This window comes from Saccharothrix sp. DSM 118769, from assembly GCF_052936295.1.
The window spans coordinates 3,820,630-3,935,972 of record NZ_CP193627.1; the positions used below are offsets into that span (position 1 = coordinate 3,820,630).

Here is a 115,343-nt window from a genome sequence, read left to right on the forward strand (position 1 = left end):
TGTCCGCGGTCCACGTCAGCACCTGGGCGGCGGACACCGGCGCGGGGAGCACGGGCGTCGGGAGCGCGGACGCGGGGAGCGCCGAGGCCGGGAGCGCGGACGCCACCAGCAACGAGCCCACCACCGCGGCGACGGAGCGCCGGAGCACGCGGAACCTCCCCCGGGCGGTCACAGCGACCGCACCCTGATGTCGCGGAAGTCGACCACGTCGTTCGTCCCGTGGTTCTGGAGGCCGAGGAAGCCCTCGGCGAACTGGCGCAGGTCGGTCGGCGGGTCGCCGGCGCGGGACGACTGCTTGCCCGGCGCGTTGTCGAACTCGTTGATCACCACGCCGTCGCGGGTGATCGTGTAGCGCTGCCCGACGACCCTGATCTCGTAGTCGCTCCACACGCCCTTCGGAGTTGCGCCCGCGCCCGGCAGCCCGACCGGGTCGAAGTTGTAGACCGAGCCGGTCTTCTGCGGCTCACCGGTCTCCCCGTCGTAGATCTGGACCTCGTGCCCGCAGAAGATCGCCACCCACGCGGGGGACGTGCGGGCGCTGCCCGTGGTGCCGCAGCTGTCCGGCGGTCGCTGCTCCAGCGGTGTGCGCGGGTCCGGGAACCGGGTGAACACGCCGCTGTTGGCGCGCGTGCCCTCCGGTGAGGAGTCGCGGAACCGGAGCTTGACCGAGAAGTCGCCGAACCGCTTCGCGTGGTACCACAGCATCCCCAGCCCGCCGGAGGACCGCAGCACGCCGTCCGGCTGGACCGAGAACGACCCGGACGGCGCCTGCGTCCACCCGCGCAGCGACTGCGCGGTGCCGTCGAAGATCGGCTCGTAGCCGGTGTTGGCGGGCGTGCCGACGTCGGACGCCGCCGCGGCGCGCGCCAGGGCGCTGTTCTCGCGCCCGCCGATCACGCCGTCGCGCTGCAACCGGTCGGCCAGCGCGGTGACGTGGCGGACGAACGCGCCGTGGTCGGGCCACGCGCTCTCGTCGTCGACCAGGTCGTTGATCGTGCAGCCGCCGCCGACCTGCTCGTTGGGCACGCCGGAGTCGACTGCGCCCGTCCACACCGTGTCGCGGTCGTCGGGCACGGCGCACCCGACGTCCACCTCCAGCGGCACGACGTGCCGCTCGCCGTCGGCGTAGGTCACGGTCAGCGTCGCGTCGTAGGTGCCCGGCCTGGCGTAGGTGTGCCGGGGGTCGGCCTCGGTGGAGGACGTCCCGTCGCCGAACTCCCAGCGGTGCTCGACGCCGCCGGCCTTCGAGCCGGTGAACGCGGTGGTGAGCGGCTTGCCCTGCACGGCCACCGAGGTCGCCGCGGGCACGGGGGTGGGCGCGCCGCCCCGGTAGGAGACCCTGATCAGCTTCTGGTTGGCGTGCAGGCTGAAGAACCCGCCGCCGTAGTCGAGCAGGTACAGCGCGCCGTCCGCGCCGAACTTCGCGTCCATCCAGCTCTGGAGCCGGTCGTCGCCGTTGCCGCCCGGGATGATCGCCCGCAGCGTCTCGACGAACACCGGCGGCGCGGCGGTCGGCACGCCGTCCGGGTCGACCGTGACCGCGACCCGGTTGGCCGAGCTGCTCTGGTCGCCGATGAACCACTTGCCGTCCCAGTGCTCCGGCCACGCGACGCCGCTGCCGGTGTCGACCAGCTCGCGCCGGTAGGTCGGCCCGGTCATCACGGCCTGGCCGCCACCGCGCAGCCACGGCTGGGTGTAGGTGGCCTCGGCCGCCTTGTACGACGGCACGCCGTCCGGGCGCAGCGGGAACACCGGGCCGCCGCCGCCCGGCGAGTACCAGATCATGTTGTCCTTCACCGGCGGCAGGTCGACCAGGCCGGTGTTGCGCGGCGAGGTGTTCTTCGGCGCGTCGCAGTCGTACCAGCCGGTCAGCACCTTGGCGTCGGTGTCGCTGCGGTCGCGGTAGGGCTGCCGGTTGCCCATGCAGTACGGCCAGCCGTGGTTGCCCGCCTCGGTGATGATCGTCGCGGTCTCGTACTTGGCCGGTCCCAGCTCGGGGCTCGGCGCCGTGGCGTCCGGGCCGACCCACGCGGCGGTCAGCCACTGCGTGACCGGGTCGACCTGGAGCCGCGAGATGTTGCGCACGCCCATCACGTAGATCTCCGGGCGGGTCTTGTCGGTGCCCGGCGGGAACAGGTTGCCCTCGGGGATCGTGTACGTGCCGTCGGGTTCGGGGTGGATGCGGATGATCTTGCCGTTGAGGTCGTTCGTGTTGCCGGCCGTGCGGCGGGCGTCCTGGAAGGACAGTCCCTGGTGCTCGGCCGTCCAGTTGTTGCCCGAGTAGCCCTGCGAGCCCTCGGATGAGTTGCTGTCACCGGAGCCGACGTAGAGGTTGCCCGCCGCGTCGAACGCCATGCCGCCGCCCGCGTGGCAGCAGCTGTGCTGCTGGGCGGTCCACTGCAACAGGTCCGCGCGCGAGGCGAGGTCGATGGTCCGCGTGGCCCGGTCGTAGGTCAGCCGCGAGATCGTGCGCTTGCCGGTGCGCTTCTCCCGGTCCACGGTGTCGTGCGGCATCCAGTAGACGTACAGCCACCCGTTCCGCGCGAACGCCGGGTCGGGCACGATCCCGAGCAGGCCCTCCTCGTTCTTGACCAGCTCGGAGCCGCTGCCCCGGTTGCCCATGACGGGCAGCGTGGCCAGCAGCTCCACCTCCCCGTCGCCCGGCGAGTACCGGTGGATCGTGCCGCAGCCCAAGCCGACCTCCGGCTTGGCCCAGTCGGCGATCGGCCCGGTCGGGCAGGCCGCCTTGCCGACGTAGAAGACCGTGCCGTCCGGCGCGACGGTCAGGCCGTGCGGCTCGCCGATCTGGTCGAGCTGCCCCTTCTGGTTGGCCGCGGTCAGCCGCTCGACCTCGTAGTTGGCGGCGATGGTGGCCCGGCAGTCGCCGCGCACCACCCCGGTGGTCCACTTCAGCGCGCCGGCGAGGTGCGCGCGGAACGCCTGCGCGTCGTAGCTGCCCTCGGTGTGCCCCATGCCGGTGTAGAAGGACCGGCCGCCGTCGTAGTCGCGGCACCAGGACACCGGGTGGAACGCGCCGTTGGCCCCCGGGCCGGGCCGGTAGCCCCACTCCTCGACCTGGGCGACGGTGTGCACCAGGCCGACCGGGTTGGGGTCCCAGTTGTACCAGCGGTCGGTCAGCGTGACGTTGGGCGGCAGGTCCTCGGTCGCCGGGTGCAGCCGGTCCAGGACGTTGACCCGGGCCTGCTGCACGGCGGGCGTGGGCGGGGGAGTGGGGTCGCCGGACAGCAGCCTCAGGTCGGCCAGCTGGATCAGCGGCTCGCCGCCGTTCGCGGTGACGGCCAACCGGTAGTGCTGGAACGACCGGGGTTCGGCGACGGTGAACGTGCGGGTCAGCAGGCGGTCGTCGAAGGTCTGCCCGGTCCGCCGGTCGAGGTCCGTCCACGTCGTGCCGTCCGCCGAGCCCTGGAGGGTCCAGTCGCGCGGGTCGCGCCCGGCGGCGTCGTTGGCGGAAGTGAGCGAGTAGCGGTTCACCGCGGCGGCGGCGTTGAGCCGGTAGGCGACCCAGGCGGTCGTGGCGCGGGTCAGCCACTTGGTGCGGTCGTCCCCGTCGGTGAGCTTCTCCTTGGTCTCGTTGGGCGGGTTCTCGCCGCTGGCCGTCACGGCGGCGACCGCCTCGGGCGTGTTGTCGCCGCCGGCCGGGCGGGTGCCGATGAGGCCGGTGAACCAGGCCGACCCGGCCTGCGCCTTGGCCGCGTCGCCCACGCCGAGGAACCCGCCGCCGTTGCGCACGTACGCCTGGAGCGCGGCTTCCCGCTCGCGGCCGAGCGCGACGCCCGCCGCCGACAGGAACACCACGCCGCGGTGCCCGGCCAGCCCGTCCGGCGTGAACACCGCCGGGTCGGACGACGTCTCCACGGTGATCCCGTTCGCCGCGCCGATCTCCCGGAACGCCCGCGCGGCACGCGCGACCGGGTCCTCCTGCCCGTCCGCCGGCCCGTGGAAGACCAGCACCGACGTGCCCGCCGCGGTGACCGCCGGCGCCCGCGGGGCCTGCGCGGTCGCCGGGGTCGGGACGAGGACCCCGCCCACCAGCGCCGCCGCGGCGGTCGCCGCCACCAGCGCCCGCGTCCCCCCGCGCCGCCTGCCCGGAGAAAACCCTCTGCCCATTGCCGACTCCTTCACCGTAGGCACGTCGTGCGGTCAGTGGTGTTCCTGCGGCTGTGCCCGGTCCTGCGCGTGGTCCTGTGCCCGTCCCGGCGCGCCCGCCGAGCCGTGCGCGTGGCCGCGGAAGCGGTCGAGGGCGTCCTGCGCGCCGGGCGGCATGGTGCCGTCGGCGTTGCGCACCAGGAAGATCCCCGACATCCCCGTCTCGGAGTGCGACTGCACGTGGCAGTGGTACATCCACGCGCCCGGCCCCACCCCGTCCCCCGCGATGACCTGGAACCCGAACGAGCCGCCCGGGTTGAGGTCCTTGTTGTCGACGACCTGGCTGGGGTCGGCCGGGCCTTCGAGCATCCCCGTGCGGTTGTCCGCCCAGCGGTGGGCGTGCAGGTGGAAGGTGTGGAACTGGTTGCCGTGGCCGATGGCGATCCACTCGACCCGCTGGCCGAGGTCCGCCTCGAAGACCGGCGTGTGCGGCGCGACCCGGTTGTTGACCGACATCTCGTTGAACACGGCGACGAACTGCCGGTCCGGCAGCAGGTCCCCGCGGCGGCGCACGACCAGCGCCCCGTACAGGCCGCGGGCGATGCCCAGCGAGCCGTGGTCGGTGCCCATGGCGTGGTCGTGGTAGTGCCAGTAGCCCGCGCTGCCCGGCATGAACCGCCTGCTGCCGTCCCCGGCGCTCGTCATCTCGCGCGTGCGCCACGTGTAGGTGCGCGTCTCGCCCGGGTCGTTGAACGAGTCGTTCAGCGGCGCGCCGTCGGAGTCGGTGCTGTAGTCGACGCCGTGCGGGTGGATGGACATCCGCCGGTCGGTGTTGTTGACCAGCGTGATCTCCAGCGCGTCACCCTCGTAGACCTCGAAGGTCGGGCCGGGGACGGTGGCCCCGCCGGGTTCGAGGCCGTAGCCGTAGAGGTTGCCGGGCAGGGCCTCCGCGTAGACGGTGACCCTCCTGGTGGTCCCGGCCCGCGCCGCCGCCCGGTGGTGGGACGTCGCCGGGCCGGCGGCCACGAGGGCGGGCACGGCGAGGCCGGCGGCGCTCGTCGCGAGCACCGCGCGGCGGGAGATCAGCCTGCTGAGCCAACCGGTCTGGGCGTCGTTGTCCATCCTGCTCCGTTCGGCGCGCGCGACGAGGTACGGCCCGATCGGGCCGTCGGCAGTCGGAAGGGTCGGGAAGTCGTCGGTGACCCAGGTCGACAGACGGACTTTCGCTCGCTGTCCCCGGACTTTTGCATCAGACTTCTTCAACTTATGAACGGTCCAGACAGAAGTGAAGGGCCGAACGGGGGAGTGACCGGACAAGCCTTTGTCATGCCGCGCACCGCGAGTGGGGGCCGGGCCTGCACGAGGACGGTTTCGGGCTGCTCGCCCCCGACGAGACCGACTCGCCCGCCGGGTTCGCGGCCTGGGTCGCGCGGCTGGCCGGCCAGGCGGACCCGGCCCGGCCCGGCGGCCGGACCTCCGTGCACCGGTGGATCGTCGAGGACGACCGCGTGCTCGGCGGCATCGCTCTGCGGTACGGGGACGACGACCACGTGCGGCAGTTCGGCCACGTGGGCTACGGGGTCCGTCCCTCCGCGCGCCGGCGCGGACTGGCCTCGTGGGCGCTGGGCCGGGCGGTCGGCGAGGCGCGCGGGCGCGGGGTGGACCCGGTCGTGCTGACGTGCCTGGTGGACAACGCGGCGTCGGCCAGGACGATCGAGCGCGTCGGCGCCGTCTTCGAGGGCGTCCGCGACACCGCGCACGGACCCGTGCGCCGCTACCGGGTCGGCCCCGGGTGACCCCCCGACGCGCGGGGCCCCACCACCTCGGTGGCGGGGCCCCGCGACGGGACGGGACTCAGCAGGACTTCGTCCAGGAGCACTCCAGGTCCAGCCCCCGGTCGGCCTTGGTCGGCGCGGCCCGGCGCTCGGCCCGCGCCCCCGGCTGCGCCTGGCCCGCCCGGTCGGAGGCCAGCCGGACGGCGACCGCGTCCTCGATGTCGCGCGGCACGGACGACACGAAGTTGTTCATCATCAACGAGAACACCAGCTCCCGGCCGTCGGCGTTGGTCACGTAGCCCGACAGCGCGCTCACCCCGGTCATCGAGCCGGTCTTGGCGCGCAGGTTGCCGGCCGCGGCGGTGCCCGCCATCCGGTTGCGCAGGGTGCCGCCCTCCATCCGGTCCGGCTGCCCCGCGACCGGCAGCGCGGCGTACCAGTCGCCGAACCAGGGCTTGCCGCGCGCCGACCGGAGGACCGCCGCGAACAGGTCCGGCGACAGCACGTCCATCCTCGACATGCCCGACCCGTCGAACAGGTTCATGGTCATCGGGTCCGCGCCCAGGCCGGGCAGCAGGGACTCCAGCGCCCGCACGCCCGCCGACCACGAGCCCTCGCCGTTGACCTCGCGCCCCAGCGTCTTGACCAGCGCCTCGGCGTGCATGTTGTTGCTGAGCTTGAGGAACGGCACGAGCAGTTCGCGCAGCGTCATCGAGCTGTGGGTCGCCAGCACGCGCGCCGAGCCCGGCGTGGCCCGGAACTCGGTGCCGCCGGTCACGGTGATCCCCCTGGCCGCCAGGGACCGGCGGAACAGGTCGGCCACCAGCGCGGTCGGGTCGTCCACCGAGATGTAGGAGGCGTGGGTCCCCGCGCCCGGCGCGATCGAGCCGCCGACGTGCACGACGTTGCCGCCGTGCGCCCGCTGCACGTGCACGCCACCGCCGCCCGCCGTCGTGGTGGCGCTGTTGCGGATGTCGAGCGCCACCGGCGGGTCGACGCGCACCCGCGCGGGACCGCCCGCCGTGCCGGGGGAGACGGAGACGACGACGGAACCGGAGTCGTAGTCGGTGTCCGGCGCGATCGTCAGCGCCGAGGTCTGGGCGCTGTAGTAGTGCGGCTCGTCGTCCCAGGCCCACCCGGTGCCCAGCGGGACGGAGTCGAACCAGCTGTCGTCCGCGACGAGCGCGCCGCGCACGGTCCGCACCCCGGTGGCGGCGAGCTGCGCGGCCAGGTCGTCGTAGTCGGCGGCGAGCGTCGTCGGGTCGCCGGTGCCGCGCAGGTACAGGTCACCCGCGAGTTCCGCGCCCTGCACGGTCCCGGCCGTGGCCAGGTACGTGTGCCAGCGGTAGTCGGGCCCGAGCCCGTCCAGCGCGACCGCGCTGGTGACCACCTTCGCCGTGGACGCCGGCTGGAAGCGGGTGCGCCCCGAGCGGCCGTAGAGCAGGTCGCCGGTGGCCGCGTCGCGCACCACCAGGCCCACCGTCGACGCGGTGAGGCGGGGGTCGCCGAGGATGCGGTCGAGGTCGGTCGTGAGCGGGTCCGCGACGTCGGCCGCGGCGCCGGCGGTGACACCGAGCACGAGGGACAGGGAGAGGAGCAGGGGAGCCGATCGCGATCGACGGGTCATGATCGCATTCTGCCCGTGCGGCCGGGGACGTCGGTCGCACGTCGGGGATGTCGGTCGCACGTCGGGGATGTCGGTCGCACGCCGGGGGACGGCAGCCGCACGCCGCGGCCGGCGGTCGCGGTCAGCCGCGCAGGGCCCGATCCAGGATCGCCGCCAGGGCCTTCAGGTCCGCGTCGTCCAGGCCGGCCAGCGGCGTGTGCCGCAGGGCCGCGCGCACCACCTCGGCGCGCACCCGCCGCCCCTCGTCGGTCAGGACCAGCACGCGCGAGCGCCGGTCCCGGGGGTCGGCGACCCGTTCGACGAGACCCCGGTCGGCGAGCTGGTTGGTGACGAAGGACAGGTTCGGCGCGTTGCAGTGCAGCCGCTCGGCCATCGCCTTCATCGGCGGCGGGTCCTCGTCCGGGTCGATCGCCCACAGCGCCTGGGCGGTGGCGTGGGTGAGGCCGTGCTCCGCGAGCACGTCGGCGATCCGGTCCCCGGTGAGCATGAAGACCTCCTGGTTGGCCCGCACCACGGCCTCCAGCTCGTCCTCGCGCATGGCACGAGGGTAGCAGCCGCTTCGAGCCTCGAAGGAATTTGCTTCGAGGCTCGAAGCTGTTAGGGTCGGGTCAACAACTTCGAGTCTCGAACTAAAGGGGTGTCGTGTGGACCCGTTCAAGGGCATCACCGCCGTCGTCACCGGCGCGTCCAAGGGGTTGGGCGAGGCGTACGCGATGGAACTCGCCCGGCGTGGCGCGGACCTGGTGCTCGTCGCCCGCTCCGCCGACGCCCTCGAACGGGTGGCCACCGCCGCACGCCGGCACGGGGGCGCGGTCGACGTGGTCCCGGCCGACCTCGCCGACCCCGAGGGCCCGGCGACCCTCGTGGCGGAGCTGGCCGCGCGCGGCCACCGCGTCGACCTGCTGCTGAACAACGCGGGCGCGGGCTCGGTCGGCCCGTTCTTCACCCGCCCGCTCGACCCGAACCTGGACTCCGTGCGGCTCAACGTGATCGGGCTGGTGGCGCTCACCGGCCTGATCGGGCGGGACATGCTCGACCGGGGCTCGGGCGGCATCGTCAACGTGGCCTCCACGGCCGCCTTCCAGCCCTTCCCGTACCAGGCGGGCTACGCGGCCACCAAGGCGTTCGTCCTGTCGTTCACCGAGGCCGTCGCCGAGGAGACCCGGGGCACCGGGCTGCGGGTCATGGTCGCGCACCCCGGTGCCACGGCCACCGGTTTCTTCGACGGCACCACCGCCGTCATGGACCCGAGGGTGACCGACTCGCCGGCGTACGTCGCCGCCCGGACCCTCGACGACTTCGCGCGCGGCCGGACGGCCTCCTACCCGGGCCGCCCCCTCAACCGCGCCGCCACCTGGACGGCGCGCTTCCTGCCGCGCCGCACCACGACGCGGCTCGCGGCCGCGCTGAGCCGCAGGCTCGGGCTCCACGACGTCCGCGACGCCCACGCCGCCTGACGGCACCCGCCGTGCCGACCACCCCCGACCCGTGAAGGAGCTGCCCCCGTGGACCTCACCCTCGTCGACCCCGAACTGCGCGGCCCCGTCCGCCGCCTGCCGCCGCTCCCGCTCGGCAACCGCCTCGTCCTGCGCCTGATCCGCGCCGCGACCGCCCGCCTGCCCGCCGCGCGCGCCGAGGGGGTGCGGGTGCGCGACGTCACCGGCGCGCCCGTGCCGCTGCGCCTCCACCAGCCGGTGACCGCCGCCGCGCCCGCCGCCCTGTACCGGGTGCACGGCGGCGGGTACGTGCTGGGCAACCCCAGGGTGGACGACGCCCGCTGCGTCGCCCTCGCCCGCGCGCTCGGCGTCACGATCGCCTCCGTCGACCACCGGCTCGCGCCCGAGCACCCGTTCCCGGCGCCGCTGGACGACTGCCTCGCGGGCTGGACGTGGCTGCACGACCACGCGGACGACCTGGGCGTCGACCCCGCGCGGATCGCCCTGGGCGGTGCGAGCGCGGGCGGCGGCCTGGCCGCGTGCCTCGCGCAGCGGCTGCACGCCGAGGGCGGTCCGGCGCCGGCCGCGCAGTGGCTGCACGCGCCCGTGCTCGACGACCGCACGGCCGCCCGACGCGACCTGGACGCGGTGCGGCACCGCGTGTGGGACAACCGCCGCAACCTGATCGGCCGGCGCGCCTACCTCGGCGGCGACCCCGGCGCGCCCACCGCGCCGGCGTTCACCGCCGCCTCCCGCGCACCGGACCTGACCGGCCTGCCCCCGACGTGGATCGGCGTCGGCACCGTCGACCTGTTCCACGACGAGGACCTGGCCTACGCCGACCGGCTGCGCGCCGCCGGCGTCGAGGTCACCACCGACGTCGTCCCCGGCGCGCCGCACGGCTTCGGCAGCTGGGCGGCCGGCTCGACCGTCACCCGGCGCTTCCACGCCCGCGCCGACGAGTGGCTCGCGACCGCTCTCGGGGTTCCGCGCCGGTGAGGGTCCGGGGTCGGCGCGGGACCACGCCCGTCGAGCACGGGCGTGGTCAGGCGGTGTCGCCCGGCGCGGCGGGGGCGAGGTCGGCGGCGGGTGCGGTGCCGGTGACGGCGGCGTACACCCGTTCGGTGTCCCGGGCGACGCGCTCCAGGGTGTAGCGGATCGCGGCCCGGTCCGCGCCCGCCGTGCCGTAGGCGTCGCGGCGCGCGGCGTCGACCAGCAGGGACCGCAGCACGCGGGCCAGCCCGACCGGGTCGTCCGGCGGCACCAGGGTGCCCGTCACGCCGTCCACCACGCTGTCGGCCAGCGCGCCCACGGCGGAGGCGACCACGGGCACGCGGCAGGCCATCGCCTCCACCGCCACGAGCCCGGACGGCTCCTCCCTCGGCACGCAGGCCACCACGTCGGCCGAGCGCAGCAGGGCGGGCATCGCCGCGTGCGGCACCGGGCCGAGCAGCCGCAGGCGCCCGTCCACGCCGTACCGCTCGGCGAGCCCGCGCAATTCCCGCACCTCCGGCGACCGCCCGACGGGCCCGCCGGCGATCACCAGCTCGGCGTCCGGCAGCGACCGCAGCGCGGTGACCAGGTCCCCGAACCCCCGGTGCGCCCCCGGCCGACCGGTCGTGACGACGCGGTGGCGCGACCGCCGCTCCGCCACCGGGCCCTCCGGGCTGAACAGTGCCGGGTCGAACCCGCAGGGCACGACGGTGACCTTGCTCCGCGCCACGCCCAGCGCGATCAGGTCGCGCGCCTCGGCGTCGGAGGTCGCCACGACGTGGGCCGCCTGGCGGCCGAGCACGCGTTCCAGGCCCGCCCGCGCCGCCGGGCAGTCGGGACCCCGCCCCGGGACGGGCGACCCGCCCAGACCGTGGAAGGTCAGCACGAGCGGCACGCCCGTCGAGCGCGCCGCCAGCGCGGCGGCCAGCCCCGAGGTCCAGGAGTGGGCGTGGACGACGTCGGGCCGCCACCGCACCCACGCGCGCTCCAGGTGCTCCGCGACGTCGCCCAGCCGCTCCGGCGGCCCGCCGGGCACGCGCGCCACCTCGTACCCCTGCTCGGTGCGCACCCGCTGCGCCGGCACGCGGCCCTCGCCGGGGGAGTGCACGACCACCTCGTGCCCCGACCGGGCCAGCGCGGCGGCCAGCCCGGTCACGTGCACGGCCCGCGCCCCGCCCGCCGGGGACGACGGGTCGACCTGCTCCGAGACCACCGCGATCCTCACCGGCCCACCGCCGTGCGGTCGCCGCGACGCGCGGCGGGTGCTCGCCCGGCGCGTTCGTCCGCCAGGCGGTGCCTGCTCAGCGCGGGGCTGGGCAGCGCCGTGGCCCGGGACAGGCCGGCGAGCTGCTCGCGGGCGCACCCGGCGCTGTCCGTGCGCGGCGCCCAGCCCAGTTCGGCGCGGGCCCGGGTGGTGTCGACCAGCGGCGACCGGGTGCCCACGTCGAACCAGCCGGGGGACAGGCGGATCGCGCGCAGCCGCCACAGCGCGGCCACGGCGGCGCGCAGGACCGCCGGCGGCACGGGCACGGCCCGCGCCCCCGCGACGCCCGCCAGGTCGGCGGCGGTGAGGGTGTCGGCGGCCAGGTTGAACGCGCCGCGCGCCCGGCGGTGCAGGATGCGCACGACGGCGTCGCCCACGTCGTCGGCGTGCACGAGCTGCACCCGCAGGTCCGCCGGCAGGGGCAGCAGCGGGACCTTCCCGTCCCGCAGCAACCCGATCAGCCACCGGGGCGTGAGCGGGTCGAAGAACAGGGCCAGGAAGCTCGCCGACGCGCCGGCCTGCGCGACCAGCGTGGGCCGGACCGCCGCGACGGCCACCTCCGGTTCGTCCTCGGCGAACCGGCGCAGCTCGGCCTCCACCTCGACCTTGCCCTCGCCGTAGACCGAGCCGGGCACACCGGTCGTGGGCCACCCCTCGTCCACCGGGCCGCCGTTCGTCGGCGCGTAGGCGGCGATGGAGGAGGTGTGCACCACCCGGGGCACCCCCGCCCGCCGGGCCGCCCGCAGCACCGCCAGGGTGCCCTTGTGGTTGGTGCGGTGCAGCCGCAGGCCGTCGCGGACCGGCTGGAACGCCCACGCGGCGTGCACCACCGCGTCCGCGCCGGCCATCACCTCGTCCAGCACGTCCGGCGCGTCGTCGCGCCCCAGGTCGCACTCGCGCCAGGTCGCCGTGTCGTACGGCGCGACGGGGTCGGGGCGTCGGCGGCAGACGCCGATCACCTCGTGGTCCTCGGCGTCCGCGGCCAGCGCGCGCAGCAACCCCGTGCCCACGTTCCCCGACGCTCCGGTGATGACGATCTTCACGACAGATCTCTCCCGTCCACCTCGACAGCCCTGCGGCCGACCCGGGCATCCGGTCCGACCGCAGGGCTGGCGTACCCGGCGAAAACGGGTTGAAACGATTGTGAATCGCTTTAACCGGGTGTCAGCCCTGTTCGGCGGAGGAGCCCGTCCGGTAACGGGGGTTGGTCGCGTGCCACTCGTAGCCACCCCCCATCCAGGCGCGCACGCCGTTCAGGAACCGCTGGAGCTCCGGCGACGGCACGACGCGCAGGCTGTCGTGCAGGTCCTGGAAGTCGCGCACGAGCTGGTTGTGCAGCTCGACGGTGACCTCGGTCGCCTCCTCGACCGAGCAGTTCCGGTCCACCGCGACCTGGAGGACCATGTTGCACACCGGGTTCTCGTCCGCCGCGTCCTTGGCCACCGAGAACAGGTCGTTGATCAGCACGGACGCCGTGCCGGCCTGGACGAACGCCCGCCGTACGCGCGGGTCGTAGTACAGGTTCGCGGGCAGCTCGTAGCCGCCGACCGGGTCCACCAGCGTCATCGACGTGGAGAAGCTGTCGTGCTGCCGGGCGGCCAGGTACTCCCACGCCGGCGGGTAGTCGCCGGTGTGCCGCCACGCCGCGTACGTGTTCCAGCTGACGAACATGGCGAACGTGGAGTAGCAGATCCGCTGCACCTGGGCCGGCGTGCCGCGCCGCCCGAGGTGCTCCACGGCCGACCGCAGCGCCACCAGGACCGGGTCGGAGGCCAGCACCTCCTCCAGCGGCTCGGAGAACTCGCCCACGGGCGCCACCGGGTCCATCGCCGCCATCGCCAGGGCGAGGCGCGGCGGCAGCTCGGTCGGCGTGGCGCCCAGCTCGCTGTCGTCGGCGTACAGGTCGTCGGCGGCCCACCACCCGGCGTTGAGCCGCGCCGCGAGCAGCAGCTGCTCCGGGTCGGCGGTGTCGGGGTGGGTGAGGACGGCCAGCCGCCCGAACCCGGCCGCGCCGAGCTGGGCGGACCGCTCCTCGTCGAAACCGCACTCCCGGGCCCACAGGACCAGCCGGTCGTCGACGACCTGGGAGAGCACGGGGTCGACCCGCTCCACCAGGGGGACGTAGACCGGCGACCTCGTCCCGTCGCCCCACTCCCGCTCCGCGTACGCCGGGTCGCCGCGCGGCGGTACCGGGACCGCCGCGCCCGAGGCCGCCACCTCGGGAACCGCGGCAACGCGGAGCCCTGCTCCCGGGGCCCCTGCTCCGAGGGCCCCTGCTCCGGGCGTCACGGCCTCGGGCGCCACGGCACCGAGGGCCGCCGCCCCGGCGAACGCGACCGCGAGCCGGGCCGCGGACGTGCCCAGCCCGGTCGGCCCCGTCGGGACGGCCACCGGCGCGGCGCCGGTCATCGCACGCGGTCCGCGGCGATCAGCAGGTAGTGGAAGCTGCCCTCGCGGTAGGCGGTCAGGAACGACTTCTCCACACCCGTCGCCACCGACGACTTCTCGCGCAGCTCCCAGTACGGGATGGTCAGCGGCGTCAGGTCGATCACCTCCATCGGCACCAGGCCGTTGGCGGAGAGCGCCTTGAAGTACTGGCTGCGCGCGTGGACGCTGCACGTGTAGCGCTCGTCGATCTGGCTCACGGCCTTCGACCGGCCGCCGGTCACGTCGTTGTAGCAGCCGGTGATGCACACGTACCGGCCGCCGTGCCGCAGCAGCCGGGAGAACTCGCCGAACAGGTCGAACAGGTCGACGTACATCGTCGTCTCGTTGGTCCAGATGCCCGCGAAGTCGCCGCTCTCGAACCCGGTGTCGAGCATGTTGCGGAAGTGGAAGTTCACCTTGTCGGCGACGCCCCACCGCCCGGCCTGCTCGTTGGCGAACGCGACCTGCTTCTCCGAGATCGTCACGCCGTCCACCCGGCAGCCGAACCGGCGGTTGGCCATCAGGCTCGTGCCGCCCCGGCCGGAACCGCCGTCCATCAGCCGGTCCTCGGGCCGGATCGGGCCCAGGTGGTCGAGCAGCACGTCCGCCTGCGCGCTCTCCAGCCGGTGCAGCTCGGCGATCACCCGCGCGTCGCGGGTCTCCTCGGGACCGGACAGCACCGACTCGTCGTACGCGCCGAGCCCGTAGTGGTGGTGGTAGATCCCGTCGACCTCGCCCAGCTTGATGTTGACCGGGTCCTGCTCGTTGTTCCAGTACGTCGCGATGGACTTCTGGTAGTCGGTGCGCAGGACGGGGGAGGCGGTAGCGGTCATGTGCGGCTCTCCGTTTTGTCGTCGGCACGGGATCGGCGACAGCGGAAAAGCGTCGTGGACGCCCCCCGGGCTGTGGCCGACTGCGACGCTAGCACCGGGGTTTGACAGCGTGAAGTCACCCGAAAGGTATCCCTCACCAGGTGCTTCCGCCGAAAGTGGGGCAAGTGCACGATGAGGTGAAAAATGTGCCCGCAGATCGGCAGGAGTGGTTCCTGGGGTAGTTCGTTCGTGTTTTCGTCCCGCGCGGTCGGGCGGCACGGTTCATTCCTCTGCCGATGACGAGGATTCGTCGGAAACGCGGAAATCCGGGAAACCGCACCCGGGAAGCGGAAAACCCCCGCGGCCCGAGGGGGCGGCGGGGGTCCTCCGGTCCGGTCGGGTCAGCCGGTGACGTCGGCCTTGGGCCGCTCGTCGGCCGAGACCTCGCGGTGCTCGTCCAGCTGCGCGCCCTCCACGTCCAGCTCGGGCAGCCACCGCAGCCACTTGGGCAGCCACCACGCCTTCTCGCCGAGCAGCGCCAGCGTCGCCGGGACGAGGACCATGCGGATCACGAAGGCGTCCACCAGGATGCCGATGGCCAGGGCGAAGGCGATCGACTTGATGGTGGGCTCACCGGCCGGGACGAAGCCCGCGAACACCGAGAACATGATCAGCGCGGCGGCCACGACCACGGGCGCGGCCTGGCGGAAGCCGGTGGTGATGGCGTCCAGCGGCCGGGCGCCCCGGTGGTGCGCCTCGTGCATCCGGGACACCAGGAACACCTGGTAGTCCATGGCGAGGCCGAACAGGATGCCGATCACGATGATCGGCGTGAGGCTGATCAGCGGCCCGGTGGTGTCGAGGTTGACCGCGTCGGCCAGCCAGCCCCACTGGAACACCGCGACCGTCGAGCCGAGCGAGGCGCCGATGGTGAGCAGGAAGCCCAGCACGCCGACCAGCGGCACGAGCAGCGACCGGAAGACCAGCACCAGCAGGACCAGCGCCAGGCCCACGACCACGGCCAGGTACACCGGCAGGGCGCGGTCGAGGGTGACGGCCACGTCGACGCTGACGGCGGTGGTGCCGGTGACGTAGGTGGTGGCGCCCTCGGTGTCGGCGAGCCGGTCGCGCAGTTCGGTGACCAGGCGCTCGGTGGCCTCGGTGGTGGGGCCGGACTCGGGGATCACGGTCAGCATCGCGGCGGTGCCGTCGGCGTTGGGCGTCGGCGGCGTCACGAGGGCGACGTCGTCCAGGGCCGGGAACTCGGCGGCGGCCCCGCGCGCCGCGTCGACCGCGCCGCTCCCCTCGAACAGGACGACGAGCGGGCCGTTGAAGCCCTCGCCGAACCCGTCGGCCAGCAGCCGGTCCGCGCGGGCCTGGGTGCTGTCCTCGGCCGGGGTCTGCACGAGGGTGGTCTGCATGGAGGCCACCGGGATGGAGATCAGGCCCAGCACCAGCACCGACAGGAACAGCGCGGTGCGCCGGTAGCGGGTCACGCCGCCGATCCAGCCGCGGAAGAAGCCGCGCCCGCCGTCCTCGGCGTCGTCCGGCCCCACGACGGCGTCGCGCTGCCTGCGGGGCAGGGCGCGCTTGCCGAGGTAACCGAGCACGGCGGGCACGAGGGTGACCGCGATCAGGACGGCGACCACGATGGTCGCGGCGGCCGCGATGCCCATCTGGGTCAGGAACGGGATGCCTGCCACGGCGAGGCCCACGAGGGCGATCACGACGGTGATGCCCGCGGTGACGACGGCCGAGCCGGCGGTGCCCACGGCGGTGCCGATCGCGTCGCCCACGTCCCGGCCGCGCCGCAGCTCCTGCCGGTAGCGGTTGATGATGAACAGCGCGTAGTCGATGCCCACGGCCAGGCCCAGCATCGCCGCCAGGATCGGGGTCGTGGACGACAGGTCCAGGAAGCCGGTGGCGATGGTGATGCCCAGCGTGCCGATGCCGACGCCGACGGCGGCGGTCAGCAGGTTCATGCCGGCCAGGACCAGCGAGCCGTAGGTGAGGGCGAGGATCAGCAGGGCGACCACGACGCCGATGACCTCGGCCGGGCCGCCGACGTGCGGCGGGGTCTGCACGGCCTCGCCGTTGACCTCGACGGTCATCCCGCCGGTCCGGGCCCCCGCGACCGCGTCCAGCAGCGCCGTGCGCTGCTCCGCGGTCACGTCGCCGGCCTTGGCGTCGTAGGTGACCGTGCTGTAGGCGGTGTCCCCCTGCTCGCCGTTGATCGCCGGGGCCCGCGGGTCGAGCGGGTTGCTCGCCGAGGACACGCCGGGCAGCGTGCCCAGCTCCTGAACCAGGGCGCTCAGCTTCTGCGCGTTCTCCGGCGCGGTCAGCGCCTGGCCGTCGGGGGCCTTCACGACCACGCGTGCGGTCGCGCCGCCGCCGGAGCCGAACTGCTCCTTGATCTTGTCCAGGGCGGTGGTGGACTCCTGCCCGGGGATGGAGAAGCTGTTCGACGTCGCCCCGGACAGCGTGACGGCGCCGACGCCGGTGCCAGCGAGGACGAGCAGCCACAGCAGGACCACGGCCAGGCGGCGCCGGTGGGCGCCGAAGCCGAGTCGGTACAACAGACGAGCCATGCGGATCAGGTCTCCATCTGGGCGGGGTGGGACGGGGAGGGGGAGGTGCCCGGACGGCGGTGGCCGAGCGCGTCGAGGCAGGTCGTGATGATGTGCGGTCGCCAGGCGGTCTTCTCGCCCGCGCGGTTGGCGGTCACGCTGAGCACGGCCAGGGCGCTCAGCGCGCCGAGGACGCGGACGACCCGCTCGACGTCGGGACCGTCCGGGTCGATGTCGAACACCTCGAAGACCAGGACGTCGCCGATGGCGATGACGGGCTCGTCGGGCGAGGTGACCGCCCCGAACGCCAGGGACACCAGCCCCGGCAGGTCCAGGGCGACGTCGGTGAGCAGCTCCAGTGCCCGCCGGTCGCGCTCCGGGCCGGGCGGCAGCCCCTCCACCTGGTCGAGCACGCGGCGGCCCTGCGCCTGGCACGCCTGCTGCGCGGCCTCGAAGAGGGCTTCCTTGCTGGGGAAGTGGTGCAGCAGACCGGCCTTGGACAGGCCGACGGCGTCCGCGAGGTCCTTCAGGGACGTGTGCGCGAACCCGTGCCGGGCGAACAGGCCGGCCGCGAGGTCGAGGATCTTCTCCTCCACGTGCTGCCGGGGTGGTCGTGCCATGTGGACGAGAATACCGGCGTTACCTACCGATTCGGTCGGTAAACCGACCGAATCGGTAGGTGTGCTGCGTCACGGCCGTTCCCCGTTCTCGACGCGCGCGGGCACGCCGGGGTGGGCAGACTGGGGACGTGCGCGGAGGCCGTTCGGTGAAGAAGGTCGGTGTCGTGGTGGCGGGCGGGGTGCTGCTCGTCGTCGGCGTGCTGCTCCTGGTGCTGCCCGGACCCGGCCTGCTGCTCGTGCTCGCCGGCCTGCTGCTGCTCGCGTCGGAGTTCCCCGCGCTGGAGCGCTACGTGGACCCGGTGCGCGACCGGGCGATGAAGGCGGCGGAGCAGAGCGTGGCGTCGCCGCTGCGCATCGCCGGCTCGGTGCTGGCCGGCCTGCTGCTGATCGCGGCGGGCGTCGTGTGGGGCGTGGTGCGGTCGCTGCCGTTCAGCGGCTGGAGCACCGGGTCGAGCCTGATCCTGTCGGGCCTGGTGCTGCTGGGCCTGCTGGTCTGGAGCTACCGCCGGTCGCGGTCGAAGGTCGGCGGTCGCCGGGCCCGGTGAGGTTCGCCCGCCGTTGACCCGCGGTCGGGAACGGGGCGCGCGGTCGGACCCGCCGGTCGTGTTCGACGCGGACACCGGGGCGCTGTGCCCCGGCGCTCGGCCGACGTGCGGCGGCACCCCGTCGCTGATCGTCGGCCTCGCCGGTTGACGCCCGACCGGTCGACGTCCCACCGGCCGGCGATCCACCGTCCGGTGTGGACGGTCCAGGTCCCCGCGGGTCAGGACGCCGCGAGGGGTTCGGGCTCGCGGAACAGCAGGGCCGGCACGGCCGGGCGGCGGGGCTGCGCGATCTCGGGCACGACGGTCAGGCGCACCTCGGGCTCGGGTTCCGCCGGGCGCGGGGCGGGGGCGGGCGACGGCGCGGGGGTCGCGAGCTGCCGCGCGGCGCGGGTGATGCGCAGCAGCCACACCGCCTCGTCGCGGTGGCCGCGGTGCTCGGCCTTGAGGCGGGACAGCGCGCCGCGCACCCGACCCGCCAGCACGGCGTCCTCGGCCACGGCCGCCCAGGTGGCGCGGACGGCCGGGCCGTCGGCCTCCAGCGCGCCGCGCACGTGCTCCAGCAGTTCGTCGGAGGAGGAGGCGGACCACGTCGTCGCCGTCCTCTGGGCTTTCGTCATAGCGCCTCCATTACCCCGTGTGTCCGGCCTCAAGGCCCAATCGGGCGTGATGCCGGTCACATCACTGCTTTTTCGACGGACGAGGTGACCCTCGGTGGGATGAACGGCGGATGCCGTGTGCTGTCCCACACGGACTTTGAAAACGATAATCGTCTGTTTTAGGTTCCCGGGGTCCGTCGCCGAACGCGCGAACACCTGAACACCCCGGGAACCCCATGCACCCCCGTTCGTCCCTGCCCGCCCTCGCCCTCGTCGCGGTCTCCGCCCTCGTCGTCGGCGGCTGCTCCGCGCACGACCCGACCGCCGCGGGGACGGACGGCCGCATCAAGCTCGCGATGCTGCAACCGCCCCGGTCGGGCCTGTCGCCGTTCAGCGACGACGCGTTCAAGCTGTCCCGCTGGTCCACCGCGGAAACGCTGATCACCCTCGACGAGGACGGCAACGCCGGCCCCGGGCTGGCCACGGCGTGGCGGCGCACCTCCGACCTGGCGTGGGAGTTCGACGTCCGGCCGGGCGTGGCCTTCCACGACGGCACGCCGCTGACCGCCGCCGCCGTGGCGAACACCCTCACCAGGGCCGCCGCCGCCGCGCCCAAGCCGCGCATCCTCGACGGCGTCGCGCTCACCGCCGAGGCGGCCGGGGACCGCGTGGTCGTCACCACCGGCGAGCCCGACCCGCTGGTGCCGCAGCGGTTGTCGTCGCCGCAGCTCGCGATCCTCGCGGGCAGCGCCTACCGCCCGGACGGCTCGGTGGACCCCGTCGGCACGGGCACCGGGCCGTTCCGGCTGGTCGCGGTGAACGGCACGACCACCGCCACCCTCGACCGGCACGACGGCTACTGGGGCCGCAAGGCCCGCGCCGCCGGGATCGACGTGTCCTTCGTGCCCGACGGCACGGCGCGCGCCGCCGCGATCCGCAGCGGCGAGGCGCACATCGCCGAGGCCGTGCCGGTCTCCCAGGCCGCGCTGCTCGACCCGGCGACCATCACCGAGGTGCCGATGCCGCGCACCAACACCCTCTACCTCAACACCACCTCCGGCCCGTTCCGCGACCCCGGCCTGCGCGCCGCCGCGCGCGAGGCGATCGACGCGGGCGAGATCGTGCGCGGCGTCTACGAGGGGCGCGCCGACGTGGCGGCCGGCCTCCTCGGGCCCGCGCTGCCCTGGGCCGCGGCGGGCCGCACCGCGCCGACCGGCCGGGCCGCCGCCGTCCCGCCGAACGGCGCGAGGATCACCCTGGCCACGTTCTCCGACCGCGCCGAGCTGCCCGAGGTCGCCTCCGTGCTCCAGCAGCGGCTGGAGGACGCCGGGTTCGTCGTGGAGCAGGTCGTGCGGGAGTACGCGCACATCGAGGAGGACGCGCTGGCCGGGAAGTTCGACGCGTTCGTGCTGTCCCGCGCCACCGTCCTCGACTCCGGCGACCCCGTCGCCTACCTGCGGTCCGACTTCACCTGCGACGGGTCGTTCAACATCGCGCGGCTGTGCGACCCGGCTGTGGACGAGGCGGTGCGCGCCGCGTCCCTCGCCGAGGCGGGCGACGGGCGCCGGGCCGCGATCCTCGCCGCCGAGGCGGCCGTGCTGCGGACCGACGCGGCGATCCCGATGCTGCACGAGCGGGTCGTGCAGGGCGACGCCCCGTCGGTCGCGGACTCGGCCAAGGACCCGCGCGAACGCGTGCTCGTCACGGTCGACACCCACCTGCGGTGATCGCGCCCGCCCTGTCCCGCGCCGGCGCGCTCGCCGTCGTCGTCGCGGCGGTCGGCCTGCTGCCGTGGCTCGCCGGGCGCGACCCCGCGCTGTCCGTGCTGCGGGCCCGGTCCGCCGAGCAGGAGCCGACGCGCGAGGCCCTCGACGCGGTGCGCCGCGACCTGGGCCTGGACGCGGGACCGGTGGCGCTGTTCGGCGACTGGCTGCTCGGCGCGGCCCGCGGCGACCTGGGCCGCTCGTGGGTGACCGGCCGCCCCGTGCTGCCGTCGGTGCTGTCCGGGCTGGGCGCGTCGGCGACCCTGGTGGCGGCGGCCCTGGCCGTGGCGGTGCCGCTGGCGGCGGTGCTGTGCGCGCGGACCCTGGCGCGCGGCGCGCGGGGCGAACCGGTCCGCGCCGGCGGGGGAGCCGCGGCGCTGCTCGCCGCCGTCCCCGAGTTCCTGCTCGCCACCGGCCTGCTGGTGGTGGTGTCGGTGTGGTGGGGGTGGCTGCCGCCCTACGGCTGGCGGGGCGTCGAGCACGTCGTGCTGCCCGCCCTGGCGCTGGGCGTCCCGGCGGGCGCGGTGCTGGGGCGGCTGGTCGACGACGCGCTGCCCGCCGTGTTCGAGGAGCGCTGGGTCGTGCTGTGGCGGTCGTGGGGGTGCGCGCCGCGGGTCGTCCTGCGGGCCGCGCTGCGCCGGGCGCTGCCCCCCGTGCTGCCGCAGCTCGGCCTGGTGGCGGTGGGTCTGACCGGCGGCGCGGTGGCCGTCGAGGTCGTGTTCGCGGTGCCCGGACTCGGCCGCACCGCGCTGGGCGCGGCCGAGTCGCAGGACCTGCCGCTGCTCCAGGGGTCCGTGCTGGCGCTGGTGCTGCTGGGGTTCGCGGGCGGGGTCGCCGCGTCGGCCGCGCGCCGCCGCGTGCTCGGCCCGGCCCTGCGCGCCGCCGCCCTCACCGCGCCGCCGCCGGTCGCCGGCCGGGTGCGGCCGGTCGCGGTGGCGGTGGCCGCGCTGGTGCCCGCCGTCGTCGTGGGCTGGGGCCTCACCCGCGAGCCGCTGCGCCTGGACACCGCCGCGCGGCTCGTGCCACCGGGGTGGGCGCACCCGCTGGGCACCGACGCGCTCGGCCGCGACGTGCTCGCCCGCGTGGGGCACGGCGCGCTCGCCACGCTCGGCGTCGCGCTCGTGGTGTGCCTGTGCTCCTACCTGGCCTCCCTCGCGCTCGGCCTCGTCCCGGGCGTCGCCCAGGGGCTCGCGGAGACGGCCAACGCCGTGCCGCCGGTCATCGCGGGCCTGCTCGTCGCCGCCGCCGCAGGGCCCGGCGCGGTGGGCGCGGCCGTCGCGGTCGGCCTGGTGTCGTGGCCCCCGCTCGCCGCGCACGCCGCCGCGCTGGTGCAGGAGGCGCGCGCGGCCACCCACGCGGAGGCGCAGCGCGCGCTCGGCGCCCCTCCACTGTGGACGGTCACGCGGCACGTGCTGCCCGCCGTCGCCGGGCCGGTCGCCCGGCACGCCGTGCTCAGGCTGCCCGCCGTCGCGCTGGCGACGGCCTCGCTGGGCTTCCTCGGCCTCGGCGCCCAGCCGCCCGCCCCCGAGTGGGGCCTGCTGCTCGCCGAGTCCCTGCCCTACCTGGAACGCGCGCCCTGGGCGGCCCTGTCCCCGGCGGCGGTGCTGCTGGCGCTCGCCGTCCTCGCGGTGTCGCTGTCGGGCGCGCGGGGGACCTCGTGACCGCCGCGCCGCGCGGGCTGGTCGAGCTGCTCGTCGGCACGCAGTTCGCGTTCAACCTCGGCTTCTACGCCGTCCTGCCGTACCTGGCGACCCACCTCACCGGCGAGCTGGCGCTGTCCGGCTGGCTGGTCGGGCTCGTGCTGGGCCTGCGCACGTTCAGCCAGCAGGGCCTGTTCGTGGTCGGCGGCGCGCTCACCGACCGGTTCGGGCCCCGGCCCGTCGTCCTGGTCGGCTGCGCGCTGCGGGTCGTCGGCTTCGCCTGGCTCGGGTTCGCGGGCGGCACGGCGTCGGTCATCGCCTCGGTGCTGCTGGTCGGGTTCGCCGCCGCGCTGTTCTCCCCCGCCGTGGAGACCGAGGTCGCCCGGCAGGCCGTCGCCCGGGAACGGCTCACCGGCGTGCCGCGCACCCGGCTGCTCGGCCTGTTCCACGCGGCGGGCCAGGCGGGCGCGCTGATCGGCCCCGTGCTGGGCGCGTTCCTGGTCGGCACCGGGTTCCGCGCGGCCTGCCTGGCCGGCGCGGCCGTGTTCACCGTCGTCCTGCTGGGTCACCTGGTGCTGGTGCCGCACCGCGCGGCGGTCGTGCCGGAGCCGTTCGCGCGGGCTCCCGGACGTGCTGCGGCACCGGCGCTTCCTCGCGCTGTGCGCGGCCTACGGCGCCTACCTGCTGCTCCACAACCAGGTGTACCTGGCGCTGCCCGGCGAGGTGGCCCGCGCGACCGGCGGCCAGGCCGCGCTGGGGTGGCTGTTCGCCCTGTCCTCGGCGCTGGTCGTCGTGGGGCAGGTCCCGGTGTCGCGGTGGGCCTCCCGCGCGCTGACGCCGCGCGCCGCGGTGCTGCTCGGGTTGGCGCTGCCGGCCGCGGGCTGCGCGGGGGCGGCCGCGCTGCTGCCGGTGCGGGCGCTGGGCGGGCTGCTGCCGTCGCTGGTGTTCGTCGTGCTGCTCACGGCGGGGCAGGTGCTGGTCGTGCCCGCCGTGCGGGCGTGGGTGCCCGACCTGGTCGACGAGCGCCGGCTCGGGCTGTACTCCGGCGCGCTGTCCTCGGTCGCGGGGCTGCTGGTCCTGGTGGCGGGCGCGCCGCTGGGCGCGCTGTTCGACGTGGGCGGGCCGCTGCCCTGGCTGGTGCTCGCCGGGGTCGCCGCGCTGGGCGCGGCCTGCGTGCCGCGGCCCGTGCCCGTCCCCGTCCCCGTGCCGGTGAAATGAATCGGTTTCGGGTGTGGGCCCGCGCGGTAAGCCTTCCGGGTGATCGGGAGGAGTCGACGGGTGCGGTGCGAAGAGCCGTTGCGGGTCCGGTGGAACGCCGGGGTGCGCAGCCTGGAGAAGGGGGGCGGGGACGGACCGGCGGTGGTCGTCGTCCCCGGCCTGGGTGCGCTGGGCTACCTGGTGGACGCGGTGGCCCGGTGCGGTGAGCGGACCCGTGCCGCGCTGCTCGACCTGCCCGGGTTCGGCCACCGCCCGCCCCGGCCGTGCCGCCCCGAGGTGGAGGCGGTCGCGGGCGCCGCGGCGCGCTGGCTCGACGCCGCCGCCGGCGACGCGCCCGTCGTCCTGGTCGGGCACTCGACGGGGGCGCAGGCGGCGGTCCACGTCGTCGCGCAGCGCCCCGACCGGGTGGCCTCGCTCGTCCTGATGGGGCCGACGTTCCCGCCGGAGCAGCGGCGGTTCCCCGGCCTGGCCCGCGCCTACGTGCGCAACTCCCGCCGCGAACCGCCCGGCCTGCTGCCGGTGACCTGGCCGTACTACCTGCGCGGCGGGCCCCGCGCGCTCGCCCGGTTCGTCCGCTCGGCGCAGCGCGACCGCCCGGAGGAGGTCCTCGCCGGGGTGCGCTGCCCGGTGCTGCTGCTGCGCGGCGAGCACGACGCGTTCGCGCCGCGGGGGTGGGTGGACCGGCTCACGGCCGCCGCCCCCGACGGCCGGTCGGTCACCCTGCCCGGCGCGCACACGTTCCCCTACGAGCGCGGCGCGGAGACCGCGGCGCTGATCGCGGAGGCCGCCGGGCGCGTCCCCCGCCCGTGACCACCCGGGACCACCGGATCGGTCGGCCCGGACGCCTCGCGGGTGGTGGGGGATCGCCGTGGCGGCACGACGGTGGCGGCCCGTCGCGTGTACGGTTGCCGGGACGCAAGCGCCCGTTCAACTCAGAGCGGGCGCTTGTCGCATCTCTGCGCGGGTTCGGCGAGGAACGAGGGTGGCATGGCCGGAACGACGGTCGGAGGCGGCTCGACCGCCGCCAAGCGGACGACGAGACAGGCTGCGAACGCCGCGGACCAGCCGGAGCTGCGCCAGTTGCTGGCCGGGCTGACCGCGGTCCGCGACGGCGACTTCGGCACCCGGCTGCCGGACGACTCCGGGGGGCTGCTCGGCGAGATCGCCACCGTCTTCAACGGCATGGTCGACCAGCTGTCGCTGTTCACCTCCGAGGTGACGCGCGTGGCGCGCGAGGTCGGCACGGACGGCCGGCTCGGCGGCCAGGCCGAGGTGCCCGGCGTCTCCGGCACGTGGGCGGACCTCACCGACTCGGTGAACGCCATGGCGGGCAACCTGACCTCGCAGGTGCGCGACATCGCGCAGGTCGCGACAGCGGTGGCGCGCGGCGACCTGTCGCAGAAGATCGACGTGGACGCGCGCGGCGAGATCCTGGAGCTGAAGGAGACCGTCAACACGATGGTCGACCAGCTCTCGTCGTTCGCGGCCGAGGTGACGCGCGTGGCGCGCGAGGTGGGCAGCGAGGGGCGGCTGGGCGGCCAGGCCGACGTGAAGGGCGTGTCCGGCACGTGGCGCGACCTCACCGACTCGGTGAACTTCATGGCGGGCAACCTCACCGACCAGGTCCGCAACATCGCCCAGGTGACCACGGCCGTCGCCAAGGGCGACCTGTCGCAGAAGATCACCGTCAACGCGCGCGGCGAGATCCTGGAGCTGAAGAACACCATCAACACGATGGTGGACCAGTTGTCGTCGTTCGCGGACGAGGTCACCCGCATGGCCCGCGAGGTCGGTACCGAGGGCATCCTCGGCGGTCAGGCCGACGTGAAGGGCGTCTCGGGCACGTGGCGCGACCTCACCGACTCGGTGAACTTCATGGCGGGCAACCTGACCGACCAGGTGCGGTCGATCGCGCAGGTCGCGACGGCGGTGGCGCGGGGCGACCTGTCGCAGAAGATCATCGTGACCGCGCGCGGCGAGATCCTGGAGCTGAAGAACACCATCAACACGATGGTGGACCAGCTCTCCTCGTTCGCGGACGAGGTCACCCGCGTCGCCCGCGAGGTCGGCACCGAGGGCCGGCTCGGCGGCCAGGCCGACGTCAAGGGCATCTCGGGCACCTGGAAGGACCTCACCGAGTCGGTGAACGTCATGGGCGACAACCTCACCGCCCAGGTGCGCTCCATCGCCCAGGTCACCACCGCCGTGGCGCGGGGCGACCTGTCGCAGAAGATCCGGGTGGACGCGCGCGGCGAGATCCTGGAGCTGAAGGAGACCATCAACACGATGGTCGACCAGCTCTCCGCGTTCGCCGACGAGGTGACGCGCGTGTCGCGCGAGGTAGGCACGGAGGGCAACCTCGGCGGCCAGGCCACGGTGCGCGGCGTGTCCGGCACCTGGAAGGACCTGACCGACAACGTCAACGTGATGGCGTCGAACCTGACCGGCCAGGTGCGGTCGATCGCGCAGGTCGCGACGGCGGTGGCGCGCGGCGACCTGTCGCAGAAGATCACCGTCGAGGCCAAGGGCGAGGTCGCCGCGCTGGCCGGCGTGATCAACACGATGGTGGACACGCTGTCCGCGTTCGCCGACGAGGTCACCCGGGTGGCCCGCGAGGTCGGTACCGAGGGCATCCTGGGCGGCCAGGCGCGCGTGCCGAACGTGGCGGGCACCTGGAAGGACCTCACCGACAACGTCAACTCGATGGCGAACAACCTGACCAACCAGGTGCGCAACATCGCCCAGGTCACCACCGCCGTCGCGCTCGGCGACCTGTCCAAGAAGATCGACGTCGACGCCCGCGGCGAGATCCTGGAGCTCAAGACCACCATCAACACGATGGTGGCGCAGCTCTCGTCGTTCGCCGACGAGGTCACGCGCGTGGCCCGCGAGGTCGGCAGCGAGGGCAAGCTCGGCGGCCAGGCTGAGGTCGAGGGCGTCTCCGGCACCTGGAAGCGGCTCACCGAGAACGTCAACGAGCTGGCCGGCAACCTCACCCGCCAGGTGCGCGCCATCGCCGAGGTCACCAGCGCGGTCGCCGCGGGCGACCTGACCCGGTCCATCACGGTGGTCGCCTCCGGCGAGGTGGCCGAGCTGAAGGACAACATCAACTCGATGGTGGAATCGCTGCGCGTGTCCACCAAGGCCAACCGCGACCAGGACTGGCTCAAGACCAACCTGGCCGGGATCTCCGGGCTCATGCAGGGCCGCCGCGACCTGGAGGTCGTCGCCGAGCTGATCATGGACGAGCTGGCGCCCCTCGTCTCCGCCCAGTACGGCGCGTTCTACCTGTCCGACGACGCGCCGGAGAAGCCCGAGCTGCGCCTGATCGCCTCCTACGGCGGGCCGTACGGCGACGACGAGCCGGACGCCCGCCCCACCCGCTTCCGCTTCGGCCAGTCGCTGGTGGGCCAGGCCGCGCGCAGCCGGCGCACCATCGCGGTCGACGAGGTGCCGCCCGGCTACGTCTCGGTGACCTCCGGGCTCGGGCAGACCGAGCCCAGCGACCTCGTCGTGCTGCCCATCGTGGTCGAGGGGCAGGTGCTGGGCGTCATCGAGCTGGCGTCCGTGCACCGGTTCACCCCGATCCACCGCGACTTCCTCGAACAGCTGATGGAGACCATCGGCGTCAACGTCAACACCATCGTGGCCAACGCCCGCACCGACGAGCTGCTGGAGGAGTCCCAGCGCCTGGCCGCCGAGCTCCAGACCCGGTCCAGCGAGCTCCAGAAGCGCCAGGAGCAGCTCCAGGAGTCCAACGCGGAGCTGGAGGAGAAGGCCGCGCTGCTGGTGTCGCAGAACCGCGACATCGAGCGGAAGAACCTGGAGATCGAGCAGGCCAGCTCCGAGCTGGAGGCGCGCGCCAAGCAGCTCGCGCTGGCCTCGAAGTACAAGTCGGAGTTCCTGGCCAACATGAGCCACGAGCTGCGCACCCCGTTGAACAGCCTGCTGATCCTGGCGCAGCTGCTCGCCCAGAACCCGACCCGCAACCTGACCCCCAAGCAGGTGGAGTACGCGGGCATCATTCACTCGGCGGGCTCGGACCTGCTCCAGCTGATCAACGACATCCTCGACCTGTCCAAGGTCGAGGCGGGCAAGATGGACATCACGCCCGAGCGCGTGGCGCTGCGCCAGCTGCTGGACTACGTCGAGGCCACGTTCCGGCCCATGACGACGCAGAAGAGCCTCGGGTTCCGCATCACCACCGCGACGGGCGTGCCCGCCGAGCTGCTCACGGACGACTCGCGGCTGCGGCAGGTGCTGCGCAACCTGCTGTCCAACGCGGTGAAGTTCACCGAGGCGGGCGGCGTGGAGCTGCACATCGAACCGGCCGACGCCGCCGAGCTGCCCTCGTCGGTGCGGCGGCACGGCCAGGCCGTGGCGTTCCGCGTCGTCGACACCGGCATCGGCATCGCCGAGCAGCAGCTGGAGTCGATCTTCGGCGCGTTCCAGCAGGCCGACGGCACGACCTCGCGCAAGTACGGCGGCACGGGCCTGGGCCTGTCCATCAGCCGCGAGATCGCCTACCTGCTCGGCGGCGTGGTCACCGCGCAGAGCGAGCTGGGCAAGGGCAGCACGTTCACCCTCTACCTGCCGGTCGCGCGCCCCGAGTTCCAGGAGCTGCCCCCGGTCGAGCACGTCCGCGAACCGGCGGCGCTGCCCGCCGCGCAGGACCCGACCCCGGTCGAGCCCGCCGCCCCGCAGCCGCACAAGCGCAGGCTGCTGGTCATCGAGGAGCGGCCCCAGGGCCTGCTGTCGCTGGTCGCGCAGAGCGCCGTCACCGACCTCGCGGACAGCAACGACCCGCGCGGGCCGGTCGAGGTGATCACCGCCGTGGACGCCCGGGAGGCCGCCGCGGTGCTGGCCGCCGAACCGTGCCACTGCGTGGTGCTGGAGCTGGACATGCCCGGTGACGAGGCGCTGGCGTTCCTGGAGGCCAGGGACGGCGACGCCGGCGCGCGCGCCGTGCCGGTCCTGGCGCACAACACCCGGCGGCTGACCACGCAGCAGGAGACCAGGCTCCAGTCCGGCGCGGCGGACCGGCCGCTGGAGCTGCTGTCCAGCCTGGACGAGCTGCGCGAGCGGATCGCGCTGCACCTGACCGCCGAGGTGCCCGGCGACGTCCTGCCGCTGGTGCGGCACGAGGACGCGCGGGCGCCGGAGCCGCGGCCGTACGAGAGCGGGCTGACCGGCCGCACGGTGCTGATCGCCGACGACGACGCGCGCAACCTGTTCGCGCTGAGCAGCATCCTGGAGCTGCACGGCATCGCCGTGCTGCACGCCGAGAACGGGCGCGAGGCCATCGACGTGCTGACCGCCCACCCCGAGATCGACCTGATCCTGATGGACGTGATGATGCCGGAGATGGACGGCTACGCCGCCACCGCCGCCATCCGCGCCATGCCCCAGCACGCCGACCTGCCGATCATCGCGGTCACCGCGAAGGCGATGCCGGGAGACCGGGAGAAGAGCCTCGACTCGGGGGCCAACGACTACGTCACCAAGCCGGTCGACTCCGACGACCTCGTCACGTGCGTGCAGCGGTGGCTGGACCGCTAGTGGCCCGACCCCCGGACGCCCGCCGCCCCAGAGGAGACCGTGAGTGCACACACCCGGAACGCCCGACACAGGACCGCCGCTGACCACACCCGCCCCGAGCGCGCCGACCGCGCCGACCGGCCCGGCCGCCCTCGGCGCGCAGACCGCGCCCGCCGGCAGCGGCGCCGGACTGAGCAGGCTGGCGGCGACCGTCGAGCGCCTGTCCCGCGAGGTGCGGGAGGCGCACGCCGTGGCCGACGGGCGCGCGCTGATCGAGATGGCGAAGGGCGTGCTGGTCGAGCGGCTGGGGTGCGGTCCGGCGGAGGCGTCCCGGCAGCTCTCGCTGCTGGCCGGGCAGTCCGGCGTCGGGCTGCTGGAACTGGCCGCCGACGTGGTCAACCAGGCGGCGCGCGACCGGCTCACCGAGGTGGCGGGCGACCTGCTCGCCGACCGGGCCGACGTGGCCGGGGCCTACGAGCCGGCGCGGTCGGCGGCCGTCCGGCTGCGCACCGCGGAGAGCGGCGCGCTGGCGGCGGGCGACACCCAGGCCGTCACGGAATCGCTGTTCGAGCACGCCCTGGCGCCGCTGGGCGCCACCGCCGTCGCCGTCTGGTCGGCGGCGATGGACGCGTCGCTGACCCTGCGCGGCTCGGCCGGGTTCGCGCCGGAGGAGGCCAGGCGCTGGCACTACGTGCCGCCCGGTGTCGCCACCCCCGCCCGCCGCGCGCTGGCCGAGCGGTCGACGGTGTGGCTGCCGGAGCTGGCCGAGTCCGGCCTGCCGTCGATCGGCGGTCGCGACCTGGTCGGGGCGCGGGTCGCCGCGCCCGCCGAGTCCGGCGGCCGGGTCGTCGGCGTGCTGGAGATCTGCTGGCCGCGCCCCCTGCCGCCGCAGCCACCGCAGATCCGGCGGCAGGTCGAGGCGCTGGCCGAGCTGTGCGCGCACACGCTGGACACCACGCCGCCCGCCGAGTATGGCGCGCCCGTCCCGGACGAGCTGGTCGACCTCGCCGACAGCCTGCTCGACCCGGCGTTCGTGCTGCGCCCGCACCTGTCGCCGACCGGGGAGCTGGCCGACTTCCGCATCGACCACGCCAACACCCGGTTCGTCGACCTCGCCGGCCGGCCGCGCGGCGCGGTGACCGGGATGCTGCTGCTGGAGGCGTACCCGCTCGCCGCCGGGCAGGGCGCGCTGTTCGACAAGGTCGAGCGGGTGCACGCGACCGGCGAGCCGTTCCGCGCCGAGCGCATGACGCTCACCGCCCTGGTCGACCAGGTGCCGCTCACCGCCGTCGCCGAGATCGGCATCACCCGGCACGGCGACCGCGTGCTCGTCGTGTGGCGGGTCGAGGACGAGACCACCCGCCTGGCCGACCTGCTGCACCACGCCCAGCGCCTCGGCCGGATCGGCGGGTTCGAGGAGGAGGTCGGCGGCGGGCGGATCACCTGGAACAGCCAGCTGTTCGCCCTCTACGGCCTGGAGCCGACCGACGACCCCGTGCCGCTGGCCGGGCTGCCCGACCACTGCCACCCCGACGACACCGCGACCATCACCCGGTTCCTGCGCACCGTGCTGCACCACCGGCGGGCGGGCTCGGCGGCGTTCCGGTTCCAGCGGCACGACGGGATCGTGCGGCACATCAGGGTCATCGCCGAACCCGTGGTCGACGCGGCGAACCGCCTGCTCGCGGTGCGCGGCGCCTACCAGGACGTGTCGGCGCAGCACTGGACCGAGGTGGCGCTGTCCGCCACCCGCGACCGGCTGGCGCACACCGAGCAGCACGCGGCCGAGCAGAGCAGGCTCGCGCTCCAGCTGCAACGGGCCATCATGCCGCTGACCGCGCCGTCGTTCGACGCGTTCGACCTGCGGGTGGCCGTGCGGTACCGACCGGCCGAGCAGGAGCACCTGGTGGGCGGCGACTGGTACGACGCGGTCGTGCTGCCGTCGAAGCAGGTGCTCGTGTCGGTCGGGGACATCACCGGGCACGGCATCAAGGGCGCGACCGGCATGGTGGTGCTGCGCAACGCGCTGCGCGGCCTGGCGGCGACGGGCGCGGGCCCGGCGCAGCTGCTGGGCTGGCTGAACCTGGTGGCGCACCACCTCACCGACCACATCTTCGCCACGGCGGTGTGCGCGCTGTACGAACCGGACACCCGCGTGCTGCGGTGGGCGCGGGCCGGCCACCCGCCACCCGTGCTGATCCGCGACGGGCGGCCGTCCGCGCTGTCGACGTTGCGGGGCATCATGCTCGGGGCCATCTCGGAGGCCGAGTACGAGGAGGGCGAGCTGGTGCTGCGGTCCGACGACACCCTGCTGCTCTACACCGACGGCCTCATCGAGCGCCGCGACACCGACCTCGACCAGTGCCTCGACGACCTGCTGACCGACTGCGCGGCCGAGGTCACCTCCCTGGACGACCGCCTGGACCACCTGCTGGCGCACAGCCGTGCGGACACGGACGACGACACCTGCGTGGTGGGCGTCCAGCTGACCTGACGCGCGCGGGTCAGGGGCGCAGGTGGGAGGCGCCGTTCAGGTCGAGGACCGCGCCCGAGGCCCAGGTCGCCTCGGGGGAGGCCAGGTAGACGACGGCGGCGGCCACCTCGTCGGGGGTGCCCACGCGGTTGAACGGGCTCTGGCCGCGGACGGCGTCGCCCGTCGCGCCGGTGAGCTTGTGCGCCTGGCGGTCCGTCGAGACGAACCCCGGCGCGACCGAGGCGACCGCGATGCCGTGCGGCGCGAGCGCCAGCGCCAGCGACTGGCCGAACGAGTGCAGCGCCGCCTTGCTCGCCCCGTACGCGGGGTCGTCCGGCTCGCCGCGGAACGCGCCGCGCGAGCCCACGTTCACGATCCGCCCCGGCACGCCCCGCGCGACGAGGTGGTTGGCCACCCAGTAGGTCAGGTTGGCCGCGCCCAGCAGGTTGACGTCCAGCGTCCGCCGCCACACCCGCTGCCAGTGCTCGTAGGACACCCCGGTCACCGGGTGCGCGGTCTCCGGCGTCGGCGCGACACCCGCGTTGTTCACCAGCACGTCGACGCCGCCCAGCGCCCCGCCCGCCTCCTCGGCGACCCGCCGCGCCGCGTCGGGGTCGGCCAGGTCGCCGCGCACCAGCACGTGGCCCTCGCCGGGCAGCGCGGCCAGGGTCTCCTCGGCGGCGGCGAGGTCGTGCGCGAAGTGCACCGCCACCCGGTCGCCGAGCCGGGCGAACGCGCCCGCCGTCGCCCGGCCGATGCCCCGCGACGCCCCGGTGACGAGCACGCCCCTCACTTGGCGAACACCTGCGACTCGTCGCGGAACGCCTTGAACTCCAGCGCGTTGCCCGCCGGGTCGAGCAGGAACATCGTCCACTGCTCACCCGGCTCGCCCGCGAACCGCTGGTAGGGCTCGATGACGAACGCGGTGCCCGCGGCGCGCAGCCGGTCGGCGAGGGCGTGGAAGCCGTCGACGGTGAGCAGGAGGCCGAAGTGCGGCACCGGCACGTCGTGCCCGTCGACGGGGTTGCTGCCCGCCCGCGCGGACGCGGCGGGGACGACGTGCGTCACCACCTGGTGGCCGTGGAAGTCCCAGTCGACCCAGGTGTCGGACGAACGCCCCTCGGCCAGGCCGAGCACGTCCCCGTAGAACGCGCGCGCGTTCCCGAGGTCGTCGACCGGGATGGCCAGGTGGAAGGCGGGACGGGTGCTCATGGCGCTCCTCCGGGAGTGGGGTGGTGCTCCCACGGTGGACCGGGTGATGACCTGATGTCAACATTACGACATGAGCACACCGTTGCCGAAGGCCACCCGACGCGGGCTCGCGGAGGAGTCGGCCGACCGCGTCCGCGACGCCATCTTCGCGGGCCACTTCCCGCCGGGCGCGCCGCTGCGCGAGGTCGAGTTGGCCGCCTCGCTGGAGGTCAGCCGCGGTTCGGTGCGGGAAGGGCTGGCCCTGCTCGAACGCGAGGGGCTGGTGCACAGCGCGTGGCACCGCGGCACCACGGTGGTGGAGGTGACCGCCGAGGACGTCGAGGAGGTCTACACGGTGCGCGCCGCGCTCGACCGGCTCGCCGCGACGACCGCGCTGCGCAAGGCGGGCGACGAGGAGTTGGCGCTGCTCGACGGGCTGGTCGACGCGATGGCGGGCGAACTCGCGGGCGGTGGCGACGGCCCGCGCCTGCTCGCCCTGGACATCGCCTTCCACGACGCGGTCTACGCCGCCGCCGGCAACCGCAGGCTCACCGCGGCGTGGCACGCCGTCCGCTCGCAGGTGCGCCTGTTCCAGCTCCGCCGGATCACCCTGGGCCACGCCCACTACCGGGCGCGGGTCGTCGCCGAGCACCGGGAGCTGGTGGCCCTGCTGCGCGGCGGTGACGCCGACGCGCTGGCCCGCGTCGCGGAGGAGCACGTCGACTCCGCCCGCCGCAGCCTCCTCGCCCACCTCGCCTAGCGTGCCGCGGGGGTCAGCCGGCCGGTCTCGACGAGCTGCTGCGCCAGGTCGCGCAGCTTGGTGTTGCTCTGCTGGCTGACCCGCACCAGCACGGAGAACGCCTGGTCCGCGGTCAGCTTGTGGCGCTCCATCAGGATGCCCTTGGCCTGGCCGATCAGGTCGCGGGTGTGCACGGCCTCGGTCAGGTGCTCCTCCTTGCGCGCGTCGGCCATCGCCACGGCCGCGTGGCTGGCGAACAGCACGCCGACGTGCCGCGAGTCCTCGTCGAAGCCGCGCTCGTCGGGGGAGTAGAGGTTGAGCGCGCCGAGGTCGTCGTCGCGCACGTAGAGCTGGAACGACAACATGCTGTGCACGCCGGTCGCGTGCGCTCGGGACCCGAAGACCGGCCACCGCGCGTCCGCCGCCAGCTCCGGCACGCTGACCACCTTCTCGGTGAACAGGGCGGTCAGGCACGGTCCCTCGCCGGCCTCGTACTGCAACCGGTCCACCTCGAACACGACGTCGCCGGTGCCCGACACGGTCCGGATCTCCCGCCTGCCCACCACGGTCATCAGGCCGGCGTGCCACGCGCCCGGGATGGTCCCCACGGCCGCGCGCACGATCTCGTCCAACGTCTCCTGCGTGCCCTTCCGGGCGTGGAGGTCCTGGGCGACCTCGCTCAGCCGCACCGCCAGGTCGTGCCGCGTCCCGGCCAGGTCCGCCGGCCGGTCGCCCCGCGACTCGGCACCAGTCATGTCGTCGCCTCCGCTGCTCGGTGATCCCTGGAGTGCCCGCTGCCGCCGCGAACCATGCCCGGTCGAGCGGACCGCCGCCACCGGGCAGGTGGCTCCCGGGACACCGACGGGTGAGCCCCGGCATCGACGGCGCCGGGACGGGTAAGCGAGACCGGGCACCGAGGGAGGTCGGCGTGGACGCGCGTTACGTTCGGGACCAGCTCCGCGGGATCGAACGGCGGCTGACGAGGACCGACCCGGGGTTGGCCGCGCTGCTCTCGGGCCGCCCGGCCCGGGTGCCGGTGACGCGCCGCCGGTGCTTCCTCGCAGGCCTGGTGTGCCTGGGCGTGGAGTGCGTGGTGCTGGGCCTGCTGCTGGCGCTGCCCCTGGTGTTCGCCGGCCTGCTGCTGCTCCTGGTCGGCGCTTTCCTGCACGCCACCCGCCACGCCGACCGGGGGCGTGACGGGTGACGTGGCGGACATGCCCTACCCCACGGCGTCGATGCCCTCCTCGACGAGGGGCATCACCTCGTCGAGGCCGGTGACCCGCAGGTAGACGCGTTCCACGTCCTGCGCGACCCGGGCGGTGGCGTAGCGGGAGGCCACCCGGTCCGCGCCCGCGGTGCCGTACGCGTCGCGGCGGGCGTGGTCGGACAGCAGTTGGCGCAGGGTGCCGGTGAGCGCCCTGACGTCGCCGGGCGGGACGAGCAGGCCCGTCACGCCGTCGACCACCACGTCGGCCATGCCGCCGGCGGGTGTGGCGACGACCGGCACCCCGCACGCCATCGCCTCCAGCGCGACGGCGGTGCTCTCCACCTCGTCCGGCACGGTGACCAGCACGTCCGCCGAGCGCAGCAGCGCCGGGAACGCGGCGCGGTGCACGGGGCCGACCAGGCGCACGCGGTCGCCCGCGCCGCACCGGAGCGCGTGCTGCCGCAACCGGCGCACCCGCTCCTCCAGCGCCTCGGGGCCGGCGACCGCGCTGCCCACGACGACCAGTTCGGTGTCCGGTGCCGCCCGCAGCGCGGTGACCAGGTCGTCCACCCCGTCGCCGGGGCGCAGGCCGACCACCGACAGCACGCGCCGGGCCAGGCGCTTCCCCGCCACCGGACCGTCGGGGGTGAACCTCTCCACGTCCACCCCGTGCGGCACCACGGACACCTGCTGCCTGGGCACGCCCGCGCGCACCAGGTCGTCCAGCTCGGCGGTGTGGGCGGCCAGCACCCGCGCCGCCTCGCGCGCGAGCAGCCGTTCGGTGCCGGCGCGCCGGCGCTCGACCGGGGCGCCCAGGCGTTGCCGCAGCACGCCCAGCCCGTGGAAGTCCTGCACCACGGGCACGTCGAACCGCCGGGCCGCCAGCACGGCGGCCAGGCCGGAGGCCCACCCGTGGGCGTGGACGACGTCCGGCCGGTCGACCGACCACCGCCGGTGGAGGGCCCTGGTGAACGCGTCGAGGTCCGCTTCCGCGCCCGGTGACCCGGCGTCCACCTGGAGGACGTCGTAGCCCTGCCGGGCGGGCACCCGCTCGGGCGCGTCGGGGAAGTCGCGGCGGGTGTGCACGACCACGTCGTGGCCGAGCGCGGCCAGCGCGGCCGACAGGTCGGCGACGCGCTCGACCGATTCGCCGACGGGACGGGGCGCGGCGACGGACAGGGGGTTGGCGTCGACCGACACCATCGCGACCTTCACGGCGTGCGCACCCCCTCCGTGAGGGTGATGCGCTGTGCCGGTTCGCGGCGTGGGAGACGACTCACGTGATGACACGACCTCTCCTGGAAGGCCCACCGGGCCCTGTTCGGAGCAGGCTGTCGTCTCAACCCACGAACCCACCGTAACCACATCGACACTTCACCGCCACTCGGAGTGCCACCTCGGCATCAGGGTGGTGCTCGCGGTACGAGGTTTGGCGCCACCCCCCGGCGGGGAACAGCAGGTCGGTGAGCGGAAGGTGAGGCGGTGCCGCACGTCCTGTTCCGGGAAGAGGGGCCGGCTGTGCTGTCCACCGCGGTGACCGGTCCGCCGTGCGGTCCGCCCGGCGCGAAGCGCTGAGGCCGGGTGCTCTCCGACCGGCACGACCACCAGCGCGAAGCCCTCGCCCACGCGGCGCGGCGCACCGAGATGCCGCTCGAAGACCTGTGGATGCGGTACTTCTCCCTCGGCGGCGACGTGGGCCTCACCGAGATCGAGGCGTACCTCAGCGGCCTGATGGACCTGCCCCGGTTCGACCGGGACGTCCTGGCGCACGTGGTCAACGAGAGGCTCGACGAGCTCGCCCGCCTCCACCGGGTGCCCTACAACCGCGAGGTGCGCGACCCCGAGCCGCGCGGCCGACCCCTGACCGCGCTGGTCGGGCTCATCGAGGACGCCGAGACCGCGTCCGTCGACCGGGTGGCCGCCCTGGCCGGGGCGGCGGGCCGGGTGCTCGGCGTGGGGATCGTCGTGCACCTGGTCGACCGCGACCAGCGCTGCCTGTTCGCGCTGGCGGGCGGTGGTCCGGGGATGGAGCTGGGCACCACGCCCGCCGGGCGGGCCTACCGCACCGGGCAGCCGGTGGGCGCCCGCGGCGCCGCCGGGTCGCGGCTGTGGGTGCCGCTGGTGGACGGCGTGGCGCGGCTGGGCGTGCTGGAGGTCGCGTGCGCCGAGGACGACCTGGACGACCCCGGCCTGCGCACCCAGTGCCGGTGGGTGTCGCGCCTGCTCGGGCGGCTCGTCGTCGCCCTCGGCCGGTTCGGCGACGCCGTCGACCACCGCGGCGACCCGCCGCGCCCGGTGCCCGCGGAGCTGGTCGGCGCGCTGCTGCCGCCGCTCACCGGCGCGTCCGGCCCGTTCCGGGTGAGCGCGCTGCACGAGCCGTCCGGGCGCTGCGGCGACGCGTTCGACTACACCCTCTCCGACACCGCGGCCGGCCTGGCGGTCTTCACCGCCGACGGCCCCGAACCGGGCCTGGCCGCGGCCACCGCGCTGGCCGCCTACCGCCGTGCCCGGCGGACCGGGCACGACCTCGTGGACCAGGCCGGGGCCGTGGACGAGGCGTTGGGCTCGCACTTCGGGCGGGGCACCTCCGCCACCGGCGTGCTGGCGGAGCTGGACCTGCGCTCCGGACGGCTGCGCTACGTCAACGCCGGCCACCCGGAGCCGCTCGTGCTGCGCGCGGCCCGGACCGTGCTCCCGCTGCCGGACGGCGCCCGACCGCCGCTGGGGCACCCGCCGACCGGCCCGCCGGACGTCGGCGAGTCGGTGCTGGGCAGGCAGGACTGGCTCCTGCTGCACACCGACGGCCTGACCGGGCGCGTCGCCCCGGACCGCCTGGCGGACCTGCTGCGGGCGGAGGCCGCCGCGGTGACCACGCCGCCGGAGACGACCCGGCGCCTGCTCGGCGCGCTGCGGGCCGACGCGCCGCCGGGGCACGACGCCACCCTCCTGCTGGCCCGCTGGACCGGCCTGGCCCGGTGAGCGCGCGCCCCGGCCGGTACCCTCCGGTCCGGTGCGACGACGTGCGGCGGACGACCACCCGGAGAGCGGGCGCTTCCCCCGGTGGGTCTACCGCGACGGCGCGGAGCCCGACCCCCGGTTCAGCCTCGCCAACGAGCGCACCTTCCTGGCCTGGGTGCGCACCTCGCTCGCGCTGATCGCGGGCGGCGTCGCGCTCGACGCCCTGTCCCTGCCGCCGCACCCGGGGCTGCGCCTGGCCGCCTCCGCGCTGCTGCTCGTGCTGGGCTTCGCGGCGGCCCTGCACGCCTGGTCCGGGTGGGCGCGCGCGGAACGCGCGATGCGCCGCGGCGACCCGCTCCCGGCACCGCTGCCCGCCGCGCCGCTGGCGCTCGGGGTCGCCGCCGTCGCGGTGCTCGTGGCCGTCGCCGTGCTGGTCGGCTGACGTGCCGCCGCAGCGCGACCCCGGCCTGCAACCGGAGCGGACGGCGCTGGCGTGGCGGCGCACCGCGCTCGCGCTGGTGGCCGGCTCGCTCGTCGCGGTGCGCCTGGTGGACCCGCCGGTGGGACCGTGGGCGGGCGGCGCGGGGCTGGTGGCGACCGGGCTGCTGTGGGCCGCCGCCGAACGGCGCGGGCGGGCCCTGTGCGGTCGCGGGACCCGACCCGGGGCGGGGCTGCTGCTCGCGACGGCCCTGCTCACGGCCGCCGTCGCGGCCCTCGGCGTGGTGCGGGTCCTGGCGCGGGCGGGGTAGCGCGCCCCGGTGCCGCCGGCCGGGACCGGCGGGTGCGCGTCCCACCGGTCCCCGGCTCACCGGACCGCCTCAGGCCCTGCCGCGCGCACCGGCGGCGCCCACCCCGGTGTCGACCAGCAGCGGCAGGGGGATCTCGAAGTGGACGGTCTCGTGGGTGCGGTCGTCGCCGTCGCGGGCGTCGTGCACCTCCACCGCCACCGACCGCCAGAACGGCTCCGCGCCGGGCACGCGGGTGTCGGTGTGCAGGTAGATCCGCTCGTAGCCCGGCGTCTCCGCGACGAACCGGGTGGCGGCGTCGACCAGCGCCCGGGCCAGGCCGTGCCGGCGGTGCTCGCCCCGCACGTACACGCGGAACAGCTGCGCGGTCGTGCCGCCGGGGTAGCGCTCCGCGAGCCACGCCGGGTGCGGTGGGCTGGCCGGGCCCTGCGCCCGCACGGCCGTGGTGCCCACGACCTCGTCGCCCGCGACGGCGACGAACAGCGCGTGCCGGGGCGTCTCCAGGTAGGTGCCGGCCAGGTCGACCACGTCGGCGTGCCACTGCGGCCGGTAGCCGTGGCCGAAATCGCGGTAGAAGGTGTCCAGCATGACGCTGCGCGCGCCGGGCAGGTCGGCGTGGGTCGCCGGCCGCACCTCGTAGCGGTGGTGTTCGGTCACTTCATCCTCTCCTCGGCTCCTTCGAGAACGGCGGCCGCCGGACCGTGCGCGACGACACGTCCCTCGTGGAGCACGACCACCCGGTCGGCGAGCCGGGCCACGACGTCGAGGTCGTGGCTGATCAGCACGAGCGCGCACGGCACGCCCGCGAGCAGGTCGAGCAGGGCGCCGCGGGTCACGGCGTCCTGCCCGGAGGTGATCTCGTCGCACACCAGCACGTCCGGTTCGGCGAGCAGCGCCCGCACGAGCGCGGCCCGCTGGAGCTCGCCGTCGGACAGGCCGCGCGGCGGGCGGGCCGCGGTCGCGGGGGACACGCCCACCCGCTCCAGCGCGGCCAGCGCGGCGGTCCGCGCGGCCTCCGGGGAGGCGCCGCGCAGCCGCACGGCGGTGCGGGCGACCTGGTCGACGACGGCGCGGTGCTCGTCGAACGAGCCCCGCGCGTCCTGGAAGACGTGCTGCACGGCGGCGAGGTCGGACCGGGACCGGCGGCGCAGGGACCGGGCCAGCGGGCGGCCGTGCAGCAGCACGTCCCCGGCGGCCGGTTCGTGCAGGCCCACCAGGCACCGGCCCAGCGTCGTCTTGCCGCTGCCCGACCGGCCGACGACGGCCAGCCGCTCCCCGACGTCGAGGTCCACGTCGTGCAGGACGGTGGTCCCGCGGTGCCGGGCGGTCAGGCCGCGCACCCGCAGCCGCGGTTCCCGGTCGGGCACCTCGGGCGGGGTGTGCGGCGCGGTGTCGAGCAGCGCCCGCGTGTACTCCTCGCGCGGGGCGGTCAACAGCTGCTCCGCCGGCCCGGCCTCCACCACGCGCCCGTCGCGCAGCACCACGATCTCGTCGGCCAGGGCGCGCACCACGGCGAGGTCGTGGGTGAGCAGCACGAGCGCGACCCCCTGGGCGACCACGCCGGCCAGCTCGTCCACGACCTCGGCGCGGGTCAGCGCGTCCTGCCCGGTGGTGGGCTCGTCGGCCACCAGCACCGCCGGGTCGCCGACCAGCGCCTGGGCCAGCACGACCCGCTGCTGCTGCCCGCCGGAGAGCTGGTGCGGGTAGCGGCGCAGCAGGTCGACCGGGACCCGGGCCCGGCGCAGCGCCGCGGTGACCAGCTCGTCGGGGTCGCCCTCGTGCAGGGCGGCGATCTCGCGGAACACCCCGCCGAGCCGGCGGACCGGGTTGAGCGCGGCCGACGGCTGCTGCGGCACGAACGCCACCCGCCCGCGCACGACCACCCGCCCCTCGACCGCCACGCCGGGGCCGTGCTCGCCGAGCAGCGCGAGCCCGGTGGTGGTCTTGCCGCTGCCCGACGCGCCGACCAGGGCCAGCACCTGCCCCGCGGCCACCGCGAAGCTCACCCCGTCGAGCAGCACCTCGTCACCGGCGCGGGCGCGCAGGTCCTCCACGTGCACGACCGGCGTCACGACGGCACCCGCCGCAGGGCGCGGTCGAACACCAGGTTCACGCCGACGGACAGGGAGACGATCAGCAGCGCGGGTACGACCACGGCCCACGGTTGGAGGAACAGGCCGCCGCGGTTGCGGTCGACCATCACCGCCCAGTCGGCCGCGTCCGGCGGCACGCCGACGCCGAGGAAGCTCGCCGACGCCACCAGGTACAGCGCGCCGGTCAGCCGGACACCCAGGTCCGCGGCCAGGGTGCGCAGCATCGACCGTCCCGTGTAGACGATCGAGGTGCGCCACCACGACTCGCCCTGCAACCGCATCGCCTCCAGCGCCGGTCGCCCGGCGATCTCCAGGGCCGCGGCGCGGGACAGCCGCGCCACGTCGGGGAAGTTGACCAGCGCGACGATGCCGACCAGCACCGCCAGGCCCTGCCCGGCGATGGCCGCCACCAGGATCAGCACGAGCAGCGACGGCACCGCCAGCAGCAGGTCCAGGGGCCGCATCAGCACCTCGTCGACCAGCCGCAGCCGGGCCGTCGCCGCGATGACGCCCCACGGCACGCCCAGCGCGTAGGACAGCGCCGTGGCCAGCAGCGCGACCAGCACGACGGTCTGCCCGCCGTCGAGGACCTGGTGCCACACGTCGCGGCCGACGAAGTCGGTGCCCAGCGGGCCGTGCGGCGTGAACGGGGCGCGCCGCGCCGTGTCGTCGGGCACGAACAGCGGTCCCAGCAGCGCCAGGGCCAGCGGGACGACCACCAGCGGGACGCCGATCCCGAAGCGCGTCACGCGGTCACCCCCGTGCGCGGGGCCAGGCGGAACGCGACCAGGTCGGCCAGCAGGTTCACCACGACCGTGGTGACCGCGAAGACCACCGCCAGGCCCTGCACGACGGGCAGGTCGCGCCCGGCCACGGCGTCCACCAGGGTGGTGCCCAGACCGGGGATGACGAACACCGCCTCCACCACGATCACCCCGCCCAGCAGCCAGTCCGTGGTGCGCGCGACCTGCTGCACGGCGGGCGCGAGGGCGTTGGGCAGGGCGTGCGCGAACCTGATCCGCCCCTCGCCGATGCCGAGCCTGCGGGCGTGCCGCACGTGCTCGGACGCGAGGGCGTCGACCATGCCCGCGCGCACCAGCCTGCTGATCGAGCAGATCGGCCGGGCCAGCAGCACGACCAGCGGCAGCACCAGCACCGCGGGCTCGGCCAGGACGTCCGCGCCGACCGCCGTGGGCGGCAGCCACCCCAGCTGCACGCCGAACACCGCGATCAGCACCACGGCCAGCGCGAACTCCGGGATCGAGTGCAGCGCCACGCTCGCCGAGGTCAGCGCCCGGTCGAGCGGGCCGCCCTCGCGCAGCGCGGCCAGCACGCCCACCAGCACCGACAGCGGCAGCAGCAGCACCAGGGTGAGCACCGCCAGCACGAGGGTGGGGCCGATGCCGTCGGCCAGGAAGTCCGCGACCGGCCGGCCGGACACCAGCGACACGCCCAGGTCCAGCCGGGGCAACCCGGCCAGCCACTGCCCGAACCGCTCCCACGCCGGCTGGTCGAGGCCCATCGCGGCGCGGATGGCCGCGATCCGCGCCGGGTCGGGGTTGTCCCCGGCCAGCGCCACGGCCGCGTCCCCGGGCAGCGCCCGGACCAGCAGGAACACGGCCGTGGCCACGGCGAGCACCTGCGCGGCGCCCAGCGCCAGTCGCCGGGCCGCGTAGCCGCCGGGGCTCATCCCAGCCACACCTTGTCGAACCGCGCCCAGTCCAGCGTGTTGGCCGGCGCGGTGGAGATCCCGCCGACGTTCGGGGCCGTGCCGACGATCCAGTCGGCGAAGCCCCACATCAGGTAGCCGCCCTCGGCGTGCAGGGCGGCCTGCATCTCCCGGTACGCCCCGTCGCGCACGGCCTCGTCCGAGGTCGACACCGCCTTCTCGTAGAGCGCGTCGAACTCCGGCCGCGCCCACTTCGTCACGTTCGTGCCCGAGCCGGTGAGCAGGCGCTGCGCGATGTGCGTCTCGATCGGCATGGCGCCGGAGCGGAAGCTCGACAGCGAGCCGTTCTTGAGCGTGTCGGACCAGTAGCTGTCCTTGTTGCCCAGGGCGACCTCGACGGTCAGCCCCGACCCCTTGACCTGGTCGGCGAACACGGTGGCGGCCTCCACCATCCCGGCCGCCGCGGTCGAGGTGTCGAGCGCGACGGTCAGGCCCTCGGCCCCCGCCCGGCGGATCAGGAACCTGGCCTTGTCGAGGTCGCGCTCGCGCTGGGGGAGGTCCGCGTAGTGCCGGTAGCCCCGGCCGAACAGGTCGTTGCCGACCTGGCCGCTGCCCGCGAGCACCGCCTCCACCAGCTGGGGGCGGTCGGCGAGCAGGAACATCGCCTCGCGCAGGTCCCGGTTGTCGAACGGCGGCCGGTCGAGCTTCATCGCGAACGCCTGCACGGCGCTGCCGGGGGAGCGGTGGATCGCCACCCGGCCGCCGTCCGCGTGGCTGCGGGCCGTGGTGGGCGTCAGGTCGTGCGCGTACTCGACCTGCCCGCCCAGCAGGGCGTTGGTGCGCGCCGACTCCTCGTTGGCGATGACGAACTCCAGCTCGTCCAGCAGCGGCGCGCCCTCCCAGTAGTCGGGGTTGCGCTTGAGCAGCGCGGACCTGCCCGGGTCGAAGGAGACGAACGAGAACGGCCCCGAACCGACCGGCTTCGTGAAGTCCTCGGCGCCCTCGGGCACGATGTACGCGCCGAACGCGGCCATCGCGTTGGGGAACTCGACGAACGGCCGGGTCAGCGCGAACTCGACGGTCCGGTCGTCCACCGCGCGGCTGTTCGGCAGGTCGACCAGCGCGAGGCTGGACCGGGCGCGGAACGCCCGCTTCGGGTCGAGGACGCGGGCGTAGCTGGCCAGCACGTCCTGCGCGCGGACCGGTCTGCCGTCGTGGAACGCGGCCTGCCGCAGGGTGATCCGCCAGCGGGTGAGGTCCGCGCTCGGCTCCCACCTCTCGGCCAGGCGCGGGCGCGGGGCCACGTCGTCGCCCAGGTCGGCCAGCTTGTCGAACAGCGCCTTGGACCGCGCGGCCTCGACGAACAGGTTCGCCAGGTGCGGGTCGAGCACCTCCTTGGCGCCGCCGCCGGCGAACGCGGCGCGCAGCCTGCCGCCGGTGCGCGGCGCGGACGACGGGGTGGTGCTCCCGGTGGAGCACCCGGCCAGGGCGGCGACCGAGAGGCCGGCGGAGAGGCCGAGGAAACGACGGCGGTCGAGGGTCACGAGGGTTCCTTCCGGTGGTGGGGGCGCAGGCGGGCCACGACGTGCAGCCGGTCCCCGGACAGGGCCCCGCCCAGCTCCGCGTCGGCGGTCCACGGGTCGTCGGTGCGGGGGCCGGGACCGTCGAACAGGGCGAGCACGTCGAACCCGGCCAGGTCGAGCAGGTGCCGCAGCTCCTGCGGGAACAGCAGCCGCCAGGCCGAGTGCTGCACGAGCGGTTCGGCGCGACCGGGCCACACCCACTCGCGGCGGCGGCGCAGCAGCTGGGCGGCGTGGTCGATCCACAGCGCGGTGGTGGAGGTGTAGGCGGTGCCGCGCCAGGTGACCGTGCGGGTGCGCGGGCCGTCGAGCAGCTCGGTGCTGCCGAGGAAGAACGCGCCGTTGCGCATCTCGGCGATCAGCAACCCGCCGGGCACGAGGTGCTCGCGGCAGCGGGCGAGGAACGCGTCGAGGTCGGCGTTGGAGTGGCAGTACAGCAGGGCGCTGTCCAGGCAGGTGACGACGTCGAACCGCCTGCCCAGCGCGAAGGTCCGCATGTCGCCCGGGACGACGTCGACCTCCGGGTGGTGCCGCCGCACGTGCTCGACCATCCGCACCGAACTGTCCACACCGGACGCCCGGTAGCCGTTGCGGGCCAGCCACCCGGCGTCGCGCCCGGTGCCGCAGCCGACGTCGAGCAGGTCGCGCCCGCCGCCGAACCGCGTCACCAGGTCGTGCAGGAAGCGGGCGGCGACGTGGTCGGGGTCGGGGAACTGGTGCTCGTACAGCTCGGGGTTGTCGGTGAGCAGGTTCACCGGACCACCTCCCGGTTTCGCGGGGACAGGGCGCCGCGCCGGTGCAGCGCGGCGACGGCCGCCGCGCCGCCGAGGCCGATCGCGGCGCAGAGCAGGGCCGCGGGGCCGTCGCCGAACCCGCTCACCCACCCGACCAGGGCGTTGCCGAGCGCGGCGGCGACGCCCGAGGCCAGGTAGAACACGCCGAAGTACGTGCCCGCCAGCGTCGGCGACCCGAACTCCGGGATCAGGTCGTAGACGAACGGTTGCGCGAGCACCACGCCGAGCGCCAGCAGCAGGGCCGTCACCAGCAGCGGGACGATGCCGGACCACAGGGCGGGCACGACGAACCCCGCGCCCGCCACCGCCAGGCCGACCGCGATGACCGGCCCGCGCGCCCGGCCGGCGAGCCCCCGCGTCACCCGGACCTGGAACAGCAGCGTGGTCAGGGTGGAGACGACGAACAGCGCGGTGACCGACGCCGCCGACCCGGTGGCCCGCTGCGCCTGCACGGGCAGCAGCAGGTAGAGCTGGTTCTGGAGGGCGAACAGGCTGCTCAACGCGCAGGTGAACGCCAGGAAGCGCCGGTCGGACAGGCACTCGCGCCAGTCGCCGAGCACCGACCCGCCGCTGCGGGCGGCCGGTCGGGAGGGCAGCGCGAACGCCTGGGCGACGGTCAGCGCGGCGAAGATCCCGGCCGCGACCACGGCGGCGACCCGGAAGTCCCACAGCAGCAGCACGCCGCCGAGCACCGGCCCGGCCAGCGCGCCCGCCTGACCCCAGGCGTTGAACCGGGCGAACGCCTCGGCGCGCGCGTCCCCGGCCTCCACCGCCACGTAGGCCCGCACCGCCGGGTTGAACAGCGCGCCGGCCAGCCCGCTCAGCGCGGACGCGACCAGCACCACGGTGAGCGAGTCGCCCAGCGCGAACAGCCCGAAGCCCACCGCGCGCAGGCCGCAGCCGGCCAGGATCACGGCGCGCGGGCCGAGCCGGTCGGACGCGGTGCCGCCCAGCAGGAACAGGCCCTGCTGGCTCAGCGTCCGCACGCCCAGCACGACGCCGACGACGGCCGCCGACAGGCCCAGGCCGCCCAGGTGCGCGGCGAGGAACGGGATCAGCAGGTAGAAGCCGGTGTTCACGGCGAACTGGTTGACCAGCAGCAGCCGCACCGGGCGGGAGAGCGCCGTCGCCCCGCCGGTCACCGCGGCACCACGCCCAGGCCGGGCGCGCCGGACAGCCGCAGCACGCCGTCCTCGCCGCCGATGCCCGCCCACGGGTCCGCCGCGAGCAGCAGGTGCCCGTCCAGGTCGACCCACCGGGCGTGCCCGGTCAGGTGGACGGCGGGCGCGATGCCCAGCGAGCTGGCGACCAGGCAACCCAGCATCACGTCCAGCCCGGCCTCGCGGGCCGCCGCCACGACCTCCAGCGCCGCGGTGATCCCGCCGCACTTGGCGAGCTTGACGTTCACCCCGTCCACCACGCCCGCCAGCGCCCGCACGTCGGCCACCGACGCGGCGTCCTCGTCGGCGACCAACGGGGCGGGGCACCGGGCGCGCACCCACGCCAGGCCGTCCGGGTTCCCGGGCGCGATGGGCTGCTCCACGGCGTCGAGCGCCACGCCCGCGACGCGGTCGACGAACCGCACCGCCTCCTCCGGCGTCCACACGCCGTTGGGGTCGAGGACCACCCGCACCCCGGTGGCGCCCACCGCCGTCACCGCGGCCGCGTCGCGCTCGACGTCCCCGCCGACCTTGACCTTGAGCACCGTGAACCCGCGCCGCGCCAGGGCGGCGGCCCGCTCGCCCGCGTCGGCGGGCGTGGTGATGCCGATGGTGTGCGCCGTCACCACGTCCGTCCACACCGGACTCCCGACCAGCGCGTGCACCGGCACGCCGGCGCGCAGGGCGACCAGGTCGTGCAGCGCGGCGTCGACCGCCGCCCGCACGCCCGCCGGCAGGTCCGCCAGGAGCCCGAACGCGCCCTCCGGTTCGTCGACCGCCGCCAGCACCGGGCGCAGGCCCTCCAGCAGCTCCGCGATCACCGGCACGTCGAGCCCGTAGTAGGCGCTGGTCACCACCTCGCCGTGACCGCGCAGCCCGTCGCACCCGAGCACGACCCGCACGGCGTCGCGGCGGGCCATCACCGAGCGCGAGATGCGCAGCGGCGTGCGCAGCTCCAGGCCCCGCACCTCCCAGTCGAGCCTCATGCGGGCACCGCCGGCCGGGGGCTGACGACCGACCGGCAGCGCGCCCACCCGGTGACCTCGGCGTACTCGGCGTGGCCGATCTCCACCGGGCGGTCGGCGGCCGGGCCGAGCAGGTCGCGGCTCAGGCAGAAGTCGTCGTCGAAGATCGTGCCGAGGTAGCGGTGCGGGCCGTCGGGGAAGATCGTGGCCACCACCGCGCCGGGCTCGACCCGGGCCGCCCACGCGGCGACCAGCGACACCGCGCCGGTGCTCCACCCGCCGGTGACGAACGCGTCGCGGGCCAGCCTGCGGCAGGCGTCCACCACCTCGCGCGGTCCCAGCCAGTGCACCTCGTCGAACTCGGCGTGGGCGACGTTGCGCGGGTGGATGCTGCTGCCCAGCCCGCGCATGACCCGGGGCCGGGCGGGCTGGCCGAAGATCGTCGACCCCACCGAGTCCACGCCCACCAGCCGCACGTGCGGCCAGTGCCGGCGCAGCGCGGTGACCACGCCGGCGCTGTGGCCGCCGGTGCCGACGCTGCACACCAGCACGTCGACCGGGTCGAGCTGCTCCACCATCTCCCGAGCCAGGTCCGCGTACCCGAGCGGGTTGTCCGGGTTGTTGTACTGGTCGGGCCAGTAGGAGCCGGGGATCGAGGCCAGCACCTCCTGGAGCCGGTCGAGCCTGGCCCGCTGCCAGCCGCCGGTGGGGTGCGGCCGGTCGACCACCTCCAGCCGCGCGCCGTGCGCCCGCAGCAGGGCCCGCATGCTCGGCTCCAGCTCGCTGTCCACGACGAGCACCACGGGGTGGCCTAACGCCTGGCCCGCGAAGGCCAGGCCGAGACCGAGCGTGCCGCTGGTGGACTCCACGACCACCGCGCCGGCGTGCAGCTCGCCCCGGCCGCGCGCGGCCTGGAGCATGGACACGGCCGGTCGCGCCTTCATGCCGCCGGCGCTCAGGCACTCGACCTTGGCCCAGAAGCCGCCGTGCCGGTGGGGGAGCGGGGTGTCCACCCGGACGACCGGGGTCCGGCCCAGCAGCTCCAGCAGGTGCCGGTTCGCGCGCGCGGTCACGAGGGGCGCTCCTCGTGCAGGTGGATCGTCGTCGGGCCGCCGTCCAGCCAGAAGAACGGGTACGGCTCGGCGGACACCGCCTGCACGCCCGACCCGATGAACCACGGCAGGACCGCGCTCGCGGTCTGCGCGAACAGCACCACCGGCTTGCCCGCCGCGCCCGCCCGCGCCAGCAGCGGTTCGAACGTGCCGTTGCCGACCGTCATGCCCGACGCCAGCACGGAGTCGCACTCGTCGAGCGCCGTCACCGCGTCCTCGGCGACCGGCTCGCCCCACTCGGTGCTGCCGCCCTTCAGGTCGCACGGCACGTAGGACGCGCCGCGCTCGCGCAGGTGGTGCAGCAGCGAGTTCACCACGCCGACCACCAGCACCCGGTCGCCGGGCGCGGGGGCCAGCAGGTCCACCACGGCGGCGGCCCGCGCCATCGACTTCTCCAGCGACGACCCCGGGCCGACGGTGACGGCCCTCGCGGCGGTCAGCGCGTGCGGGCGGACGTGCATGAGGTAGGCGTCCAGCGCGGCCGTGCGGACGGCCGGCTCCGGGTGGTCGAGCAGCTCGGCGACCGGCGCGCCGACGCAGTCGTGCACCACGTCGTCGGCCACGTCCTCGACCGCGCAGGAGCCGACCGCGTCCTCGACGCGCAGGCTGACCACGGTGTTGCGGTAGGCCCGGCCGCGACCGGCGTGCCGCGCGCCCTGCCGCGTGGTGAACGCGACGCTCGCGGTGAGCGTCGTCGGGTCGGGTCCCAGGTCGCCGGCGCGCACCAGGCCGACCAGCTCGTCGAGCGTCACGCGGCCCCCTCGGCGTCGGCGTAGCGCACCGCGAGGCCGCCGACGAGCCGCTCGGCCCGCGCCCGCGCGCCGGGTCCGGTCGGGTCGGTCACCACGACGTGCCCCAGGTAGCCGTTGTTGCTGGTCGGGTCGCCCGCCTGGTGACCGGCCGCCTTCACGGACCACTCCACGACGTCCGGCGCGGCCAGCGCCTCGGTGCCGTCGACGCCCGCGAGCCGTCCCCGTCGCGGCGGCAGCAGGAACGAGATCGCCGCGCTGCGCACCCCGGTGTCCACCGCGCGCAGGTCCGGCCGCTCGCCGGCGGCCAGCTGCGCGTGCGCGGCGGGCAGGTCGACGCCGGTGGTGCGGCGGACCAGCTCGGTGATCCGGTTGCCCGCCGGGCGCGGGTTGACCTCGATGAGCTTCGGCCCGTCCGGGGTCAGCTTGACCTCGGTGTGCGCGACGCCGCGGTCGAGCCCCAGCGCGGCGATCGCGGCCACCGCGACGGCCTCGGCCCCGGCGGTGGGCAGGTCGGCGGGGAACATGTGCCCGCTCTCCACGAACCACGGCTCGCCGGCGACGCTCTTGTCGGTGACGCCCACGACGTGCGTGACGCCGTCCACCGTCACCGTCTCCACGCTCACCTCGGGACCGGTGAGCAGCTCCTCCAGCAGCACGGTCCGCACGCGGGGCTGGTTGCGGGCGTTGACCGGGAACGCCTCCAGCGCCGCGAACGCCTCGCGCAGCTCCGACTCGTCGGTCACCTTGCGCACGTGCATCCCGGCGCACAGGTCGACCGGCTTGACCACCAGCGGGTAGCCCAGCTCGGCGGCGGCCCCGGCGGTCTGCGGCCAGTCCTCGGCGAGGGCGAAGCGGGGACCCGGCACGCCCGCGTCGCGCAGGGCCGTGCGGGTGAGGTCCTTGCGGTTCGCGCGTTCGACGGCCAGCGGGTCGGGGCCGGGCAGGCCCAGGTGGCGCGCGACCCGGGCGACGGTCGGCAGGTAGTAGTCGCAGGACGAGACGACGCCGTCGAACCGGAGCGCGTGGTGCAGGCGCTCGACGTGGTCGAGCAGCGCGGGCACGTCGTTGGTCTCGGCGGTCAGCACGTTGTCGGCGGCGAGCAGCGGGTGCGGGTGGCCGGGCGCGGCGCGCAGGTAGTGGTGCAGGTCGCGGGTGAGGAACGTGAAGCGGTGCCCGGTCTCGTTGATCGCCCTGGGCAGCAGGGCGCTCATCGCACCGACCCAGCTCTCGATCATCAGCAGGTGAGCCACGCGTACTCCTCGTCCGGTGGAAGGCATGTCGGCACATGATAATCATTACCAGGTTTGTCGAGTTTCCGGGACCGCGACCTGGGTAACCGCAGGGACGTCACCTGCGGAAAGAGGAGAGATGAGCGAGACCACCACTGTTGACAGGCTGCGCACGGCGCTCGGCGACGTGAGCTACCCGGCGACCCAGGAGCAGTTGGCGGACCACGCGTCGCGCAACAACGCGGACGAGGACACGCTGCACGCGGTGCGCTCCCTGCCCGGCGGCGCGTACGGGTCCTTCGACGAGGTGGTGGCCTCCGCCGCCCTGGACGAGCGCCGGGACGCCTGACCCGCGGACCACCGACGACCCGGTGTCACCGCGCCCCGGGCGCGGCGTGTCCACGGCCGACGTCGCCCGCCTCGCCGGGGTGTCCGCGCAGACCGCGTCCCGCGTCCCCAACGGCCGCGCGAGCGTCGTCGGCACCACCGGGCAGCAGGTGCTGGACGCCGTGCGGCAGCCGGGCTACCGGCCCAACAGCGCGGCCCGCGCGCTGGAGCACGGCGAGTTCCGCACCATCGGCGTCATCCTGTTCACGCTGTCCACCCAGGACGGCGTGCTCGACGCGTTCACCCGACCCGGCGAGCCGGCCGTCGACCCGGCGTGCACGGCGGTGTTCACGGCGAACGACCAGATGGCGCTCGGGCTGCTGCGCGCGTTCCACGAGCGCGGCCGGACGGTGCCCGGCGACGTGAGCCTCGTCGGGTTCGACGACATCCCGGACTCGGCGTCGTTCATCCCGCCCCTGACCACCGTGCACCAGGACTTCACCGAGGTGGGCGGCGCCGCGTGGAGCAGGTGCTGCGGCAGGTGCGGGAGCAGCACGCGGAGCCGGGGACGAGCCTGGTGCCCACGCGCCTGGTCGTGCGCGTGAGCACGGCCGCCCCGCCCGCGCGGGCGTGACCGGCCCGCCGGCCGCACGGCCCGTGGGTCGAACGACCCCTTCCGCGGCACCCCGTTCGCCCGCGCGCTGTGCGCGCGAGGGCGCGGTGATCGGCCGGCGCGGTGCGGCGCACGTGGGCGTTCCGGGTGGTCGGCGGTGTCGCGCTCGTCGCCTCCGGCGCCGTGTCGGCGCTGCTGGTGCCCCGGTGGCGCGCCCGGGAGTCAGCTCGGCGCGGAGCGTGGTGGACCGGCGGGCGGCCGTCGATTGCGACCCGGCCGCCCTCCTGCCGGAGGTGGAGCGGCCGAGCGAGCGCGGCGGCGATCAGCACCGCGATCTCCCTCGGGAGGCCGCGGACGCCGGGCGCGGTGTGCTCAGGCAGGGCGGGGCGCCTCATCCCGTGGTGGTCCGGGTGGCGAGCACGTCGGCCACCGTCGCGGCGTCGGGGTGGGCGTCGAGCTCGGCCAGGGGCAGCACCGCGACGACGATCCCGTCGTGGGCGACGACCAGGGCGTCCTGGTCGGCGGTGAAGCGCCGCCGGGCCGCGGCCACGGGCTCGTGGGCGCCCGCGCTGGGCAGGGACGGCCCGACGTGGTCGGCGACCCGGTCCCGCGCGGGCGCGTCGCGCAGCGCGGCGGGGGACAGCGACCCGATCACCTCGGCGACCTTCGCCGGCCCCCCGGCATCCGCGGCGCGCACGACCACGGGCACCGCGTGCGCCGGGGCGGTGGTGCGGGCGTGGGCGATCGTGACCGAGTGGGCGACGACGGGCGCGGGGGAGGGGGTGTCGGGCACGGGGGTCGGGTCGGTGGCGAAACCGCGGCCGGCGACCCAGTCCTCGTCGAAGTACTTGCTGAGGTAGGAGCGGCCGGAGTCGGGCACGACGGCGACGACGAGCCCGTCGGGTCCCAGCTCGTGCGCGAGCTCCACCGCGGCGGCGACGGCGAGCCCGCCCGACGCGCCGACCAGGAGGCCCTCCTCGGTCGCGAGCCGGCGGGTGGCGGTGATCGAGGCCCGGTCGGGGACGCGGCGCACCTCGTGGGCCACCGAGGGGTCGTAGGAGGCGGGCCACACGTCGACGTCGGTGTCGGGGTGGACGAAGTGGCCGACCGCCTCCACCAGGTACGGGCGGCCCCGGCCGCCGCCGTAGGCGGAGTCGACCGGGTCCGCGCCCACGACCCGCACCCGGTCCCCGGAGACCTCCCGCAGGTAGCGCCCGGCGCCGGTCAGCGTGCCGCCGGTGCCGATGCCGGAGACGAGGTGGGTGATCCGGCCGCGGGTCTGCGCCCAGATCTCCGGGCCCGTGGTGGTGTAGTGGGCGTCGGGGTTGGCCGGGTTGTCGTACTGGCCCGCGTACCACCCGCCGGGTACCTCCCCGGCCAGGCGGACGGCGATGGAGCGCACGTGCCGGGGGTGGCCGACGGGCAGCATCCCGTCCGTGACCACGACCTCGGCCCCGTAGGCGCGCAGGACCGCCAGCTTCTCCCGGCTGGAGCGGTCGGGCACCACCACGACGACGCGGTAGCCGCGCGCGGCGCCGATCATCGCCAGCGCGATGCCGGTGTTGCCGGAGGTGCCCTCCACGATCACCCCGCCCGGGCGCAGCGCGCCGGAGACCTCCGCGGCGTCGACCATGGCCAGGGCCGCGCGGTCCTTCGAGCTGCCCGCCGGGTTCGCGGTCTCCAGCTTGGCGTACACCGCCGCCGCCGCGCCGTCGGTGACCCGGCGCAGCCGCACCAGCGGCGTCCGGCCGATCAGCCCGGTGACGTCGCCCGCGACGTGCCCACCCCGCTCGTCCGTGCGCTGCTCGTCGGTGCGCTGCTCGTCCGTGCGCTGCTCGTCACTGCGCTGCTCGGCGGCGCGCTGCCCGCCGGCGATGTCGTACCGGTCCTCGGACATGTGCCCGACCCCACTTCCGCTCGTTCAGACGACGGTGGTCCCGGCGTCGGCCGCCCGTCCCGCCGCCACCAGTTCCCGCAACCGTGCCACCTCCGCGCGGCTGCGGCGCTTGACGTCCGCCATGTGGTCGAGGGCGGGCAGCCCGGCGCCGGCACCCGGTAGTCGACGAGGTCGTGGGTGACGCGGCTGTCGTAGTGGCCGTCGTGCTCGACGGCGACGTCGGTCATCAGCCACCTGGATGCCGGTCGTGGCCTGTCCTCCGGCACCCGCAGACGGGCACCGGGCCGACGGGCACCGGGAGACCTCACCGTCCGTCATCGGGAACGGGGCCGTGTCCGCCGAACCGGTGAGACTCGCGGGAACGCTTCCCCCGGTGACGTGGCATCACCATCATCGCCATGAGGGGGAATCGACGAGGGGGGTCGCGTGTTCGGCACACGAACGGTGAAGCACGGACGGGTACCGGTGGTGCTCGCGCTCACGGCCGCGGTGGTGGTGGTCGCGGCGGGCACCGCCGCTCCGCCGGCCCGGGCGACGGTCGACATGGTCGCCTCGATCACCCAGGAGGAGGGCGAGTACGAGGCCCGCTTCCCGGACGTGGTGAAGCTGGACGACGGCAGGCTGATGGCCGTCTGGCACCGGGCCACCGCGCACGCCGGGGCGGTCGGCACGATCCAGCTGTCCTTCGGCAGCGCGAACGGCCGCACGTGGAGCGCCCCGGCGCCGGCGCTGGCCGACCCGGGCACGATGGCGGGCCTCGACACGCGCGACCCGAAGCTCGGCAGGATGAACGACGGCAGCGTCGTGCTCACGTTCTTCGTCCCGGGCGGTCGGGTGTTCTACTCGGTGTGGAAGCCGGGGTGGACGCGCTTCACCGACCCGGTCCAGCTGACCTCGCCGGACATCACCACCGGCATCTACAGCCACGGCGGCGCGCTGGCGCTGGCGGACAGCGGCACGCAGGTGAACCAGGTCCTGATCCCCGTCTACACGATCGGGACCGGGGGCGGCGCGCACTTCATCCGGGCCACCTGGCGGGCCACGCTCGACCCGCGGCTACTGGTGTCCGGCTCGCACAGGATCATCGCCAACGACAACCCGCCGGGCCGCACCTACACCGAGCCGAGCTTCGTGCAGTTCGGCAGCACCGTCGTCGCGGTCGTCCGGTCGGAGCAGGACGGCGACGGCTCACCGGCCATCGTCGCCCGGTGGAACCCCTACACCGCCACGCCCGCCTTCACCTACCAGAGCTTCACCGGCGTCCTGGCCAACTCCCACCACCTGCTCAGGACGGCGAGCGGCAAGGTGCTGTTCACCTACGGCGACAAGGCGCAGACCACCCGGCCCACGGTCGGCATGATGATCGACAACCCCACGTCCACGTGGGTGCGGAACACCGTCGTGCCGCTCTACAACTCCGGTTCGGGGGACCAGGCCAACCCGTCGAGCGTCGAGATCTCGCCGGGCACGTTCATCACGCTCGGCTACAACGCCAAACCGAAGTCCTCCTCGCCCACCGGCGGCACGCTGTGGGTCGTCGAGAGCCACGCCGCCGACTACTGACGCGCGGACGTGCGGCACGGACGGGTCTTCCCGGTCGGCCGGCGGTTCGTCGCGCCCCACGCCCGCCGCCGGAAGACCCGCCCCTGCTCCGGGCCGTGCCCGCCGTCACCGACGGCACGACCCGCGACGCCTAGAACCGGAACGGGTCGGTGACCGCGTCGGTCGCCTCGGTGAAGGAACCCGAGGCGTCGGAGACGGTGCCGGACACGTCGGCGACGGTGCCCGTCGCGTCGCCCACGAAGCCGGTCGCGTCGGCGCCGAAGTCCTGGGCGGCACCCGTGAAGCCCTCGGACGCCTGCGTGGCGGCGTCGGTCGCGGACTGGGTGGCGCCCTCGGCCGCACCCGTGGCGCCCGACACGAACTCGTTGGCCTTCTCGAAGATAGCGTCGAACAGACCCATGGTGTGCACCTCTCGTCGGGAACCTGACAAATCCGACAGTACCCGTGTGGCGACCGCGGTGGGGCGGCAGCACGGATAATCCACAGTGGATGGTGACGGGTCAGCGCGCCGGCAGGTCGCGGTGGCCGCGCGCCGCGCCGAGGGCGAGGAGCGCGCCGGCGATCGGGTGGGGGACCAGCAGGGCGGCGAGGAAGGCCGCCTCCGACCGCGTCGTCGCCGCCATCGCCACCAGCCCCGCGACCACCACCGCGAACGCGGCGCGGACGAACGGCGCGGCCCGGTGGTGCACGTGCTCCCAGGCGGCGTCGCTGTCGCGCGCCGGGCCCGTGCGCAGGCCGAAGAAGGCGTTGCGGGGCAGTCGTCGCCTCGCCCCGAGCCGGGCCAGCAGGAAGAAGCACACGGCCACCAGCGCCTGGCAGGTGAACAGCACGACCAGGACCCAGGTCGGCACGCCCACCTCCTGCTCCGGGGCGAGGGCGAACGGGGTTCCGGGTCGCGTCATGATCGGCACCACCCCTCCGATGATGCCCTGCGAACCGGTGGCGCGCGATCAACGCCGGTCGGGGTCTCCTCGGTGACCTGGCCGGTCAGCGTGACCGTCCGGCCCTGGTCGACCGTCGAGGCGCTGACCGACGCGGTGACCCGGGTCGGCACGAGCGGGTCGGCCGACGCTGGCGCGGCGAGCGCGCCCGCCCGCCGGCGCCAGTGCGGCGGCGGGGTGTGCGTCACCGACTGCACCGCACCGGTGAACCCGTTGTGGCACAAGCCCCGCGGTGCTGCTCCGGGTGCGCGCGACCGCACATCCCAGGGGGTGCCGCACCCGGGGACCCGGGTGCGGCACCGGACAGCTCAGTCCGCCGTGCGGGTGACGATGTCGTGGCGCAGGTCGCTGCCCGCCTCGCCGCGACCGGTCGACCGGCGGCGGGAGAGCCACAGGTGGGTGCTGCCGTCGGTCCAGCGGGCCAACTGCCACCTGCGGGCGACCCGGACGCCGTCGCGGGGGACCTCCTCGGCGGCCACCCAGTCGGTGCCCTCCAGGGTGCGGCCGGCGGGCTGCGCGGGGGCACCGCCGGGGACGGGGAGCAGCACCCGGCGCAGGCGCGCCCCGTCCGGGTCGAACTCCGGCAGCAGGGGCGCCCAGTGGTCCGGCGGCAGGGCCGAGCGCAGCGCGTAGGACAGGTCGGCCCCCGGCACCACCCGCGGCTCCGGCGCCGGCGCGTACCGGCCCTGCCGGTCGACGCCGACACCGGCCACGCCCTCGACGGTCCGCTCGACGGCCCACACCGCGTTCGCCGCCTCGTCGCGCAGGAACACCACGTCCTCGACGGGGTCGCCCTCCAGCGAGCCGGGCAGCGCCGGCGGCAGCACGAACAGCGACTGCGCCGGGGTGGAGCCCGGCAGGCGGTACATGTCCCAGCCCGGCCGGGCGGCCGGGTCCACCTCGGTGCGGACGCCGAAGGTGTCGGTGACCACGAGGGAGCGGACGCGGGCGACCGTGCCGACGGGCAGCTCGACGGGCACGACGAACCAGTCGTTGGCGTAGAGCGTGGCGAACTCCAGCACCAGCAGCCGCCCGAGGTCGCTCGGCCCGGTCTCGGCGCCGGCGAAGGACACCGGGGCGTCCTCGAACTCCCACCACCGGTCGGTGGGCATGCCCGGGTAGCGCACCGGGCTCGGCATCCCGGTGCGCACCAGGTCCCGGGACGGGGTGTCCGCCGGAGCCGACTCGCCGCTCGTGGACAGGCGCAGGTCGTACCAGTCGAGCGTGCCGCCGGGGTACTCCGGCGCGCTGAGGACCACCTCGTCGTCGCCGAGCCTGGTGCCCAGGACGAAGGAGTGCTCCAGGCGCCGGGACGACCAGCTCGCCGCGTTCGTCCCGGGCCGGCTCACCAGTTCGCGCCACCAGGTGGTGAACGAGGCCGCCGCCGCCAGCACCGCCGCCCGGTCGGCGGCGGCCACCTCGGGCACGGCGGGCAGCGTCGGCGCGCCGCCCGGGGAGGTGCCGCCCAGGGCGGCGGCGAGCGCGTCGGCGTCGGGCACCCGGCCGCGCAGGAACGCCGCCTCCGCCACCGCGTCGTCGTCGGCGGTGGGACCGGGCACGACCTCGGGCAGCGGGAACGCGTCGGTGAAGGACTGGCCGTAGCGGGCGCGCAGCGGCCCGAGCAGGCGCAGGAACCGCCGGCCGCCCTCGGCCCTCAGCGCCAGGTCGTCCGGGTCCGGCGCGGTGCGCTCGACCACCGCCTCCAGCGGGGTGGTCGTGGTGTCGAGGCGCTCGAAGTCGTCGAGCGGGGCGCCGTCGCCCAGCCCGCGGAACCCGCCGATGGCCCCGGCCCGCACGCGCAGCCGCGCGCTGACCGGGGAACCGCCATCGCTGCCGTCGAACTCGCCGAGCTGCCACTGGCGGCACAGCAGCCACGCGGCGTCCTCCACGCGGGCCGCGACGCTCTCCCGGATGTCGGCCGAGGTCACGCGCGGCGTGAGCCTGGTCCAGGTGGTCACCGATGGGGTCATGGGGTCGCTCCCGGGGTGGGCGAGGTGAGGTCGGTGCTCGCGGTGGCACCGGCCGCGTTGAACGGGACGTAGGTGGCGGGCAGGAAGTGGCCGTCGCGCAGCTCACCCCACGGCACGGTGCGCGTGGTGGCCACGTGGAACGCCTGGTCGACGGCGGCGAAGACCTGGTCGGTCGTCCACCTGCCGTCGGCCGCCGTCGGCACGGCCAGCAGCAGCGACTGCGGCGCCCGCGCGCCCGGCGCGTCGTGGTTGAAGGCCAGGCCGGTGACCTCGGTGGCGGCGGGCACCCGCTCGGTCCACTCGTCGAGCACGAGCCCGACCAGCGGGGCCGCCGCGTCGACGGCGCGCACGGCGTGCACGGCGACGGACAGCCGGTCGACGCCGGCGGACGGGCCGGGCAGGGCCGCCCACCGGTCACCCGCGGCGCGGGGCGCCTGGCCGACGACCAGCGGGCGCGACGCGGCGGCCGTGCCGAGGGCGTCGGCGCGGGAGAGCGCGGTGTGCAGCGCCTTCGCGCCGGGCCGGACCCTGGACAGCCGGGTGAGCCAGGTGTCGACGACGAGCGGGTCCGGACCGACCAGCTCGGCGCTGTGCCCGAGCAGGTCGCTCAGGGCGGCGCGCCCGGCCGCGGCGACGGTCCAGGTCGGCAGGACCGGGAAGTCGTCGCCCAGCAGCACCTTCACCCGGGCGGTGTGGTGGCGGACGGCCGCGTCGGGACCGTCCGCGACCGGCGGCGCGGTCAGGGCGGCGTCCTCGTCGAGCCTGCGCCGCGCCTCGGCGGCGGCGACCTCGGCCCGCGCGGTGGTGCGCGCGAGCCAGTCGGCGTCCCGGGTGCCCGCCTCGGGGTGGGCGTCGGGCACGCCGTGGCGGGCGAGCCCGTCCAGGCACGCCACCAGCCCGGCCGCGGTCGGCGCCCCGAGCTGCGCGCGCAGCGCGGCCAGCGCGCCGGCCAGCGAGGTGCGCGCGGCGGTCGCCCTGCGCCCCAGCTCGTCGGCGTCCGCGGTGAGCGCGAGACCGGCGTCCCGCGCCAGGTCGGTGCCCCGGACCGGGCGGACCCGGCGCAGCAGCGCCCGCACGCCCCGCGCCGCGTGGCGCAGGTCGTCGACGGAGGCGTGGGTGGGCGGCCCGAAGCCGGGCACGCGCCCGGTCGACAGCGCGGGCAGCTCCGACACCCCGTCGACCGCTGGCCGCTTCGGGCGGAACGCCTCCAGGAGGCGCCGGGTCAGCTCCTCGTCGGTCATCAGCACCACGTCCAGCGGTGCGAGGGCGAGCCCGCGCAGGTCGAGATCGGTGGTGGCGACCACGTCGCCCCCGGGGGACAGCCACCGGCCGCGCACCACGACCTTCGCCGGGTCGGGCAGCAGCGCCGCCGCCCAGCCGTTGAGCGTCGGGGACGCGAGCGCGCGCGGCCGTGCGGGTGCCGGGACGACGTCGGTGGTCCACGCGGCGGCGTCCTCGGCGGCGTGCGCGGCGGACGCGCCGCCGAGGAACAGCAGCCGGTGGTCCTGCACCGCGCCGGAGCGGGGCGTGCGGACCACGTCGAGGTCCGGCGGCGGCATGTCGCCCTTGGTCAGCGCGTCGAGGGCCGCGCCGGCGCGGACGGCGTTGCCGCCGATCAGCTGGTGCACGCCCTCGGCGAGGGTGGCGTCGGCGAGCGCGTCGAGCGCGGCCACCACCTCGTCGAGCGCGGCGACGCACGCCCCGTGCGCGGGCGTGCCGACCTCCGGCAGGCGCAGCGACGGGTCGTCCGGCCGGGTCGGGTCCACGCCGCGCCCCCACGGCACGGCGTTCTCCCGGTGCAGCCTCTCCAGCACGATTCCGTCGGCGACGGCGCCCGACTCGCGCACCTCGGTCACCGAGCCGTCGCCGCCCAGGGTCTGCGCGGCGAACGGGGCGAGCGCGCGGAAGGCCCGCACCGCGACGCCGCCGCCGGACGTGGTCAGCGTGCGCTCGAAGCGGTAGCCCAGCAGGGCGGCCGGCGGTTGCCCCGCCCGCACGCCCTCGACGAGGTGGCGCACCAGCCGGACGCGGTCGGCGGACAGGTCCACCGCCACCGGCCGGGTGCCGTTGCCGGGTTCGCCGACGCCACCGCCGCGCGCGGCGTACCCGGCGCGCAGCACGGCTGCCGTCGTCGCGTGGTGCAGCGACGGCGCGAGCACGTACCCGGCGTTCGCGGCGTCCCGCCACAGCGGGCCCTGCTCGCCCTCCGGCGGGACCTGGACCCACTCGCGCCGCGCCGGCCGCACGTCGGCGAGCCAGCCGAACCCGCCGACCAGCGCGCCGGTGGACGCGGCGCCGGCGCGGGCCTCGGCCAGGCGGCGGGCGGCGAGCGAGGTCTCCCACGCGTCGGTCCGGTAGGCCGCCGTGTCGAGGGTGGCGCGGACCAGCGGTCCCAGCTCGGCGCGATCGAGGTCGGCCAACCGCCCGACCGCCGCCCGGAACTCCTCCCAGTCCTCGTTGAACGGGTTGCCGGGCCACGGCTCGACGAGCCACTCGCCCAGGGTCCGCGCCGAACCGACGTCGCTCGGCGCGGGCCGGTCCAGCTCCTGCCAGAACGTGGGCCGGGGCCGGCTCGGGTCCACGTCGAGCAGCTCGGCCTCGCGGTGGCGGAGGTCGCCGTCGTCGACGCGGATCAGCGCGGTGCGGACCTCCTCCAGCGCGGCCTGCCGCAGCAGGAGCACCAGCAGCGAGGTGCCCGCCGCCGGCTCGAAGTCCCGCAGCCGCGCCAGGTCCAGCGCCAGCAGCTCGCGCAGCGCCTCGGCGGGCGAGGCGGGCAGGAGGTCCACGGGCAGCGGGAAGGTCTGCCCGACCCCGCCCCGCAGGTGCGGCTGCCCCTCGGGCAGCCCCAGGTCGCGGACCAGCTCCTCCAGCTGCCGGGCCACGACCGGCTGCCAGCGGGCGAACAGCTCGCGCCCCGGCACGGCGAACCGGTGCAGCGCGTCCAGGTACTCCGGCCCCATGACCGGCTGGCCCAGCGCGGTGTGCGAGATCGGCTGCACGGACAGCGCCTGCACCAGGCGGGTCGCCGGGTCGCGGACGTCGTCGCCGCCGATCGTCGGCCAGTAGTAGCGGTCGCTCACCCGGCGCACCCGGGCGCGGGCGACGCGGTCCAGCACGTCGCGGACCACGCGCGGCACGCCGGTGTCGCCGGGCCGGGGCTCCGCGTCGCGGCCCATCACCGGCAGCACGCCGTAGGGCTGAGCCCCGACGCGCACCACCGGCAGGTGCCCGCGCGGCCGGACGTGGTCGACGAAGTGCCGCCGGGCCTGCCGCACGGCGTCGACCTGCACGCCTTCGAGCACGTGGACGAGGAAGTAGCCCCAGGTCGCCGACCACAGCGCGGCGGCGGCGTCGCGCTGGTGGTCCACCCGGCCGCCGCCGGCGACCCTGGCCGCCGCGCCGCCGTAGCCGAACGGCACGCCCAGCGCGCCGAGCAGGTCGCCGCCGACGGTGCCGCGCGGGTGCGGCGCGGGCTGGTGCTTCGAGGCGTCCAGCCGCCGGTGGTGGTCGGCGCGGGCGGAGCCGCGCGGGTCCGAGGCCGACACCGCGCCGTCCGGGGCGTTGGTGGGCGTGCCGGGCTCCAGCACGCAGAACCCGTCGGTGTAGTGGTGGGCCTCGAACAGGTCGGCCAGCGCCGTGGCGGACCGCCACGGGTCGCGCTGCTCGTCGACGCCGACCACCACCAGGCGGTCCAGGCCCAGCCGGTGCAGGTCCGGGTCCACGTCGGTGGTGACGCGCACGGCCATCCCCGCGCGCTCGGCCTCCTCGAAGTCGACCATCCAGAGCATCCCGGGGTCGACCAGCGCCCGGTCGTCGGCGGGCGCGCCGGCCAGGGTCGCCCTCGGGTCGGGGCCCACGGCGAGGTCGCGGCGGACCGCGGAGGTGGTCACCGCCCAGGAGACGGCGGCGACCCCGTCGTCGGGCCGGGCCTCCCGGTGGCCGCGCACCTCCCAGCGGGTGGGCAGCAGCCGGGCGAGCGGCGCCCGGGTCCAGGTGCCGGCGCGTCGCTCGCCGGCGGGCTCGCCGGCGCGGGTGCCGCGCGCGACCCAGGCGGCGCGGGCCGCGCCGAACCGGCCGGCCAGCTCCTGCCAGGCCCGGTCGGCCTCGCCGGCCATCCGCCCGCGGGTGGCCTGGTCGGCGGTCTCCGGCGGGTCGTTCGCCCGCGTGGTCTGCCAGAACGCCAGCCCGGCCGTCACCTCGTCGGCCGTGAGCAGCGGCTCGTGGGTGTCGACGTGGAGGGTGTCCGGGTAGATGCGCACGAGCAGCGACGTGCCGACGAACCGCGTCTCCAGGCGCACCGGCAGCAGCGCGATCGGGGTGTCGACGGCCGTGCGCCAGTCGTAGGTCGGGGTGGTCATGCGGTGGCTCCGTCGAGTAGGTCGGAGGCGTGGATCGCCACGCGGTGGGGCAGGCGCAGCAGCCCGCCGGCGGTGGGACCGCCGGGGCGGGACCAGTCCGGTGCGGCCCCCTGCGGCCCGAACCGCGGTTGGGTGGGTGGTTCGGCGAACACGAAGAACCAGCCGGCGGCCCCCTGCTCGGGGTGACCGGGCAGGTCCGCCGGGTCCAGCGGGAAGGTGAACACGGCCAGGTCGTCGCCGAGGACGCCGGTGGCCGTCGGGTTGACCGCCGGGCCGCCGGGCTCGCGCCCGGCGGCGGTGCGGACCGCGGGCACGGCCTGCACGACGGTGTTGGGGAAGCGCCGCAGCAGCTCGGCGCGCACCAGCAGCGTGACGCCGTCGCCGGACGCCGCGCCGGTGGCCACCTCGCGCAGCTCCCGGTCGCCCCACCGCTCGATCGGCAGCACGTCGCCGTCGTCGTCGCCCGCCGTCGTGCCGCGGGTGTCGAAGAACCGCCGGAACCAGGTGGCCCGGCCGGTCGACGGGTAGCCCCGCCACACCAGCTCGCGGCCGAACTCGGTGTTGACGCCGGCCAGGTAGGCGGCGACGAACTCGCCGTTGCCGGTCATCAGCGCCAGGCAGTCAGGCGGCAGCGCGTCCGCGCCAGGCGCCACCAGCTCGGCGAACCGCTCCAGCAGCGGCCCGGACATGGGCTGCGGGAACACCGGCTCGTAGAACCGCGGCCGCAGCGGGTCGGGTTCCGCGCCGTCGGCGGTGAGGCCGCGCGGGGCCCCGGGCAGGGGGGCACCGGGCAGCGGCGCGCCGTCCAGCGCGATGCGGTCCAGCACCCGGCGGGCGATGGTCTCGCCCGGTGCGAGCGCCGCCGACACCTCACCGACCAGCGAGGACACCTCGTAGTCGGCCTCGTGCCACACGTCGCCCGGCGTGGCGGTCACCTCGGTGACCGTCCGCCGCTGGTGCGCCTCCGCCGCGGCGACGAACCGGTCGGCGAACGCGGCGACCCTGGCCCGCCGCGTCTCGTCGACGTCCCCGACGATCCGCCGCGTCCGCGGTCCGGCCGCGCCCACGCCGACCGCCGCCGTCGTGTGCGGGTGCTCCGGCGCGGGCAGCTCCTCCACCGGCAGCTCCTCCGCCGGCTGGGGCTCGGGGAACGGACCCGGGAACGGGCCGGGCGGCGGCACCGGGTCCGGCTGGGGCTTCGCCGCGACCCCCGCCTCCGGGTCGGTGCCGCCCGGTCGGGCCCCGGCGGGCCACGGCTCCACCTCCGGCGGCGGCACCGGCTCGAACGCGGTGTCGCTCACCACCTGGCGCACCTGAGTGGTCCGCCACTCGGTCCTGCCGTCGTCCGGCGAGGTGACCGGGTAGGTGACGTGGGCCAGCAGCTGCGCGTCCAGCCCGCCCCCGACCTCGGTGACGACCAGGTCCAGCGACGGGAAGTTCTCCTCGCCCTCCAGCCGGGGACCGATCGTGGCGGCGGTCACCGCCTGGCCGGGCCGGGGGGAGTCGAAGAAGGACCGGATGCCGGTGTAGCGCAGTTCCCACACCGGACCGCCCCACCCGTCGGTCGCCTCGCGCAGCCACGCCACCACGACGTCGGTCGGCTCCGACCGCTCCTCGCGGGACGTCGGGGGCACCCACGCGACGGTGGTGGCCGCCTGACGGCCGTGGTACCTCTCGTCGAAGTAGCTGAACCCCCTCGTGATCGTCCCGTCCGGGCGGGACGCGACGCCGGTGATCCCGGTCCCGTCGGCGACGAACACGACCAGCTCGTCGGGACCGGACGCGACGCGCCGGGCGCTCAGGCTGAGGGGCCCGTCGTACCGGTACGGGTGGACCTGCTGCCAGCGCGCCGCGCCGATCTCGGTGAGGCCCGAGGCGGTGCCGTACCCGGTGGGGGTGAGCCCGGTGACCCACCGCACCAGGTGGTGGGTGCGGTACTGCGGGTACGTGCCGTCCACGTACTCGTCGCGCCGGTAGAGCAGGGCGAGCGCGGGCACGCTGTCCCGACCCCGGATCAGCGACCCGGCGGCGAGCACCGCGTCGGCGGGGAACCCGTCGGGCGGCGGCACCTCGAACGCGCCCGGTGCGGGCGCGCGGCACGTGCCGTCCGGTGCCAGGTCCCGGTCCACGGTGATCCGCAGGCCACCGGGCACCCAGGGGTTCGGTTCCGCGGTCACCACGTCGGCCATCAGCCCGTGCCGGCCCGGGGTGACCAGGGGCCGCCGGGCCTCCGGCCGCGCCCAGGCCCGCCACCACGGCGACGCCCCGGCCACGGTGTCGCCGCCGGGCCGGGGGAAGCCGCGGAAGTTCACCCAGTCGAACGTCGGGTACGCGATGTCGCCGGCCGGGGGCGTGAACAGCGGCAGCTCGGCCCTGGCCAACCTGCTCACCGGGGCCACCAGCGGTGCCGCCGGGGTCGCCCCGGCCCGCCTGGCGACCGCCGTGGTGGGCCGCAGCGCGCGCGTCGCGGCGGCCGTCACCGCGCCCGCCGCCGCGTCCTGCGTGGCCAGCTCCCCGGCCACGGTCCCGGTGCCGGTGGGCAGCCGGTCGAGCACGGGCGCCGCGCGTTGCAGCACCACGTCCGCCTCGTCGTCCGCCCCTGCCTCGCCCGCGTCGAGCCGGCGGGCGAACCCGGCGGGGTCGGTGGGGGCGAGGTGGCGCCGGTGCAGGTTGTCGCCGACCGCGCGGGCGGTGCTGCCCCGGCTCAGCTCGGCGTTCGCCCGGCCGAGCGCGGCGGCCTGCGCCCAGGCCGCCGACATCAGGGCTTCCTGCTCCTCGCGCACGACCTGGGCGCCGATGCCCGCCGCGGCGCGCAGCCGGGGGTCGGTGTTCAGGGTGAGCAGCCACGGCGGGGCGTCGGCGGGCAGGCCGCGCGGCGTCCCGGCGTGCGCGCCGAGGTACACGGGCGGGGCCAGTTCGGTCTCCCCGCGCTGGAGCAGCACCCGCACGGCCAACGACCACGACGCGGGCACCGGCCGGTCGGGGGTCGCCCCGGCGGGGTGCAGCGCGGGCAGCACCGGGGCGATGCCCGGGTTGTCGCCCAGCGCGGCGTCCAGCTCGGGGTCGGCGCCGCGGTAGGCGAGCCGTCGCCGGCCGTCGCCGGGGGTCGTCGCCCGCAGCTTCGCGGCCAGCGAGGGGAAGTCCCCGCCGGGTCCGGTGGCGAACCGCCACGAGTGGTACACCGGCAGGCGCACCTCGGCCGCGCCCGGCAGCCACGCCGGACCGGTCGTGTCCCCGGCGGGCTCGTCGCCCAGCCCGGCCGCGACGCCGTGCGCGAACGCCGGCACCAGGCACGCCAGGTACTGCCGCCCGGACACCAGCGGCGTCGGGCACACCAGTCGCGACACGGCCCGCTCGGGGTGCCCCGCGAGCACGTCCTCGACGGTCTCGTCCCCCGCGGTGATCACGTCGGCGTGCGCCCACGCCGGGCTGTCGGCCAGGGAGGGGAGCACCCGGCCGGGGGCGGTGAGCACGGCGAGCCGGTCGGCGCGGCGCGGCGCGAACGCCACACCGGGCTCGGCGGTGTCCACGACCACCAGCACCAGCCACGGCCGCAGCAGGCCGTCGGACGGGCGCGGGGCCAGCGGGGTCAGCCGCCACGGCAGCGCCGGGTCGTCGAAGTCGATCGCGGCCAGGTACTCCGGTTCGGCCGCGGTGGCGCCGGGCGTGGGCTCGGTGCGCACGACCTGCCGCTCGTCCAGGCCCACCACGTCGCCGGGGCCGTGCAGCTCCAGGTCGGGACCGGCGACGCGGACGCCGTTGACGGTCAGGCCGGTGCCCAACCTGCCCCGGGCGGGCACGGGCCGGGCGCCGTCGTCGGTCTCGGTGAGCTGCGCGGCCAGCGGGTCGCGCACCCACGACAGCAGGTGGCGGCCGGCCGGTCGTGCTGCGGAGGACCGGGTGGGCCGCTCACTGGGCGCCGTCATGCCGACACCGTCTCCTTCTCCGGGCGGGCCGCCCGGCGTTCTGCGGTGGCGGCGACCGCGTCGGCGGTCTCGCTCACCGGGACGACGACCAGCGGCTCCGGTCCGGCGGGCGCGCGCCGCAGCCGGTCCAGTGCCTCGGTCCTGGTCAGCCGCGTCGCCGCGGCCGGGTGGTCGGGGCCGGCCGCCGCGCGGGCGACCCCGGTCAGCGTGCGGGCGTCGACCACCGCGTACGCGTTGTCCCGCACGTCGAGCGCCAGGCCGAGGCGCGGGTCGGCGAACCGCGCCGTCCCGCTGTCCCGGGTGGCGGCCCGGCCGGCCGCGCCGCCGCCGGCGAGCACCAGCAGCTCGTCGGCGGTCAGCACGTGGTCGGGGCCGGCCGCCGCGAGCCGGGCGGTCGCGCCCAGGGCGTCGACGACGGTGGTCCGGTAACCCAGTTCGACGAAGGTCCCCGCCGAGTCGGCGGTGCCGGTGCCGCCGGCGGCGGTGAACACCACACCGGACGGCATCGCCTCGAACGACGGCGCGGCGAGCCGCTCCTCGTCGCCGAGCCGGAAGAACTGGGACCGCGCGAACGGGTCGCGCACCTCGATCACCTCGGCGGCCCGCCCGCCCAGGTCGGCCCCGGTGACGGCGATCCGCGCGTCGCCGGCGATCGGCGCCGTGCCGAAGTGGTCCAGGTGCAGGCCGCCCAGGGGCGCCACGCGCTGCCGCGCGGTGATCCGCGACGACGGCGACACCAGGAGACCGCGGCTCGCGGCCCCCGGCCGGACGGTGATCGCGGGCAGCGCGGCCTGGTCGTCCACCTGCCAGGCGCCGGGCGAGGCCAGGGCGTCGCGGACGAGCGACAGCACCGGTCGCGCGGCGGGGGCGATCGGCGCGGGGGCGCGGCCGAAGCGGCTCTCGAAGGCCACCTCGGCGGACAGGAACAACACGTCCACCCGGGCGCGCCCGCGCACGTGCCACTCACCCGGACCGCGCAGGTGCAGCGACGCCGCCACGCCGAGCAGCAGGTGCCCCTGCCAGCGCACCGCGACGAGCAGGTCCAGGTCCACCTCGAACCCGAACGGGTCCAGCTGCACGAGCACGTCGAGGCCGACCGCGCCGTCCGCGGTGAACGAGCCGGCCTTGGCGTGCACCTCGACCCGGCCGCCCAGTTGCAGGGTGTTCGCGGTGATCGCCAGGTAGGAGCTGAACCGGGCGCTGACCGCCGAACCGGGGTTGCCGATGGCCAGCGCGAGCGGCGCGAGCTTCGGGAACGAGGGCGGCGGCGCGTAGCGCGGGTGGAAACCGCCCGCGCTGAGCACGAAGTCACCGTCGCCGCTCCACCGCGCGCGCAGCGCCATGCCGCCGGTGAGCGTCCACTCCAGCACCCGCGAGTCGTAGAGCCGGGCGTCGACGTCGAGGGTGCCCTCGCCGAAGTCGAGGAAGCCGACCGCGTCGAGGTTGATCTCCACGACCGGCGCGTCCTCGTGCGGCAGCAGCACCCTGACCCGGCCCATCGCCACCAGCCGCACGGGCCTGGGCAGCTCGACGGCCAGGCCCAGGTCGGCGGTGATGACCGCGGGCGTGCCCCAGGTCAGCCGCGCGGTGGGGCCGAACACGACCCGGCCGGGGGAGGCCGGGAAGATCGACTCCAGGCGGCCGAGCAGGTCGGTCTCGTGGCCGATGACGTCGCCGGGCGCGAGGATCGCGGCCAGCGAGCCGTCACCGATCGCGGCCTGGAGGCGCGCCTTGTCGAAGGAGCGGTTGACGCCCAGCAGGCCGCCCACCGAGGCCAGGTTGAAGCCGAAGCCCAACGGGATCGGCTGCGGGAACCGGGCGTTGACGACGAGCAGCAGCGAGAACCCGGAGCGGCCGTCGGGGAACCTGGTGGTGAGCAGCCCGAGGGCGGAGAGCCGGACCTTGGCGAACTCCAGGTCGACCCCGCCCGCGTAGCGTCCGGCGTCCTCGTCGAAGGACAGGAAACCGGCTCCGGTGACCACGCCGGCGTCGACGCGCAGCGCCACGCCCGTCGGCGGCGTGAAGCGCACGCCGAGCTGCGCCGGGCCGAGGTTGCCGCCGCCGTCGGGGAACGTCAGCTCGCCCGTCACCCCGAGGCCGTCGACGGTGGCGCGCACCGGCCCGAGGTCGAACCGCAGGTCGGTGGACGCGCTGAGGGCGAGCTTCCGCTCGGCGACCGAGGCGGCCAGCGCGAGGCGGACGGCCTCGACGGTGACCGGGCCGAGCCGGAGGTGCAGCGGCACCGCGCCGGTGTCCAGCGACGCGCCGCCGCCCAGCACCAGCCCGCCCGCCCGCGACCAGGCCAGGGCCGCGGTGATCGGCACCCGGAACTCCACGCCCTTGAGCGCGGTGGCCAGGAAACCGTCGCCGTCGGCGGCCGGCCGCACGACCAGCGCCGCCTTCTCCGCGCCGACCGACAGCCCGTAGTCGGAGCCGTTCGGGCGCAGCCGCGCGAACAGCCGCACCAGGAACTCGTCCAGCTCGAACCGGGTGCCGGTCGCCGAACCGACGCGCAGCGCCGGCCCGTCCTGCGCGGTGCGCCGCGCCGCGGTCAGCTCGACGTCCACCTCGGTGCCGGCGCCCTCGACGACCAGGCCCCCGGAGCCGATGGCGAACGCGGCACCGCCGGCGCCGACGCCCGCGCCGAGGTTCCACCCGCCCGCGGCCGTGGTGAAGTCGATCTCGCCGTGGGGCACCACGACCAGGCCGAGGCCGCCGGACTCGTCCGGGGACAGGGCGATGCTCGCACCCCAGGACGCCTTCGCGTCACCGGCCCCGACCGTGCCGCCCACGGTCAGCATGTGCGCGGAGACCTCGGCGGTGCCGCCGCCGACGTCGGGACCGGAGCCCGCCTTCACGCCGTACGAGGCGGTCAGGCCCAGTTCCGTGAGCAGGGCGGCGATCCGGGGGAACAGCGCGTCGGCGAGCGCGGCGAGGTCGTCACCCGGCCCGTACACGTCGGTCAGCACGGCGCGCGGATCGGCGAACAGGCCGACCAGGCGATCCGGGTGCACCGCGGCGCGGCGGTGGGGCAGCCGCACCGGGCGGCCGGCGTCGTCCGGGTCCGGTCCGCCCGCCGGGCCCTCGCCGGTGGGGTCGAGCACGCCGAGCAGCGCGAGTGCGCGGCGCAGCAGCGGGGCCCGGTCGGCGAGGTAGCCGTCCAGGAGGTGACCGGTGAGGTCCTCGCCCATGTGCGCGAGGACCGACGGCGGCAGGGTGGCCCTCCACGGCTGCGGCAGGCCCCGCAGCGCGCCCATGGCCTCGCCCACGGCGGCGGCGTGCTCCGCCGCGACCTCCAGCGAGTCCGGCACGCCGCCGTCGAGCAGCTCCTCGACGGCGGCCAGCGCGGACCGCACGCCGGCGACCCAGGTGGTCAGCTGCGCGTCGAGGGTCGTGATGTCCTCGACGCCGAGGCGTTCGCCGAGGGCGTCGAGGTCCCAGCCGAGGCGGCGGGCCAGTTCGGCGCGCTGCTCGGGGCCGTCCGCGGCGAGCAGCAGGGGTTCGGCGAACTCCCGCAGCTCGGCCCAGAGACGGGTCAGCAGGTCCTGGTCGGTGCTCATGCGCCACCTCCGGGGGCGGTGTTGCCGTGGCCGTACGGGTGGGGCAGGCCCTCGCGGTCGAGCAGGAAGGAACCGCGCTCGCGCTTGAGCTGCCGCTCGCTGACCGGGAACACGGCGGGGTCCACGCCGGTGACGCCGGGCGCGGGCAGGTCCCTGATCTCCAGCTTGAAGTCCTTGTTGAGCTGGGCCGGGTGGGTGAACCACAGCGGCCAGGCGCTGACCTCGTTCGTCGTGCTCTGCAGGTTGCCGCGGACGTGGTGGTTGGCGCGGTGCAGCAACCCCGCGACCAGGGCGTGTTCGTGCGCGTCGCCCCAACCGGCCGGATCACCGGTGAAGTCCGGGGCCACCCGCGGCCCGCCGGTCGGCGACCACGGGTCGAGCGGCGCGCGCCGCACGGCCTCGGCGCAGGTGCCGCACTCGCCGTTCACCGCCACGGCGTACGCGGGGCGCAGCTGGTTGTGCCAGATCTTGTCGCCGGGGTTGGGGCCGAACACCGTCGCCGGGCTGAGGATGTGCCAGCGGTAGAGCAGCGCGACTCCCCACTCGGAGGTGACCACCTCACCGATGCGGGGGCGGCGCGTCGTGCCGGCGTCCCCGGCCGTGTCCGGAGGCACGGGCTCGGGGGGATCACCGGGGTCGTGGGGCCAGGTGGCGCCGAGCCCGTCGCAGATCCGCTGACCCGCCGTCCGGTACATCGCGCGGCGGACGTCGTCGCTGGTCCGCACGGCCATGAGCATCCGGTAGAAGACGTGCCAGGAGTGGAAGTAGTCGTACTCCCGCACAGTGGCGTCCAGCGCCCGCGGGGCCAGGTCGTCGGGCAGCATCGCGTGGTTGGCGTACTTGCGGCCGGTGCCGTCCCAGACCCCGGTCTCACCCCACCTCTTCGCCGGGCGGATGCCGTCGGCGGCGAAGTGCTCGTGGAACGCCTCCGGGTAGAGGTGCTCCAGCAGCGCCAGGAACCCCCAGAACTCCCCCTTCTCCACGGTCCACTCCGGGTCGACCGCGATGTCGTGCGGACCGGGCAGCGGGGGTGCCGGGGTGGGCAGCTGCGGGAGGAACCTGCCCATCGTCCAGTGGCACGGCCCCATCGACAGGAAGGCGTTGTCGTAGCCGTTGATCCCGTCGAAGTACCCGATCGCCTCCACCTCGGCGACGGCGCGGATCACCTTGTACGTCGACAACCTGCGCCGGCCGGCCAGCCGCGCGCCGGCGCGCTGCTCGTCGGTGGTGCCGGCCGGGGTCGCGATCTCCGCGACGAGCGCGGCCACGGTCGGGTTCCCGGTGAGCATGGTCTCCGGCTTCATCTCCAGCCGTTTCCACATGGTCTCGGCGCGGCTCATCTGCCCGCCGTCGACCTGCACGGTGACCTCGGGCCGCCCGACGACCCCGTTGGCGGGGTCGGGCGTGATACCGCTCTGCACCAGCGGTTTGGAGGCCCCCATGTTGTTGGTCCAGGCGCTGAGCACCACCATCCGCGGTCGCTTGTCCTCACCGCCCGCCGGGTCGGTCGAGGGTGGTTGGGCCACCGAGTCGGCCTCGGCCACGGTGAAGCGGCCGGTGAAGTCGGTGGCGTACTCGCGCCAGGAGCCGCTGGTGGCCCTACCGGGTTCGGTGTGGTGCCACAGGTTCCCCCTGCCCGGTGCGACACCGGTGGGGTTGCCACCGCCGACGACCATGGCCTCGATCACCACGGGGCAGCGCAGGCGGTTGGCCAGCCAGTGGCTGATCAGCCTCCGGGTGTTGCGGTCCACGACGCCGGTGACCTGGTCCTCGGGCCGGTCGAAGCGGAAGTCCGTGGGGATGTCCACCGGTTCCAGGCGGTCGAGGTAGCGGGACGGCTCGGTGCCGGGGTACTCCTTCTCCCGCGCGCCCTTCGCCTGCCGGGCGTAGACCTGGAACTCGCGCACGGCCCACTGGGTGAACTGTTCGAACCTGCCCGCGGGATCGCGGCCGGCGATCAGGAAACCGAGTTCGACGAGGTCCCCCTGCAGGTCGGCCACGTGCGTGCCGGCGCTCTGCCGCACGCCCCAGTACGACGCCTGCACGCCGGGCCTGGCGTCGAAGTCGCCGCGCCGCAGCGCCCTGCCGTCGTAGCGGTCGTCGTCGTACCAGCCCCAGCCGGGCTCGAACCCGATGTCGAAGCGGGTGCGGCGCGCGGTCTCCCGGCCGTCCTCCGCCCACCACCACTGGGCGGCGTGCGCGGTGGCGACGGCGCCGGGCACCACCGGCGGGGTGGTGGCCGGCGCGCCGGGCGCGGGCGCGGGGACCGTGCTGAACGTGATGTCGCCGAGAGCGCTCTCACCGACCAGCTCGGACCCGGCGGCCCACCAGTTGCGGTGGTGGTCGTGGTTGTGCGCGGCGTACCGGTAGCGCGCGAGGTTCCACGCCTTCGGCGCGCCGGCGGGGGTGGGCGGCGGCTCGTGGGGGTCCTCCCACGGCCAGGGCTGCTCCGCCACTTCCAGCAGGTCCTCCGGGCGCGGCGCGGCGAGCAGGGAGCTGCGCAGGAAGTCGGCGCGCCACGCCCAGTGCGGGCTCACCGTGGTGCGGAGGTCCGGGGTGACCTCGGCGACCTGCGGCCTGCCCTCGATCGTCCACGTCGCCGGGGTGCGCGCCGCGCCGGTGAGCCGCACGCCGACCGGCAGCGGCTTCTGCGTCGCGGCGGAGGTGTGCGCCTGGTCCCAGCCCGCGAAGTCGCGCCACGGCGCGAGCACGGCCTGCGGGTCGTAGCCCTGCACGTGCAGCCGCCGCCCGAGCGCCGTGGTGTTGCGCAGCGGCGCGGCGGTGAGCTGCCCGACCACGGCCTCCACCGCGTCCGTGCCGCTGCCGTAGGCCGGCGCCTTGGCGGAGAACCGCATCCGCACGGCGGACGCGTGCCCCTGTCCGCCGGTGAGCACCAGCACGCGACGGGTGCGCTTCCCCGCCGTGCCGGGCACCTCCTCGGTGGTGATCTTGGTCATCGTGCGGTGCAGCGACGCCGCGTGCGAGGACCACGAGTAGGGCCGCGCGGTCGGGTCGGCCTGCTCCTGCCGCCGGGTGAGCACCAGCGGGACGGCAGAGACGACGAGCGCCACCGAGCCGGCGGTCGGTTCGGGCAGCAGCCGCAGCGCGGCCACCACGCCCTCGTCGCGCAGCGGGGCGGGCGGGTCGCCCGCGGCGGCGGGGTAGCCCCGGTCGGTCTGGGTGTCCAGGAACAGCAGCTGCCAGCGGTCGCGGGTGAGCGCCCAGCTGTAGGTCAGCGCGGTCGCCGGGCGCGCCAGGGCGGTCGACGGCGCGCCGACCAGGCCGTCCACGTCCGCGCCGGCCGCGGCGGGCACGGCGGGCGCCAGCCAGGTCTGCAACCGGGTGAGCAGCTGCGCGCCCGGTGCGGTCCCGGTGAACTGCCCGGGGGTGTTGCCCCAGGCGTGCAGCACGGCGTTCGCGGCCAGCGCGTTGACCAGCACCCGCTTGCCCGCCGGGTCGCCGAGCAGCTTCACCGCCGAGGCGCGCGAGGCGTTCCAGCCGGGCGCGGCGTCGTGCGCGCCCATCGTGCTGAGCACCGGCACGTTGGCCATCGCCCGGCGCGCCCGGTGGAGCGACGAGCGGAACGCCACCAGCCGTTCGCGGGCCCGGAGGTAGGCCGTGAACAGCTCGACCTCGCCCTCGACCACCACCGGGGCGGTGTACGGCGCGCCGGCGGCGATCTTCGCCCGCAGCTCGTCGGGCAGCCGCGTCCAGTCCAGGTCGGGGTGCACCTGCTCGATCGCCGGCATCGCCGGCCACGCGGCGTCGGACAGCGCCAGCAGGTGCAGCGCGACGTGCTCGGCGAAGGACAGCAGGTGGTTGTCGGCGGCGCGCAGCCCGATCCTGCGCGCGAGCGCGGCGCGGCGGTGCGTGCCGAGCACGGCCGGCTGCTCGTCGTCGGCGAGGCCCGGGAGCTGGTCGTGGGCGAGGCCCCACTTGGCCGCGGTCGCCCGCACCAGCGCGAGCAGCAGCGCGGAGGCGTCGTCGGTGCGCACCTGGTCCCCGGTGAGCACCAGCAGGTGCGGGCGCACGCCGGTCGAGGGGTCGGTCAGCGCGTCCCGGACGAGCTGGTCCGCGGTCGCCAGGGCGTCGGGGCCGTCGGCGTCGGGCCCGCGGTCGCCGCCGTGCAGCACGCGCAGCCCCGCCGGGTCGTCCGGCGGCACCTGGAACCCCGGCAGCCGCCGTCCGGCCGCCGGGTACCCGACCACGCCCACCGGGTCGGGGCTCAGCTCCCCGCCGGCCAGCAGTACACCGGGGGAGAGGAGCGTGGTGGCCGCCGCCCCGTCCGGCACCGGGGCGGTGCTGCCGTCGGGCGGGCCGAGGAACAACTGGTACCGCAGGTCGGCACCGGGTGCCGCCGGGGTGCCGCCCTCGGCGACCGCCGAGGTGACGGCGACCACGTGCAGCCGCTCGCCCAGTCGTGCCGTCTCGGCGGTGCCCACCTGCACCACCGCCGTACCCGCGCCCTGCGGGGTCTCTCCCGAGTAGACGCGCAGCGTGACCTTGCGCGGGGTGCGCAGGGCCACGAACACGGTCACGGAGTCGGGGCTCACGCGCCGCAACACCGGTCCGCAGACGATCTCCGGATCGTTCATCCACCATGCCTGTCGCTAGGTCTCCGGGAGCCAACTGATCATGAGTCCCGCTCGCAGAAGTCGTGGTGAAAAGGTCTCGCGTTACACCCCTAAAAGGTTTTTCACCGACGGTGATCATGTCGGCACGCAGGGCTCCGGCAAGATCAACCGGTCCTTCGTCAAGCGGATTTCCTTGCCCTGCAACGGAAAGCCCAACGACGATCATCCATTCGGCGCAAATTCATCTCCATCGGGTCCCGATGCGACCGCCGGGTGTAACGCTCCGCCGGGGTCTCGGTATGTGGCCTGTGCGCACGGCCGGTCCGGGCGCGATCGGTTCCCCGGTGCTCCGCCCCGGACGGGTGCGGAGCCGCGACCCCTCGTGGAGCACATGATGCAAGTCGACGTCCCGCACGGCCCGGCACCGCGGTCCGGCGGGTGGTGACCCGTGGCCGCGTACGGCAGCAACAGCCGCAACGGCGCGAAGGTCAGGCTCGTCGTGGCCCACACCGCCGAGGGCGCCCGCACCCGCGGTGACCTCGCGGCGTTCTTCGACGGCAACGACAACGCCTCCTCGCACGCCGTCATCGACGCGGGCGGGGTGCTGGACCTGGTCGACCGCTCGCGTGCGGCGTGGACGCTCGGCAGCGGCAACCCGATCTCGGTCAACGCCGAGATGTGCGCGTTCGCCCGGTGGACGCGGGCCCAGTGGCTGTCGGAGAGCCCCGTCGACGGGTGCGCGAACCCCAGGCAGATCGTGCGGAACTTCGCCGCCTGGGCGGCTCGCGAGTGCGACGCGCTGGGCATCCCCAAGCGGGTGCTCACCGTCGAGCAGGTCCGGGCCGGGCAGGCCGGGATCTGCGACCACCGGACCTACAACCGCGCCTACGGCGCGGGGGACCACTGGGACGTCGGGGACGGGTTCCCCTGGGACGTCTTCACCAACGACCTCGACGGAGGGGACGACATGCCGACCAAGGACGAGTTCAAGGCGTGGACGCAGGAGGCCATCATCCAGCTCAGGGGCAACGACGGCCGCAACGTGCTGGACGGCGTGATCCAGACCCGCAACGAGCCGCGGGACCGGGCGCGCGAGGCCGTCGCCCTGGAACTGGCGGGGCTGCGCGCGGCGTTCGACCAGCTCGCCCAGGCGTACGCGCAGGAGCGGGACCTCGACGCGGCGAAGATCAAGCAGGCGGTGGCCGAGGCGATCCGGGAGAACGTCGTGAGGGTCGACGTGAACGTGAAGTCGGCGAGCGCGGTCGAGTAGCCCCCGCCCGGCGCGGCGCGGGGCGGGGCGGGGGCGGACGACCCGGTCAGGTCAGCAGCAGGACCACCAGGCGCACGATGCCGACGAGCAGCGCGGCGACCAGCACGCCGACGGTGACGATCAGCCAGCGCACGGCCCGGCGGACCAGGGCGAACTTCCGCTCCGCGATGCCCGCGATCGTCTGCACGTCGGCGGCGGTGTCCTCGGCCTCGTGGTCGAGGGCCTCGTCGTAGGCGTTGATCAGCATCGAGGTGGTCTTGTGCAGGGAGTGCGGCCACGAGCCGGGCCGGCGGCCGTCCAGGTCGTCCGGGTCGAGCCCCCGGGGCAGGGCGACGCGCACGGCGCAGACCAGCGAGTAGGCGCCGGGCAGCCCGGCCAGGCACACCACCAGCAGTTCCAGGCGGGGCAGGTCCGCGGCGATCTGCGAGACCAGCCCGGCGAGCAGGGCCAGCCCGATCACGATCAGGGCGGCCAGGCCGTCGCCGCGCCAGAGGTCCTCGCGGCCGGTGGCGTGCACGCGTTGCAGCCAGGACAGCACCCGGGGCGCCCGGTCGGCGGCGCGCTCGCCCTGCGCGCGGGCGGGAGGCGGGGGAAGGGGGGAGGCGGTGGGAACAGGGCGGGGAGCGGGGCGCCCGGTGAGGCCCTGTCGCGTGTCGGTCACGGACGCAAAATATTCTGGTCCCACCGCCGTTGTTCGCGGATTCGCCCGACCGCTTCGGGATCACCCCGGCAGCCGCCCGGTCGTCCGCTGAGGACGGTCCGGTCGCACCGCTCGTGCGGCGGGGCCGTCCTCAGCGGACGGAACCGGGCCGGCGCCGGTCGACCCGGTCGGATCGTCCACGGTGGAGGGATGGCGCGGGGCCGTGCCGGGAGGGGCGTCACCCCTCCCGGCACGCGCGCCCTACCCCGTGATCCCGTACGCGCGGATCACGGTGTGCTCGAACGTGTTGCCGTCGCGGTCGGAGCCGGAGGCCCGCAGCGAGGCGTAGCCGGCCGCGTCCGGGTGCCGCACCAGGGCCGCGCCGCCGGCCACGGGCACCCGCCGCCAGGTCTTGCCGTCGTCGAACGACACGTCGACCCGGACCCGGTCCACCTCGGCGTTGTCGGCGCCCTCCTGCTGCTCCACGGTCAGCGGCACGCGCAGCAGGCGGCCGGCGGGGGTGCCGCCCGCGTCGTCCAGCTCGGGGGTGAAGCGCACCACCGACATCGGCAGGCGGCGGCCCTGCCCGTCGGGGAGGACGTCCGCCCGGAACGTCCACGCGCCGCTGATGCGCGTGCTCAGCTCGTAGGCCGCGGGGTCGCGGACCACGTCGTGCTCCACCCGGTAGCGGGCTTCCCCCGCTTCCACGCTGAACTCGCCCCACTGGTCGCGGACCAGTCCGACCAGGCGACCGTCGCGGTACAGCGAGGTGCGCGCCGTCTGGTTGGCCGACCGGCCCAGGTTGCCATCGCGGTCGTTCACCAGCGGCACCTGCGCCGTCAACCGGTCCTCGTGCAGGCTCAGGTAGTTGGCCGAGTAGCCGGACAGGCCGGGGCCCAGCACCGGGAACAGGAAGCGCTCCTCGTGCTGGCCGCCCACCTCGTAGGTGCGGTCGAACGCGGAGTAGTCGGCCTCGGTCCGGTAGTCGGGGGACTGCCGCAGGTACGACCAGTCCCAGGTCATCCGGTCGGCCGTGACGAGGTCCACCACCGCGCCGCCCGCGGGCACGGGCAGCAGCACCGACCAGCCGCCCGAGCCGTCCGGCGGGTTGGCGCTGCCGCTGTGCAGGTGCGTGCGGTCGGCCGGGCCGGGCGCGAAGTCCGTCCGCACCTCGGTCAGCTCCGCCCTCGTCGGGGCACGGGTGAACCCGGTGGGCACCGCGCCCCGCTCGAACCAGCGGAACCGGTAGTGCACCGGTGTCCCGTCCACCGGCGCGCCCCGGAACTGGGCGCCAACCGAGACGTTCAGCTCCTCCGCGGGCAGCGTCGGGCCGTCGTGGCCGAGCGACATGTTCGTGAAGCCGGAGAGGAACGCCGTGTTGAGCACGACGCGCCTGCCGTTGAGCAGCCTGGAGACGTTGACGTCGCCGATCATCGCGGTGGTGCCGGCCTCGGGCGGGGTGACCTCGATCGGTTCGGCCACCCGGGCGTCGAAGGTGAACCGGGTGCTTGCGGCGTCCACGGTCAGCGTCGGCCGGGCGATCACCGCGACCCGGTCTCCGGTGCGCACGACCGAGCGCGCCAGGTACTCGCCCTTGGGCACGCGCGTGGTGGCGGTGCCGTCGACGCCGTACAGGTTGGTGTAGACGTCGTTGTCCATGCCCACCAGCGCGGTGGTGTGGTCGGGGGCGGCCTTGCCGTCGGCGTCGAGGTGCTCGACCGCGATGTCGTAGCTCTCGACCTCGCGGGCGAGGCTGACCGGGGTGCGCGTGGGCCCGCCGGCCAGGACGCCGGAGTAGACGCCGTCGGGTCCGGCGACCCTGGTGTCCGCGGTGACCGCCACGTCGGCCGTGCCGCCGGCGGGCACCGTGACGCGGGCCGGGTCGGCGGTGAGCAGGCCCGCGGGCGCGGGTCGGCCGCCCGGTCCGCGCAGCTCGGCGGTCAGGTCGAAGGTGACCGGCAGCGGCCCGCTGTTGCGGTAGGTCACGGTCCTGGTGACCGGGGTGTCGTCGTGGTGCGGCCACGCCTGCTCGGCGAACGCCAGGCTCACCGGCTCGGCGCCCACGGTGGCGGTGAGCGCGCGCGCCACGTCCACCCGGCCCGCGCCCTGCTCGAACACGCCCAGCGCCGGGTTCGGCGTGGCGGAGGCCATCAGGACGGCCTTGAGCCGCGCGCCGGTCCAGTCGGGGTGCTGCTGGGCGAGCAGCGCCGCCGCGCCCGCGACGTGCGGCGTCGCCATGGAGGTGCCGGACAGGGCCAGGTGCCGCCGGCCGACGGGGGTGCCGATGACGGCGTCGGCGGCCCTGGCCGCGACGATGTTCAGCCCCGGCGCGGTGATGTCCGGCTTGACCGCGCCGTCGCCGTTGCGGGGACCGCGGCTGGAGAAGTGGGCCAGGTCGTCGTCGTGCCGGACCGCGCCGACGGTGAGCGCGGCGTCGGCGCTGCCCGGCGAGTCGATCGACCGCGACCGCCCGCCGTTGCCCGCCGCGACGACGAACAGCGCGCCGGTCTCCGCCGACAGCCGGTTGACCGCCTCCTCCAGCGGGTCCACGCCGGGGGAGTCGTAGCCGCCGAGGCTCAGGTTGACGATGTCGGCGCCCTCGTCGACGGCCCACTGCATCCCGGCCATGACCCAGGACTCGGGGCAACCGCCGTTCGAGCACACCTTGCCGTCGAGGATGCGCGCGCCGGGCGCGACGCCCCGGTACCCGCGGTCACCGCTGGCGATGGTGGCGGCGACGTGCGTGCCGTGGCCGTCGCGGTCGGTGGCGTCGGGTTCGTCGGTGAAGTTGCGCTCGGCGACCTCCCGGCCCGCCAGGTCCGGGTGGTCGCCGTCCACGCCGCCGTCGAGCACGGCGACCTCCACGCCCCTGCCGGTCAGGCCGGCCCGCCAGGCGGCGGGCGCGCCGATCTGCGCGGTGGAGCGGTCGAGCGTGGGCCGGAGCAGGCCGTCGAGCCACACCTTGGTCACGCCGGGGTCGGCGAGCAGGTCGCGGAACGCGCTGCCGGCGTCGGCCTTGGGCGTCCGGGTGGCCACCGCGCCGGGCAGCACCCGGGCGGACCGCAGGCCGGTGGGCGTGCCGGTGACGACGAGCGGCACGTGGTCGGTGCGGGCGTCGTCGTAGCCGGCCTCGACCAACCCGGTGACGTCGAACAACCGCGGGTCGAGCCGGCCCGCCGCGATGCCCCTCACCGCGTCCTCGGGGACGACGTGCAGCCGCCCGTCCCGGTACGAGGAGTGGAAGGTCATCGCCTCGCGGCCGGGGCCGGGCCGGAACGCCCCGACCGCCGCGCCGGTCACCACGACCTGGTCGCCGGTGACCAGGGTGACGGTCCGCGGCGGGACACCCGACTGCTCCGGGACCGCCCGGACGGGCTCGGCCACCCCCGCGGGCGCGTGCCCCGCGGCGACGAGCCCGACCGCCAGGACGACTCCCAGGGCCCTACCGCGCTTTCGTGGTCTGAACACGGGTTACCTCCCGAATCCGGTGGTGCGCTGTGGATCGCGCGGTCGGGAGGCGCCGCAGACCCGCGGTGGCGGTGGACCGGAAGTGCCGGAGCCCCCCAACGGGATCGACGCTACTGATCGGCGGCGACGTGCCATACAGGTAACCGCGGTGTTGCTGCACATGCCGTAGCGGGGGCGTCTCGGGTGGTGGCGGACCGCCCGCACGGCCGGGTGACGGTTCGTTCTCCGCTGTCCGGGTATGCCCGGCGGAGCAGGTAGTTCCGCACCAGGATCCAGTGGAGGACGACATGTCCCGGACCGAACCAACGACGCGCACCCCGGTGCAGACGGTCGCGCTGCTCGTCGGGGTGGTGTTCCTGCTGGTCGGGATCGCCGGGTTCATCCCCGGACTGACCACCGGCTACGACACGCTCCAGTTCGCGAGCCACCACTCGGAGGCCATGCTGCTGGGCGTGTTCCAGGTCTCCATCCTGCACAACCTCGTCCACGTCGCCTTCGGCGTCGCCGGCCTCGCCCTCGCCCGCACGGTGCGCGGGGCGTACCAGTACCTGGTCATCGGCGGCGTCGTGTACGCCCTGCTCTGGCTCTACGGCCTGCTGATCGGGCACGACAGCGCGGCCAACTTCGTGCCGGTCAACGCCGCCGACAACTGGCTGCACCTGTTCCTGGCCCTCGGCATGCTCGCCCTGGGCTTCACGCTGGGCCGCCGTTCGCTGCCGGCCCGCGCCCGCCGCTGAGCCGCACCGCCACCTGAACCGCACGGTTCGCGCGAAGGGCCACCACCTCCGGGTGGTGGCCCTTCGCGCGGGGGCGGTCCCGTCACACCGGCGTGATGACGAACCCGCTGCGGACCTTCGCCGGCACCCGCCGCAGCGAGATGGTCAGGTCCTGACCGGGCACCTCGTGGTCGAGCCGGGCCAGGCACCCGGCCAGCGCGCCGAGCAGGCCGACCGACGCGGGTTCGCCGGGGCAGCGGTGGCCGGTCGCGGGGTCGCCGCCGCCCTGCGGGACGAGGTCGAACGGGCCGGGGGAGCGGTCGAGGAACCGCTGCGGCCGGAAGGTGTAGGGGTCGCCCCACAGGTCGGCGTCGTGGTTCTGGCCGTAGACGTCGAGCAGCACCAGCGACCCCTTCGGGATGCGGTGGTCCCGCCAGGTCAGGTCGTCCACCGCGCGCCCGCCCAGGAAGGGCGCGAAGGGGTAGAAGCGGCGCACCTCGTGGGCGAACGCGCGGGTGAAGTCCGGGTCGCCGGCGCGCAGCCGCTCGCGGTGCTCGGGCCACCGGTGCAGGGCGTGCCCGGTGAACATGACGAACCAGCACACCGCGACCGCGGGCCGCACCACGTTGAGCAGCTCCACCGCGGCCACCCGCGGCGGCAGCGGTTCGCCGTGCTCGTCGCGGTGCCGGGCGACCTGGTCCAGGGCCGACCCCGGCCGGGCGGGCCGGCTGCCGTCGCGGGCGTCCCGCACCAGGCCGGCCGCCCACGCCTCGCGGCGGTCGCGGGCCCGGCGCGCCCGCCAGTGCCGGGGACCGGGGGTGGCGAAACCGTCGACCATCGCGGTCAGGTCGCGGGCCACGCCGTCCACCTCGTCGTCGGCCAGCGGTACGCCCGCCCAGCGGCACACGCCCCTGGTGAGCACGCGCGCGGCCGCGTCGAACAGCACCACGTCGCGCCCCGGCGCCCAGGACGCCGCCTCCTGCTCCCACGCGGACGTCACCGACCCCACCAGGTCGGACGCGTGGTCGTGCGGCAGGACCGACAGGAAGAACGCCTTGCGCCGCCGGTGCGCCCCGCCGTCGAGGGTGTGCACGGCGTCGTGGCCGAACAGCGTGCTCTGCACCGGACCCGGGATCGCGGTCTCCCGCCTGACGTGGTCCTCGTCGTAGAAGAACCGCGCCGCGTCCGGCCCGCACAGGCCCACCGCGTGCTGCCCGAGCACGCGGGCCTCCGCGATGCCGTCCGGGGCGGCCCGGCGCGCACCGGGCAACCAGGCGTAGCCCCGGGTCAGGACCAGGGCCGATTCGTCCATGAGGGGGAATACTCGTCGAGGCATGGTGTGCCGGGTGCCCGTTCGCCGCCCCGCCAAACAACCCGCCCGGAGTCGTCCGGCGGCAGGATGGGGACATGCGACGCACAGCCCTGCTCGTCGCCGCGACGGCGGCCCTGTCCTTCGTGGCCGCGCCGGTCTCGGCCCACCCCGCCCGCGGCACCGACGCGACCTACCACAACGACGCCGCCACCCCCGGCGCCGACCCGTTCGTGCTGTTCGACCGCCCCAGCGGCTACTACTACGCCTACTCCACGGAGGGCGCCGACCCCGGTCACCACTTCGCCGTGCACCGCTCGCCCGACCTCGCCACCTGGGAGCGGCTGCCCGGCGGCGCGCTGCTCGCCGGGCGGGACGGCGACTGGGCGCACGACTGGTTCTGGGCGCCCGAGGTCTACCACAACCCGGTGACCGGCCTGTACTTCCTGTTCTACGCGGCCCGGATGAACCGCGGCGTGGCCGAGCACTTCCGGTACGCGGACTTCGAGGAGCCGTGCAAGATCGGCGTCGCCGTGTCGCGCTCGCCGGCCGGGCCGTTCCGCGACATCACCGAGGAGCCGCTGGACTACCACCCGTACGACCCCGCGTACCACGACGTGAACCTGATCATGGACGCCGAGCAGAAGAAGCCGCCCGCCACCCTGGAGGAGGGGCGGACCGCCCCGCTCGGCACCTACATCCCCGCCATCGACCCGAACGTCTTCTTCGACGCCGACGGCCGGGTCTACCTGTACTTCTCCCGCAACGCCTACCGGAACTGGGTGTGGGACGAGGACCTCGGCAAGTACGTCGAGGAGTCGAACGTCTACGCCGTCGAGCTGACCGACGACTGGTGGCACGACCCCACCGGCCGCACCGCGCCGACGATCGCGCCCGCGTACCGCGACGCCAACCGCGCCCCGCACGACCCGCCCGGCGTCCGCAAGGACGGCTACGTGCCGGTCCTGGACTACGGCTCCGACGAGCAGGAGTGGGAGAACGCGCACGTCCACGACCACGCGAGGTCGGGCGGCGCGAAGAAGGACCGCCGGTGGGCGGAGGGCTCGACCACGATCAGGACCGTCGACGAGCGGGGCGGACCCCGCTACTACCTGACCTACTCGGCGAACAACTACGAGAACGAGTTCTACGGCGTCGGCTACGCGACGGCCGACGGCCCGCTCGGTCCCTGGCGCAAGAGCCCGGCGAACCCGGTGCTGGCCCAGGACCCCGCGCGAGGGCTGTACTCGACCGGGCACGGCAGCGTCATCGGCTCGCCGGACGGCTCGCGGCTGCACTACGTCCACCACGGGCGGCCCTCCACCACCGCCGCCCGGGCGCTCTACACCTCGCGCCTGAGCCTCGGCGGCGGCGTCCTGGACATCGACGCCCCCGCCGGGGACGAACCGCTGCCGTCCGGGGTCGGGCCGCTGGGCATCCGGGCCGGCGACCGGGTGCTGCGCGCGGGGCCGGACGGCTCCGCCACCACGACCGTCCGCGTGACGAGCGCCCTCGGGGCCGGGTTCGACCTGGCCGACCCCCGGAACCGGCTGCGCGCCGAGCTGCGGCCCGCCGACGCGGGCACGGTCGTCGTGCGGGGCGACCGGGTCACCGCCACCGTCCACCGCCCGGCCCGGCTCACCGTCTCCTACCAGCGCCGGACGGCCGACGGCGGCTACCGCGACGTGGCCAACACCGGACCGCGCCGCGACGTCCCGGTCGAGGTCACGATCCCGGTGACGACCCGCTGAGGTGGCGTTCCGTTGACCTGACGCCCCGCTGAGGCGGCGACCGCCGGGCACGGGGGCCTTGGACCCCCGTGCCCGGCGGCGGTCAGCCCGCCGCGGCGAACTGGGCCGAGTACAGCCGGTGGTACGCGCCGTCCGCGGCCAGCAGCTCGTCGTGCGTGCCCTGCTCCACGATGCGGCCCGACTCCATCACCAGGATCAGGTCGGCGTCGCGGATCGTGGACAGCCGGTGCGCGATGACGAAGCTCGTCCGCGACGACCGCAGCGCCGCCATCGCGTGCTGCACCAGCGACTCGGTGCGGGTGTCCACCGACGAGGTCGCCTCGTCCAGGATCAGCAGCGACGGGTCGGCCAGGAAGGCGCGCGCGATCGTCAGCAGCTGCTTCTCGCCCGCGCTGACGTTCGTGCCCTCCTCGTCGATCACCGTGTCGTACCCGTCGGGCAGCGTCCGCACGAACCGGTCCACGTAGGTGGCGCGCGCGGCGGCCAGGACCTCCTCCTCCGAGGCGTCCGGGCGGCCGTAGGCGATGTTGTCCCGGATCGTGCCGCCGAACAGCCAGGTGTCCTGGAGCACCATGCCGATCCGCGACCGCAGGTCCGAGCGGCGCAGGTCGGTGATGTCCGTGCCGTCCAGCGTGATCCGGCCCGAGTCCAGCTCGTAGAACCGCAGCACGAGGTTGACCAGCGTGGTCTTGCCCGCGCCGGTCGGGCCCACGATCGCCACCGTCTGGCCCGGTTCGGCCACCAGCGACAGGTCCTCGATCAGCGGCTGGTCCGGCCGGTAGGAGAAGCCGACGTGCTCGAACTCCACCCGGCCGCGGCTCGCCCCGGGCACCGGCGCGTCGACCGGGTCCGGCGTCTGCTCCTCCGCGTCGAGCACCTCGAAGACCCGCTCGGCCGACGCCACGCCCGACTGCATCAGGTTCGCCATCGACGCCACCTGGGTCAGCGGCTGGGTGAACTGCCGGGAGTACTGGATGAACGCCTGCACCTCGCCCAGCGTCATCGCGCCGGACGTGATCCGCAGCCCGCCGACCACCGCGACGACGACGTAGCTGATGTTCGACAGGAACATCATCACCGGCATGATCAGGCCGGACATGAACTGCGCGCTCGTCGCCGAGCCCACCAGCTCGTCGTTGCGCCGCCGGAACTCCTCCTCGGACTCCCGCTGCCTGCCGAACACCTTCACCAGCTGGTGGCCGGTGAACGCCTCCTCGATGTGCGCGTTCAACGCGCCGGTGTGCTTCCACTGCGCCACGAACTGCGCCTGCGAGACCTTGCGGATGCGGCCGGTGACGACCACCGACACCGGGATCAGCAGCAGCGCGATCAGCGCCAGCAGCGGCGAGATGGTGATCATCATGATCAGCACGCCCACCACGGTCAGCAGCGACGTCAGCAGTTGGCTCAGCGTCTGCTGCAACGTGGTCGAGACGTTGTCGATGTCGTTGGTGACGCGCGACAGCGTCTCGCCGCGCGGCTGCCCGTCGAAGTAGCGCAGCGGCAGCCGGTGCAGCTTCGCCTCCACGTCGGAGCGCAGCCGCAGGACCACCCGCTGCACCGCGTTGTTGAGGATGAGGCCCTGCGCCCAGGCGAACAGCGACGAGGCCAGGTACAGCGCCAGCACCCACCCCAGCACCGCGGCGAGCGCGGTGAAGTCGACGCCGGCGCCCGGCACGCCGCGGATGCGCCCGAGGACGCCCTCGAAGATGATGTCGGTGGCGTGGCCCAGGATCTTCGGCCCGGCCACCGCGAACGCCACGCTGGTGACGCCCAGCGCGACGACGGCCGCGATCGCGTTGCGCTCCGGGCGCAGCCGGCCCACGAGGCGCTTCGCCGACGGCGTGAAGTCCTCGGCCTTGCCCATCGGCATGCCCATGCCGCCGAAGCCCGCGCCCATCCGCGCGGGGGCCCGGTTCGTCGTGGTGCTCATGCGGCCTGCTCCGGGGTCAGCTGGGACTCGACGATCTCCACGTAGGTGGGGCACGTCGCCAACAGTTCGTGGTGGGTGCCGGTGCCGACCACGGAACCGTTGTCGAGCACGACGATCAGGTCCGCGTCGATGATCGTCGACACGCGCTGGGCGACGACGATCACCACCGCGTCGCGCGTGTGCGGGCGCAGCGCCGCGCGCAGCCTGGCGTCGGTGGCCAGGTCCAGCGCGGAGAACGCGTCGTCGAACAGGTAGATGCCGGGGGCGCGGACCAGCGCCCGCGCGATCGACAGCCGCTGCCGCTGCCCGCCGGACACGTTCGTGCCGCCCTGGGCGATCGGCGCGTCCAGCCCCTCGGGCATGGCCTCCACGAAGTCGCGGGCCTGCGCGACCTCCAGCGCCGCCCACAGCTCCTCGTCGGTGGCGTCGGGGTTGCCGTAGCGCAGGTTGCTCGCGACCGTGCCGGTGAACAGGTAGGGCCGCTGCGGCACCAGGCCGATGCGGGAGCACAGCACGTCGGCGTCGACCTCGCGCACGTCCGCGCCGTCGACCAGCACCGCGCCGGAGGTGACGTCGATCAGCCGGGGGATGAGGCTGAGCAGCGTGGTCTTGCCCGCTCCCGTGCTGCCGATGACGGCCGTCGTCCGGCCCGCCTCGGCGGTGAACGAGACGTCGCGCAGCACCGGGTCCGCCGCGCCGGGGTAGCGGAACTCCGCGCCGGCGAACTCCACCCGGGCCCGCCGGGGCAGCTCCACGACGGGGTTCGCCGGCGGCACCACGGACGAGTCGGTGTCGAGCACCTCGTTGATCCGCTCGGCGCTCACCGCGGCGCGCGGGATCATCATCGAGATGAACGTCGCCATCATGACCGCCATCAGGATCTGCACCAGGTAGCTGATGAACGCGGTCAGCGCGCCGACCTGCATCTGCCCCGCGTCGACCCGGTACGCGCCGAACCACAGCACGGCCACGCTCGACGCGTTCAGGATCAGCATCACGACGGGGAAGATCAGCGCCTGCAACCGGCCGACCCGCAGCGCGGTGTCGGTGAGCGCGTGGTTGACGCCGGAGAACCGCTCGCTCTCGTGGGGCTCGCGGACGAACGCGCGCACCACGCGGATGCCGGACAGCTGCTCGCGCAGCACCCGGTTGACGGCGTCGATCCGCTCCTGCATCAGGCGGAACTGCGGCACCATCCGCACCACGATCAGCCCGATCGAGACGGCCAGCGCGGGCACGCACACGAGCAGCAGCCAGGACAGGCCGACGTCCTCGCGCAGCGCCATCACGATGCCCGCCACGCACATGATCGGCGCGGCGACCAGGATGGTGCACACCATCACCACCAGGAGCTGCACCTGCTGCACGTCGTTGGTGGTGCGGGTGATCAGCGAGGACGGCCCGAACGCGGCGACCTCGCGGGCGGAGAACGCGCCGACGCGGTGGAACACGGCGGCCCGGACGTCGCGGCCGAAGCTCATGGCGACCCGGGCGCTGTAGTAGACGGCCCCGATGGAGCAGGCGATCTGGACGAGGCTGACCACGAGCATCCACCCACCGGTGGACAGGATGTAGTCGGTGTCGCCGGTGGCGATGCCGAAGTCGATGATGTCGGCGTTGAGGCTGGGCAGGTACAGCGAGGCGACGGTGCCGACGAGTTGGAGCGCCAGCACTATCGAGAGTTCTCGCCGGTACGGCCGCAGGTGCGTGCGGAGCAGGCGGCTGAGCAAGGACTTCCCCCATAGGAAACGGATCGTGTCTTAAGATTGCACGGTAGACCTGTCGGATAAGAAACGCAAAGTATCTAAGGAGCAGGGTGCCCGAACCGAGGTCGCGCCGTCGCGGAGCCGAGCTGGAGGCCGCCGTCCTGGACGCGGCGTGGGCCGAGCTGACCGAGGTCGGCTACGCCCGACTGACGATGGAGGCCGTGGCGGCGCGGGCGGGCACGAGCAAACCCGTCATCTACCGCCGCTGGCCGAGCCGGGCCGCGCTGGTGCTGGCGGCGTGGGGCAGTCGGGTCCCGGTGTCGCCCACCGTCTCCGAGACGGGGGACCTGCGGGGCGACCTGGTCGGGCTGTTCACCATGATCGCCCGCCGGGCGGACTCGATGACGAACGAGATGATCGCGGGCGTGATGGGCGAGGCGTTCCGCCACCCGGAGGTGGCCGACGTCCTGCGCGACCGCCTGACCACGAAGTCGCCCCTCTCGGGGGCGGTGGAGAAGATCGTCGCGCGGGCCGTGGGCAGGGGTGAGCTGCCCGAGGTCGAGCTGCCGCCCCGGGCGGTCCGCGTCCCCCTCGACCTGGTCCGCAGCGAGTCCATGACCTGCGGCGCCCCCATCTCCGACGAGACGATCGCGGAACTGGTGGACGACATCTACCTGCCCCTCCTGCACGGCCTCGCCTCCCGGCGCCGCCCCCCAGGATGACCGCGGTCGGCCGTCGTGGCGACCCGTTTTGCGAACAACCGGGCGTTCGGCCGATCAGGCGGCGTCCCGGCGGGCGTGCGGCGGGGTGTGGGCGGCGGGGTGCGTGCGGCGGGACGGGGGGTGGCAGGACGGGGCGGGTCAGGCGGCGGACGCGTCGCCCGCCCGGCTGAGCACGGCGGACGCGGCGACCAGGGACCTGCGGGTCGCGGCCACGTCGCCGTCGGCGGCGCGCCCGAGGCCGATGGCGAGCATGCGGTGCGCCTCGGCCAGCGCGCCGGTCGGGTCGGGTTCGGCCGGCGCGGGGGCGGCGGGCGCGGCGTCGGCGACGGTGGCCGCGAAGTCGGCGAGCACCGCTTCGAGGCGGAGGCCGTCCGCCGGGGCCGTGGTGAGGGCGGAGAGGGCGTCGTCGACGGCGGCGCGCAACACGGCGACCGGGCCGGGCGATAACGAGGACGGGAACGACATCCTGGCAGGGTAGTGCCATATGCACCCGCCGGCCATCGTGCAGATGCACGTGCACCTGCACGGAGTAGGTGGCACCGACCCGAGTCGTACCGAGGGTGGTCGCCGCCGGTCCGCGCGTCCCACTGTCGTGTTCGCGTCCGCCTCACCGCCGCGACCGGGATGCGGTCGCGGCGGTGAGGCGGACGCGGCGTGGGCGGACGCCGGGGGGCGTCGGCGTCAGTCGGTGCGGGCGCGCATCAGGACCAGGTCGCCGTGCCCGCCGTAGCCCAGCACCGGTTCGGCGTACTGGGTGCCGTCGAACGTGATCAGCCACCACTCGCGGCCCACGGGCAGCAGCACCGGGTGCGGGATGTTGGTGCCGTACGGGGCGTCGAGCGTGCCCAGCTTGCGCATCGACAGGTCGTAGACGGGGTAGGTGCGGGCGTCGCCGTCGCTGGCGAACACGTACCACTGCGTGCCGACGCGCTGGATGATCGTGCCCTCGGTCTGGTCGACGGTGAGGTCCGCGCCCACCCGCGCCAGCGACTCGGCGTAGTCCGCGCCGCGCGGACCGGCGGCCAGGGCCGGGTGGAAGACGAACGCGGGCTGCTGGGCCTCGCTCTCCACGAACGCCAGCCGCCAGCGGCCGTCCACGCGGGTCAGCGCCGGGTCCCACGAGCTGACGGTCGTCGGCAGCGGCAGGCGTTCGGTGGGGATGACGTGCACGCCGGACAGCACGTCGGCCCGCGTCGTGGCGTGCCGGACGTGCACGCCCTTGAAGTCGAAGTCGCCCCACGAACTCATGAGCACGATGAACCGGCCGGTCCGGTCGTCGTAGACGACCTGGCCCGCGTGGTCGCCCAGCACCACGCCGTCGCGGGCGAAGAACAGCACCGCCACCTGCTCCAGGCGCGTCGGGTCGGCCAGGTCGAGCGCCCACACCGCCCAGTGCGCCTGCTGGAAGAACCCCAGCCCGGCGTTGGTCATCGTCAGGTACAGCTTGCCGTCGCGCACGAACGGCCTGCCGTCCGCGTGCTGCACCACGTGCGGGTCGCGCACGCCGGCCTGCCCGAAGTAGCCCGCCCGCACCCGGCCCAGGCGCACCGGTCCGCGACCGCCGTAGGCGTACTCCAGCCGACCCAGGACTTCGGGGACGCGCAGGTCGACCAGGGCGCGCACGCGGTCCCGCTCGGTCAGCACCGGCTGCCACGCCGTGCCCGTGCCGGTGGGGTCGACCAGCACGGTGACCGCGTTCTCGTTGACCACCACGGCCAGCCGGAACGGCCCGGTCACGCGCACCTCGCCGGTCTTGACCACCCTGGTCGCGCCGCCCGCGGTGACCTCGATCGTCGCCCGCCCGGCGGCCGGGTCGACCGTGCCCAGCACCGACGTGCCGCCGCCCGCCAGCCCGGCGACCACCACGCCGCCCGGGTCGGTGCCCAGCACCTCCACCAGCACCGAGCCGAACGGGGCGCGGGGTCGCGCACCGGTCGTGACCAGCGTGTCGGCCGCCGCGGGCGGGGCGGGGGAGAGGGCGCTGTCGTACTGCACGAAGCGCGGGGCGATCAGGTCGAACGGCCGGTACTTGTGGGTCACGGCGAAGTGCAGGTCGAACGGTGTCGTGCCCGGGTCACCACCCGTCGCCCCGGTCGCCGCGGTCGCGCCGGCCGTGCCGAGCAGCCCGGGGGCCGCTGCGGCCACCCCCGCCACCGCCCCGGCACCGCGCAACAGGGTCCGACGCCCGATTCCGCCTTCCACCACGTGCCCTCCCTCGTCCCGATCAACGGTGATCGACCCACCAGGTCTACCCCGAGGTGGTGAGGCGGCACCAGGACCGATCGGCCGGAGCGCGTCCCGGTGCACGAGGGCGGAACAGGAGGAGGCGGGCAGGGGCGGGAGGGGTCAGGAGGGCAGCAGGCCGCGCGCGAACGCGGCCTGGCCGACGTGCTGGAGGTCGTCCTCGACCACGCTGACCAGCCGCACCGCCAGGGTCACGGGCGGGTCCCACGAGTCGTCCACGACCTTGCCCAGCTCCGCGGAGGTCACCCCGCGCAGGTAGGTCGTGGTGGCCTCGTGCACCGCCCGGTGGTAGCCCAGCAGCAGGTCGGCGGGCGCGACGACGAGGGCGACCTGGTCACCGCTGTGCCCGTAGCCGGTGTCCTCGGGCGGCAGCGGCAGGTCGAAGCGCCCGGCCCAGCCGCCCGCGGTCCAGACCTGCTCCGCACCGGCGACCTCGGCGACGTGGTCGTCCTGGACGCGGGTGAGGTGCCAGACCAGCCACGCGATCGAGTTGGCCGAGCCGTCGACCCGGTGCGCCAACCGGTCGCGGTCGAGGCCGTCCAGCACGCGTTCGACCGATTCCCGGACGCGCCCGAACCCGTCCACCAGGACGTCGACGGCGGTGAGCTCGATCATGTGGTCCTCCCCTGGAACCGGCGCGACCTCGTCGGAGGGGCAAACGTCGGCGCCCTGCCGGTGGTGCCCCCGAGCGTGGCCCCGACCACGATCCGCACCACCGGCAGGGCGCCGACCACCCATCCCTCGCGGGCCCTGCTCCCGCACCGACCGAATACCCACCCCGGCGGGATCTCATGCCACCGGGTTCGAGAACCTGTCGCCCGGACCTGCCCCGGACGCGGCGCGGACGACGTAGCGTGACGCCGGTGAAGCCCACCGACCAGCCCGGACGGCCCACGCGGCTCGTCGACCGCGCCGCCCGCGCGGAGGCCGACATCGTGCACACCGACGTGCTCCTGCCCTTCGGCAGTCCGTCGCCGGTGGTGCTCGCGGCGGGCCCGGTGGCGCGGGGGAGCGTGCTGTGGCTGGTGATCGCCGCCGGCCTGGCGCTGCGGCCCGGTGCGGCGCGGCGCGCGGCGGGTCGGGGCGTGCTCGCGGTCGCCGTCACGACCACTGCCGCCCACCTGCTCGGCCGGTTGGTCCCCCGCCACCGCCCGCGGGTCGGCGACATGCCCGCCCGCACCGCGCTGCACGAGCACCCCACGTCGTCGGCGTTCCCCTCGGCGCACGCCGCGTCGGCCGCGGCCTTCGCCACCGCCGCGGCCCTGGAGTCGCCCCCGCTCGGCGCGGCACTCGCCCCGGTGGCCGCGGTGGTGGCGTACTCGCGCGTCCGCACCCGCGTCCACTGGCCCACCGACGTGGTCGCCGGCGCGCTGCTGGGCGCGACCACCGCCGTGCTCACCCGCCGCCGGGGCCCGCGGCGGGCATGAGCGGCGGGCACGTCTGCGGCGGGCACCCGGGAGGTCCGGTGCCCCGCCCGTCAGCGCCGCCGGCGGACCTTGATCAGGTCCACGTCGGTGGCCGAGGCGCGCAGGTCGCGGAAGTCCACGCCGTACGCCTCGACCGCGCGGGCGGCCAGGGCGAGGCCCCGGTCGCACACCGCGCGGTCGGTCGTCCCCACCTCCGCGCGCAGCTGCACGCGGAAGCTGAAGAAGTCCAGCGACCGGTCGTAGGCCAGCGCGCCCTCGTCGGAGAACCCGTTGGTCAGCACGCCGTGCCGGTCGGCCGCCGCCAGCAGCCTGGCGCGGCCGGCCTCGTCGAGGTCGGTGAACCGGCCGCGCACCATGACCCGGTACGTGTGCTCCGCCATGCGCCGCTCTCCCCCGTCCGTCGGTGTGGGCGGCCATCGTCGGTGACCGGCCGGGTCGGCCGCAATCGAGTTGTCAGGTGAGCCGGGCGAGGTCCGCGCGGCTGAACGGGGTCACGTCCGCCACACGGCCGGTGCGGACCTTCTCGACCCACGCCGGGTCGGAGAGCAGGGCGCGACCGACGGCGATCAGGTCGAACTCCTCCGCGCCGAGCCGCTCCAGCAGCTGGTCGATGCCCGTGGGCGACGGCGTCCTGCCCGCGAAGGTGTCCAGGAACTCGCCGTCCAGGCCGACCGAGCCCACCGAGATGACGGGGCGCCCGGTGATCTTCTTCACCCACCCGGCCAGGTTGAGCGTCGAGCCCTCGAACTCGGGCACCCAGTAGCGGCGGGTCGAGGCGTGGAAGACGTCGACGCCCGCGTCCACCAGCGGCGCCAGGATCGCCTCCAGCTCCTGCGGCGTCGCGGCCAGGCGCGCGTCGTAGTCCGTGGGCTTCCACTGCGACAGGCGCAGGACGACGGGGAAGTCCGGGCCGGTGGCCTTGCGCACGGCGGTGACGACGTCGGCCGCGAGGCGGGTGCGGGCCACGGCGTCGCCGCCGTAGGCGTCGGTGCGCCGGTTCGTGCCCGCCCACAGGAAGCTGTCGATGAGGTAGCCGTGCGCGCCGTGCAGCTCGACGCCGTCGAACCCGAGGCGCTGGGCCGAGGCCGCGGCGTCGGCGAACGCCTCGACGACCGCGTCCAGGTCCTGCTCGGTCGGGACGGGGCCGGCCTCGCCGAGCGGCGTGCCGTCGAGGGCCAGGCCGGAGGGCGTCAGCACGGGGGCGTCCGGCACGGGCGGCGCGCCCGGCTTGCGGGCGGGGCCGACGTGCCACAGCTGCGGCATGATCCGGCCGCCCTCGGCGTGCACGGCCTCGGCGACGCGCGCCCACCCGGCGAGGGCCTCCTCGCCGTGGAAGCGCGGCACGTCGGCGCTCTCGCCGGCGCTGGGGTGGTCGACGTAGGTGCCCTCGGTGATGATCAGGCCCACGCCGCCGGCCGCGCGCCGCGCGTAGTAGCCGGCCACGTCCTCGCCGGGAACGCCACCGGGGGAGTGCTGGCGGGTCATGGGGGCCATCACGACGCGGTTGGGCAGCGTCAGCGCGCCCAGTTCGAAGGGGCGGAACAGCGGCGCGACGTCGGGCGAGGTCATGTGCGGGATCTCCGGTGTGTGGGTGCGAACTAAGCGGAGCACGTGCTCCGCCTGACGCTAACACAACCGGAGCACCCGCTCCGGTAGGACTTGGGACACAGTATGCTGAGCGCCGTGACCGCCGCCGACCAGCACGCCACCACCGCCAGGCGCGGTCGGCGCGCGGACGCCGAGCGCAACCGCACCGCGATCATCGAGGCGGCCACCGAGGTCCTCGCCGAGCAGGGCAGCGCCGTGGACGTCCGGGAGATCGCCCAGCGCAGCGGCGTGGGCATGGGCACGCTGTACCGCCACTTCCCGACCAAGGACGACCTGCTGGGCACGATCCTCGACCGCGAGTTCACCGCGTGGGCGTGCGCCGCCAGGAAGGCCGCCGCCGACACCGACGACCCCCGGGCCGCCCTGGAGGGCTTCTTCGAGCAGGCGTTGGCCAACCAGGGCCGCCACCGGGCCGTCGTCGAGTCCTACAGCGGCACGTGGCGCGGTCCCGCGCCGGACTGCACGCGCCTGCTCAACCCGGTCGTCGACGACCTGCGCGCCCGCGCCCAGGAGGCCGGCGTGCTGCGCCCCGACGTCACCACCGGCGACCTCACGCTCCTGCTGTCCTCGCTGACCCTGGTCGTGCAGATGACGGCGGAGCGCTTCCCCGGCGCGTGGCGGCGCCAGCTCCGCATCTGCCTGGACGGCCTGAGCGGCGCGCACGCGGGGAGCCTGCCCACCCCGTGACCCGACGTCGTCCCCCCGGCGACGGCCCGCCCGCGGCGCGGGGTCGTGCGAGCCGGCTCGCGGTCGGTCAAAATCCTGTCATGCCCTTGTCGAGGAGACATGGCGCGAGGAGGCGGTCAGGTGGGTGAGGGTCCGGCGGATGCCGCGATCTCGGGGGTGCTGCGTCGGCTCGACGACGTGACCACCGCGTTGAACGAGCTGTCGAGGGTCCTCGACGAGGAGGAGGACCTGGCGGTGATCATGGATCGGGTGTGCCGGCAGGTCGTGGCCGCGATACCCGGCGCCGACATGGCGAGCGTCACGGTGCTGCGCGGCGGCGAGCCCGCGACGGTGGCGCTGACCGGCGAGCGGGCCGCCCGGGTGGACCTGGCGCAGTACCGGGCCGGCGAGGGCCCGTGCCTGGAGGCCGCGCGGACGCACGTCGTGCAGCGGGTGGCGGTGGCGGAGGTGCACGAGCGGTGGCCGGAGTTCGCGGCGGCGGCCGACGGGCTGGGGGTGGCGAGCTACCTGTCCGCGCCGCTGGTCCTGGAGGACGAGTACCAGGGTTCGCTGAACCTCTACAGCGAGCGGACGCACGGGTTCCGCGAGCTCGACGCGGCCCTGCTGGAGCTGTACACGACCGCGTCCGAGGCGGCGCTGCGCAACGCCCGCCGCTACCTCCTGGCCAGGCGGCAGACCGAGCAGCTCCAGAGCGCGCTCACCTCGCGCGCCGTGATCGACCAGGCCAAGGGCATCGTGATGGCCGTCCACCGGGTCGACGCCCAGCGGGCGTTCGACCTGCTGGTGGAGCGCTCGCAGCGGGAGAACCTGAAGCTGCGGGACCTCGCCGAGCGGTTCGTGGACGACGCCCGCCACGCGGAGGGCTGAGCACGAGCCGCGTCGACCCCGCCGGGTGGATTGGTCCAGCCACCCGCGGGGTATCGACTACACGTCTTCGGCATGAGGGGGCGTGATCGGTGTGACCGTCGCAGAAGAGGGTGAGGTCGGGGCGAGAACCCTGTCGCTGGACCTCGCCGACGACGTGCCACCGCTGGTGGCGGTGCGGCGCTGGGCCGGTGAGGCGCTCGCGGACCTGGGGGACGACGACGTGACCGACTGCGTCCTCGTGGTGACCGAGCTGGTCACCAACGCCTACGACCACGGTGGCCCGCCGCGCCGGGTCGCGCTGCACCGCACGCACGACCCGTGCCGCATCAGGGTCGAGGTCTACGACGGCGGGCGCGGGCGGGTCCGGGTGGGGCGGTCCAGGCTGGGCAGCCACCGCGGGCGGGGCATGGTGATCGTGGCCCAGATCGCCGCGGAGTGGGGTGTGCGGAAGCACGACGGGGGCGGCAAGTCCGTGTGGGCCGAGATCGTCTGCGGGTCGGCCGGGTAGCGGTACCCGTTTGCGTCACCCGGTCGGGGGGCACCCGGTGGTCCCGCACGTTCCACAGGAGAGGGGTGCCCGTGGCGCACCTGCTGGCCGGCCGCTACCGCGTCGACGGGCTGCTCGGCACCGGGGGCGTGGCCGACGTGCACCGCGCCTGGGACGTGCGCCTGGCGCGCCCGGTCGCCGTCAAGGTGTTCCGACCGGGGGAGGACCTCGCCGCCGGTCGGCGCTTCGACGTCGAGGTGACCACGCTCGCCGGCCTGTCCCACCCCGCGCTGGTCGAGGTGCACGACGCCGGGCACGACGACGGCCGGGCGTTCGTGGTGCTGCGGCTCGTCGAGGGCGGCACGCTGCGCGACCGCGTCGAGGAGGGGCCGCTCGACGCCGACGAGGTGCGGGAGCTCGGCGCGCGGCTGGCCGACGCGCTCGACCACGTGCACGGACACGGCGTCGTGCACCGGGACGTGAAACCGTCGAACGTGCTGCTCGACCGCGACGGCACCGCGTTCCTCGCCGACTTCGGGCTGGCGCGGCTGGTCGACTCGACCCGCCTGACCCGCGCCGACCAGGTCGTCGGCACCGCCGCCTACCTCGCGCCCGAGCAGGTGCGCGGCCACGAGGTCGGCCCGGCGGCCGACGTCTACGCGCTGGGCCTGGTGCTGCTGGAGTGCCTGACCGGGCGCCGCGAGTACGAGGGCGGCGACGTGGAGGCCGCGGTGGCGCGGCTGCACCGCCCGCCGCGCGTCCCGGACGACCTCCCCGGGGACCTGGCCGCGCTGCTGCGCCGGATGACGGCGACCGACCCCGACGCGCGGCCGTCCGCGGCGTGGTGCGCGCGGGTGCTGGTGGACGGCGAACCGGTGCCGGTGGACCGCCCGCGCGGCGCGCTCTTCGCGGCGGCCGGGCTGCTGGCCGTGGTGGGCGCGATCGGGTTCGCCTGGTCGTCCACCGGCACCGTCGACCCCGGCGCCGAGCCGCCGCGCGGCAGCTCCCAGCGGCAGGCAGAGCCGGTCGGTGCCGCGGACCGGGTGGAGACCGTGGAGCGGGTCGAGCAGGTCGTGGACACGGTGACCGTGACCGTGCCGGTGCCGGTCGAGGTGCAGGCCCCCGCCCAGCCGCCCGCGCCCGTGGAGGCGCACGGCGGACCGGGGCGGAAGCACGGCGGCGGACCGGAGGAGCACGGCAAGAAGGGCAAGGACAAGCCCTGACCCCCACGCCCGATCCTCCCGTGCCCGATCCTCCCGTGCCCGGGGTCCCCTCGCGCCCGGTCCCTCCTCGGCGGTCCACCCGCTCCGGCGGTAGCGCGTCACCGATCGGCTCGGCTCCCGCCCGTGCTTCGGAAAGCGCTTTCCCGTAGGCGGCCCCAGCATCGAACGACTGTCGAACGCAAGGGCTGAAGCGGTGCACTCCCGTTCCGGCGCAACGGTGTCGGCGCGCGATCACCGTTGTGCCCGGACCGATCCGCGCCCTATGGTCGATCACGGGACGCCCCGACGACGCCCCGTGCCTGTCCTCTGTGGAGGGACGCCGATGACCCGACGAATCCTGGTGGCCGCGGTCGCCGCGCTGATGGCCGTGGCCGGGTGCGGCGGCGCGGAGGAGGCAGAGGACGGCAAGAGCCTCGTCCTCTGGCACTACGAGGGGCCCGACAGCGCCATGGGCGTGGCCTGGGCCAAGGCGATCGAGCTGTTCGAGGCGTCGCACCCCGGCGTCGAGGTGCGGTTCGAGGAGAAGGGCTTCGAGCAGGTCCAGAAGACCGCGCCGATGGTCATGGGCTCGAAGGACGCGCCCGACGTGCTGGAGTACAACAAGGGCAACGCGACCGCCGGTCTGCTGTCGAAGCAGGGCCTGCTGACCGACCTGAGCGCCGAGGTCACCGCCCGGGGCTGGGACCGCCGGGTCGGCCCCGGCGTCGACACCACCGCCCGCTACGACGAGCGCGGCGTGATGGGCTCGGGCAAGTGGTTCGGCGTGCCGAACTACGCCGAGTACGTGCTGGTCTACTACAACCGGGACCTGTTCGAGCAGCACGGCGTCCCGGTGCCCACCACGCTGGACGAGCTGACCGCCGCGATGGCGCGGTTCGTCGCCGCGGGCATCACGCCACTGGCCCTGGGCGGCGCGGAGTACCCGGCGCACCAGGTCTTCTACCAGCTGGCGCTGACCCAGGCCGACCGCGACTGGGTCGACCGGTACCAGCGCTACACCGGCGACGTGAACTTCCACGACAAGGCGTGGGTGCACGGCGCGGAGACGTTCGCGAAGTGGCTGCGCGAGGGGTACGTCGACAAGGACTCCGCCGGGCTGAAGGCCGAGGACATGGGCCTGGCGTTCATGCAGGGCAAGCACCCGATCATGATCAGCGGGAGTTGGTGGTACGGCCGCGTGCGCTCCCAGGTGAAGGACTTCCGGTGGGGGACCACCGCGTGGCCGGGGATGACCTCGGGCTCCAGCGGCAACCTGTGGGTCGTGCCGAAGGGCGCGCGGAACAAGAAGCTCGCCTACGACTTCATCGACATCACCCTGTCGACCGAGGTGCAGGACGCGCTGCGCGAGGCGGGCGGCGTGGCCCTCGCCCCCGGCGACGCGCCCGCGACCGACCCGGGAACGCAGGCGCTGGCCGACGGCTTCCGCGAGCTGAGCACCGGCGACCGGCTGGCGTACTACCCGGACTGGCCCGCGCCCGGCTTCTACGACGTGCAGGTCTCGTCCGTGCAGAAGCTGATCACCGGGCAGCTCGGACCGCACGAGGTGCTGACCGAGTTGGCCGATTACTACAAGGAGAACCTGGCGAGCGTCGGGAAATGAGCCCGCTCCCCGGGGCTGTCCGAGACCGAGGGTCCTACCTGCTGTTCCTCCTGCCCGGAGCGCTGCTGCTGGTGGCGGTGGTGCTGGTGCCGTTCGGCATGAACGTCGGCATCAGTTTCACCGAGTGGTCCGGCGTCGGCGCGCCGGAGTGGGTGGGCGTCGACAACTACCGGCGGCTCGTGTCGGACGGCGCGTTCTGGGCGTCGTTCCGGCACAACGTCGGGCTGGTCGTCGCGATGGCGATCGTGCCCACGGCGATCGGCCTGGTCCTCGCCTCGGTCCTGTTCGACCACATCGCGACGCGGTTCGGCGACCGGGCGGCGACCGTGCTGCGGGCGTGCCTCTACCTGCCGCAGGTGCTGCCCTTCGCGGTCGCCGGGATCGTGTGGGGCTGGGTGCTGGCCCCGGCGGACGGCGCGCTCAACGAGGTGCTGCGCGCGCTCGGCCTCGGCGGGCTGGCGGGCAACTGGCTCGGCGACCCCGACCTGGCGCTGTGGACGGTGATGGGCGTGCTGGTGTGGGTCCAGCTCGGCTACCCGCTGGTCGTGTTCATGGCCGGGATGCGGCGGATCGACCCGTCGCTGCACGAGGCCGCCGAGCTGGACGGCGCGTCCTGGTGGGACCGGTTCCGGCACGTCACCGTGCCGCAGCTGCGCCCTGAGGTGTTCGTGGTCCTGCTGACCTGCACGATCGCCGCGCTCAAGGTGTTCGCCCCGATCTACGTGCTCACCCGGGGCGGTCCGGGCGGCGCGACGAACGTCCCGGCGTACTACTCGTTCCAGAACTTCTTCGAGAAGACCCGCGTGGGCTACGGCGCGGCGATCGCGACCGTGCTGACCGCGCTGGTGCTGGTGCTCACGGCCGTGTTCCTGCGCGTGCAGGACCGGGGTGAGCGCTGATGGGGCGGGCTCCGGTGGCCCGGGTTCCGGTGGCACGGGCTCCGGTGGCCCGGGGAGGGGTGGCGCGGGCGGTGGGGCGGCACGTCGTGCTGTGGTCCGTCGTGCTGCTGGCCGCCGCGGTGCTCGCGCCGTTCGCCCTGGTCGTGCTGAACGCGGTCAAGACGCCCGAGGACTACTCCACCGGCGGTCCCCTCAGCCTGCCCGGGACCGTGACGCTCGACGGGATCATCGCCTTCTGGGACCGCGTCGACTTCGGCGAGAAGCTGCTCAACAGCGTCGTGATCAGCGGGTCCGTCGCCGTGCTGGCGGTCGTGGTGTCCGTCCTCAACGCCTACGCGCTGGGCATCGGGCGGGTGCGCGGCAGGCTGTCGGTCCTGGTGCTGTTCCTGCTCGCGAACACCCTGCCGCAGGAGGCCCTGGTCTACCCGCTGTACTTCCTGACCAACCAGGTCGGCCTGTACGACACCAAGACGGCCGTGGTCGTCGTCTTCACCGTCATCCAGGCCGCGTTCGGCACCTACCTGCTCACCTCGACGCTGGGCGGGTTCCCGCGCGAGCTGCTGGAGGCCGCCCGGATCGACGGCGCGGGCAAGTGGCAGGTGCTGGTGCGGGTCGTGGTGCCGGTCAGCAGGCCGACCCTGGGCGTGCTGTTCGTGTTCTTCTTCATCTGGACGTGGAACGAGTTCTTCCTGCCGCTGGTGCTGCTGATCTCCAACGAGAACCAGACCGTGCCGGTGGCGCTGGGCGTCCTGCAGGGGCAGCGGATGATGGACGCGACCGCCACCAGCGCGTCGGCGCTGCTCGGCCTGGTCCCGGCCGTCGTGTTCTTCCTGGTCTTCCAGCGGGCGCTGACCCGCGGCACCACGGCGGGAGCGGTCAAATGAGGTTCAGCGACGGGTACTGGCTGCTGCGGGCGGGCGTCGAGGCGGCGCACCCGGCGCAGGTGCGCGAGGTCGAGACCGGTGACGGCGAGGTCGTCGTGCACGCGCCGACCAGGCCGATCAGGCACCGGGGCGACACCCTCACCGGGCCGGTGGTGACCCTGCGCGTGACCTCGCCGATGCCCGACGTGATCGGCGTGCGGATCGAGCACTTCACCGGCGGCGAGGACCCCGGGCCGCACTTCGCCCTGGCGGCGGACCCGGCGCACGAGCCCAAGGTGGTGGACGACGACACCGGCCTGACCGTGGTGTCCGGCGGGCTGTCGCTGCGCGTGCGCCGGGACGACGGGTGGCGCGTCGAGTTCAGCGCGGGCGGGCGGCTGCTGACCGGCAGCGGGGCCAAGGGCATCGGCCTGATGACCGTGGACGGCGTGCACCACGTCCGCGAGCAGCTCGACCTGGGCGTCGGCGACGTCGTGTACGGGCTGGGGGAGCGGTTCGGGCCGCTCGTGCGCAACGGCCAGACCGTCGACGTGTGGAACGCCGACGGCGGCACCAGCAGCGAGCAGGCGTACAAGAACGTGCCGTTCTACCTGACCAACGCCGGGTACGGCGTGTTCGTGAACCACCCCGGGCACGTGTCGTTCGAGGTCGGCTCGGAGGCGGTGGGCAAGGTCCAGTTCAGCGTCGAGGGGCAGGCGCTGGAGTACTTCGTCGTCCACGGACCCACGCCGCGCGAGGTCCTGCGCCGGTACACCGCGCTGACCGGCCGTCCCGCGCTGCCGCCCGCGTGGTCGTTCGGGCTGTGGCTGTCGACGTCGTTCACCACCTCCTACGACGAGGGGACGGTGACCGGGTTCCTCGACGGGATGGCCGAGCGCGACCTGCCGCTCAGCGTCTTCCACTTCGACTGCTTCTGGATGCGCGAGCACCGCTGGTGCGACTTCGAGTGGGACCCGCGCGTGTTCCCCGACCCGGTCGGGATGCTCGACCGGCTGCACGCCCGCGGCCTGCGCGTCTCGCTGTGGATCAACCCGTACGTCGCGCAGCGCTCGCCGCTGTTCGCCGAGGGGAAGGAGCACGGCCACCTGCTGCGCCGGCCCGACGGCGACGTGTGGCAGTGGGACCTCTGGCAGCCCGGCATGGCGCTGGTGGACTTCACGAGCCCGGCGGCCCGCGACTGGTACGCGGCGAAGCTGGACGCCCTGCTGGCCCAGGGCGTCGACTGCTTCAAGACCGACTTCGGCGAACGCGTGCCCACCGACGTCGTCCACCACGACGGCTCGGACCCCGGGCGGATGCACAACCACTACACGTACCTCTACAACCGCACGGTGTTCGACGTGCTGCGCGCGCGGCGCGGCGACGGCGACGCCGTGGTGTTCGCCCGGTCGGCCACGGCGGGGTCGCAGCAGTTCCCCGTGCACTGGGGCGGCGACTGCGAGTCCACCTACGAGTCGATGGCGGAGAGCCTGCGCGGTGGCCTGTCGCTGGGCGTGTCGGGCTTCGGGTTCTGGAGCCACGACATCGGCGGCTTCGAGGGCCTGCCGTCGCCGGCGCTGTTCAAGCGGTGGATCGCCTTCGGCCTGCTGTCCTCGCACAGCAGGCTGCACGGCAGCTCGTCCTACCGGGTGCCGTGGCTGTTCGACGAGGAGTCGGTGGAGGTGCTGCGGCTGTTCACGAAGCTGAAGCTGCGCCTGATGCCGTACCTGGACCGGGCGGCGCGGCAGGCGTGCGACGAGGGCGTGCCGGTGATGCGCGCGATGGTCCTGGAGTTCCCCGACGACCCGGCGTGCACGCACCTGGAGCGCCAGTACCTGCTCGGCGACTCCCTGCTGGTCGCGCCGGTGTTCTCCGACGAGGGCGATGTCACCTACTACGTGCCGGGGGGCGCGTGGACGCACCTGCTCACCGGGGAGGTCGTGCACGGCCCCCGCTGGGTCCGCGACCGCTGCGACTTCCGCACCGTCCCGCTGCTGGTGCGGCCGGACACCGTGCTGCCGGTGGGCGCGGTCGACGACCGGCCGGACTACGACTACGCGGAGGGCGTCACCCTGCACCTGTACGAGCTGTCCGAGGGCTCGCGCGAGGTGGTGGTGGGCGGCACGACCTTCCGGGTGGACCGCCACGCCTCGTCGGTGGTGGTCCACGCCGACCCGGCCCCGTCCCGGTGGGCCGTGTCGGTGGACGGCGTGCGGGTCGAGGCGGAGGGCGCCGAGCTGCGCGTCACCCGGTGAGCGCGAGCACCGCCCACAGCCCCGTCACCGACAGCACCAGCGAGGCGGGCACGGTGAGCAGGCCCAGCCTGGTGAACTCGCCCAGGTCGGTGGGGGTGTCGTGGTGGTGCAGGACGCGCCGCCACAGCAGGGTGGCCAGCGAGCCCACGTAGGTCAGGTTCGGCCCCAGGTTGACGCCGATCAGCACGGCCAGCACGGTCGGGGTGCCGCCGGCCGCCGCGAGGGGGAGCAGCACCAGGACCGCGGGCAGGTTGTTGATCAGGTTCGCCAGCACGGCGGCGACGGCGGCCGCGCCGAGCAGGGCCGCGAGCGACGGGCCGGTGGGCACGGCGTGCGCCAGCGCCCCGGCCAGGCCGTTGTCGACCACGGCCCGCACGACGACGCCCAGGGCGAGCACGAACGCCAGGAACGGCAGGCCCGCCGCGCCGACCAGGGCGGCCGGGGTGGTGTGCCGGCGGCGCAGGGCGCGCACGGCGAGGACCACCGCGCCCCCGAACGCCACCCACGCCGGGTCGACGCCCAGCAGCGACGCCACCAGGAAGCCGACCAGGGTCAGCCCCAGCACCACCAGCACGAACACCGGCACCTCGCGCGCGGGCGGGGGAGCCGTGCCGGGTTCGGGCGGCGCGGTCAGGTCGGCGGCGAAGAACCGGCGCAGCGCCGCGTACTCGACCGCGACCGCGAGCGCCCACGGCACGGCCATCAGGGCGGTGAAGCGCAGGAACGACACGCCGGTGGCGGTGAACGCGAGCAGGTTCGTCAGGTTCGACACCGGCAGCAGCAGCGACGCCGAGTTCGACAGGTGCGCGCACGCGTACACGTGCGGGCGGGAGCGGACGCCCAGGCGCGCCGCCGTGGCCAGGACGACCGGCGTGAGCAGCACGACCGTCGCGTCCAGGCTGAGCACCGCCGTGATGCCCGCCGCCACGAGGAAGACCATCCGCAGCAGGGGCACCGGCCCGCCGCGCCCGGCCCGCGCGAGCAGCACGCCGGCCGCGTGGAACAGCCCCTCGTCGTCGCACAGCCGCGCCAGCACCAGCACCGCCGCCAGGAAGCCGACCACCGGGGCGAGCCGCGCCACCTCGTCGAGCGCCTCGGCCGGCCCGATCGCGCCGACCGCGAGCACCACGCCCGCCGCGGGCACCGCCGCCACCGCCTCGGGCAGCCCGCGCGGTCGCAGCACGGCGAACGCGAGGACCGCGAGCAGCGCGACGACGGACACCACTTCGACCACGGCACGCCTCCCGGATCGTCCTCGCCGGGAGGAGCGCCAACCCGTCCAGTGTCGCACCCGCACCAGGTCACGCGCCCGCCGGCGGATCTTGTGAGGTGACGCACATCCGTCCCTGCTGCCAATGATTGCTTGTTACGAATTACCGGCAACAGTGACGGTGGGAGGGGTGGTGGCGTGCGCGGGTTCCGGCAGGGGGCCGCGGTCGCGGTCGTGGCCGCGCTGGCCGCGTCGGCGTGCTCGACGGCCGACCGGGGAGCGGGCGGCACGCCGACCGAGCTGCGGCTGGCGATCGGCGGCGAGTCGGCCGAGGGCTACGACCCGACCCTGGGGTGGGGCCGCTACGGCTCGCCGCTGTTCCAGTCCACGCTGCTGGCGCGCGACGCCGACCTGAACGTGGTCAACGACCTGGCCACCCGGTACGAGGTCGGCCCGGACGGTCTGGTGTGGACGGTCGACCTGCGGACCGACGCGGTGTTCAGCGACGGGCGCCCGGTCACCGCGCGGGACGTGGCCTACACCTTCACCACCGCCGCCCGTAGCGGCGGCCTCACCGACGTGACTGCGCTGGACGAGGCGGTCGCGGTCGACGAGGACACCGTGGAGCTGCGGTTGACCGAGCCGCAGAGCACGTTCGTCAACCGCCTGGTGTCGCTGGGGATCGTGCCGGAGCACGCCCACGGGCCGGACTACGCGCGCCGGCCGGTCGGCTCGGGGCCGTTCGTGTTCGAGCAGTGGGACGAGGGCCAGCAGCTCATCGTGCGGCGCAACGACGCCTACTACGGCGCGAAGCCCGCGTTCGAGCGCGTGGTCTTCGTCTTCACCGGCGAGGACGCGAGCCTGGCCGCGGCACGGGCGGGCCAGGTCGACGTGGCCGCGCTGCCCTCGTCGCTGGCCGGCGGCGACCTGCCCGGCATGCGGCTCGTCCGGGTCGAGTCCGTGGACAACCGCGGCATCGCGTTCCCCTTCGAACCCACCGGCCGCACCACCGCCGAGGGACGGCCGGTCGGCAACGACGTGACCTCGGACGTCGCCGTGCGCCGCGCGGTCAACCTGGCGCTGGACCGGCGGGCCCTGGTGGACGGCGTGCTCAACGGCTTCGGCCGCCCCGCCACCGGCCCCGTCGACGGGCTGCCCTGGTACGAGCCGTCGACCGCGGTGCGCGACGACGACCCCGAGGCGGCGAGGAGGGCGCTGGACGCCGCCGGGTGGGTCGACGCCGACGGCGACGGGGTCCGCGAGCGCGACGGGGTCGAGGCCGGGTTCCCGCTGCTCTACCCGGCGGGCGACTCGCTGCGGCAGGGCCTGGCGCTCGCCGTCGCCGACATGCTGGAGCCGATCGGCATCGCGGTGACGCCGAAGGGCGAGGGCTGGGACGTCATCCGCACCCGGATGCACGCCGACCCGGTGCTGTTCGGCTGGGGCAGCCACGACCCGACCGAGGTGGTCAACCTGTACTCGTCGGCGCGGGCCGGCGTGGAGCTGTGGAACCCCGGCTTCTACCGCAACGCCACCGTGGACGCCGAGCTGGCCGCCGGCCTGGCCGCCACCGACCCCGAGCGGGCGACCGCGCACTGGAAGGCGGCGCAACGGGCGTTCGGCCCGGCGGGCGACGCGGCCTGGGCGTGGCTGGTCAACCTCGACCACACCTACTACGTCGACGCGTGCCTCGACCTGGGCCGGACCCAGGTGGAGCCGCACGGGCACGGCTGGCCGGTCACGCAGGGCATCACCGGCTGGCGCTGGACGTGCTGACCGCCGTCGCGAGCCGCCTCGGCCGCCTCGCCCTGCTGCTCACCGCGGTCGCCGTCGGGTCGTTCGCCCTGGTGGTGAACTCGCCCGTCGACCCGGTCGCGGCCTACGTGGGCGCGGACGTGGCGTCGCTGGGCCCGGAGCAGCGGGCGCTGATCGCCGAGCGGTGGGGCCTGGACGCCCCGGCGCACGAGCGGTTCCTCAGCTGGGCGGGCAACCTGCTCGGCGGGGACTTCGGCTTCTCGCTCACGTTCAACCGGCCGGTGCTGGAGGTGATCGGGGACAGGTTCCCGACCAGCCTGGCGTTGATGGCGGTGGCCTGGCTGCTGTCCGGGCTGCTCGGGTTCGCGCTGGGCCTCGTCGCCGGCGTGCGCCGGGGGCGGCTCGCCGACCGGGCGATCACCTGGTTCTCGTACGCGCTGGCGTCCGCGCCGGTGTTCTGGGTGGGGCTGCTGCTGCTCTACGCGTTCGCGGTCTCGCTGAACTGGGCGCCGGTGTGCTGCGCGGTGCCGATCGGCGTGCCGGCGGACGAGGTCGGCTTGGCCGACCGGCTGGCGCACCTGGCGCTGCCCGCGCTCACGTTGAGCGTGGTGGGGATCGCGCCGGTGGTGCTGCACACCAGGCAGGCGGTGGTGGAGGCGCTGGCCTCGGACCACGTGGCGTTCGCGCGGGCGCAGGGCGAACGGGGGTGGGGCCTCGTGCTGCACCGGGTCGTGCGCAACGCCGCCGCCCCGGCGCTGCTGCTCCAGTTCGGGTCCGTCGGGGAGCTGTTCGGGGGGTCGGTGCTCGCCGAGCAGGTGTTCTCCTACCCGGGGCTGGGCGCGGCGACCACGACGGCGGCGCTCGGCCAGGACGTGCCGCTGCTGCTGGGCATCGCGCTGTTCACCGCGGTCCTGGTGTTCGCGGGCAACCTCGTCGGCGACCGCGCGCACGCCCTGCTCGACCCGAGGGCGGTGGCCCGGTGACCGCCGCGCTCGACCGGCGCACCCGCACGCTGGTGCAGCTCGGGCTGTCCACGGTCCTCGTGCTCGCCGTCGTCGTGGCGGGCGCGCTCGCCCAGGACGCGGCGCAGACCACGTCGTTGGGCGAGCGCAACGGCGCGCCGTCGGCCGGGCACTGGTTCGGCACCGACTGGCTGGGCCGCGACGTGCTCGCCCGCGTGCTGTCCGGCCTGCGGCTCAGCCTGGTCGTCGGCACGACCGCCGCCGCGATCTCCGCCGCCATCGCCCTGGTCCTGGCCTGCGCCGCCACCGTCGGCGGGCCGAAGGTCGACGCCGCCGTCGGCTGGCTGGTGGACCTGTTCCTGGCGCTGCCGCACCTCGTGCTGCTGCTCCTGCTGGCCTTCGCCCTGGGCGGCGGCACGGACGCGGTGATCACCGCGGTGGCCGTGACGCACTGGCCCACCCTGACCCGCGTGCTGCGCGGCCAGGCGCGCCGGGTCGTCACCTCCGACTACGTCGCCGTCGCCGCGAACCTGGGCCGGGGCCGCTGGTGGGTCGCCCGCCGGCACGTCGCCGGGCACCTGGCCGGGCACTTCCTGGTCGGGACGGTCCTGCTGTTCCCGCACGCGATCCTGCACGAGGCGGCGCTGTCGTTCCTGGGCCTCGGCGTCGACCCGGCCGAACCGTCCACCGGCATCCTGCTGGCCGAGTCCATGCGCTTCCTGTCGGCGGGCGCGTGGTGGCTCGCGGTCCTGCCCGGCCTGTGCCTGCTGCTCGTGGTCAAGGCCGTGGACGGCATCGGCGAGAACCTGCGCTCGCTGGTCGACCCGAGGAGCCACCACCTGTGAGCCCGCTGCTCGGCGTCACCGGCCTCACGGTGTCGTTCACCCAGTACGACCGGGGCCTGCGCCGCCGCACCGTCACCGCGCTGTCCGGCATGGACCTCACCGCCGACCGGGGCGAGCTGGTCGCCCTGGTCGGCGCGAGCGGCGCGGGCAAGAGCCTGCTCGCGCACGCCGTGCTGGGGATGCTCCCGCCCAACGCCTCGGAGAGCGGCGTCGTCGCGTTCGACGGCGTCGTCCTCGCCCCGGCGGCGCGCCGTGCCCGCGCGGGCCGGGACATCACCCTGCTGCCCCAGTCCGTGACCTTCCTCGACCCCGTGACCCCGGTGGGCCGCCAGGTCCGCCGCTCCGCGCGGCTGGCCGGGCTGCCCGCGCCGCGCGAGGCCGCCTCCACCGCCCTGGCCGGGCGGGGCCTCGGCCCCGAGGTCGCCGGGCGGCACCCGCACCAGCTGTCCGGCGGCATGGTCCGGCGCGTGCTCACCGCGATGGCGATGATGGCCGACCCCGCCCTCGTGCTCGCCGACGAACCCACCCCCGGCCTGCCGCCGGAGTCGGTGCGCGCCGTGCTCGCCGAACTGCGCCGCATCGCCGACCAGGACCGCGCCGTCGTGCTCATCACGCACGACCTCGCCGCCGCGCTGGAGGTGGCCGACCGGGTCGTCGTCTGCCGCGACGGCCGCACCGTCGACGAGGCCCGCCCCGCCGACTTCCGCGCCGGCGACCTCGCCCACCCCTACACCCGGGCCCTCTGGCGGGCCCTGCCCGCCAACGGCTTCCACCTGCCCACCGGGGAACCCGACCTGTCGGAGGACGCGTGACGCTCCAGGCGCGGGACGTGTGGTTCCGCTACCGCCGCACGACGCCGTGGGTCGTCCGCGACGCCTCGCTCACCGTGGCGCCGGGCGAGGTCGTGGGCCTGCACGGGCCCAGCGGCGCGGGCAAGAGCACCCTCGGCCGGCTCCTCGCGGGCCACCTCGCGCCCGCCCGCGGCGCGGTCTCCGCCGACGGCCGGCCGGCCGCCCCGGACCGGCGGCGCGGCGTGCCCAACCCGGTCCAGCTCGTGCTCCAGCACGCCCACCTCGCCCTGGACCCGCGGTGGAAGGTCCGGGCCGCGCTGGCCGAGGCGGGGCCCGCCGACACCTCCGACCTGGTGCCGCCGTCGCTGCTCGACCGCTTCCCGCACGAGATCAGCGGCGGCGAGGCGCAACGCGTCGCCCTCGCCCGCGCGCTGCTCGCCGGTCCCCGCTACCTGGTCGCCGACGAGATCAGCGCCAGCCTCGACCCCATCGGCCAGGCCGAGGTCTGGCACCTCCTCCTCGCCACCGCCCGCGCCCGGGGCATCGGCGTGCTCGCCGTCTCGCACGACCGCCCGCTGCTCGACGCCGTCGCCGACCGGGTCGTGGGGTTCGCCGACCTCTGAGCACCGGTACCGGGAAGGACCGGGACGGCGGACGGCGGATCTTGTCGGCCGTCGCGGCGGTGGCACATACTGTGCCCGCGAAAGAGTTTCGGACCGTCGGACGAGGGAGTTCGGAGTGGTCACGCTCGGCGATGTCGCGCGCCACGCCGGCGTGGCCCGGAGCACCGTGTCCTACGTGCTGACCGGCAACCGGGCGGTGTCGCCGCAGACCAGGTCCAGGATCGAGCGCAGCATCCGGGCGCTGGGCTACGCGCGGTCGGCGGCGGCGCCCGTCGAGCGGGTGGACCGGCTGGCGCTGGTGCTGTCCGAGAGCTTCGCCCCGCGCTCCTCGACCCGGCTCGTGGACGCCGTGGTGGACGCCGCCGACCGGCACGGGCTGGACGTCCTGCTGGTCACCGCCGACCGCGGCGAGGCGGGGCTGCGCCGCGCGGCGCGCAAGGGCCAGGTCGACGGGCTGGTCGTGGTGGACGTCGAGGCGCACGACCCGCGCCTGCCGCCGCTGCGCGCCTGCCGCCTGCCGGTGGTCGCGATCGGCGCGCCGGCCAGCACCGAGGGCGTGCTGCGGGTGGACCTCGACTTCACCGCCGCCATGTCCGACTGCCTCGACCACCTGGTCGGCCTCGGTCACCGCAGCGTCGGGTTCCTCGGCGAACCCAGCGCCGCCTACCGCCGCGACACCGGGTTCGCGGGCCGCACGATGACCGCGTTCACCGCCGCCGCGCTGCGCCGGGACGTCGAGCACACCGCGCGACCGGTCGACGAGCCGCTGCCCCGCGCGCTGGCCGCGCTGCTCCGCGACCTGCCCGGCGCGACCGCCGTGGTGGTGCACAACGAAGCCGTGCTCGGCGACGTGCCGGCCGCCCTGCGCGACCTGGGTCGGCGCGTGCCGCACGACGTGGCCGTGGTGGCGGTGTGCGCGGACGAGGTGGCCGAGCGGCTGAGCCCGCCGATGACGTCGGTGCACCTGCCGGTCGGCGAGGCGGGGGACCGGGCGGTGCGCCTGCTGGTCGCCGCCCTGGCCGGGGCGCCCGCGCCGGGGCCGACCCTCGTCCCGCCGCGGTTGTCCCGGCGGCGCAGCAGCGACACGCGGGCGCGGGCGAGCTGACGCCGGCGAGCCGGCACGGTCTAGCTGACGCGGGCACCCCTGTGCCGCACCGGGGTGCAACCGGTGCGGCACAGGGGTCCTCGGTCGTGGTCCACAGCCCCCCGGTGGACCACGACCGGGTGATGGTGGGGGACCGTCAGAAGTCGATCTCGTTGCCGCTCAGCACGCCGCCGAGGTCGACGTGGTGGAGGTCCGCCACGTCGGTGACCTTGCCGATGCCGGTGAGGTCACCGATCCCGCCGGTCACGTCGCCGACGTTCGCGACGTCGCCGACGACCTGGCCCACGTTCGCCACGTCACCCACGTCCGCGATGTCGCCGATGTCGCCGACCTGCGCGATGTCGTGCAGGTCCAGGGCGTTGCCGGTGAGGTTGTCGGTGACGTTGTCGGACAGCACGTCGCCCACGTGCAGCTTGCCGGTGATGTCCTCGACCGAGCCGGTGAGGTGCGTCGTGCCGAGCACGTCGCCGGTCGCCACGCCGGAGGTGACGTCGCCGACCACGTCGGCCACCCGGCCCGTCGCGGTGATGTCCTCGACCCGGTTGAGCACGTCGGCGTCGAGGGAGCCCGCGAGGTCCCCGGTCACGTCGCCGGCCAGGTGCTGCGCGGCGGCGGCGACACCGGACACGGCGGCCGTGGCGGTGTTGTCGTCGAGGCCGTGGCCCAGCAGGTCCTCGCCCACCGGGATCGGGCTGTCGCCGAGCAGTTCGAGCAGGTCCTCGACGTCCACGCCGGTCAGGGCGGGGTCGAGGCCCCCGGTGGGCGCGTAGTCCAGGACCAGCGGCAGCACCTCGCGCACGTCCAGGGCGGTCAGGTCGCCGAGGCCGGCGGCGTCGAGCGACCCCTGGGGGTCGGCCTGGAACGCGGACCGGGCGTGCGGGTCGCCGATCAGGCTGAGCGTGAAGTCGTGCAGGGTCTGGACGGGGTCCATCGGTGTGCTCCCGGGAGTTGGGATCTGCTTGCCGGGGCAACGCTAGGTCCGCACCCATGCCCCTCACATCGGGTGACGCGCCTAGTTCGAACCGGTGACCCCCGATAGGGGGACTCCCCATTGGGCGCTTAGGGGCATGGGGGCTGCGGCGAGCACGACCCCGCAGCTACGCCGGCACCTCGGCCCACACCACCTTGTGCCGCGCGCCCACCTCGACGCCCCAGTGCACCGACAACCGGTTGACCAGCAGCATGCCGCTCCCCGAGTCCGGCCGGTCCGCCCTGCCCAGCACGGGCAGCAGGCTCGGGCTGCGGTCCCGCACCTCGACCCGGACCGCGCCCTCCACCCGGAACACCCGGACGCGCCACGGGCCCTCGGCGTGCCGGTGCGCGTTGGCCAGCAGCTCGGCCGTGATCAGCGTCAGGTCCGCGACGTGCCGCGCGTCGACCCCGTAGGCGACCTGCCGGACCCAACCGCTGACGGCAGCCGCGGACGGCGGGTCGTCGACGTGGCGGTCCACACCGTCGTCGGGCAGGTCGAGCGAGTTCATCAGCCACACCCCCGCGGCCCTGTGGTTTCAAGGCGCGCCCCCGGAGGTACCCCTTCCGGTTGACGCCAAACCCCGGCGTGCGGGCCGGGTTCACGGGGCGGTGGCGGGTCCCACCGGACCACCGGGGCGCGCCACCGGGCCGCGGTCGCCGCCGGCGGACCGCTCGGCCAGTTCCACGGCGAGCCAGCCGCCGAAGCCCGCCGTGAGCAGGCCCGCCCACGCGGCGCCCAGCGCCGACCACGTCGGCAGCCAGTCGGGCTGACCGAGGCGCAGCAGCCAGCTCGTCCCGTACAGCAGCAGCACCGCCGTGTTGGTCGTGCGGTACAGCATGCTGATCCGCCGCACGCGAGCGCCCAGCGCGTCGGGCGCGAGCACCCAGGCCAGCCACCGGCCGGCGGCGGTCACCGAGCCGAGCAGGACGCCCGCGGCGATGAGGTGCGCCGCGGTGACGGCGAAGTCGGCCCGCCCGGTCAGCAGGTGCAGCGCGTCGAACCCGACGGCCGTGGTCAGCAGGCCGAACGGGAACGCGGTGAGGTTGGGCGGCACGGCGTGCCGAGATGTCCGAGCACGACGTCGCATGGCCTCGTCCTTCCGGCGGTATTCCCTCGCGAGAGGCATACCCCGGACGGGCGAAGACCGCCCCGACGTCACCCGAAGGCGTGACGGTGGTCAGCGCAGGAAGTGGTCCAGGGTCACCGGGAGGTCGCGCACCCGCACACCGGTGGCGTGGTGGGCCGCGTTGACGATCGCGGCGGCCGTGCCGACGATGCCGATCTCGCCGACGCCCTTGGTGCCCATCGGGTTGGTGTGCGGGTCGTGCTCGTCGATCCAGTGCGCCTCCACGTGCGGCACGTCGCGGTTGGTGGCGACGTGGTACTCGGCGAGGTCGTGGTTGACGACGTGGCCGAACCGCTCGTCCAGCAGGCTCCGCTCGTGCAGCGCCATCGACAGGCCCATCGTCATGCCGCCGAGGAGCTGCGACCGGGCCAACCCCGGGTTGACGACCCGCCCGACGGCGAACACGCCCAGCAGCCGGGGCACCCGCACCTCTCCGGTGTCGGCGTGCACCCTGACCTCGGCGAACTGCGCGCCGAACGCGTGCATCGCGTACCGCTCGTCGTCGGGGTTCTCCGGCATCCCCGCGCTCGCCGCGTCCCCCTCCGCCGGGTGGTCGCCGAACCGCTCGCGGAACGCGCGGGCCGCGGCGACCACCGTGGAGCCCCACGACGTGATCCCGGAGGACCCGCCCGCCACGGACGCCTTGGGCAGCGCGGTGTCGCCGATCCGCAGCTCCACGTCGGCGAAGTCCACGCCCAGCGCGTCGGCGGCGACCTGGGCCAGCGAGGTCCACGTCCCGGTGCCGAGGTCGGCCGCGCCGATCTCCACCAGGTAGCGGCCCGACGCGGTCAGGCGCACGGTCGCCTCCGAGCCCGGCATCCGGTTCACCGGGTACGTGGACGAGGCCACGCCGGTGCCGACGAGCCAACCGTCCTCCTCGTGAGCCCGCCGGTCCGCCCAGCCGAACCGGCGGGCGCCCTCGCGCAGGCAGGCCACCAGGTTGCGGGTGGAGAACGGCTTGCCGGACTCGGGCTCGACGTCCGGCTCGTTGCGGACGCGGAACTCCACCGGGTCCACGCCGCACGCCAGCGCCAGCTCGTCGACCGCCACCTCGGGGCCGAACATGCCGGGGCACTCGCCGGGCGCGCGCATCCACGCCGGCACCGGCACGTCCAGCCGCGCCAGGCGGTGCGTGGTGCGGCGGTTCGGCGCGGCGTACAGGACCCTGCTCGGCACCGCGGTCTGCTCGGCGAACTCCTTGACCCGCGACGTCTGGCTGAACGCGTCGACCGAGATCGCGGTGAGCCGGCCGTCGCCGTCGCACCCGAGGCGGACGTGCTGCACGGTCGGGGTCCGGTAGCCGACCAGGGAGAACATCTGCTGCCGGGTCAGCGCGAGCGTCACCGGCGTGCCGGGGAGGACCTGCGCGGCCAGGCCGGCGAGGACGGTGTGCACGTGCGCGGTGCCCTTGGAGCCGAAGCCGCCGCCCACGTGCGGCGCGACCACGTGCACCCGCTCGGGCGGCAACCCGAAGGACGTCGCCACCGACTCGCGCGTGGTGTGCACGCCCTGCGTGGAGTCGTGCAGCCGCAGCTCGCCGTCCGACCACAGCGCCGTGGTGGTGTGCGGCTCCATCGGGTTGTTGTTGTACCAGGCGGTCGAGTAGGCCTGGTCCACGGTGAACGCCGCCTCCGCGAGCCCGCGCTCGACGTCGCCCAGCGCGGTGTCCGTCTCGGCGCCGCCGTTGACCTTCTCCGGCTTGTCCAGGTCGTCGCGGTCGGCGCTGAAGCGCGCGTCGTGCTCGTGCCGCTCGACGTGCGCGCGGACCAGCGACGCCGCGTGGCGGGCGGCCTCCGGCGTGCGGGCGACGACGACGGCCAGCACCTGGCCGCGGAACGACACGTCGTGGTGCTGGAGGGCGGCCAGCTCGGGGTCGTCGGTCGAGGCCAGGCGCGGCGCGTTGTCGGGCGTGAGCACGGCGAGCACCCCGTCCACGGCCTCGGCGGCCCCGGTGTCCACCGACACCAGCGTGCCGCGGGCCACCTCCGACTGCACGAGCGCCGCGTGCACGGGGTCCTCGACGCGCTGGTCACCCGCGTACGGCGCGGTACCGGTCACCTTGGCGGGGCCGTCCACCCGGCGCGGCGACGTGCCCATCACGCGGGGCAGCAGGTCGGTCATCGTCCCTCCCGGCTCAGCGCGCGCAGCGCGGACACGACGGTGTTGCGGGCCAGCGGCACCTTGAACGCGTTGTCGCCCACCGGCGAGGCGTCCGCCAGCTCGGCCCCGGCGGCGCGGCGGAACGCGTCCTCGTCCGCCGGCGCGCCGCGCAGCAGCTCCTCGGCCCGCCGGGCGCGCCACGGCTTGTGCGCCACGCCGCCGAGCGCGATCCGCGCGTCGGCCACCACGCCGTCCTCGACGCGCAGCACGGCCGCGACCGAGACCAGCGCGAACGCGTACGACGCCCGGTCGCGCACCTTGACGTAGGTCGACCGTGTGCCCGGTGGCAGCGGCGGCAGGTCCACCGCGGTGATCAGGTCGGCGGGGGAGAGCACGGTGTCGCGGTGCGGTTCGTCGCCGGGCAGCCGGTGCAGCTCCACCAGCGGCACGGTCCGCGGACCGCCGGGGCCGTGCACGCGCACCTCGGCGTCCAGCGCAGCCATCGCGACCGCCATGTCGGACGGGTGCGTGGCGACGCAGTGCCCGGACGCGCCGAGCACCGCGTGCTGCCGGGTGAAGCCGCCCAGCGCGGAGCAGCCGCTGCCGGGTTCGCGCTTGTTGCACGGCGTGGACCGGTCCTGGAAGTAGGAGCAGCGGGTGCGCTGGAGCAGGTTCCCGCCGGTCGTCGCGAGGTTGCGCAGCTGGCCGGACGCCCCGGACAGCAGCGCCCGCGACAGCACCGGGTAGTCGCGGCGCACCGCCGGGTGGGCCGCCAGGTCGCTGTTGCGCACGGTCGCGCCCACCCGGAGCCCGCCGTCCGGCAGCTCCTCCACCGCGTCCAGCGGCAGGCGGCTGATGTCGACCAGCACCTCCGGCTCGGCCACGCCGAGCTTCATCCGGTCCACCAGGTTCGTGCCGCCCGCCAGGAACGCCACCGACGCCGCCGCGCCGTGCGCCGCGCCGACCGCGTCGTCCACGTCCAGCGCCCGCCGGTAGTCGAACGGGATCACCGGGCGCCGCCCGCGCAGTCGCGCACCGCGTCGGTGATGCCCGCGTAGGCGCCGCACCGGCACAGGTTCCCGCTCATCCGCTCGCGGATCTCCTCGTCGGACAGCTCGACCGGCCCGGTGAGGTCGGGCGTGACCGCGCTGGGGTGACCCGCCTCGACCTCGGCCAGCACGCCGACCGCCGAGCACACCTGGCCGGGCGTGCAGAACCCGCACTGGAACGCGTCGCGCTCGACGAACGCCTCCTGCACCGGGTGCAGCCGCTCGCCGTCGGCGAGGCCCTCGGCCGTGGTGATGTCCGCGCCGTCGTGCGACACGGCCAGCGCGAGGCACGTGACGACGCGCCGCCCGTCCAGCAGGACGGTGCAGGAACCGCATTGGCCGTGGTCGCAGCCCTTCTTCGGCGCGGTCACCCCGAGCCGGTCGCGCAGCGCGTCGAGCACCGTCGTCCTGGTGTCCACCCGCAGCCGCCTGACCCGACCGTCCACCCGCAACTCGATCTCACCGTCCACGCCGGTCCCTCCGCCTCGACACGCCCCGGAGGCTTCCCGGTCGTGGCGGGCTCAACCCCCGGACCGGTCAGCCGTCCTCGCGGTCGGGGCTCTCCAGGCGGAAGAAGGTGCTCGGCGAGCCGTCCGAGCGCTTCTCCTGGTGGATGAAGTTCAACCGGCGGTGGTCGAAGGTGGCGAACCACTCGTCCCACTCGACGTGCCGCAGGTCGTCGCCGCCGTAGCCGGGGAAGTCGAACCGCAGCACGCCCAGGTGGTCGCCGTGCTCCGTGCCCGGCACGGTGGCGGGCACGGCGTCGCGCGCCTCGGCCCACTGCCGGATGACGTCGTGGTCGGTGGTGACCAGGCTGCGGCCCTCGCGCTCCGGCTCCTCGTCGGTCGAGGTGATCTCCTGGGAGTACTTGAGGCTCTTCGACGTGCCCTTGCCGGTCCGCACGCCGCCCTTGCCCCGGCCGCCCTTGCCCCCGCCGCCCTTGTCCTCGCCGGCCTTGCCCTCACCGCCCTTGTCCGCACCGCCCTTGCCCTCGCCGGCCCCGCCCCTGCCGGCCTTGCCCTTGCCCGCGCCGCCGGTCGAGTCGTCCTCGGAACGCGGTCGCGGCGCGCCGCCCGACGCCTCGGCGACGGCCCGCACCAGCTCGTCCTTGTGCATGTCGTGGGCGCCCCGCACACCGACCTCGGACGCCCGGTGCCGCAGCTCGGCCACGGTCATCCCGCTCAGGTCCTGCGTCTTCTGCTTCGTCATGTCGTCCTCCTCCGCCGCGGGCTACCCGGTCCGGTCCGCCCGATGCGCCGCGGGCGGCGGTTCGCCGGGACGTGGTACCCGGACGGGTCACCCGCCCGCGCCGGGTGGGCGCGGGCGGGTGACACCGGGCGGCCGGGACCGCCGGCCTACTCGGCCGGGGCGGGGACGAAACCGATGGTCAGCAGCACGTTGGCGTACAGCCTGCCGTCGCCGGTGGCGACGCAGACGGCCAGCTCCGGCGCGCGGCACGCGTCGTAGAAGTCCTGGCGCGCCAGCGGTCGCAGCGGCAGGTCCGGGCCGAGCAGGCGTTCGTACGCGGCCCACACCGGGGGAGTGCCGCCCTCGTCGGGCCGCATGGTGTGCACGGCCTCCACGGGGACCGCGGACAGCACCGGTTCCAGCACCTCGTCCACCGCCACCAGGCCGGGGCGCAGGTTCAGGTGCACGATCTCGGCCCGGTGGTGGGTGTTGGTGCGGTGCGCGTAGTTGGCGTCCGCGATCAACACCCTGCTCCCGTGGCCCGCGGTGGCCAGGGCGGTGAGCAGGGGCGGGTGCAGCAGGGGGTAGCGCAGCATCTGTGGGACCTCACTCCAGG

General features: G+C 75.3%; 93 protein-coding genes and 1 pseudogene (2 of these 94 only partly in view). 39 read left to right on the forward strand and 55 right to left on the reverse strand.

Annotation, left to right across the window (positions count from 1 at the left end; genetic code table 11):
* The 3 genes in view from ACRAKJ_RS16685 to ACRAKJ_RS16695 are tightly spaced (at most 33 nt apart) and all read right to left on the reverse strand, a layout consistent with a single transcriptional unit that may run on beyond the window.
* Positions 1–148 carry the start of an OmpL47-type beta-barrel domain-containing protein gene (locus ACRAKJ_RS16685; RefSeq protein ID WP_438921746.1) on the reverse strand. It extends 1,403 nt beyond the left edge of the window, so 148 of the gene's 1,551 nt are visible here — the first part of the coding sequence; its start codon is at positions 146–148; its stop codon lies beyond the left edge, outside the window.
* A gap of 20 nt (positions 149–168) precedes the next feature.
* Positions 169–4,128, reverse strand: coding sequence for a ThuA domain-containing protein (locus ACRAKJ_RS16690; protein ID WP_438921747.1), 3,960 nt, complete (start codon positions 4,126–4,128; stop codon positions 169–171).
* A 33-nt stretch (positions 4,129–4,161) separates the two neighbouring features.
* A complete protein-coding gene (locus ACRAKJ_RS16695) occupies positions 4,162–5,229 on the reverse strand; it encodes a multicopper oxidase domain-containing protein (RefSeq protein ID WP_438921748.1) in 1,068 nt (355 codons plus the stop codon).
* Positions 5,230–5,483: 254 nt separating this feature from the next.
* On the opposite strand from ACRAKJ_RS16695, the gene ACRAKJ_RS16700 reads away from it, so the two are divergent.
* The gene (locus ACRAKJ_RS16700; protein ID WP_438921795.1) at positions 5,484–5,903 is read left to right on the forward strand and encodes a GNAT family N-acetyltransferase; all 420 of its coding nucleotides are present in this window, start codon (positions 5,484–5,486) and stop codon (positions 5,901–5,903) included.
* Between the two features lie 58 nt (positions 5,904–5,961).
* Here the strand turns inward: ACRAKJ_RS16700 and dacB are convergent, their stop codons facing one another.
* A complete protein-coding gene (dacB, locus tag ACRAKJ_RS16705) occupies positions 5,962–7,509 on the reverse strand; it encodes a D-alanyl-D-alanine carboxypeptidase/D-alanyl-D-alanine endopeptidase (protein WP_438921749.1) in 1,548 nt (515 codons plus the stop codon).
* A 121-nt stretch (positions 7,510–7,630) separates the two neighbouring features.
* Complete coding sequence (locus tag ACRAKJ_RS16710) at positions 7,631–8,047, reverse strand: MarR family transcriptional regulator (RefSeq protein WP_438921750.1); 417 nt, start codon at positions 8,045–8,047, stop codon at positions 7,631–7,633.
* A 106-nt stretch (positions 8,048–8,153) separates the two neighbouring features.
* On the opposite strand from ACRAKJ_RS16710, the gene ACRAKJ_RS16715 reads away from it, so the two are divergent.
* A complete protein-coding gene (locus tag ACRAKJ_RS16715) occupies positions 8,154–8,966 on the forward strand; it encodes an SDR family NAD(P)-dependent oxidoreductase (RefSeq protein ID WP_438921751.1) in 813 nt (270 codons plus the stop codon).
* Positions 8,967–9,014: 48 nt separating this feature from the next.
* Positions 9,015–9,944, forward strand: a complete 930-nt coding sequence (locus ACRAKJ_RS16720; protein WP_438921752.1) for an alpha/beta hydrolase fold domain-containing protein — start codon at positions 9,015–9,017, stop codon at positions 9,942–9,944.
* A gap of 46 nt (positions 9,945–9,990) precedes the next feature.
* Here the strand turns inward: ACRAKJ_RS16720 and ACRAKJ_RS16725 are convergent, their stop codons facing one another.
* The 6 genes from ACRAKJ_RS16725 to ACRAKJ_RS16750 all read right to left on the reverse strand — a co-directional run bounded on the left by ACRAKJ_RS16725 (position 9,991) and on the right by ACRAKJ_RS16750 (position 17,628).
* Entirely contained in the window at positions 9,991–11,163 is a 1,173-nt protein-coding gene (locus tag ACRAKJ_RS16725) for a glycosyltransferase (RefSeq protein ID WP_438921753.1), read from the reverse strand.
* On the reverse strand, positions 11,160–12,245 hold the full coding sequence (locus ACRAKJ_RS16730) for an NAD-dependent epimerase/dehydratase family protein (RefSeq protein WP_438921754.1): 1,086 nt from the start codon (positions 12,243–12,245) through the stop codon (positions 11,160–11,162). The genes ACRAKJ_RS16725 and ACRAKJ_RS16730 overlap by 4 nt, the downstream gene beginning before the upstream one ends.
* 121 nt (positions 12,246–12,366) lie before the next feature.
* Entirely contained in the window at positions 12,367–13,611 is a 1,245-nt protein-coding gene (locus ACRAKJ_RS16735) for a family 2 encapsulin nanocompartment cargo protein terpene cyclase (RefSeq protein WP_438921755.1), read from the reverse strand.
* Complete coding sequence (locus tag ACRAKJ_RS16740) at positions 13,608–14,462, reverse strand: geranyl diphosphate 2-C-methyltransferase (protein ID WP_438921756.1); 855 nt, start codon at positions 14,460–14,462, stop codon at positions 13,608–13,610. Before ACRAKJ_RS16740 ends, ACRAKJ_RS16735 begins: the two co-directional genes overlap by 4 nt.
* Positions 14,463–14,842: 380 nt before the next feature.
* Entirely contained in the window at positions 14,843–17,029 is a 2,187-nt protein-coding gene (locus ACRAKJ_RS16745; protein WP_438921757.1) for an MMPL family transporter, read from the reverse strand.
* Positions 17,030–17,034: 5 nt separating this feature from the next.
* A complete protein-coding gene (locus ACRAKJ_RS16750; protein ID WP_438921758.1) occupies positions 17,035–17,628 on the reverse strand; it encodes a TetR family transcriptional regulator in 594 nt (197 codons plus the stop codon).
* Positions 17,629–17,774: 146 nt separating this feature from the next.
* Here ACRAKJ_RS16750 and ACRAKJ_RS16755 point away from each other — a divergent pair, with 146 nt between their 5' ends.
* Both ACRAKJ_RS16755 and ACRAKJ_RS16760 read left to right on the forward strand, forming a co-directional pair.
* A complete protein-coding gene (locus ACRAKJ_RS16755; protein ID WP_438921759.1) occupies positions 17,775–18,173 on the forward strand; it encodes a PGPGW domain-containing protein in 399 nt (132 codons plus the stop codon).
* 13 nt (positions 18,174–18,186) lie between these two features.
* Positions 18,187–18,321 (forward strand): hypothetical protein, encoded by a 135-nt coding sequence (locus ACRAKJ_RS16760; RefSeq protein ID WP_438921760.1) that lies wholly within the window; start codon positions 18,187–18,189, stop codon positions 18,319–18,321.
* Positions 18,322–18,391: 70 nt separating this feature from the next.
* Here the strand turns inward: ACRAKJ_RS16760 and ACRAKJ_RS16765 are convergent, their stop codons facing one another.
* Positions 18,392–18,790, reverse strand: a complete 399-nt coding sequence (locus ACRAKJ_RS16765; RefSeq protein WP_438921761.1) for a hypothetical protein — start codon at positions 18,788–18,790, stop codon at positions 18,392–18,394.
* 215 nt (positions 18,791–19,005) lie between these two features.
* On the opposite strand from ACRAKJ_RS16765, the gene ACRAKJ_RS16770 reads away from it, so the two are divergent.
* The 7 genes and pseudogenes from ACRAKJ_RS16770 (at position 19,006) to ACRAKJ_RS16800 (ending at position 31,422) form a co-directional block, all read left to right on the forward strand.
* Positions 19,006–20,496, forward strand: coding sequence for an ABC transporter substrate-binding protein (locus tag ACRAKJ_RS16770; RefSeq protein ID WP_438921762.1), 1,491 nt, complete (start codon positions 19,006–19,008; stop codon positions 20,494–20,496).
* Positions 20,493–22,193 (forward strand): ABC transporter permease subunit, encoded by a 1,701-nt coding sequence (locus tag ACRAKJ_RS16775; protein WP_438921763.1) that lies wholly within the window; start codon positions 20,493–20,495, stop codon positions 22,191–22,193. The genes ACRAKJ_RS16770 and ACRAKJ_RS16775 overlap by 4 nt, the downstream gene beginning before the upstream one ends.
* Positions 22,190–22,747 (forward strand): annotated as a pseudogene (locus ACRAKJ_RS16780) (MFS transporter); the annotation flags it as partial. The gene ACRAKJ_RS16775 and the pseudogene ACRAKJ_RS16780, both read left to right, overlap by 4 nt.
* 55 nt (positions 22,748–22,802) lie before the next feature.
* A complete protein-coding gene (locus tag ACRAKJ_RS16785) occupies positions 22,803–23,390 on the forward strand; it encodes an MFS transporter (RefSeq protein WP_438921764.1) in 588 nt (195 codons plus the stop codon).
* A 60-nt stretch (positions 23,391–23,450) separates the two neighbouring features.
* Entirely contained in the window at positions 23,451–24,200 is a 750-nt protein-coding gene (locus ACRAKJ_RS16790; protein WP_438921765.1) for an alpha/beta fold hydrolase, read from the forward strand.
* A gap of 177 nt (positions 24,201–24,377) precedes the next feature.
* A complete protein-coding gene (locus ACRAKJ_RS16795) occupies positions 24,378–28,949 on the forward strand; it encodes a HAMP domain-containing protein (protein ID WP_438921766.1) in 4,572 nt (1,523 codons plus the stop codon).
* 43 nt (positions 28,950–28,992) lie between these two features.
* A complete protein-coding gene (locus tag ACRAKJ_RS16800) occupies positions 28,993–31,422 on the forward strand; it encodes a SpoIIE family protein phosphatase (protein WP_438921767.1) in 2,430 nt (809 codons plus the stop codon).
* Positions 31,423–31,432: 10 nt separating this feature from the next.
* Here ACRAKJ_RS16800 and ACRAKJ_RS16805 read toward each other — a convergent pair whose 3' ends face one another.
* Both ACRAKJ_RS16805 and ACRAKJ_RS16810 read right to left on the reverse strand, forming a co-directional pair.
* Positions 31,433–32,194: an SDR family oxidoreductase gene (locus ACRAKJ_RS16805; protein WP_438921768.1), complete on the reverse strand. Its 762-nt coding sequence runs from the start codon at positions 32,192–32,194 to the stop codon at positions 31,433–31,435.
* On the reverse strand, positions 32,191–32,613 hold the full coding sequence (locus tag ACRAKJ_RS16810; RefSeq protein ID WP_438921769.1) for a VOC family protein: 423 nt from the start codon (positions 32,611–32,613) through the stop codon (positions 32,191–32,193). The genes ACRAKJ_RS16805 and ACRAKJ_RS16810 overlap by 4 nt, the downstream gene beginning before the upstream one ends.
* Before the next feature lie 70 nt (positions 32,614–32,683).
* On the opposite strand from ACRAKJ_RS16810, the gene ACRAKJ_RS16815 reads away from it, so the two are divergent.
* Complete coding sequence (locus ACRAKJ_RS16815) at positions 32,684–33,352, forward strand: FCD domain-containing protein (RefSeq protein ID WP_438921770.1); 669 nt, start codon at positions 32,684–32,686, stop codon at positions 33,350–33,352.
* Here ACRAKJ_RS16815 and ACRAKJ_RS16820 read toward each other — a convergent pair.
* Complete coding sequence (locus tag ACRAKJ_RS16820; RefSeq protein ID WP_438921771.1) at positions 33,349–34,086, reverse strand: ANTAR domain-containing protein; 738 nt, start codon at positions 34,084–34,086, stop codon at positions 33,349–33,351. The genes ACRAKJ_RS16815 and ACRAKJ_RS16820 overlap by 4 nt on opposite strands.
* A gap of 173 nt (positions 34,087–34,259) precedes the next feature.
* Here ACRAKJ_RS16820 and ACRAKJ_RS16825 point away from each other — a divergent pair, with 173 nt between their 5' ends.
* The gene (locus tag ACRAKJ_RS16825; RefSeq protein ID WP_438921772.1) at positions 34,260–34,535 is read left to right on the forward strand and encodes a DUF3040 domain-containing protein; all 276 of its coding nucleotides are present in this window, start codon (positions 34,260–34,262) and stop codon (positions 34,533–34,535) included.
* Between the two features lie 15 nt (positions 34,536–34,550).
* Here the strand turns inward: ACRAKJ_RS16825 and ACRAKJ_RS16830 are convergent, their stop codons facing one another.
* Entirely contained in the window at positions 34,551–35,753 is a 1,203-nt protein-coding gene (locus ACRAKJ_RS16830) for a glycosyltransferase (protein ID WP_438921773.1), read from the reverse strand.
* Between the two features lie 366 nt (positions 35,754–36,119).
* Here ACRAKJ_RS16830 and ACRAKJ_RS16835 point away from each other — a divergent pair, with 366 nt between their 5' ends.
* The 3 genes from ACRAKJ_RS16835 to ACRAKJ_RS16845 are packed head-to-tail and all read left to right on the forward strand — an operon-like array spanning position 36,120 to position 38,245.
* Positions 36,120–37,517 carry a SpoIIE family protein phosphatase gene (locus ACRAKJ_RS16835; RefSeq protein WP_438921774.1) on the forward strand — a complete coding sequence of 466 codons (1,398 nt, stop codon included), beginning with the start codon at positions 36,120–36,122 and terminating at the stop codon, positions 37,515–37,517.
* 31 nt (positions 37,518–37,548) lie between these two features.
* On the forward strand, positions 37,549–37,938 hold the full coding sequence (locus ACRAKJ_RS16840; RefSeq protein WP_438921775.1) for a DUF202 domain-containing protein: 390 nt from the start codon (positions 37,549–37,551) through the stop codon (positions 37,936–37,938).
* A 1-nt stretch (position 37,939) separates the two neighbouring features.
* On the forward strand, positions 37,940–38,245 hold the full coding sequence (locus ACRAKJ_RS16845; RefSeq protein ID WP_438921776.1) for a DUF202 domain-containing protein: 306 nt from the start codon (positions 37,940–37,942) through the stop codon (positions 38,243–38,245).
* Positions 38,246–38,314: 69 nt separating this feature from the next.
* Here ACRAKJ_RS16845 and ACRAKJ_RS16850 read toward each other — a convergent pair whose 3' ends face one another.
* From ACRAKJ_RS16850 to ACRAKJ_RS16900, 11 genes are read right to left on the reverse strand one after another with little or no spacing between them, the layout of a single operon-like run.
* Positions 38,315–38,899 carry a GNAT family N-acetyltransferase gene (locus ACRAKJ_RS16850; protein WP_438921777.1) on the reverse strand — a complete coding sequence of 195 codons (585 nt, stop codon included), beginning with the start codon at positions 38,897–38,899 and terminating at the stop codon, positions 38,315–38,317.
* Positions 38,896–40,314: an ATP-binding cassette domain-containing protein gene (locus ACRAKJ_RS16855; protein WP_438921778.1), complete on the reverse strand. Its 1,419-nt coding sequence runs from the start codon at positions 40,312–40,314 to the stop codon at positions 38,896–38,898. Before ACRAKJ_RS16855 ends, ACRAKJ_RS16850 begins: the two co-directional genes overlap by 4 nt.
* Positions 40,311–41,084, reverse strand: coding sequence for an ABC transporter permease subunit (locus ACRAKJ_RS16860; protein ID WP_438921779.1), 774 nt, complete (start codon positions 41,082–41,084; stop codon positions 40,311–40,313). Before ACRAKJ_RS16860 ends, ACRAKJ_RS16855 begins: the two co-directional genes overlap by 4 nt.
* Positions 41,081–42,025, reverse strand: coding sequence for an ABC transporter permease subunit (locus ACRAKJ_RS16865; protein WP_438921780.1), 945 nt, complete (start codon positions 42,023–42,025; stop codon positions 41,081–41,083). Before ACRAKJ_RS16865 ends, ACRAKJ_RS16860 begins: the two co-directional genes overlap by 4 nt.
* Positions 42,022–43,548 carry an ABC transporter substrate-binding protein gene (locus ACRAKJ_RS16870; RefSeq protein ID WP_438921781.1) on the reverse strand — a complete coding sequence of 509 codons (1,527 nt, stop codon included), beginning with the start codon at positions 43,546–43,548 and terminating at the stop codon, positions 42,022–42,024. Before ACRAKJ_RS16870 ends, ACRAKJ_RS16865 begins: the two co-directional genes overlap by 4 nt.
* Positions 43,545–44,339 carry a methyltransferase domain-containing protein gene (locus ACRAKJ_RS16875; RefSeq protein WP_438921782.1) on the reverse strand — a complete coding sequence of 265 codons (795 nt, stop codon included), beginning with the start codon at positions 44,337–44,339 and terminating at the stop codon, positions 43,545–43,547. The genes ACRAKJ_RS16870 and ACRAKJ_RS16875 overlap by 4 nt, the downstream gene beginning before the upstream one ends.
* Entirely contained in the window at positions 44,336–45,520 is a 1,185-nt protein-coding gene (locus ACRAKJ_RS16880) for an MFS transporter (RefSeq protein ID WP_438921783.1), read from the reverse strand. Before ACRAKJ_RS16880 ends, ACRAKJ_RS16875 begins: the two co-directional genes overlap by 4 nt.
* On the reverse strand, positions 45,517–46,524 hold the full coding sequence (locus ACRAKJ_RS16885) for an enolase C-terminal domain-like protein (protein ID WP_438921784.1): 1,008 nt from the start codon (positions 46,522–46,524) through the stop codon (positions 45,517–45,519). Before ACRAKJ_RS16885 ends, ACRAKJ_RS16880 begins: the two co-directional genes overlap by 4 nt.
* On the reverse strand, positions 46,521–47,576 hold the full coding sequence (locus ACRAKJ_RS16890; RefSeq protein WP_438921785.1) for a pyridoxal-phosphate dependent enzyme: 1,056 nt from the start codon (positions 47,574–47,576) through the stop codon (positions 46,521–46,523). The genes ACRAKJ_RS16885 and ACRAKJ_RS16890 overlap by 4 nt, the downstream gene beginning before the upstream one ends.
* Positions 47,573–48,367 (reverse strand): Rossmann-like domain-containing protein, encoded by a 795-nt coding sequence (locus ACRAKJ_RS16895; RefSeq protein ID WP_438921786.1) that lies wholly within the window; start codon positions 48,365–48,367, stop codon positions 47,573–47,575. The genes ACRAKJ_RS16890 and ACRAKJ_RS16895 overlap by 4 nt, the downstream gene beginning before the upstream one ends.
* Positions 48,364–49,617 (reverse strand): ATP-grasp domain-containing protein, encoded by a 1,254-nt coding sequence (locus ACRAKJ_RS16900; protein ID WP_438921787.1) that lies wholly within the window; start codon positions 49,615–49,617, stop codon positions 48,364–48,366. Before ACRAKJ_RS16900 ends, ACRAKJ_RS16895 begins: the two co-directional genes overlap by 4 nt.
* 118 nt (positions 49,618–49,735) lie before the next feature.
* Here ACRAKJ_RS16900 and ACRAKJ_RS16905 point away from each other — a divergent pair, with 118 nt between their 5' ends.
* Both ACRAKJ_RS16905 and ACRAKJ_RS16910 read left to right on the forward strand, forming a co-directional pair.
* Positions 49,736–49,945, forward strand: a complete 210-nt coding sequence (locus ACRAKJ_RS16905) for a DUF2795 domain-containing protein (RefSeq protein ID WP_438921788.1) — start codon at positions 49,736–49,738, stop codon at positions 49,943–49,945.
* Between the two features lie 22 nt (positions 49,946–49,967).
* Positions 49,968–50,528 (forward strand): substrate-binding domain-containing protein, encoded by a 561-nt coding sequence (locus tag ACRAKJ_RS16910; RefSeq protein ID WP_438921789.1) that lies wholly within the window; start codon positions 49,968–49,970, stop codon positions 50,526–50,528.
* Between the two features lie 399 nt (positions 50,529–50,927).
* On the opposite strand, the gene ACRAKJ_RS16915 is transcribed toward ACRAKJ_RS16910, so the two are convergent.
* On the reverse strand, positions 50,928–52,433 hold the full coding sequence (locus tag ACRAKJ_RS16915; protein WP_438921790.1) for a pyridoxal-phosphate dependent enzyme: 1,506 nt from the start codon (positions 52,431–52,433) through the stop codon (positions 50,928–50,930).
* A gap of 426 nt (positions 52,434–52,859) precedes the next feature.
* On the opposite strand from ACRAKJ_RS16915, the gene ACRAKJ_RS16920 reads away from it, so the two are divergent.
* Positions 52,860–53,996, forward strand: a complete 1,137-nt coding sequence (locus ACRAKJ_RS16920; protein WP_438921791.1) for a sialidase family protein — start codon at positions 52,860–52,862, stop codon at positions 53,994–53,996.
* Positions 53,997–54,126: 130 nt separating this feature from the next.
* Here ACRAKJ_RS16920 and ACRAKJ_RS16925 read toward each other — a convergent pair whose 3' ends face one another.
* From ACRAKJ_RS16925 to ACRAKJ_RS16955, 7 genes are all read right to left on the reverse strand, one after another.
* On the reverse strand, positions 54,127–54,396 hold the full coding sequence (locus ACRAKJ_RS16925) for a hypothetical protein (RefSeq protein ID WP_438921792.1): 270 nt from the start codon (positions 54,394–54,396) through the stop codon (positions 54,127–54,129).
* Positions 54,397–54,496: 100 nt separating this feature from the next.
* Positions 54,497–54,898, reverse strand: a complete 402-nt coding sequence (locus ACRAKJ_RS16930; RefSeq protein WP_438921793.1) for an SdpI family protein — start codon at positions 54,896–54,898, stop codon at positions 54,497–54,499.
* 347 nt (positions 54,899–55,245) lie between these two features.
* A complete protein-coding gene (locus tag ACRAKJ_RS16935) occupies positions 55,246–56,907 on the reverse strand; it encodes a hypothetical protein (RefSeq protein ID WP_447009030.1) in 1,662 nt (553 codons plus the stop codon).
* On the reverse strand, positions 56,904–61,265 hold the full coding sequence (locus ACRAKJ_RS16940) for a hypothetical protein (protein ID WP_447009031.1): 4,362 nt from the start codon (positions 61,263–61,265) through the stop codon (positions 56,904–56,906). The genes ACRAKJ_RS16935 and ACRAKJ_RS16940 overlap by 4 nt, the downstream gene beginning before the upstream one ends.
* A complete protein-coding gene (locus ACRAKJ_RS16945) occupies positions 61,262–65,191 on the reverse strand; it encodes a hypothetical protein (protein ID WP_438926160.1) in 3,930 nt (1,309 codons plus the stop codon). Before ACRAKJ_RS16945 ends, ACRAKJ_RS16940 begins: the two co-directional genes overlap by 4 nt.
* Complete coding sequence (locus ACRAKJ_RS16950) at positions 65,188–68,751, reverse strand: DUF6603 domain-containing protein (protein WP_438926159.1); 3,564 nt, start codon at positions 68,749–68,751, stop codon at positions 65,188–65,190. Before ACRAKJ_RS16950 ends, ACRAKJ_RS16945 begins: the two co-directional genes overlap by 4 nt.
* The gene (locus tag ACRAKJ_RS16955) at positions 68,748–73,346 is read right to left on the reverse strand and encodes a hypothetical protein (protein WP_438926158.1); all 4,599 of its coding nucleotides are present in this window, start codon (positions 73,344–73,346) and stop codon (positions 68,748–68,750) included. The genes ACRAKJ_RS16950 and ACRAKJ_RS16955 overlap by 4 nt, the downstream gene beginning before the upstream one ends.
* A 427-nt stretch (positions 73,347–73,773) precedes the next feature.
* Here ACRAKJ_RS16955 and ACRAKJ_RS16960 point away from each other — a divergent pair, with 427 nt between their 5' ends.
* Positions 73,774–74,595 (forward strand): N-acetylmuramoyl-L-alanine amidase, encoded by an 822-nt coding sequence (locus ACRAKJ_RS16960; RefSeq protein ID WP_438926157.1) that lies wholly within the window; start codon positions 73,774–73,776, stop codon positions 74,593–74,595.
* Between the two features lie 46 nt (positions 74,596–74,641).
* Here ACRAKJ_RS16960 and ACRAKJ_RS16965 read toward each other — a convergent pair whose 3' ends face one another.
* Both ACRAKJ_RS16965 and ACRAKJ_RS16970 read right to left on the reverse strand, forming a co-directional pair.
* Positions 74,642–75,256: a hypothetical protein gene (locus ACRAKJ_RS16965; RefSeq protein ID WP_438926156.1), complete on the reverse strand. Its 615-nt coding sequence runs from the start codon at positions 75,254–75,256 to the stop codon at positions 74,642–74,644.
* A gap of 240 nt (positions 75,257–75,496) precedes the next feature.
* Positions 75,497–78,703, reverse strand: coding sequence for a S8 family serine peptidase (locus ACRAKJ_RS16970; RefSeq protein ID WP_447009032.1), 3,207 nt, complete (start codon positions 78,701–78,703; stop codon positions 75,497–75,499).
* Between the two features lie 287 nt (positions 78,704–78,990).
* Between ACRAKJ_RS16970 and ACRAKJ_RS16975 the strand changes: the two genes are divergently transcribed.
* Positions 78,991–79,440, forward strand: coding sequence for a DUF4383 domain-containing protein (locus ACRAKJ_RS16975; protein ID WP_438924180.1), 450 nt, complete (start codon positions 78,991–78,993; stop codon positions 79,438–79,440).
* Positions 79,441–79,522: 82 nt separating this feature from the next.
* Here ACRAKJ_RS16975 and ACRAKJ_RS16980 read toward each other — a convergent pair whose 3' ends face one another.
* Complete coding sequence (locus ACRAKJ_RS16980; protein ID WP_438924181.1) at positions 79,523–80,731, reverse strand: cytochrome P450; 1,209 nt, start codon at positions 80,729–80,731, stop codon at positions 79,523–79,525.
* 95 nt (positions 80,732–80,826) lie between these two features.
* Here ACRAKJ_RS16980 and ACRAKJ_RS16985 point away from each other — a divergent pair, with 95 nt between their 5' ends.
* Entirely contained in the window at positions 80,827–82,479 is a 1,653-nt protein-coding gene (locus ACRAKJ_RS16985) for a family 43 glycosylhydrolase (protein ID WP_438924182.1), read from the forward strand.
* An 82-nt stretch (positions 82,480–82,561) separates the two neighbouring features.
* Here the strand turns inward: ACRAKJ_RS16985 and ACRAKJ_RS16990 are convergent, their stop codons facing one another.
* Positions 82,562–84,412, reverse strand: coding sequence for an ABC transporter transmembrane domain-containing protein (locus tag ACRAKJ_RS16990; RefSeq protein WP_438924183.1), 1,851 nt, complete (start codon positions 84,410–84,412; stop codon positions 82,562–82,564).
* Positions 84,409–86,142 (reverse strand): ABC transporter transmembrane domain-containing protein, encoded by a 1,734-nt coding sequence (locus ACRAKJ_RS16995; RefSeq protein WP_438924184.1) that lies wholly within the window; start codon positions 86,140–86,142, stop codon positions 84,409–84,411. Before ACRAKJ_RS16995 ends, ACRAKJ_RS16990 begins: the two co-directional genes overlap by 4 nt.
* Before the next feature lie 86 nt (positions 86,143–86,228).
* Between ACRAKJ_RS16995 and ACRAKJ_RS17000 the strand changes: the two genes are divergently transcribed.
* Complete coding sequence (locus tag ACRAKJ_RS17000; RefSeq protein WP_438924185.1) at positions 86,229–86,840, forward strand: TetR/AcrR family transcriptional regulator C-terminal ligand-binding domain-containing protein; 612 nt, start codon at positions 86,229–86,231, stop codon at positions 86,838–86,840.
* A gap of 138 nt (positions 86,841–86,978) precedes the next feature.
* Here ACRAKJ_RS17000 and ACRAKJ_RS17005 read toward each other — a convergent pair whose 3' ends face one another.
* The 3 genes from ACRAKJ_RS17005 to ACRAKJ_RS17015 all read right to left on the reverse strand — a co-directional run bounded on the left by ACRAKJ_RS17005 (position 86,979) and on the right by ACRAKJ_RS17015 (position 89,699).
* Entirely contained in the window at positions 86,979–87,305 is a 327-nt protein-coding gene (locus ACRAKJ_RS17005; protein WP_438924186.1) for a hypothetical protein, read from the reverse strand.
* A gap of 216 nt (positions 87,306–87,521) precedes the next feature.
* Positions 87,522–88,985 (reverse strand): hypothetical protein, encoded by a 1,464-nt coding sequence (locus ACRAKJ_RS17010; RefSeq protein ID WP_438924187.1) that lies wholly within the window; start codon positions 88,983–88,985, stop codon positions 87,522–87,524.
* Between the two features lie 201 nt (positions 88,986–89,186).
* The gene (locus ACRAKJ_RS17015; RefSeq protein WP_438924188.1) at positions 89,187–89,699 is read right to left on the reverse strand and encodes a mycothiol transferase; all 513 of its coding nucleotides are present in this window, start codon (positions 89,697–89,699) and stop codon (positions 89,187–89,189) included.
* A 248-nt stretch (positions 89,700–89,947) separates the two neighbouring features.
* On the opposite strand from ACRAKJ_RS17015, the gene ACRAKJ_RS17020 reads away from it, so the two are divergent.
* Positions 89,948–90,511 carry a phosphatase PAP2 family protein gene (locus ACRAKJ_RS17020; protein WP_438924189.1) on the forward strand — a complete coding sequence of 188 codons (564 nt, stop codon included), beginning with the start codon at positions 89,948–89,950 and terminating at the stop codon, positions 90,509–90,511.
* 50 nt (positions 90,512–90,561) lie between these two features.
* Here ACRAKJ_RS17020 and ACRAKJ_RS17025 read toward each other — a convergent pair whose 3' ends face one another.
* Positions 90,562–90,891, reverse strand: a complete 330-nt coding sequence (locus ACRAKJ_RS17025; RefSeq protein WP_438924190.1) for a DUF6204 family protein — start codon at positions 90,889–90,891, stop codon at positions 90,562–90,564.
* Between the two features lie 73 nt (positions 90,892–90,964).
* Complete coding sequence (locus ACRAKJ_RS17030; RefSeq protein WP_438924191.1) at positions 90,965–92,080, reverse strand: NADH:flavin oxidoreductase; 1,116 nt, start codon at positions 92,078–92,080, stop codon at positions 90,965–90,967.
* A gap of 114 nt (positions 92,081–92,194) precedes the next feature.
* Between ACRAKJ_RS17030 and ACRAKJ_RS17035 the strand changes: the two genes are divergently transcribed.
* The 8 genes from ACRAKJ_RS17035 to yicI all read left to right on the forward strand — a co-directional run bounded on the left by ACRAKJ_RS17035 (position 92,195) and on the right by yicI (position 101,000).
* A complete protein-coding gene (locus ACRAKJ_RS17035) occupies positions 92,195–92,806 on the forward strand; it encodes a TetR family transcriptional regulator (RefSeq protein WP_438924192.1) in 612 nt (203 codons plus the stop codon).
* 120 nt (positions 92,807–92,926) lie between these two features.
* A complete protein-coding gene (locus ACRAKJ_RS17040; protein WP_438924193.1) occupies positions 92,927–93,673 on the forward strand; it encodes an ANTAR domain-containing protein in 747 nt (248 codons plus the stop codon).
* 91 nt (positions 93,674–93,764) lie between these two features.
* Entirely contained in the window at positions 93,765–94,181 is a 417-nt protein-coding gene (locus ACRAKJ_RS17045; RefSeq protein ID WP_438924194.1) for an ATP-binding protein, read from the forward strand.
* Between the two features lie 65 nt (positions 94,182–94,246).
* Positions 94,247–95,383: a protein kinase domain-containing protein gene (locus ACRAKJ_RS17050; RefSeq protein WP_438924195.1), complete on the forward strand. Its 1,137-nt coding sequence runs from the start codon at positions 94,247–94,249 to the stop codon at positions 95,381–95,383.
* A 322-nt stretch (positions 95,384–95,705) separates the two neighbouring features.
* Positions 95,706–96,983: an extracellular solute-binding protein gene (locus tag ACRAKJ_RS17055; RefSeq protein WP_438924196.1), complete on the forward strand. Its 1,278-nt coding sequence runs from the start codon at positions 95,706–95,708 to the stop codon at positions 96,981–96,983.
* The gene (locus ACRAKJ_RS17060; protein WP_438924197.1) at positions 96,980–97,882 is read left to right on the forward strand and encodes an ABC transporter permease subunit; all 903 of its coding nucleotides are present in this window, start codon (positions 96,980–96,982) and stop codon (positions 97,880–97,882) included. The genes ACRAKJ_RS17055 and ACRAKJ_RS17060 overlap by 4 nt, the downstream gene beginning before the upstream one ends.
* A 59-nt stretch (positions 97,883–97,941) precedes the next feature.
* Positions 97,942–98,766, forward strand: coding sequence for an ABC transporter permease subunit (locus ACRAKJ_RS17065; RefSeq protein WP_438924198.1), 825 nt, complete (start codon positions 97,942–97,944; stop codon positions 98,764–98,766).
* Entirely contained in the window at positions 98,763–101,000 is a 2,238-nt protein-coding gene (gene yicI / locus ACRAKJ_RS17070) for an alpha-xylosidase (protein WP_438924199.1), read from the forward strand. Before ACRAKJ_RS17065 ends, yicI begins: the two co-directional genes overlap by 4 nt.
* On the opposite strand, the gene ACRAKJ_RS17075 is transcribed toward yicI, so the two are convergent.
* Positions 100,990–102,225 (reverse strand): SLC13 family permease, encoded by a 1,236-nt coding sequence (locus tag ACRAKJ_RS17075; protein WP_438924206.1) that lies wholly within the window; start codon positions 102,223–102,225, stop codon positions 100,990–100,992. The genes yicI and ACRAKJ_RS17075 overlap by 11 nt on opposite strands.
* Positions 102,226–102,408: 183 nt before the next feature.
* On the opposite strand from ACRAKJ_RS17075, the gene ACRAKJ_RS17080 reads away from it, so the two are divergent.
* The 6 genes from ACRAKJ_RS17080 (at position 102,409) to ACRAKJ_RS17105 (ending at position 108,291) form a co-directional block, all read left to right on the forward strand.
* Positions 102,409–103,986: an ABC transporter substrate-binding protein gene (locus tag ACRAKJ_RS17080; protein ID WP_438924200.1), complete on the forward strand. Its 1,578-nt coding sequence runs from the start codon at positions 102,409–102,411 to the stop codon at positions 103,984–103,986.
* Positions 103,980–104,948 carry an ABC transporter permease subunit gene (locus ACRAKJ_RS17085; protein WP_438924201.1) on the forward strand — a complete coding sequence of 323 codons (969 nt, stop codon included), beginning with the start codon at positions 103,980–103,982 and terminating at the stop codon, positions 104,946–104,948. The genes ACRAKJ_RS17080 and ACRAKJ_RS17085 overlap by 7 nt, the downstream gene beginning before the upstream one ends.
* Positions 104,945–105,772: an ABC transporter permease subunit gene (locus ACRAKJ_RS17090; protein ID WP_438924202.1), complete on the forward strand. Its 828-nt coding sequence runs from the start codon at positions 104,945–104,947 to the stop codon at positions 105,770–105,772. The genes ACRAKJ_RS17085 and ACRAKJ_RS17090 overlap by 4 nt, the downstream gene beginning before the upstream one ends.
* Positions 105,769–106,584, forward strand: a complete 816-nt coding sequence (locus ACRAKJ_RS17095; RefSeq protein ID WP_438924203.1) for an ATP-binding cassette domain-containing protein — start codon at positions 105,769–105,771, stop codon at positions 106,582–106,584. Before ACRAKJ_RS17090 ends, ACRAKJ_RS17095 begins: the two co-directional genes overlap by 4 nt.
* Positions 106,581–107,186: an ATP-binding cassette domain-containing protein gene (locus ACRAKJ_RS17100; protein WP_438924204.1), complete on the forward strand. Its 606-nt coding sequence runs from the start codon at positions 106,581–106,583 to the stop codon at positions 107,184–107,186. The genes ACRAKJ_RS17095 and ACRAKJ_RS17100 overlap by 4 nt, the downstream gene beginning before the upstream one ends.
* Before the next feature lie 115 nt (positions 107,187–107,301).
* The gene (locus ACRAKJ_RS17105; protein WP_438924205.1) at positions 107,302–108,291 is read left to right on the forward strand and encodes a substrate-binding domain-containing protein; all 990 of its coding nucleotides are present in this window, start codon (positions 107,302–107,304) and stop codon (positions 108,289–108,291) included.
* 136 nt (positions 108,292–108,427) lie between these two features.
* Here the strand turns inward: ACRAKJ_RS17105 and ACRAKJ_RS17110 are convergent, their stop codons facing one another.
* The 9 genes from ACRAKJ_RS17110 to ACRAKJ_RS17150 form a co-directional block, all read right to left on the reverse strand.
* Entirely contained in the window at positions 108,428–109,222 is a 795-nt protein-coding gene (locus ACRAKJ_RS17110; protein WP_447009033.1) for an IniB N-terminal domain-containing protein, read from the reverse strand.
* A 166-nt stretch (positions 109,223–109,388) separates the two neighbouring features.
* Positions 109,389–109,772 carry an ATP-binding protein gene (locus tag ACRAKJ_RS17115; RefSeq protein ID WP_438926881.1) on the reverse strand — a complete coding sequence of 128 codons (384 nt, stop codon included), beginning with the start codon at positions 109,770–109,772 and terminating at the stop codon, positions 109,389–109,391.
* Positions 109,773–109,862: 90 nt separating this feature from the next.
* Complete coding sequence (locus ACRAKJ_RS17120) at positions 109,863–110,351, reverse strand: DUF2231 domain-containing protein (RefSeq protein WP_438926880.1); 489 nt, start codon at positions 110,349–110,351, stop codon at positions 109,863–109,865.
* A gap of 90 nt (positions 110,352–110,441) precedes the next feature.
* On the reverse strand, positions 110,442–112,511 hold the full coding sequence (locus ACRAKJ_RS17125) for a molybdopterin cofactor-binding domain-containing protein (RefSeq protein ID WP_438926879.1): 2,070 nt from the start codon (positions 112,509–112,511) through the stop codon (positions 110,442–110,444).
* Positions 112,508–113,500 carry an FAD binding domain-containing protein gene (locus tag ACRAKJ_RS17130; protein ID WP_438926878.1) on the reverse strand — a complete coding sequence of 331 codons (993 nt, stop codon included), beginning with the start codon at positions 113,498–113,500 and terminating at the stop codon, positions 112,508–112,510. Before ACRAKJ_RS17130 ends, ACRAKJ_RS17125 begins: the two co-directional genes overlap by 4 nt.
* Positions 113,497–114,009 carry a 2Fe-2S iron-sulfur cluster-binding protein gene (locus ACRAKJ_RS17135; protein WP_438926877.1) on the reverse strand — a complete coding sequence of 171 codons (513 nt, stop codon included), beginning with the start codon at positions 114,007–114,009 and terminating at the stop codon, positions 113,497–113,499. The genes ACRAKJ_RS17130 and ACRAKJ_RS17135 overlap by 4 nt, the downstream gene beginning before the upstream one ends.
* A gap of 67 nt (positions 114,010–114,076) precedes the next feature.
* Positions 114,077–114,748: a hypothetical protein gene (locus ACRAKJ_RS17140; protein ID WP_438926876.1), complete on the reverse strand. Its 672-nt coding sequence runs from the start codon at positions 114,746–114,748 to the stop codon at positions 114,077–114,079.
* Between the two features lie 146 nt (positions 114,749–114,894).
* Positions 114,895–115,323, reverse strand: a complete 429-nt coding sequence (locus ACRAKJ_RS17145; RefSeq protein WP_447009034.1) for an RbsD/FucU family protein — start codon at positions 115,321–115,323, stop codon at positions 114,895–114,897.
* Positions 115,324–115,333: 10 nt separating this feature from the next.
* Positions 115,334–115,343, reverse strand: the 3' portion of a protein-coding gene (locus tag ACRAKJ_RS17150; protein WP_438926801.1) for a family 43 glycosylhydrolase. The gene runs 1,436 nt beyond the window's last position; the window shows 10 of its 1,446 coding nt (coding positions 1,437–1,446); its start codon lies beyond the right edge, outside the window; it ends in the stop codon at positions 115,334–115,336.

What these genes read in the sequence shown, in the direction of transcription:
- ACRAKJ_RS16690 (WP_438921747.1), bottom strand. Translation starts at nt 4,128, where the DNA reads ATGGGCAGAGGGTTTTCTCCGGGCAGGCGGCGCGGGGGGACGCGGGCG.
- ACRAKJ_RS16695 (WP_438921748.1), bottom strand. Translation starts at nt 5,229, where the DNA reads ATGGACAACGACGCCCAGACCGGTTGGCTCAGCAGGCTGATCTCCCGC.
- dacB (WP_438921749.1), bottom strand. Translation starts at nt 7,509, where the DNA reads ATGACCCGTCGATCGCGATCGGCTCCCCTGCTCCTCTCCCTGTCCCTC.
- ACRAKJ_RS16710 (WP_438921750.1), bottom strand. Translation starts at nt 8,047, where the DNA reads ATGCGCGAGGACGAGCTGGAGGCCGTGGTGCGGGCCAACCAGGAGGTC.
- ACRAKJ_RS16735 (WP_438921755.1), bottom strand. Translation starts at nt 13,611, where the DNA reads ATGACCGGCGCCGCGCCGGTGGCCGTCCCGACGGGGCCGACCGGGCTG.
- ACRAKJ_RS16740 (WP_438921756.1), bottom strand. Translation starts at nt 14,462, where the DNA reads ATGACCGCTACCGCCTCCCCCGTCCTGCGCACCGACTACCAGAAGTCC.
- ACRAKJ_RS16745 (WP_438921757.1), bottom strand. Translation starts at nt 17,029, where the DNA reads ATGGCTCGTCTGTTGTACCGACTCGGCTTCGGCGCCCACCGGCGCCGC.
- ACRAKJ_RS16750 (WP_438921758.1), bottom strand. Translation starts at nt 17,628, where the DNA reads ATGGCACGACCACCCCGGCAGCACGTGGAGGAGAAGATCCTCGACCTC.
- ACRAKJ_RS16765 (WP_438921761.1), bottom strand. Translation starts at nt 18,790, where the DNA reads ATGACGAAAGCCCAGAGGACGGCGACGACGTGGTCCGCCTCCTCCTCC.
- ACRAKJ_RS16770 (WP_438921762.1), top strand. Translation starts at nt 19,006, where the DNA reads ATGCACCCCCGTTCGTCCCTGCCCGCCCTCGCCCTCGTCGCGGTCTCC.
- ACRAKJ_RS16795 (WP_438921766.1), top strand. Translation starts at nt 24,378, where the DNA reads ATGGCCGGAACGACGGTCGGAGGCGGCTCGACCGCCGCCAAGCGGACG.
- ACRAKJ_RS16810 (WP_438921769.1), bottom strand. Translation starts at nt 32,613, where the DNA reads ATGAGCACCCGTCCCGCCTTCCACCTGGCCATCCCGGTCGACGACCTC.
- ACRAKJ_RS16815 (WP_438921770.1), top strand. Translation starts at nt 32,684, where the DNA reads ATGAGCACACCGTTGCCGAAGGCCACCCGACGCGGGCTCGCGGAGGAG.
- ACRAKJ_RS16820 (WP_438921771.1), bottom strand. Translation starts at nt 34,086, where the DNA reads ATGACTGGTGCCGAGTCGCGGGGCGACCGGCCGGCGGACCTGGCCGGG.
- ACRAKJ_RS16865 (WP_438921780.1), bottom strand. Translation starts at nt 42,025, where the DNA reads ATGAGCCCCGGCGGCTACGCGGCCCGGCGACTGGCGCTGGGCGCCGCG.
- ACRAKJ_RS16885 (WP_438921784.1), bottom strand. Translation starts at nt 46,524, where the DNA reads ATGAGGCTCGACTGGGAGGTGCGGGGCCTGGAGCTGCGCACGCCGCTG.
- ACRAKJ_RS16905 (WP_438921788.1), top strand. Translation starts at nt 49,736, where the DNA reads ATGAGCGAGACCACCACTGTTGACAGGCTGCGCACGGCGCTCGGCGAC.
- ACRAKJ_RS16915 (WP_438921790.1), bottom strand. Translation starts at nt 52,433, where the DNA reads ATGTCCGAGGACCGGTACGACATCGCCGGCGGGCAGCGCGCCGCCGAG.
- ACRAKJ_RS16925 (WP_438921792.1), bottom strand. Translation starts at nt 54,396, where the DNA reads ATGGGTCTGTTCGACGCTATCTTCGAGAAGGCCAACGAGTTCGTGTCG.
- ACRAKJ_RS16930 (WP_438921793.1), bottom strand. Translation starts at nt 54,898, where the DNA reads ATGACGCGACCCGGAACCCCGTTCGCCCTCGCCCCGGAGCAGGAGGTG.
- ACRAKJ_RS16935 (WP_447009030.1), bottom strand. Translation starts at nt 56,907, where the DNA reads ATGACCCCATCGGTGACCACCTGGACCAGGCTCACGCCGCGCGTGACC.
- ACRAKJ_RS16940 (WP_447009031.1), bottom strand. Translation starts at nt 61,265, where the DNA reads ATGACCACCCCGACCTACGACTGGCGCACGGCCGTCGACACCCCGATC.
- ACRAKJ_RS16945 (WP_438926160.1), bottom strand. Translation starts at nt 65,191, where the DNA reads ATGACGGCGCCCAGTGAGCGGCCCACCCGGTCCTCCGCAGCACGACCG.
- ACRAKJ_RS16950 (WP_438926159.1), bottom strand. Translation starts at nt 68,751, where the DNA reads ATGAGCACCGACCAGGACCTGCTGACCCGTCTCTGGGCCGAGCTGCGG.
- ACRAKJ_RS16955 (WP_438926158.1), bottom strand. Translation starts at nt 73,346, where the DNA reads ATGAACGATCCGGAGATCGTCTGCGGACCGGTGTTGCGGCGCGTGAGC.
- ACRAKJ_RS16975 (WP_438924180.1), top strand. Translation starts at nt 78,991, where the DNA reads ATGTCCCGGACCGAACCAACGACGCGCACCCCGGTGCAGACGGTCGCG.
- ACRAKJ_RS16980 (WP_438924181.1), bottom strand. Translation starts at nt 80,731, where the DNA reads ATGGACGAATCGGCCCTGGTCCTGACCCGGGGCTACGCCTGGTTGCCC.
- ACRAKJ_RS16985 (WP_438924182.1), top strand. Translation starts at nt 80,827, where the DNA reads ATGCGACGCACAGCCCTGCTCGTCGCCGCGACGGCGGCCCTGTCCTTC.
- ACRAKJ_RS16990 (WP_438924183.1), bottom strand. Translation starts at nt 84,412, where the DNA reads ATGAGCACCACGACGAACCGGGCCCCCGCGCGGATGGGCGCGGGCTTC.
- ACRAKJ_RS17005 (WP_438924186.1), bottom strand. Translation starts at nt 87,305, where the DNA reads ATGTCGTTCCCGTCCTCGTTATCGCCCGGCCCGGTCGCCGTGTTGCGC.
- ACRAKJ_RS17015 (WP_438924188.1), bottom strand. Translation starts at nt 89,699, where the DNA reads ATGATCGAGCTCACCGCCGTCGACGTCCTGGTGGACGGGTTCGGGCGC.
- ACRAKJ_RS17025 (WP_438924190.1), bottom strand. Translation starts at nt 90,891, where the DNA reads ATGGCGGAGCACACGTACCGGGTCATGGTGCGCGGCCGGTTCACCGAC.
- ACRAKJ_RS17030 (WP_438924191.1), bottom strand. Translation starts at nt 92,080, where the DNA reads ATGACCTCGCCCGACGTCGCGCCGCTGTTCCGCCCCTTCGAACTGGGC.
- ACRAKJ_RS17055 (WP_438924196.1), top strand. Translation starts at nt 95,706, where the DNA reads ATGACCCGACGAATCCTGGTGGCCGCGGTCGCCGCGCTGATGGCCGTG.
- ACRAKJ_RS17060 (WP_438924197.1), top strand. Translation starts at nt 96,980, where the DNA reads ATGAGCCCGCTCCCCGGGGCTGTCCGAGACCGAGGGTCCTACCTGCTG.
- yicI (WP_438924199.1), top strand. Translation starts at nt 98,763, where the DNA reads ATGAGGTTCAGCGACGGGTACTGGCTGCTGCGGGCGGGCGTCGAGGCG.
- ACRAKJ_RS17110 (WP_447009033.1), bottom strand. Translation starts at nt 109,222, where the DNA reads ATGGACCCCGTCCAGACCCTGCACGACTTCACGCTCAGCCTGATCGGC.
- ACRAKJ_RS17115 (WP_438926881.1), bottom strand. Translation starts at nt 109,772, where the DNA reads ATGAACTCGCTCGACCTGCCCGACGACGGTGTGGACCGCCACGTCGAC.
- ACRAKJ_RS17120 (WP_438926880.1), bottom strand. Translation starts at nt 110,351, where the DNA reads ATGCGACGTCGTGCTCGGACATCTCGGCACGCCGTGCCGCCCAACCTC.
- ACRAKJ_RS17125 (WP_438926879.1), bottom strand. Translation starts at nt 112,511, where the DNA reads ATGACCGACCTGCTGCCCCGCGTGATGGGCACGTCGCCGCGCCGGGTG.
- ACRAKJ_RS17140 (WP_438926876.1), bottom strand. Translation starts at nt 114,748, where the DNA reads ATGACGAAGCAGAAGACGCAGGACCTGAGCGGGATGACCGTGGCCGAG.
- ACRAKJ_RS17145 (WP_447009034.1), bottom strand. Translation starts at nt 115,323, where the DNA reads ATGCTGCGCTACCCCCTGCTGCACCCGCCCCTGCTCACCGCCCTGGCC.